The following is a 115,343-nucleotide window of genomic DNA, read 5'->3' on the forward strand; positions in this document are numbered from 1 at the left end:
TCCAACACTTTTATTGGAGCTAGATTTATTATATCTAGATAATTATCTAGTTTATTACTTACTGAATAAGGTGCTAGATGATCTAAGAATTTATCATCAACATCGTGTATATGTACTCCTAATAATTTATTCCTATACTTTCGAAGTACTTTAAAACTATTAAATAATCCTAATTGGTTAAGCATTTCTCCGTGACCAATGTCATGCCACATGTATACTGGTTCATCGAATAATCTATCAAAAATCATTCTATACTCTTCTTCGTCAGGCATCTCATGATACATGGCTCTATTTTCCAGCCCTAATTTAACATCTATATTTTTTTTATACATATAATCACAAATTTCTTCTAGGCTCTCAATAATCAATTCTGTCTGCCTTATACTTTTTTTCTTTCTAAGAGACATAGCCACTTTACATAATTCCTTGTATTCGTTAGAATCAATACCATATTTCAAGCAAACCCTTCTTAGCTCTTCATTATAATATTCATCATCCTCTGGGCATACAATTAATTTACTAGAATGAATAACCACTCCTTTTGCGCCTAACTCTTTGGCATATTCAATTGTTCTTATAGTATAATTTATCGCTTGTTTTCTTTTATATTTGTCTTCAAAACCCAATAATATTGAAGATGGTCCATATTCTTTTGGTGCTTTAGGAAACACATTATGTAAACTAGATACTTTCATTTTTCCAGTTTCCAATAATGGATACATCTCCTTGAGTGTCTGCTTAGTTATATTATAATTTAATTCTACTTGATTAAATCCCAAATCTTGTATTTCACATAACATATTATAACCTGTAAAACCTTTTTGTTGGGCTTTATGCCCATTCCAAGAAGTTGAACATGAAAAATTATAATCCATAATTAACCTCCGTTCATTTCTTTCCATGGTATTCTAGCAACAAAATCAATTAACTCCTTACAATTAAATATGTGGAATCAATAAAACTTTATAGTAATATTATAATCTTTTTATTTCCATGAACATGGTCTTTTCTGCTCCAATTATGGTTTATTCTGTTTTCTATAATTTGATGGAGACATTCCAAATGATTTCTTGAATTTTTTAGAGAAGTACAAAGAATCATTGTACCCTAATTTATAAGCGATTTGATTAATATTTAAATCACTATTGATAATCATGCTCATGGCTTCATTCATTCTAATACTTTCAATAAATTGCAAAAGTGTGAGTTCTGTAATATCTTTAAAAATATGAGATAGATAATCAGGTGATACGTTACAACTATCAGCAATTTGTTTCACTGTCAACTTTTGAAATTTATTCAATTTAATATACTCAACTGCTTTTTTAACAAGCGTATTCTTATAACCGAATTTATTTGGATTAAAATCATCTACAATATTTAATATCCTTCTTACACTCCAGATGAGTTCCAGAATAATTGCTTCTACTATTTGCTTAGCACCAGATTGTTGATTCTCCAATTCCAAAAGGATTTTTTCTATTAGCTCAATAACATTCTTATCCACATTTCTAATTATTTGTAGACTAGGGTCTTCAATCTTTTTATTGTTGTTATATCTAAACTTCAGATATCTGAATTCTATAGGTTCTCTATAACTTATTTCTCTATGCTTTTGTCCCGGCTGTATGAAGTAGAAATCTCCCTCTTGTACAATGAATTCTTGCCCGTCACACCAATATTTTATACTTCCCTTCTTCACATATATGTATTCATGTGAATAGTGTATATGCTCATAAAAACTCCATTTCTTATCAGATTTCACACAGCCGATTGCTACAAAATCTGGTATGCTATATAACTTAATATGTCTTTTGTCAAATTCATATACAGTATTTTCAGTATTAGTTTTCTCCATATCATTTATATCCACAATGTAACCTCCATTCATATACATCTAACCTTATTATATACTATTAGAAAATAACTCTTCAAGTATTCAAATTAACCATCCCCTTTAACACTATTAATTTTTTTTGAAATAAGCTTTTAGTACAATAGCATTATGATCTGATATTTCAATGCCTTCACTATCTTTCATTTGAAATCCAGATAGCTCTTTATTACAAAAAATAGTATTTACAACATTAGTTTGATGACAGTACATATCCTTGACAAAAAACCAGTCTAGATTAAGTAATAAATCATCTTTCCCTTTTTTATGTTTTCTACGTGTTAGTTTACCTTTTACATTTGCATTAGCATAATCAAACCCATACCTTTCAACAGCTGTAATAAGTGGTTCATATAATTGTGGCGAATAAATTCTATCTGTCTCCGTTTCAAAATTAATATATGCCTGTTCTACTTCTTTCTTATCATTACTATTAAAAGTATTTGTGTTCATATCTCCTGCAATTATAACTGGAATATCATTATATTCTTTTTCTGCTTGTTCTAATATGTACTTCATCTGATTCATCCTACCTTTTGGAGATGTCATATTTTCTAAATGAGTACAAACAAGTCCTATTTCCCTATTCCCGACCATTGCCTTAGTAAATAACGCCATTCTTCCTCCTAGACGCTTTTGATTATCATGAAACCAATCATATTCCAAAGGAAGTCTTAATAGGTGAGAATCATATAGTTTATAACGAGACATAATAGCATTTCCATGAAAAGCCTCATTATTCTCTCCTTGCACTTTTCGTTCTTTTGATCCTCCTTTAGTTAGTTCTAAAAATTCTACTCCATACATATAGTTCATTGAAAGCTTGTTGGCAAGTTCCAACGCAGTGTCTCTATTCCCTGTTCTAATCATTCCCTTATCCAATTCATTGAAGAAAATAATATCAGCATCTTTAAGTACTGGATGATACTTCATATATGCATCAATTTCATCTATATATTTGCCTCTTTCAGCATTAAATAGAACTATCTTCAAATAATCTTTTTGTCCTTGAACATCGCATTTGTTTAATTCATCAATATCATTTAGCTCTGGAATAACCACCAACGCTTCAACTCCTGAAGTGTCATTAGCTTTATCAACTGCTGCTTCAATTTTTTCTATTTCAATCTTATTCATCATGTCCTCCTATAAATAAGGGGCTGTCTCATAATACAATTTATGTAAACAACCTTTTGTATGATAGACACAGCCCCTTTTACAGCTTTTTTATTATGTTTTGTTTAAGAAATTATTAAGTACCATCTTATTTTTGTTGTTCTTTTATCCAATCCTCTGTTTCTTTTTGAGCATTGTCCAATGCTTCTTCAACAGTGGCTTTATCCAATAATGCTAATTCAACATTAGATGCTAATATTGATTTAGGTTGTGCAGAACGATAAGGATAACGTGGTCCCCATAATCTACCCATTGCTTTTAGTATTACTTCCATCTGTGGTATTGCTTTTATATGTTCCCATTCAGCAGCAGATTTTAATACAGGTGCTGCCATATATTCATCCCATAAATATTGTTGGTAATATTCACTTCCAGTGAATTTTAGATATTCCCAAGCAAGATCTTTATTTTCACTGCTTTTTCCGATTGCACATGGACTACCTTCAAATACTCCACCCATTCCTTTTTCAGGATTTACAAATAGTAGAGATGCTTCATATCTTTTATCTAATCCATTTGAGTAAATAGGTTTTAAGAATCCAGGACCTATTCTTAATGTCATTGCAATATTATTATTCTCTGTTAAGAATAACTCGTTTCCTTGTTCTGATAAAATACCACTTGGAGCATATTTAACCGCTTCTTTTAAGTACTCTACACCTTTTTTCATTTCATCAGAGTTAAAATTAACTTCTAAATCTTTGTATCTGAAACCAGTTCCCCATGTTCCACCAAAAGATTCACCTATATTTAATGCTAAATCAGAAGCATATTTACCTCTGTAATACACACCATAATTTTGCTCACCAGTTACAGGATTCTTTCCTGTCATCTTTTCTGCTTTTTCCAATATTTCATCTATAGTAGGTTCTTCTGAAAGATATTCAACGCCCCAGTCATCAAATAATTGCTTGTCATATACAATAACTCTTGTATCTCCTAAAACTGGAACACCATATATCTCTAGATCTTCATCTTCAGGACCCATTGCTTTCCAACCATTAACTTGTCCATTGATGTATTTATCTAAATCATAATTTTCTTTTTCAATAAAAGGAGCTAGAGGTTCTAATAAACCTTGAGCAGTAAAACTTGCAATTCCTGGAACTTGATATACATCTGCTTCACCAGACATTAACATAGCTTGTGTTTTCTGTTGATAACTGTCCCATCCCATTAATACATATTCAACTGTAGCACCTGGATGAGTTCTTTCAAACTCTTCTTTCAAAAGATGGACACCTTTTGTCTTAACACCAGAAACTGGATCTGTTGAATCTTCCATTTTGAATGAACCAATCATTTGAACCCTAATAGTTCCTGTCCATTCTTTTTCTTGGGATACATCTTTGTTATCATCAGTTGTGCCTGTATTATCATTACTTGTACTATTATCAGTTTTATTATCATTATCTTTTGACCCACACCCAACTAAAAATGTTGACATCATTAATACCACAATTAAAATTAAAGCCATAGTTTTTTTCATAATTTTTTCCTCCTTAAATTATGTTTATAATTAGCCTTGAGATGTTTTCCATCATCTCTTTACTTATTCTCCTTTGAGTCCGCTTAAAGCAACACTCTGGATAATATATTTTTGCAAGAATAGGAATACTAATACAACTGGAAGAATACTAGCCGTAGCTAATCCCATTGTCAATCCAGCATAACGTGTCCCATCTTCCATGGAAAAACTAGCTAAATAAATCGGAACTGTTTGTAATTTTTGATCGCTAAGTACAATCATTGGCCAGATAAAGCTATTCCAGCTTCTCATAAAAGATAAAATTATTAATGTAGCTGATATCGGACCTGTTAATGGTAAAAATATTTGTGTAAATGTTCTAACTTCACTTGCTCCATCAATCTGAGCTGCTTCTCTTAAACTATTTGGTAATTTATCGAAATATTGTTTAGTCAATATTATTCCAAATCCAAATAATAGACTTGGGAAAATAATAGGATAGAACGTATTTAAGAGTCCTACTTTATTAAACATCATATACATTGGTATTAATGTTATTTCTCCTGGAATCATCATAGTAGTCAAAATAATTACAAATAATATTTTTTTTCCTTTGAATACCCCTTTAGAAAATGCATATCCTGCCAATAACGCAGAAAAAATATTTAATGCAACAGAACCCAAAGCAACTATAAATGAATTCATATAGGATCTAAGTAAACTACCGTTTTCTAAAATAATCTTATAATTAAAAAATGAAAATTCTTTTGGAAATAATCTTGGTGGGAATGGTGGTTGAATATTCGCCATTCTCTCAAAACTAACACTAACCATCCATATAAATGGTCCCATCATAACAAGACCAAAACAAAATAAGACAACAACTTTTAATATTTCTATTGTTAACCTTTTTGATTTATTTGAACCAATTTTACTCATCTTCTACACCTTCTTAGATATTTTTTAGTTTGTTTTATTGTATTAATTAGCTTTATTCATTTTAGATATTTTTAAATTAAACAACGTGAATACAAGAATGATAGCAAATAATATATAAGCTGCTGCTGATGCTACACCAAATTCATTCCCTCCAAAACCTCTTTCATAAATAAATCCAACGATTGTATAAAGTGATCTTCCTGGACTTCCTTGTAAACCTCCTAATATATAGGTTTCTGAAAAACGTTTCAAAGCTCCAATCCAACCCATTACAATGAAAAATGAAAAAGTACCTGTCATATTTGGAATAGTAATAAACCACCATTGTTTGAACTTATTAGCTCCATCTATTGATGAACTTTCATAAATATCGTTTGGTATAGCTTGTAGATTTGCTAAACTAATTATTATAATAAAACCAAGTTGATGCCAAACAGATAAAATAATTACTCCCCATCGTGCAGTTGTTGAATCTGCCAACCATGTGGAAGTAGGAAGTCCTAGATTACTTAATAAAGTATTTAAAAGACCCATATCTGGATGTAGAACATAAAGGAAAACCATTGCTGCTGCTACAATTGATGTAACATAAGGTATGAAAAATATTACTTTAAAGAAATTCTTAAACCATTTCATTTGATTGATTACTGAAGCAATAATAAATCCAAGTGGTATAGATATAAGCAATTGGAAAAAACCGATATAAAACGTATTACGTACCGCCTGCCAAAATCCTACGTTTTTTAGTACATATATATAGTTATCAATACCTGCCCATTTTTCAATGGTTCCATTTGACCTGAAAAAACTCAATCTAAATGATTCAATAACAGGATAAGCCATAAATAAGGCTAAACCCAAAAAACTAGGGAGTAAAAATAAATACCATACCAATTGTGTCTTTTTGCTCTTCTTCTTCATCTTAACCATACTCCTTTTTTGTACATTAAATATAATACATAGTACCTCTTATGATAATTTCTAAAGAAACATGTTAAGCACTTCATGATATCGATACCATATACCATTTAAAATGCTATTAAGTTAAACCTTAAATTTCAAAACATTAGTACACTTTCAACAAATAAGTTGCATGTTACAACATTTAGTTATTAACATTTTCATTAATGTTTGCTCAAATATTCGGTTTTATGTATACTATTTATAACATTATTATATGATATCGATTCCACATTGTCAATAGTTATGCTCATAAATATTTTTTAATTAATGTACTAATACGTACAAGTTGCTTTACGACCCTATAATTATTCTATAACTACTCCTGTTAGTATAGCTTCTTCTATACTTATTTTACTATTATATATATTGAACTTAACCCCTATATTGCCAATAATAAGTTCAATATATTTCTTCATTTTTATAATTTGAACTTTAATTTGAATGTTTTAATTTCATAAGGTTTAATTAAGAAACTAAAACTTTTACCATTAATTGGTATATTTTCTTTATCTTTTTCCATCATATTACATTCAATCACTTCATCTAATTTACTAAAGAACTCAATGGATACTTCACATCTTCTGTTATAGCATTCATATAGTCTAATAATAATATCATTACCATCTTCAGCTTTTTTTATAGTTTCAATAATAATATTTTCTTTATCCACTTTTATCATTGATAATTTTTCAGGAAGAATACCTTCATGAGCCTCTTCTATTCTTGTGTATAATGGTATATTAAGGTTATATGCCATTTGAACTGTCTTCCCACTTTTCCAGTTTCCTTCATGAGGATATATAGAATAAACAAATCTATGTTCCCCCTGATCTGCTTCATGTGGTTCTATCCCTGACTTCAATAATGTTAAACGCATATTACTGTCTTTTATATCATAACCATATTTGCAATCATTTAACAGACTAATTCCATATGCATCTTCTGACAAATCAGCCCATTTATGTGCACATACTTCAAATTGTGCAGTATCCCAAGAAGTATTGTTATGAGTAACTCTTTCTACATTTCCAAACTGAATATCATATGTAGCTTTTTCAGCCTGAATATCTAATGGAAATGCAGTTTTTAGAAGTAACTGATTTTCCTTCCAATCAATATATGTATCAAAATCAACCCTTGGAATATTGCTATAAATATACATTTTCTGAATAATAGTGGAATCGAGAAATTTTTTGGTAATCTTTATTCCCCCACGTACAGGTCCCATTTCGATGACTTCAATTTTTATTACATCATCAACTTCCCACATCTTCTCTTTATAATAAATATCTATATCCCAATTATCATATTTCATTGGCTTATCTTCAAATACTTGCAACTGATTACCCCTTTTCCCTTGTTGAAGTATTTGACGATCATTAAGCTTATCGTAAAAAGATGTAATTGTACCATTTTCATCAAGTTTAATAGAAAAATACTTGTTGCTTAGCTGTGTAGAACCCACAATCAATTCATCACTATCTGCACTTAACCCATAGTCATTTTTGATTTTAAATACTTTATATCCTTTGGAAGGTATTGTCTCTGCAAAGAAAAGAGCTTTGCGTTTATTATTTTCCTTTATGATCTGACATGGTATGCTACTGCCTCTTTCATCCTCAATATATGGTTGAACACACTCCTTGGAAATATCAAAAACAGCTATATCCGATCTTTCAAATGATAATGTGTTATATACAATTATTGATGTTGTTTCTAATTGAATATTGCTTGATATCTTTTTCAGACCTTCTTCCGCTAATATCTTACCTTCTGCCAATACTTCTTCGTATTGCCTATGAGAATCTTCATATACTTCTTTTATGGAAGTACCTGGTAATATATCATGAAATTGGTTTAGTAATATTGTTTCCCAATTCTTATTAAGCTCCAACTGAGGATATCTCTCACCTAATTTCATTGAAAAAGAATATAAAAACTCTATATCCTGATATAGAAGCTCGCTTTTACGGTTATACCTTTTATTCTTGGCCATAGACGTATATGTACCACGATGATATTCTAGATACAATTCCCCTACCCATTTAGGTAGTCGTGAGCCCCCTTGAAATTTTTGATCTAATCGGTTGAAATAATCTCCTACTTTTCCTATCTCCACTTTGGGACAACCTGGAATACCTTTGTTCATTCTTCTACCTGTTTCAAGCATTTCTTTTGTAGCTCCACCACCACCATCTCCAAAACCGAATGCAACCAATATATCATTATTGATATCTTTTTGTTGATATCTATCCCAGCCTCCAATGATGGCACCTGGATGGATGAATCCGTTATAGGTTGTATAGTATGTTTCTTTATCATAATAAGGATTTCTGGTAGATATAAAATATGTCATGATTTCACTACCGTCAATACCTCGCCACATAAATGTATCATTGGGCATTTTATTAAACTGATTCCAATTTATCTTTGTAGTAGTAAAATACTTGATATCCGATTTTTTTAAGATCTGAGGCAATGCTGCACTATATCCAAATACATCTGGCAACCATAGAATCTCATTATCAACTCCAAACTCTTTTTTGAAAAAACTTTTTCCAAGTAGAATTTGGCGTATCAACGATTCTCCAGAAGAAATATTACAATCTGCCTCTAACCACATAGAACCTTCCGGTTCCCATCGCCCCTCTTCTATTCTTTCTTTAATTTTTTCATATATCTGTGGATGGTCTTCTTTAATGTATTTATAGAGTTGAGGTTGACTTGACATAAATGTATATTCAGGATATTCTTCCATAAGTTTCAATACCGTTGAAAAGCTCCGTGTAACTTTTTCTCTAGTTTGTTCTAATGTCCATAACCAAGCCACATCAATGTGCGTATGTCCAATACATGTGGCTATTACATCTTCATGGCCACACATTTTATTATATAATTCTTGTTCAATGAATGTATTTGCTTCATTTATGGATTTGAAAAATAAATCTGAAAAAGGTTTTCTTAGATCAATTAGATTAATTGTTTCGTTTAGAACTGTCATCATATCAATACGTTTTTTGTCATCTTGTTCAAGATTTTCCGCAACCCATACAGGTACTTGAAGATTATAGTAAAGCTTTCGAACCGTTTCATCAATAACAACTAATTCTCCAAAAAGTTCACTAGTCTTTTTCTCTTTACCACTGATATAAGCATGAAGGTCTATTTGATATTCTTGCCCTGCATTAGCTTCATCTGCAATACTGACTTCTCTATGATTGATATCCAATCCTTGTATTAGCTTTTTATCTACATATAGGATAAATTGGGGATTGTAAACATCCCACCCATCATTATCCACTGATAATGGTTTTGGTTCATCGGTATAAAAGCATACTCCAACTTTTTTGCCTACGAAATACTCTGGAATCTTAACTGTTGTTCTAAACCAATAATGGCAATCTATTCCACCCCAAAAATCTCCACGACTAAATTCTTTCCAATCATTCACTGATTGCTCTGCATCTTCAATACTGTTATATTTACCTTTTTTGATTTTATAATTATCTATATATACTCTATCCGTATATATGTAAGTCTTTAACTCTGCAATTATTTTTTTTAATCTTTCCAAAGTTATATCCATGTCTTCTTCCTCCTAGTCGAATTAGCTTAAGAATATACCCGATATATCTTTTTGCCTGGCATATTGCTATATTCAACTGATTAATAAAAGTTTGCTGTCAACCCGCTTGATGAATTTTCAATACCTGCTTCATATAAGTGTGATGTATCTCCAAACCCAATACATCTAGGAACAGCCCATTCTTTTGATCGTTCTTCAAATAAAATGGTTGTTACAGAAGTTGGTGAGATCCAAAAGCTTGCCCAAAAAATTGTTAAAGGTATATTAAGTAACTGTGATAACCATGTTCTACCAAAAGCTCCATGACAAAAAACAGCTATTTTTTCTTCATTTGGATTTATCAAACGATATTTGGTACCTATTCTTTCGTATCCTGACTCTTTTAAAAACGAATCTGATTCTTGCTGTATTTCATGGTATTTATCTTTGATATTCACTTGCTTTATTATAGGTAGTTCATGCCAATTTTTATGAGTTAGATACGATATATCATCAAAAATTATTTCTCCTGGCAGATTCCAAGCTGGTAATCTACCTATTCTCTCATCTTCTACTTGCATTTTAGATAATTCTCTAGTCCAATCAAGTATAGTTGGCTCAATACCTAATAATTTTGAAGTGTATTCCATAGTTGCGACAGCTCTTCCTAATGGTGAACAGTAAATCTTGGTAATACCTTCCTTTTGAAGTTTTTTTGATAGAGCTTTTGCTTGTCTATGACCCTCCTCAGTAATTGTGTCATTTTCATAATCTGGTTCTGCATGACGAATAATATATAGTCTCATAATATATTCTTCCTTCCTTGTAATTGATTTTTTTGACCTTGATATGTAAATATTATGGTATCGTTTTCAATACGCATAATATTTACTAAATTTATTCAAAAGATTCTTTATTTACTTATATTATATGGAATCGATACCATATTGTCAATGACTTAATCTTGGTTTATTGCAGAAAAGTGAATCATTAATGCTTACACTATAGCATCAATTAAACATTTTAGAATTATATCCTTTTACAGCTATCACGAATAACTAATTTATGGTTTACAATGATTTCATTTACTAGAGTTTGTTGTTTATTTATCTTTTGCATCAACATCTCAACAGCCATTGTCCCCATTTCTTTTATTGGTTGCTCCATGGAAGTTAATTTTGGACGTACGATATCAACCACCGCTGTTCCATCGAAACCTACTACTGAAATATCATCTGGAACCTTTAATCCATTATCTTTAATACAATTTATTGCTCCAACAGCCATATCATCACTAGCAGCAAATACTGCAGTAGGAAGAGAATCACATTTCATAAATTTCTCCATCAAAAAGTATCCATCTTTCAAACTATAGTTACCAAATTGGATATATTCTTCAACTATTGGTATTTTATTATCTATTAGCGCTTTTTTATAACCATTATATCTTTCTTGTCCAGAAGTGATATCACGTCTATCTCCACCTATGAAAGCTATTCTTTTGTGTCCGAGACTTGTTAAATATTCAGTAGCTTCATAAGATGCTTGATAATTATTTACAACTATCGCTATATGTTTTTGGTTACTAGGTTTAGCACTAGCAAAAACAATAGGGATATCAATACCTTCTAAGAAATTTCTAGTTTCATCATTAATTTTTTCATTGGTTATAATAATACCGTCTACTCTCATTTCTTTGAAAATATTTAGATATTTATATTGTTTGTCTAAGTTTTCAGCCATATTACATACTATAATATTATAATTATTTTTACTCGCTGTTTCTTCAATTTTACTTAAAATAATTGAGTTGATACTAGATGTAATATTAGGAACTATAACAGCTAATAGATTGGTTCTTTTCAATACCAAACTTCTCGCAATATAACTAGGTGAATAGTCAAGTTCTTCTATGACCTTTTTAACTTTTTCTTTTAAATCATCACTAACATATTTTCCATCATTTAAAACTCTTGATACTGTTGTAACTGAAACACCAGCTTTTTTAGCTACGTCTTTAATTTTTACAGCCATCTGTTCTCCTCCTATTCCCCGATACTATGTTCATAGAAATTCTATCATAGATTATACGCTTATTCAATATAGTGCCTTATTTAAGCCAGAACTGATTACTTTTTCTATATAAGGTTGATCTAATAAAAATTTGCACTTAATCCAGTTGATGAACATTCCATTCCTGCTTCATACAAATGAGATGTATCTCCAAATCCTATACATCTAGGTACAGCCCATTCTTCTGATCTTTCTTCAAATAAAATAGTTGTAACAGAAGTTGTCTGAATGAAAAAGCTTGCCCAAAAAATAGGTGACGGTATATTAAGTAAATGAGAAAGCCAAGTTCGTCCAAAACCTCCATGACAGAAAATAGCTATTTTTTCTCTATTAGGTTTTAATACACGATATTTACTGCCTATTCTCTCATATCCTAACTGTTTTAAAAACATATCTGATTCTTCTTGTATCTCAGTGAATTTTTCTCTAGCATTTACATCTTTTATTATTGGTAGGTTATGCCAATCTGTTAGAGTCAAATAAGATGATTCTTCAAAGATTACTTCTCCTGGTAGATTCCAAGCAGGGCAATCTTCAATATCATCATTGTTTATTGGCATTCTTGGTATTTCCTGTGTCCACTCAATTATTTCTGGTTTAATATCCATTAAATCTGCAGTATATTTCATTGTATCAATGGCTCTTCCCAGTGGTGAACAATAAATCTTGGTTATGCCTTCTTTATTAAGCCTTTTAGCTAACGCTTTAGCTTGCTCATGCCCCTCTGTAGTAATTGTATGATTCTTGTAATCTGGTTCTGCGTGACGAATAATATATAATCTCATAATCTCATTCTCCTTCTCCACTTTCAAAACATTAGGTTATTACATTACAGATTAAATAATTATATTTCCCCTATACTACCATTTTAACAATTGATTCTTATATAATTTTTTAAATGATAGTAACACAACTATAATCCCTACAACTTCTGCAAGTACGAATGAAAACCATACTCCATCTAGTCCAAATATTTTACCGAGGATAAAAGCTCCTGGCAATAATACTACTAATTGTCTTAAAATAGAAACAATCATACTAATATATGCTTTTCCCATTCCTTGAAATGCAGTACCATACATAATAGATACTGCGGCTAAAGGAAATACATAACTTATGATTCTAAATGCTCTAACTCCAATTTTCATCATTTCATCGGAACTTTTAAATAGTTCTAATAACTGAGTTGGCATAATCTGAAAAACTAAAAAGCCACTTGTCATATATACAACGGCAGCAATTAAACCAAGTTTTAATGCTTTCATAAGTCGTTCCCTATTCCTAGATCCATAATTATATCCAATTATAGGCATAATCCCTTGGGATAGTCCGAATACAGGCATAAATATAAGTGATTGAAGTTTATAATAAACTCCTAGAACTGTAACGGATGCATCTCCAAAACCTGCTAAAATCAAGTTTAATCCAGTAACCATAACAGAACCTATCGCTTGCATTATTGTTGCTGGTAATCCAACTTGCATTATTCCTTTTAATATCTTACTATCATATTTGAAATTTCTTAAGTTCAACTTAACACTATTATGTTTGGTAAATAAAACGATCAATATATATATCATAGATAATATCTGAGCTATTACAGTAGCAATAGCTGCACCTTTGACTCCCATTGCTGGTAATCCAAAATATCCAAATATAAGAATCGGATCTAGAATAATATTTATTACAGCTCCAAACAGCTGTGATATCATTGGATGAATCATATTACCGCTACCTTGGAGAATACTGGTTCCTGCTTGAGCTAATAATCGTCCAAATGAGAATATCATTATTATTTTTATATACACTGTCCCTAAGTCAATAATATTTTGACTCTCTGTAAATAGAGCAAAGAAACTATTGGCAAATAAAAGACCCACCAATAAAATGATTACATATAAAACAATACATAACAGTATACCATGTTCAGCCGCATTAGATGCAGCTTCATTATCTTTTTCTCCCAATTTTCTTGAAATAAGTGAATTGATTCCTATCCCCAGTCCAACAAAACAAGCAATAATTATTAACTGTATTGGAAATGCTAGGGAAACAGCTGTTAATGCATCATCACTTACTCTAGAAACAAATATACTATCTACTATATTATATAATGCTTGAACTAACATAGCTAATATTGCTGGTATTGACATGGAAATCATAAGCTTTGATACTTTCATTGTACCCATCTTGTTCTCTTTTGTATTATCATTCATTATCGTGACTTTTCCTTTCAGTATAGCTATATTGTAACCAAAACAACTACTATTTTTCTTGTCTGTAAAATTCAGTTTAGTAGTTTTATCTAAAAATGTCAACTACGTTTTTTTCATAATAGTATAAAAGAAGGTATCCCCTTCTTTTTATTATGATTACTATTTTTTTATAATTTATTTATCATTTATTTATAATTAACAAAGTCCCAAGAATGAACATTAATATGATAACAATTTTATGTAGTACAACACTATTAATTTTTTGGAACATACTTAATCCTAATAAGTTCCCAACACTGGTACCTATGCCTCCATAAAGAGCAAAAATTATTATATCCTTACTAATATTTCCATATATGGCATGCATAATTACAATCATCAGTGACCTAATTAAAAAACTGAATTCCAAGGTTGCTTTATAAGACAACCTACTTTTAATTCCATATAAATAATATACAACCAAAGGTGGTCCACCAACATTAAACATTCCACTCATGATACCACTTAATGAACCTGCTAGAATACCGTTTTTTGTATTAGTTTTAATTTTTATATCTTTTTTACTTTTTATGAATAGAAAAATGGAAATGGCAACTATAGTAACTCCAAGAATTCTTTTTAATACATTCTCATTGCCAAAGACAAGTAAACGCACACCAATAGGTACAAGTGCTAATGAGGATATCAAAGGTACCATAGCGATTTTATAATCAATATGTTTTCTGAATTTAAAAACAACATAAGTACCCATAAAAAATGTTTGCAACCCAGTTACCACAGCTGCTACTTTTAAAGGCATAATAAATGGAAGAAAAAACATGACAAACATTGCAAAACCAAATCCTGATAAACCTTGAATCAAACTACCACCGAAACAAATCATTAAAGTCAATATTTTTTCTGTCATGTTATTCTCCTTATATCTAGTCAATCTATAGCATATAATTACTTTTTAACTTTTATCATCATACTAAAATATATCATGTTTTGACTTTTTTGGCAAAAAGATTTATATTGTAGCTTCTAAGCTTGTTGTACCACTAAGTCAAAAAAATATTTTGTTCTTCGAGAATGATTGTTGGCTATTTTATACTTTATATAGATGCAAATTCTTTCAGTAATCCTAAGTCCCATAAAAGTTGCAATATGGTATATCTAGCTCTTAATTCTTTAGCTATCTTTATGCTATCTGAAACTGTAGTGGCATCTACTCCAACTTGATCTGGGGTAATAGAAGCCCCTACCTTATTCAGCATGTTTTTTAGTTCCTCCGAAGGGGGGATGATATCTTTTATTGTATTAATTATTTCGTCCCAATTCTCTTCTATTACTTTTATTCTTATCTTATGTTCTTCCTTAGAATTCTTGTTAGTCTTTTGTTCCAACTTGATAATACCATCAGCAGCGTATTTATATTTCTCTTTTATATTCTTAACCCAGTTATCATAGTCGAATTCCTCTGCATGTTTTACTGCTCTATCAAAATCTACATTGGTATTAGTAAGCCCTTCATATAGCTTAGCAATTATAAGGGTAGCAATACCTACTTTTGTACCATGAAGCACCGCTTCCTTACCCTGAAATAGGAACATCATTTCCCAGTAATGAGATAAGTGGTGTTCGCCGCCGGAAGCTGGTCTTGAATTACCTACAAAACTCATGGCAATACCTGATAGTATCAGTCCTTCAGTTAAATTTTTTATGGCATCTGTATCTCTATTTTTAATACCATCTATATTCCTTACACATCTTTGTATAGATTCTTTTACTAAATCCACAACGCTTTCACAATAGTATTCATTGTTGATTATTGAACTTATTTTCCAATCACATAAACATGTGTATTTACCTAATATATCTCCTAATCCAGCTGTTATCATTTCCATAGGAGCATTCTTTATGGTGTTTATATCTGCTATTATTGCCTTAGGTGAAGCAACTTCATATGTAGTCTTCAGATTATTGACTATAAGTGCTGAAACAGTTGAAGCATACCCATCCATAGATGGCGCTGTAGCTACAACAAAATATGGAATATGTATCTTATAACTTACAAATTTTGATAAGTCATTCAAAGTACCAGAACCTACTGTTATCATTAAATCCATGTCCTCGTCAATATGGGTCAGAAGTTTTCCTATTGCTAGTTCATCAGGGACTAATTGATTCGTTTCCTGAAATACATACGAAGTGTAATTTATCTTATTATCATTTAATAAATATTCTACATCTTTTCCTAGAATTTTATAGGTATTAACATCTGAAATAATTAGTATTTTTTTATAATCATATTTATTAATGAGTTTTGGCAATTCAAGTATCACATTTTCATCTATCAGAATGTCATCAATAGATGTACTGTGCTCTTTTTTGCAATTACATTTAAAACTTTTGTTAAGAAAATCTTGAATCCTGAATGTTTTAAAGTCCATAATTTGCCTCCATTATAAGATTATTTTATTTTATACTTACTAAGTTCTTTAATATCTATTATTTTACATTTTTATTCAAAAAAAAGAAAGAGGTTTTATCCTCTTTCCATTTATTAGAATTCTACTTGATATATATACTTAATGAATCCTTTTTATAGTCTTCAACGCATTTACATTATTTGTCGTTATAGAATATACTCCCAATTCTATATATTTTTCCATATCGCACTCATCATCTATAGTCCATACTGCTACAGGTAAGAATCTTGAATGTGCATATTCAACTAATTCTTTATTACAATATTTGTAATCAATATTGATACCACAACAAGATATAGTATTAGCTTCATGACAAATTTCTTTTATTATGGATTGACTATCAATATCTTTTCTATCCAATAAATTAGTATCTACATTCAATAAATATTGAAATTGTGGATAGTTCTTGTATAGATACATTGCTTTTTCTTTTTTACAGCCTGAAAGAATAATATAATCATTCATCTTTTTATATGTTACTAGCGCTGCTATAGAATCAATTGCATCTAATGATTTTATATCCAAATTGAGCACTGTATTATTTTGATGTGCTATATCCAATGCCTCTGTCAAAGTTATTAGCTTATTTCCTGTATGTTCCTTTAATTCTTTAAAAGTCACTTCACCAATTTGCATCACTTTACCTGATATTGTATTAACTGAAGAGTCATGAATTAGTACTGGAATACCATCTTGGGTGGCTCTTACATCAACTTCAATAATATCTGCTCCTTCTTCTATTCCTTTCATTATTGATTCGATTGTGTTTGGTACTGTATTCATACAACCTGCGTGTGCTGTAATTAATGGTAATCTGCTCATTTTTCTCCTCCTAGAAGATGTATAATCTATTATTAATTACAATTATATGGAATCGATTCCAGATTGTCAATATGCATTTGGTTTTACTGTACAAGTAAGTCAGAAAAAATGTTTTGTCCTGACTTGCCTTTTGCAAAATAATATATGTATATGTTTCGCCAGCTACTTGCTCGTCCTGAGCAAAAAGCTGGGTTCGGCGTCCTGCCTCACTACTTCACATATACATATATTATTTTGCTTGATGTAATCTTGGATATAATCACAAAACACTTTTTCTTCTAGTTGATATAACTGCTGGCTATTTATGATTTCAATATACGACCGTTGTCTGTTTAATACTTTGTCGACAGTCTAAATTGAGCTTTACGCTCTTATACATATGATCTTTTGTTGTCACATATTCTTTTCTGCAATCTCAGCTAGAGGACTACGTTCTACTCTCTTAAGTGCCACATGCCCCGTTATATTAAAAGCCTTCATCTTTTCTACTGTATATACCAAGCCATTGGATTTTGAATCTATATAGTTATTATCGATCTGATTATCACTAGGATCACCTAAAAATACAAATTTGGAATGTTCTCCAGCTCTGGTTAACATAAGTTTTGCTAAATGGGGTGTCATTTCCTGTGCCTCATCAACTATGATTAAAGAATTAGTGAACGTTCTACCCCTCATATATGTAAAAGTCTTAGTTTCAATAACTCCCCTCTGTCGAAATTGCTCTATAAAATCCTCAACGGTAAATGTAGGTTTTCCTCCATTATTCTTATGAGTTTCTTTTATATCCGATAAATTCTCTATTGCATCATAGAAACTTCCCATCCAAGGTTTTAATTTTTCTCTTTCTGTCCCTGGCAGATAACCTATATCATTTCCTGCTGCTATTACTGGCCTTACAAAAACTATCTTTCTGTATTTATTTGTCTCTATTACATTTTGCAGTGCTGTCGCTGTGGCTAGAATTGTTTTTCCCGATCCTGCACCCCCTATGATAGTTACAAAGTGTATTTCTGGATTCATAAGTAATTCAAATGCCATTTTTTGCTCTCTATTAATAGGGTTTAGCCCCCATGCACTCTCGTTAGCATGTGTAAGAGGCACTATTTTTTCTCCATCATACCTAGCTAGTATTTCATGAGCAACTTTATCCTTACTTTTAATATGGAAAAATTCATTAGGATATATTTCTTCTTCTAGATTCCTCGGAACTTCCAATCCTTCATCAAATATTTTATCAATCTCTTTTGACAATAGTTCAATCTCGGTATAACCTTTATAGATAGTATCAATGTCAATACGATCACTTTGATAATCTTCTACTTCAATTCCTAATGACTTAGCTTTTATAGCCATATATAAATCTTTTGTCACTAATATTATTGGTCCATCTTTATTGACTTCTTTTAGACTTAGCACAATAGCTAATATTCTTGAGTCATTTTTACTGGTATCAAAACCATTAGGTAGAATACTTATATCCATATGATTCAATTCTACACGCAAAACACTTTTATCGGGTAATTTTATTCCTTTTTCTATATCTCCCTGCTCCATTAATGATTTAATCTCTTTAGCTACCTTTCTAGCATGAAATCCAACTAATCCTTCTCTTTTTTTTAGATTATCTAGTTCCTCTATGCAAAGTAAGGGTATAATTATATTGCTGTTTGCAAAATTATGCATAAATTCAGGATCATGAATCATTACATTAGTATCAATTATATAGTTTTTAACCGTATAATTTCCTCCCCTCAAAGGCTATATTTAACGCTTCTAACTAAACGTCATGAATGACAAGGGAAAGTCGGTGACATTTCCCTTGTCATGTTCTTAAGTCATTCTTATGATAATATTATTCTATTCCTCTATACTTTCTTTTATGTCCTTAACAATCTCTTCCAAGCTTTTATTATCACAATCAATAACTATATTTGCATATTTTTCATACACCTTAACTCTTTGATCATACACATCACTTAACGTATGTCCTTTTGCCATAGCTATGCCTCTAGTAGTTATATTATCAACTCTTGTTTCAATTTCTTCATAAGAAACTTTTAAATAAATTATATTTCCACTTTGTTTCAGATGCTCAATGCTTTCATCTCTAAAAATCACGCTTCCACCTGTTGCTATAACTGATTTTGATGCATCTATACTTAGAACTGCTTCTTTTTCCACATCTAAAAATTTTTCCATTCCAATATCATCAATAATCTCTTGTAACAATCTGTTTTCTCTTTTTTGTATAACTAAATCAGAATCAATAAATGTAAATCCCAAAGTTTTCGCTAATACCACGCCAATTGTACTTTTTCCTGCTCCCGGCATACCAGTTAATACAATATTTTTCATCTTATGCTTCCTCTCATATGATAGTATAATATTATGTTCTCTATATAATATAAATTAAGTATTCTTTAATTTTTTTCTTATTATACTTTATATGATGGTTTATTTCAATATAGGTGGTCTAGAACTACTCAAGTCCAAATGTGGTTTTAAATCCATTTACTATCTCATTGGATATAACCTCACCATGTCCACCTTCTGATAATATGATTTTAGCATTTTTTGATTTTAAGAAATTGATTTCTTCTTCTGATAACCTTCCAACAGCTTCATCTTCCATTGCACTAATGTAAGTAATATTCTTCAAATCATATTTCTCTAACTTTTCAGTGTATCTATTTTTACCTAATCCAGCTGCTAATTTACTTATATTTTTTTCGTTTTCACTAGGATTGACATCTGATTCAGGATCATCCATTATTCCATTTTCATTAACCACAGCCTTGACACCATCTACAAAATAGCCTGTACCACCTTTACTAAAAGATTTCCAAATAACCTCTGGCATATCCAGTCTACCAACAATAATTAAATATTTATCTGCTATATCAACACCATATTCTGAGATTAATTCTTGAACCATAAAGGCTCCAAAAGATATTCCTAGAACATACACCTTTTTCCCTTGTTCTTTATAATATTTTACTACTTTTGCTAACATCTGAATGCTTTCCTTATCATATTTTATAGCTTCTTCAAAAGATATTTCTTTGTCTTGGAACAGTTCTGGATTCTTGGTTTGCTTTTGATGTACATTAACTATAAAGAAATCTCTGTTCTTAATCTCTTCTGTTCCTTCTTTTATCATAGTTGTGTCCAATTCATACATAGGTCCACCTTGTGTATTAATAACAACAGCACTGCTTTCTTGATTTCCAGATATACTGATTATGGAACTAATCTCTTCAGGGATATCATTTTGTGTCTCATCTTGTATCCCCTTTTGTTCCTTAGATTCTCTTTGCTCTTCTTCCTCCTTTGGTTGAGTGCTAAATTCAGTATCATTTTGCTTCTCAACCTGTTTTTTTCCCTCTGGTTTTGATTTACAACCAGAAATTACTGTACTTATTGTCATTACTATAACTATCACCAAATAAATTAATTTTCTAGTTTTCATTTTATTACTCCTCTTAAAGTTTATTTTTTTCAATTCAATTACAAGTATATTGTACTTAGAAATTCTTTTTATATCATGAATAATTTCTTAAATTTTTCTTAATGTTTACTAATTAGGAATGTGTATAAGACTAGCTATCAACATATGTTCTATTCAATACATATTTCAGATATCTAATGAATACTTAGCATTATTAAAATATTCAATATAGTATAATCTTTTCATATAACATATGGTAAATTTTGGTACAATTTGCTACTTAAATTTGGTTATAAATGATGATATCTCTATTTAATAGAATACTGCTACAATTAACTTGTTACTTATACTGTGATTAATCATATGTTACTGTCAACAAAGTGGAATGAGGAGGAATAATATGAGCAAGGCAAAAAAGAAATCAAAACTGTTTCAATTAATGGTTGTAGGACTAGGAATTAGTCTGACAACCCCTTGTTTCAGCACATATGGGGCTGAAATTGAAACCAATACTATAATTGAACCCTCTGCAACTAGTGAACTAGAAGATGATAATCTTCCCATTATGAACGAAAATATTATAAGTAATGCTAATAACGCCAGTTATGGGATTTTACTCAATCAGTATACTGAATATCTCAAATCAAAAACACCAGAAGCTATTGATAATATTATCTTAAGCTTAGAAGATAATGAATTCTACTCTGCTCTAGTTAAAAGAACTTTTATTGATAGACTTGGTGCTGATAATCTAGAAAAATTCAAAGCTAAGAGTCCAGAGCATGCTACTTTCTTATCAACTATCTTTAATAGAAACAATCTACTTAATTTATTTTTACAAGGAAGATCGGATTATAAACAAGATAGACTAGTAAAATCTCTAGATGTTTGGAAAAATCTATGGGAAAACGATGAAGATTGTCATGATGGCTTCTATGCAAAATTTGCTATTGCAATGGCTTTAGTTCATGCAAATCCTATTAAAACCTATGATTCAAATCATACAGTTATAGATCCAGTTGTAAGATATAACCATTATAAAAGACTTAATACAGAAGGTAAGTTATTCCCATCTTTTAATAATCTTGATGTTACACATCTTACTATGGTAGCTGATAATGCTACTTCTGAAGCTGATATAGATTGGATTCATGATTATCTTAGAACCAAACACCCTAGCTACATAACTCAACCTGCACTAAAAAAGGCAGCCTTTTTGATGCCTTATGGAAAAAGGGACGGTAAAAATTATCAAGGTGAATGGACACTAAAAGATCTCCTTGAGATTGGTGGAGTCTGTACAAGAATATCCTATTTTGGGACTTTAATATATAGATCCTTTGGTGTACCTTCAACTGATGTAAGACAGCCTAACCATATGGCTTTTTTATACATGTCAGGTGAGGGTAAATGGAGCCTTGGAAATAATATTGGTGGTATAGGATATGCTTGGAATAGACCGGCAACTACTGTACCTTGGGGAGATCATCCAATATATACGAAGTTATTGGCAGAAGCTACCAGTGACAGGGATAGCCTTGATAAATCTAATCAATTACTATGGCTTTCTGAAATAATGGATTCATCTTATGAATTACAAATTATCAATAAAGCTATAGATGTTAATAAAAACAATTTGATTGCTTGGTATTATAAAATAGATTCTATGATTTCCAATAACGCTACAACCTTAGAATGGAAACAATTAATGTCAGATATACTTGATGATTTTACTTATCATCCAAAAGTTATGACCGACCTTCTTAATAGATTACCAATACAACAAATTTCAGAAAATGATAGAAGTATATTACAAGAACTACTCCTTGACATATATGCTGCATTTGATAAAAATACAGACAGCGAACAACTAAGTACCATTAAAGCACTACATAGAAGAATGCAAACTGGAAATTTAGTACTAGCTAAATTCTCTATAAACGGACCAAATGCTGGCAGACTCATGGGGATCAAAAAAGGTGAAGAATATAGTATAGACGGCGGCAAAACTTATATAACTGTTTCTGAAGATGATTTATTACTTACAGAAACTCAAATAAATTCTGTCAACACAGAAGATAACATCAGAGTCAGGATCAACAGCACTTATGATCCTTATGTGTTATATATTTATCGATACTATCTAAAAGAAGTTCATGTAATAATGGATAATGAAACAAACACTTTAGCAGGTATGAAAAATTATATGGAATTTTCTACAGATAAAGTAAATTGGACTAAGTATAAAAATAATCTTCCTGATTTATCTTCTTATATAACAATATATATAAGAAGAAGTGGAGAGGGATCAAAACTCTCCAGTAATATCTTAACTAGACAATTCACTGCCTGTTCATTTTCTTTTGACGGTGGAAATACCAATAGACTCATGGGATTAAAAAAAGGCGAAAAATACAGTCTAGATGGTGGCGAGACTTTCACTACTGCCACTGAAGATGACTTGCCGCTGACAGAAGCTGCGATAAAATCTATTAGTAGTACAAATAATATAATTATTAAACCTTTTAATACAGATGAAACATTTATAATATATATTAATAGTCCCCAACTAAAAGATAAAGTTATCAAGCATAATAATCTAGAAAACACTATTACAGGGCTAAATAAAACAATGGAATTTTCTTTAGATAAAATTGCTTGGACGAGATATACTGGAGAAAACCTGCCTGATCTATCTGGTAATGTAACAATATATATTCGTAAAGCTGCTGCTGGTCTTTATCTACCAAGTAATATTATTGCTAGGAAATTTACTGCTGCTACATTTTCTTTCAGTGGTGAAAACGCTAGTAGACTCATGGGGATTACAACAAATGCCGAATACAGTTTAGATGGGGGTATCACTTATATTACTCCTTCCGAAGATAACGTATTACTTACTAAAGATGAGTTAGCCTCTATAACTACTACTCATGGCATTCTTGTCAGAATGAAGGGTAGTGATGATATTCTTACAATCAAGATTGTTAGAGAAGGATTGCTACGAAGTACAATTAAATCCAACGATACTTTAAATACTCTAACAGGTATTAGAAGTGGTATGGAATTTTCTATTGATAATAAGAATACTTGGATTAGATATAATGGAAACAATCTTCCTGATTTATCCGGTAATTTAACTATTCATGTTCGTAAATATGCTAAGAACAATTCTCTACCTAGCCCTAGTGTTACTAAAACCTTTACCGCTGCTTCATTCTCCTTTAGCGGTGAAAATGCTGGTAGACTTATGGGTATTACTCCTGACATAGAATATAGTTTAGATGGCGGTAAAATTTATACTGCTCCTTCCCAAGCAAACGTACTACTTACTGATGCTGAACTTCAATCTATTAATTATAATGATAATATTTTATTAAGAACCAAAGGTAATGATAAGGCTTATACAATTAATATTAATAAGTGTCGTAATATAAATACTAATAGTATATCTCCTAATGATACTGATAACACTATTAAGTTATATACTAGCCACGAATATTCTTTTGATAAGGTCAATTGGATTAAATACAATGGTAATAATGCTCCTGATTTATCTGGTAATGTTACTATTTATGTTCGTAAAGCTGCTACTGGTACTACTGTTTCCAGTAACATTGTTTCTGTTAAATATACTATAGCCAAATTCTCTTTTGATGGGCAGAATGCAGGGAAACTCATGGGCATTACAACAGATGCTGAATATAGCCTAGATGGTGGTATTACTTACACTACTCCTTATGAAAATAATGTACTGCTTACTAAAGATGAGTTAGGGTCAATTACTCCTGCTCATGGTATTCTTCTTAAAATGAAAGATACTGATGATACTCAATTAATTAAAATTGGTAAAAACGGATTATGGAACAGCACAATAAAAGCTAATGATACCGAAAATACTCTAAAAGGTCTTAGTAAATACATGGAATTTTCTATTGACAATAAAGAGACTTGGACTAAATATAATGGCAGCAATCTTCCTGATTTGACTGGTAATTTAACTATTCATGTTCGTAAATATGCTAGAGGTACTTCTCTACCTAGTCCAATTGTTACTAGAAAATTTACTGGTGATACTTCATCTATAGTATTATCTGATATTTCATTCTCCTTTAGTGGTGATAATGCGGGTAGACTTATGGAGATTACTTCCGATGTAGAATATAGCTTGGATGGTGGTATCACTTATACTACTCCTTCTGAGGATAACGTATTACTATCTGATGCTGAACTTGAATCTATTAATTATAATGATAATATATTAGTCAGAACTAAAGACATTGATGAAACTTATACAATCTTTATTGATGATATTAATCTAAGCTCTAGTAGCCTAGGTGTCAATGATGCTGATAATACTATTCTCTTAGATACAAGCTTAGAGTATTCTTTTGATAAAATTAACTGGACTAAATATGATGGTTATGATAATCCTGATTTAACTGGTGATGTTACTATCTATGTTCGTAAATATGCTACAGGTACTACAACTTCTAGCAACATTGTGGAAATAGCTTATACAGAAGATATAATAATCCCAGCTGAATTAGATCCTGTAAAATTCTCCTTTGATGGTCAAGATGCTAATAAGCTCATGGGTATTAAAACATATGCTGAATATAGCTTAGATGGAGGTAACACTTATATTACTCCTTATGAAAATAATGTATTGTTAACTAAGAATGAGTTGGATTCTATGACTACTACTAACGGTATTCTTATTAGATTAAAAGCAACTGATAAAACTCAACTTATCAGATTAGAGCAAAGAACAATACATCCTAGTAATATTAAATCCAATGATAATAATAATACTGTAACTATTAATAAAAATATGGAATTTTCTATTGATGATAAGAATACTTGGACCAGGTATAACGATAGTAACCTTCCAGATCTGACTGGTGACATAACTATTCACATCCGTAAATATGCAACAGGTAGATCATTACCAAGTAAAACTGTTACCAGAATATTTACACAAGCAAAATAGCAGTATACAAAAATTTTACATAGAATAATATAATTTTTTATATTGTTGACAAACCGTTATTCATTCCTCCGAAAATAACGGTTTATTTTTTTGCCATATTTTTACATTTGTTACCAAAAAATACCCCTTTACCTCGAACACATGTTCGTGTATACTAATTTTAAGAGGTGTTTTTATGGAACATACTATTTTTCATATTGATGTGAATTCAGCTTATTTAAGTTGGGAAGCTACTTACAGAATGACCACACAGGTATCTTGTATCGACCTTAGAACCATACCTGCAATAATAGGTGGCGACGAGTCTAAAAGACATGGAATTGTATTAGCCAAGTCCATTCCTGCTAAAAAATATGGTATAAAAACAGGGGAATCGTTATTTAGTGCTCGCCAGAAATGTCCATCTCTTGTAATAGTCCCTCCTAATTATAAACTTTTTATGCAATGCAGTAATGCAATGGTAGATATATTCAAAGAATATTTTCCTCTTGTTGAAAGATACAGTGTGGATGAATGTTTTCTTGATTATACTAATATGAGCCATCATTTTGGCTCTCCCATCAGTTTTGCTCATCACTTAAAAGATAAAATACAAAAAGAATTAGGATTTACTGTTAACATGGGTATCTCTAATAATAAACTATTAGCTAAAATGGCATCAGACTTTGAAAAACCTAATAAGATTCATACGCTATTTCCTAATGAAATACAGGAGAAAATGTGGCCTCTACCAGTGAGAGACTTATTTATGGTTGGTAGAGCAACCAATGCAAAACTGATAAAACTAGGAATCTACACCATAGGAGAATTAGCTACTGCAGAACCTGAACTTTTATATGCCCATTTTAAAAGCCACGGATATCTTATACACGATTATGCCAATGGTATAGCTACCTCTATTGTAAAACCTTGTTCTCCTGAAGCAAAAGGCATGGGTAACTCTACTACCATTTCATTTGATGTGATGGATTCACGTACCGCCAAACTTATTTTATTGTCTCTTACCGAAACTGTTTGTATGCGTTTAAGAGATTCTGATATGATAGCAAAGATGGTGAGCATAAGTATAAAATCACATGAATTCATTTCATTATCTCACCAAATGCAGTTAGCCGAATCTACAGATATAACTAATGATATCTATAAAGCCATATGTACTTTATTTGATGAGGCTTGGAACAAAGAACCTATTAGGCACCTTGGAGTCAGAGTCTCTTCCCTTTCTTCAAAAACCAATACACAGTTGTCTTTATTTGATTTTGATAAGCATGAAAAATATACCGCACTAGATGAATCAATTGATAAAATACGTTTAAGATATGGCAACACTTCTATTATTAGGGCTTCATTTTTGTATAGTGGTCTAAGACCTCTTAATGGAGGTATGCCAGAAGAAAATTACCCTATTATGTCAAGTCTTTTATAAAATTTTTCAACATGCCAGAAAGGACGGGTGACTTTATGAAAGTAATCATGGAACCTATTGAAATGATTGGATGGTTCAATTTAAAAGGAGTCTTGATGCCTCTAAGATTCAGACTCGAAACAAAAGAACACGAACTGAAAACAGTTAAAATAAATAAAGTCCTATATCATACAGAAGAAAAGATTGCAGGAAATCCTATGCGAAGCTATGCATGTATAGTTGCTATAAATGGTTTGGAAAAATCCTGTGAATTAAAATACGAATTGAATACCTGTAAGTGGATACTTTTCAAAATATAGGTTATATATAAGTTCAATATATAAATAGGAAAATCCTCATTAATTACAGCCCAGACCTTTAAACAATACCTTACAGTTTAAGAATCTGGGCATCTAAATAAATCTATCTTTAAAGTTTTCTCAAAAAAGTCTTATGATATTTCTTTTGGATTCTTGAAGCAATGATAACAAACAGGTACGTATTTCTCAAGTCCCCCTATATCTATAGGATTGCCCTCATATACAGGTTTGCCATTAACAAGTTTTAGATTATGGGTAGCCTTATTATTACAAAACCAACAAACGGTTTTTATTTCTTCCAACTTATCAGCAAGTTCAAATAATCGCTTACTTGCATCAAATAATTCTAGTGTATAACTCACTCTAAGACCATAACAAATGACTGGTGTATTATATTCATCAACAATTTCTCTAAGCTGATCAATATGTTTAGATTTTAACATTTGGCATTCATCCACTAATATGCAATCAATATTATCTTTTTTCTTAAGATGAGAAACGTACAAATCATAGATATTTGTGTCGTCCTCTATTAGCTCTGCTGGCATTTTAAATCCTGCTCTTGTTGATACATATCCGTCACTTCTAGTATCTATTTTAGGAATTAAAAGTAGTACTTCTTTACCTTGAGTTTGATAATTATGAGCCGTTGCTATAAGATTCAAAGATTTTGCAGAAAAAACTGTGCCGTATTTAAAAAATAACTTAGCCATATGTATTCTCCTAACATTAATTTATTATCTATGGAATTTCTTCATCCACTATATATTATTACATATAATGATTCTTATCTCAATAATATTTTTACTAGGTCTTATTGCCCATAATTATCGTTATTCTTGTAGGACTATATATTCATTTTAAACTTTTTTCAATTTTTTTGTAACCTTTTAGGGTGTTTAACATCTTATATAATAGAGGGAGTATTTTAATACATACTCATTAAATTTGTAAAAACAACTAGAGCAATGCCCTTTGTTCTAAGAAAAGTACCTTTAGGAAGGTACCAGTACACTTATTAAAAGCAGTATACATATATTGCTGTTCCGATCAAAACCATGAGGTTGCCCTACTTCATGGTTTTGGTGTATATATGTAAAATTTTAATTAATTTTGGTAGTTATCCACATTTTTCCTGTTGATAACACCATTTTCTTGGGGATAACTTTAATAACTATACACAATTTTGTCATGCCTCCAACTAAAATATCGTTATATATCCATAAAAATATTTTTTTTTAAATATATCAAAAGGTTAATTTCTTAACAAAGTTAAGCAATCATCAATCCTACTAAAACATTCAATCAAAAATCATGTCACATTTTGTCCTTGTGGATAAAAATTTTGTGGATAAAATTTAACTTTTCATTTTTTACCAGTATAATTATTATCATAATTTCCCAAAATATATATGAAAGATATTAAAAGAATTTTAACATACATTGTTATTATCCTTTATTTGTATTAAAAATTAATTTTTAGTGTATTTAGGAAGGAGATCTAATTAATGAAATTTGCAACAGGTTTAATAGTAGGAAGTGTAATTGGTGCATCATCATTGGCACTTGTGAATATGGACAAACGTGATATGCGTAAAATGCAAAGAAAAGGCAAAAAAATGATGCATAAAGCCGAAAGATTAATGGATGATTTAAAAGAGATGATGTAATTTAAAAGGGCCGTCTTACCAACTTAAAATATATGGTAACAGCCCTTTATTTTTTTACACCTTTTAACTTTTAAAAACTTTTAATAAAAAATTATAGATTGTATTAATATTTTCTTCATCATCACCTATAGTAATATCATTTTTTTCTAGAAATACATCTTCTCCAGAAAACTCATATGATAATATCACTAAAAGGTTCTGCCAAATAACAAAGGTCATTTTATCTTTTGGCTCATCTATAATTCCTTCATCAACTCCTAATTCAATTATATCTTCTAAGAGATTATATAACTTCATTCTAACTCCAAGCATAATATTTTTAATTTGCTCATGAATATCAGCCTTGGATTTGAACGTCTTATCACATTCACTTATCATGAATATAAAATTAGTGTTACCTTGCTTTATAGTTGTTATAATGACTCTTATAAGGCCCTTGATTGTTATTTCAAAGCCATTATTATCCGTAAATAGCTTTTGTTGTATTTCCTCTACATATCGTTCTGCCATATAATTGATAGTCTTATATATGAGTTCGTCTTTGCTATTAAAATATTCATATACTGTACTTTTACCAATATTAGCCTCATTAGCAACCTTAGATATAGTAAGTCCGTTAACACCTTCTCTTATCATAATTGTCATAGCAGATTCATATAACAAGTTTTTTTTGCTTATCATCTAATCTATCCCTCTTTTATAATAATCTTATGCTTTTTTTGATATCTTCTTTTTGAATCCATAAAATATTGAGTAGATGACTGGTACAATTATTAGTGTTAAGAATGTTGACATTATCAATCCACCAATAACCGTTACACCAAGTGGAGCTATCATTTCTGCACCTTCACCAATACCTAGAGATATTGGAATTACAGCCAATATAGTTGTTAGAGCTGTCATTAGAATAGGTCTTATCCTAACACTTCCAGCTTCTATTATAGCATCTTTTGTAGATTTTCCAACTTTTATTAACTTATTAATATAATCAACTAATACGATACCGTTATTAACTACAATACCAGCTAGTACAATCATACCTAAGAATGCTACTATACTAAGTGGTGTTCTTGTTATGAATAGTGCAATAAATGCTCCTGTAAATGCTAATGGTACACTGAATAGTATAATAAATGGATATAGGAACGATTCAAATTGTGATGCCATAATCATATATATCAATACTACACCTAACAGTAATGCTAATAGTAGACTAAAGAAAGCATCCTGAATCTCTTTATTTTCACCTGAATTCTCTATACTATAACCATCTGGTATATCTAATTCTTTTAATTTTTCGTCCAATATCTTACCAACATTACCAGCACTGACACCTTTTTCTAATTTACCAGTAACACTGATAACTCTTTTTTGATTAGTTCTGTTAATTGAAGTATAACCTATTCCTTCTTCAATCTTAGCTATATCCCCTAATTTAACAGTTTTACCTGTCATAGAAGTAAATAGAAGCTCTTCAATATCTTTTGTCTCAAGCTCCGTATCGGAAGTCTTGTTAACATATACATCTACTTTTTTCCCTTCTAAATCAAGTGTTGTAGCTTTTACATCTGAAAGTCTCTGTCTTATTGTACCAGCAACAGCAGCTGTAGTGATTCCAAGAGGTCCTGCAACTTCTCTATCTAATGTAATATTAAGTTCTGGTGCTCCTTTTGAAATACCATTATCAACTTCAACTGTTCCATCAATATTTTCAACTATAGCTGTAACTTCCTTGGCTAGTTCTTCTAATTTATCAAAATCAGTACCAGCTATATCAACTTGAACAGGAACTGAGGAGAAAGCCATCATATTAGATACTGCATTAACTTCTAAATCACATTCTACCTTACCTAAAATGCTGTTTCTGATATCATCTGATATTTCTTGAGTACTTTTACCTCTCTCCGACTTAGGAACAAGAGTTAAGTTAAGTGTACCGCTATCTGTTCCTCCGCCTCCCATGAATTGACCCATTCCTCCGCCGCTTCCAACAGAAGTACTAATAGTCTCTATTTCTGGGAACTGAGTAAGTATATCTTCTATTTCTTTCACTTTGGCCACTGTATTATTATAAGTAGTTCCTTTTGGCATTGAAGCCGTAATAGTTATCTGCCCTTCATCAGTGGTAGGCATTAATTCTGTTCCGATTGTCATAGCTCCAAATATACTTGCTACAAAAACAATAATTGTCAATATTACAACTAATGCTCTATGTTTCAAAGAACCTTTTAATAGTTTTATATATAGATTTCTAAAGCCGTCCATTGCTTTATGATGAGTACTTGTATCCGGTTTCTTAATAAGTTTTGATGATAACATCGGTACTAATGTCAAAGCAACCAATAGACTGGCAAGTAATGTAAGCGTTACTGTTATAGCCATTTCTTTGAATATCTGAGCTGTCATACCTTTAATGAATATAACAGGTAAAAATACTGCTATTGTTGTTAATGTTGAAGCAATGATAGCTCCTGATACTTGTTTGCTTCCTTCTATAGCTGCCGATATTCTGGACTTTCCTTCTTTTCTCATTCTATAAATATTCTCCAGAACAACAACAGCATTATCCACTAACATACCAGTTCCAAGTGCCAATCCACCTAATGACACAACATTAAGAGAAATACCACTTAACCATATGAATGTAAATGATACAATTATACTGATAGGAATGGCAACACCTATGACAATAGTTGGTCTTAAATCTTTTAAGAATATCAACAAGATCAATATTGCAAGTACTGCTCCTACTATAGCATTAACAGTAACAGAAGAAACCATATCGTTGATATATTTTGCTTGATCTAATGTAACCAATATATTCATATCAGGGTATTCTTCTTTTATTTTATCTATGGTATCATTAACTTTTTTAGAAACATCTGTAGTATTGAATTCTGTTTGTCTCTGAATCATAAGTGAAATGCTATCTTCACCATTCACCTTAGAATACATTTTACTATTTTGATTTACTTCTTTTATTGTTGCAAGATCGCTTAACTTAATAGTAGTCGTTTCCATCTTTATCTCAGGCATTGGCATATTAGGCATATCGGTTGGCATCATGCCAGCATTTGGCGCACCACCTGACTCTTGTGAATTACCTGCATTTTCTTTTTGTTTATCTAATATTTCCCATACATCTGCTTTTTCTCCTTGAATAACAGGAACCGGTATTTCCATTAAGATAAAATCTTCTATATCACTGATACTGTCAAACTTACCTATAGTACGGATTGTTACATCCTTATCCCCTTCGGTAATCTGACCAGCAGGCATGTCAAAATTAGAACCTTGTAATAACTTGGATATCATATCGCTATCAATACCTAATAGCTCCATTTTATCTGAATCTAGTGTAACTTCAACTTGTTTTTTAACAGCTCCATTGATGGTTACAGAAGCTACACCTTCTATCCTTTCTAATCTCGGTTTAACAATATTTTCTACAAAATCTCCTACTTCTGACATGTTACTGCCTTCTTTGGTAACAGCAAATCCCATAATCGGCATCATACTAGGATTAAATTTTATAATCATAGGAGAACCTACTTCGTCTGGAAAATAACCAGTAACCATATCGAGCTTTTCTCTCATATCCAACATTGCTACATCCATGTTGCTTGATTCATTAAATTCTACTATGACTATAGAATTATGCTCTGATGAAATAGATTGTATTTTCTTTACATTTTGTACTGTTGCTAGTGCACTTTCAATATTTTTTGATACAGTATTTTCAACTTCCCCAGGGCTTGCTCCTATATAAGTAGTTGATACTGCCGCATAAGGAATGTTCATACTTGGTAATAAATCCGTATTCAGCTGAGTAAATGATACTGCTCCAAATATTATAAAAATAAGTACTATCATTACTATGGTTACGGGTTTTTTTACACTAAATTTTGATAACATATTAGTCTCCTCTCACAATTTCATTTGTTGTCAGTTACCGACCGACTGTTCGGTCGGTAACACTATAATACCCATCTTTTATATATTTGTCAATACTACTTATATATTCTTCCTTATAATTAACTCATACACATTATATATCTAATGTTTGCCCTAAAAAATAAATAATTATACATATGAAGGGGGGTGAACTTGATAAGTGTACATTTGTATATATGGTAATTAATTGGAAATAACTATTATAATAGTAAATCTCCATTTTTAATTGATTTTATACTTAGCATACCAATCTCAAAAGTATTATTTAGAATTATTAATTTTATATTAATTTTTATTAATATTACTACACATATTAGTAATATTTGTTATTATGTAGTTATATACCTTACTGACTTAATTCTAACCTATCCATAGAAAGAGTCATTTCATGATAACCATTTTTAATAATTATAATCACGGATTTTAATGTTAGATATAAAAATATATTTAATTTAATATATAAAACGATGGGATATGAAAATATATCTTTTTTCATACTATACGTTGAATTTTAACTGATGAGGAGGGCAAAAAAATGAAAATTCAATGGAACAAACGATATACTACAATAAGTATCTATGCAATTTTAGTTGTTTTTGTAAGCTTAGTATTTTATAAATTCATCGGTAACTGGGAAGAAACAAAAATATTTTTCAGAAATACTGTATCAACGCTAGCACCATTTATGTTAGGTTTTTTGATAGCGTATTTTATTAATCCATTAGTAGTCTGGTTTGAGAAGATAATAAGTAAAATTAAAATACGGAAAAGAAGTATTAAAAGTCCGAAAGCGAAAAGATCCCTTTCTATATTATTTTCATATATAACCGTATTAGGTTTCATTGTAATTATTTTAGCTTTTATTATTCCTGAACTACTAAATAGCTTAGCCGATATAATTACAAAATTACCGGATATAATAAATGATTTAATTGATAAAATCAATAATTTTGTTAATAACAGTTCAATAGAATTCATTGACCCTAAGGCTATTAACCAATTTATCGATGATAACCTTAATAATATTCCTGTAGCACTTAATAATGTTTACGATGTATTCAGTAATATAGCACCTTCCCTTTTGAATTTCACAAAAAGCTTTACTTTTGGTCTTCTAAATGTTTTATTAGGTTTCATTATAGCTATATACCTATTAGCAAGTAAAGAAAAATCAATAGCAAGTTTCAATAAAGGTATCGTTGCTCTATTTAGAGAAAATACATCCAATAGTTTACTTGCAGTATTAAAAGATAGTCATCAGATTTTTTCGAAATTTTTTGTAGGCAAATTGATAGATTCATTAATTATAGGTGTCTTATGCTTTATAATCACTATGATATTCCATATACCTAATGCTTTATTAATTAGCGTTTTCGTAGGTATTACTAACATGATTCCTTATTTTGGACCATTCATCGGAGGATTTGCCGGAATCATATTAGTATTTATTATCAGCCCTATACAAGCCTTATGGTTCGCCTTGATAATATTAGCCCTTCAACAATTTGATGGTAATATACTAGGCCCCAAAATACTTGGAGATTCAACAGGACTTAGTCCCTTCTGGGTTATCTTTGCAATATTAGTTGCAGGTAAATTATTCGGTTTGATTGGAATGTTTTTAGGTGTACCTTTCTTCGCAGTGATTAAGAATATCATAGAAAAACAAATAAATAAGAAATATCAAATGAAGATGCATAAGAAACAAGAAGAAACCATAATTGATAATCTACAAACGGAAATAAACGAAGAGGTTGAGTAACCTCTTCGTTTTCTTATTGATCAATTCAATGGTATTGGATTATTGAAATATCTTTGAATCTTGGTAATCCACCAATAATCATCAGTTGGAGGTGAACCCACTCCATCAGTACTACTATTTACTCCGGCACCGAATAATATTGAAATGACTCCTGCATCTTTTGCCTTATCCATATGATATGCCCATGTTATAGTATCAGTACCATTATCTGTTATCTTATTATCATTATGTGTGTTAATCTTGAAATAATCAAATCGTCCAGTAGAACCTGGTTTGAATGTATCCCCTAGGAAAAATACTGGTGCAGAATCTTCATATTTAGTACAAGATCCATTTAAATCAGGAAAAAGCCCATTGTTATATGGATTAGGTGCTTCACTTGAATTAATATGACCTACCGGTATCTGCCACAAGATAACAGGAAGATTAGAACTGGTATTCATGACTTTCACGAATTCAAGATAATTATTCCATATATCACTATTCCAAAACCAATTAGACCCTGCTGGATCATTAGCTGCCTCAGGAGTTACTCCCCCACCATCTAAACCATATTTATCAATTGAAACAAAATCTGCTCCATATGTTTTTACACCTGCACTAACATAGTAATCAGTAATAAGCTGTGCCTTACTTCTAATGAAATTCAATCCATCTGTTAACCCCATTGTCTCTGTTTTATGTAAAATACCATTGTTAGGGACATCATGTCCATCATAAGCCCATAGATTGAATTGCCATCCATAGTGAGCTTGTGGATAATATTTGTTGACAATATAATTAATTGATTTTACTAGACCCTCAACAGTATTAGGAAAATCTGGGTCTACACCATTAGTCAACACACCACTGTTATACGCAGCACTAACTTGTGCTGTAATCTGGTTAGGTTGTTTACCTGATTGCTGCATCATATACCCTAGAAAATCAGGCTCGAATACTATACCTACCGTATCATCTTCTGCATATTCATTACAGATGTCCAAGAAGAATTTTAGATCTTTGTAATACGCATCCATATATGAAGTATCTTGAATATGAGCTAAATCCAATCCATAACTTTCTCCACTGTCTGGAATGTTATAGTATACAAAAAAAGGTATTAGACCTAATTTTCTACTTTCGATAATAAAATTCTTAGCACGTGCTCCATCAACATTAGTCCACGTACGCCATCCGTTTATTGGACCACCGTTAATATAGATATATCTTATATCCATTCTCTTATTCTTGTCATCCCCATGGAAATCCCTCCAGAAATCAAGATCTCCTTGTTTATCTTCACTTACAGAACCTATAGAAAGATAATCTGGCATACCTGGAAGACTTCCATCCACATTCTTGATTCTAACACCAACATATCTTTCTTCTCCTGTATTTGTTTCTTTGATTTTTAGAGAAGCTCGTCCCGCTTTTTTACCATTGATCTTAAGGGTACTATTGTTTTCTATGGAACAATCCATTACTGAGCTATTATTTGTAATAACTGTGAAATCAGGGTTAGAAACTCCATTGAAACCAAGAGTATAACTGGACATCCCTTGAGGTTGTGTAAATTGATAAACGACCTTCTGTGTATCGATTCCATTAATTATTATGTTACCTGTTGCATTACCAACTACAACTGAAATCTCGTTACTGGCTGTGGTTCCATATGAATTAGCTAACTCAACATAATATTTATATGTTCCTTCTATTGTTCTTCCTCTTACTTGAAATGTTCCGTTTTGTGGGTTAGGTGTAGCATCAGTCAAAATACCACTATGTATTTCCTGATAATTCCCTGCTCCAATCTTCTCAAATACCTTCCAACTTGTTCCATTATTACCGTACCAAATGTTCCATGTCAAATCATAATCACCGTCAATATCTCCAGACCATTGATTATGGCTTAGAGATGGTTTAATAGGAACTCCAGTTCCTACTGCACTTGAAGGTATAATTGAAACAGTCAGAATTAAAGTAATGCATATAAATATTGAAAAAAAAGTCTTAAAACATTTTTTTGAAAACATTTTTCTCCTCCTATCACATAATTATAGATTTATCTCTTGCTTTTATAAATGTTGCCATCACCTCCATTAAATTTTAATTTATGTCATTTTATTGGGTAATATATAAATGATTAGATATAGATGTAAGTAGAAAAATATTAAGTAAGACTTAAGTAAAAAGAAATATATATAAGCACTCTTGTATCATTATACATTTTTTGTTGGTATTTGAAATTAGTCTATCTTGTCATTATTTATACAATTTTGGCAATTATTTATGGTTATGGTGGCAAAAAAATAAAGCCTATTTACCATTTATGATAAATAGACTTCCTTAACTTACTCTACATAGCTGATTCAATTTTTGATTCTAATTGTTGTTTCGGAACCGCTCCGACTACAGTATCTACAACTTTACCATTCTTGATTAATAATATTGTAGGTATACTCATAACCCTATATTTTTGAGCTGTTTCACCATTTTGATCAACATTCAATTTTCCTATTTTAGCTTTTCCTTCATATTTTTCTGCTAATTCATCTATAACAGGTGCCATCATCTTACATGGTCCACACCAATCTGCGTAAAAATCAACTAATACTGGAACATCCGAATTAAGTACCTCTGCCTCAAAATTAAGATCTGTAAATGCTAGTGCCATAATTAAAACCTCCTTATTAAATTATATTTTGTGTTTATTATAATATCATTATATTCCAATATAACGATATATGTCAATACTTTTTTAATATTTTTTTGATTATTTAAAAACATCATCCTTGTTCTATCATATGCTAAGAATCCCGTATTATTTAATATAATATTTTATCTTAGTATACAATCTTAAATAACTTTATAGCATTTTATCCCAGCTATAATATATAATGTGTAAATATCAATTTAAATATACCACTTTATACCATTAATATCAATATTTTGCTTATTATTATTTCATAAAAAACGGGCTATCTAAGAAGACAGCCCATTTCAATATTCTTTCGTTTTTTTAATATCTATTCTATTACAAATTCTAGAGGACCTGTTGCACCATCTGCAATCTCATATTTGTTGAATACAATTACTGCTTTTTTATCATTATTAATATAAAAACCTTGATCTTCTCTAATACTTGTAAATCCTGATTCTCCATCAAAGAATCCATAATGACGATCTTCACTAGGATTAGCTTTCAACTCTTCAATCTGTTTTCTAACACTTTCATTTGCTTTATTGATATAATCCTCACCTAGAACATCTTTCAATGTTAATTCTTCATTAGTATTCAAGTCGATGTTATAATAATATGTTTCAGCATAAGCTGCAGCTAGACTTTCATGATGGAAAATGATAAATGACAAAATGGAATCATCCGAATATTTTTTCTCATAATCAAGTTTGAATTCAATTGGGTTATAGTTTTCATCAGTCCCACCTGTTGCAAAATATGCTTCTTTATACTCTTCTGCTCTTATTTCAGCTTCCTTGATTTGTTCATCCATTTTAGCTTTTATTTCTTTATTAATCTTATCCTGCATTTCTTTGTCATTAAGACCATCTACTTCTGGTATTGCTACATCTTCTGTTATAGTATCAGTCTCACGTTCATAATCCACAAATGTCAAGACCTCTGCCATTTTACCTAATATAGGTACATTAGCTACTGATTTTGCCAAAGATTCATTTGTATTAATTGCGAGTACAAACATACTACATACTACAAGACCAGCAACTGCTACTTTAAATCCTCTGCCAAATATCAGTTTTTTCTTTCTTACATCATTATTTGCTTTCTGGATTGATTTATCAACCATATCATTTAACTCCTTTGGAATAATTATCTTTTTATACTCTTGTTTGATATTATTTAATTTATCCTCCATTAAATGGCACCTCACTTATCTAATATTACCTTGAGTTTATCTATTCCATTGTATAATCTTGACTTGACAGTATTAATATTTAACCCTGTTATCTCCGCAACTTCCTCAATCTTCATATCTTCGAAATAGCGTAATACAATTATGGTTCTGTATTTCAGGTCAAGTTTTTCAATGGCATGATAGAGATCTATTTTATCGGCAATGTCAATAGTTTCTCTCTCAATTAATTCGGGAAGATCATTCGTTATAATAAGTCTTTTGTTTTTTCTTATGAAACTTATGGATGTGTTGACTATTATAGAAAACATCCATGTTTTTAATTTATCTATATTTTTTACTTTATGTACATTTGTAAGCCCCTTATAAATAGAGTCTTGAACAATATCAAGAGCCGAATCTCTATTATGTACATGGCTGTAGGCTAATCTATAGAAATCTTCTTGGTGAATTTTTATAAACTCAACAAGCTTGTTGTAATTATTATTGTTAAATGTCGACATTAGTTTTTTTTGCCTCCTTACATAGATAAGACGTTTGAAATATATAAAAAGTTGATATTATTTGAAAAAAGTTGAATATATTTTTCTCATATGCTATATTAGGTTAAGGTTACCCTTTTACATTAAGGTTTAACTAGCATTCAGTATACTTTATATTTTTAATAAATAAAATGGTAAAAATAAGATATTAGAGAAATATTTATATAGAAAGGATCAATACCTATGAACTCTGCTCGACGTGGCAATAAATTTATTTTAATACTATTATTAATAATGACACTAGCACCAGAAATTATTGGAATCATTGTACATAATTTCAATATTAAGATAACTTCTGTTAGTAGCATATTAATTCCTCAGCTTCTTTTTATAGCATTTCCAGTAATTATATATTTTATAATTACAAGGCAACCTGTAAAGAAAACATTAATGCTTAAAAAACTTGATATCATCAACGTTCTATTAGCAATAGGTATTGGGCTATTAATTCAACCTCTATTATGGTTAATTAATATAATATCTCAAATATTTTTTGAGAATAAAATTTCAGGAACTATCTTTACATTGGCAGAATATCCATTATGGATGTTACTCATATTGGTTGCTGTACTTCCTGCTATTAATGAAGAAATAGTTACTAGAGGTATCCTTATGAGCAATTATAAAAACGTGAATGTTTTTAAGGCAGCCCTAGTAAGTGGTCTATCCTTCGGTATGCTTCATATGAACGTTAATCAATTTTCTTATGCATTTGTAATGGGTGCAATATTATTCATACTAGTTAAGATAACAGGCTCTATATTTTCTAGTATGCTCATACACTTTTTGATTAATGGTTTACAGATGGTACTTGCCAAATTAGTTATATTCTTACAAGAGATGTTCGGTAATTCATTTGATTATGATATGCTTGCAAAAGAAGCAGTAACTAGAGATACAATCCTTACTATATTACCTCTACCTCTTATACTTACTTTTATTACATTACCACTAGTATTCTTGTTATTTTACGCAGCTGTCAAACATAATAAAAAAGAATACCTATTTGTTAAAGCTCCTGTAAATGAACTAGAAAAACCACTGAAAAAGAAAGATAAAGTATTTGATGTTTATCTAATCTCATCAATAGTCATATTTATTATTAATATAGTTGTTAAAGAGATTTTAGTACTGTAAAGTCAATAGATTAAAAGAGGCTACGCCTCTTTTCTTTTAGCATAGCTACGATAAGATAGGGATGTAGGATAATACATTTTACAATATCTAAAAATATATTATCCTACATCCCTATTTGATTGATTTATTTATTTCTTCTTAGTATATTTACCTAATAATTTTTCTAGATAACTTTCCATATCATCTAAGCTTTTTGTAATATCAAACTGTTGTTTTTTCTTGTTTTTTTTCCCATAACTTTGTTGTCGATACTTATATTTAACTTTATCTGAAAACTTCATACATTCTCCTGTATTATCAAAGTATGGTTACCTTTGATAATATAAAATATTATTCTATAATATTATATGAGAATTAATTATTTAAGGGAATTTGTATCATATAATTATTTCGTTTCCTACTTCACATCAATTATAAAGTTAATCTTTTCATCATTAGTTTTTTCATTATCCACTATATTAAAAGCAATTACAGTTACACCCTTATCTATTGCTGCAAATGCCCAATAGTGTTCTTTACCATATTCTTGTTGTTGTAGTGATTCACTAATTAATATTACTGATTCTGTTTCCTTTTCATATTCATAGCTTGCGTCTGTTTCTTGTAATGTAACAGCAACAATATTTTTTTCATGAACAGTTGTTTCCCTATTATCTATATCCAGTACTACATCAGGAAACACACCCAAATATCCACTTAATGTTTCTCTACTATCTATAGATATAACCTCATCTTTATCATTAGCAATGATTTTCGTAACATTATGTTGTAGGGGATAATCAGTAACGGTTAAAGAATTAATTGTCTCAAACATAACTATATTACCTAACAAAAAATCTTTAGATATTCCATCATCAAATACTACATCTTTTGTTATGTCTACAATAATATAGTTTTTCTGATCTAAAGTTTCAACAACAAATTCATCATCATTTTTTATCTCAATTATTTTACCTATATATGTTGTTCTTCTATTACTATCCTCTAACATGAGTTCACCTCTTTTTTATTTTTAAGGTATTCTTATATTAGCTTTCTCATATTAAAGGTATGTCAAATATTATAAAATATACGTATTATTTATGATCTTACTATGAACCGGTTATTTAATTCAACTTATATAAGATTATTAATTTCATTTTCATCTACTTCTAAATCAGTTATGATCTTATCAAACATAATACCCACAAATATATTGTTTTCCAAGTATTCATTGTTGAAAAGTGTATCAAAGTAACCTTTTCTGAAGTCTTCTAATGTTTCCTCTTCATCTTTCACTAATCCTACACCAATTTCCATATCATAGATATTGAATAATTTATCATATAATTCTCTATCAAAGTTATTTTTAGGTAGTATGAAACCTAGTTTATAAGATGAATTTTTATTCTTAGAACCTAGCATTACTCCAAATACAGATTTTTTATTAGTATTTTCTATAGGTACAACAACATTGTTGAATCCCTTATCTTTAACATATTTCTCAATCAATTTTATGTTATCTCTTGGTACACTATTATCTACCGAACAGCATAAATTAGTATTAATCATAACAAATAGCTGTTGATCTTTTATCAAAGTATTTAATACATCAAACCTGAAATCATTCTTATACTTATCTTTTAATTTGAAGAAATCAATAAATGTTCTACCTAGTTTTTCATCTTTTTTAATCTTGATTTTATTTTTCATATCAAACCTCCTTGTATTTTTGAAACCCCATTTTTATATTTTAACTTCCTACCTTTTTTCCTTAAATGCCTCCACTCTATAAATAGGCATACCAAGACTTACAAATTTTTTTTCATATTCCGTCATAGTATTTCCTTCTACATAATTACTATTATGCAAATCCCTAGTGACCCTTTCAGCTTTCCAACCATGCTTTTCAATTTCTTCTAGAGAGAATTCGAATAGATTCTTATTATCTGTCTTGAAACATATCCTGCCATTAGGTGCTAAGACTTTTTCATATCTTTCCAGAAAACCATGATGAGTAAGTCTTCTTTTGGCATGTCTATCTTTCGGCCATGGATCAGAAAAATTAAGATATATTCTTTCTATTTCCCCTTCCCCAAATACATCAAGTATTTGTTCGACATCCATTCTTACTGCAAATACATTATCAAGCTCTTCTTCATCTAGATTATCAAGAGCCCTAACTAATACTTTTGTGAATTTCTCAAAACCTACATAATTGATATTGGGGTTATTTTTTGCTAATGTTGTTATGAATTTACCTTTACCCATTCCAATTTCTATATGTATAGGATTATCATTACCGAATTTTTCATTCCATTTTCCTCTATAATCCTTTTCATTTTCTATTATCGTTGAACTCTCAGATACTTTTTTATCTGAATCTTTGACATTTCTTAATCTCATAATATGCTCCTTAAAATAGTTGTTAATAGTTTTATTAAGATTAATCCATAAAATTAATCATATTAACATTATTATGATTTATGTTTTAGAATTTGTCAATTACACAAATATCAAAAAAAAACCTATCCCGGTGGATAGGTCAAAAGTTTTTATATATAAATAAAAGGGGGGGTAGTTTCTACATAATTATCGTATCATATAAATATGTCCAAATTATGAATTTAATATTACTATTATATGTAAAGTTATTCATCAATTACAAACAATTTATTTCAATAAATAATTACTTACAAGCCTATTATTCAAGCTTTTATAAAATAATTACAATTTATTATTAAGCTTGTAATATTACAAACTAATGTCATAATAATACATATGTGACAAATATTCCTATAAGAATTTGGTCCTATATTATGCTAATTAATAGCTTATATATAATTCTTTTCTAATTCATATAAATATAAATCTCATCTTCAAAACAGAATAAAATTCCAGTTATTTGTATAGCCTAACATTAAGATTAATTCATTAATTCACAAAAAGTAATTAAGGAGGCAAATTCATGGAAATAACGATAGATAAGAATGAAATCGCTAATTACCAAAAACTTGATGAGATTATTTTAGAATATAAAGATAAAAATGGTATGCTTATTTTTATTTTAAAAAAAGCTCAAGACATCTTCGGATATCTTCCTATAAAAGTCCAAACATATATATCTGAAAAAATGGATATTCCTATATCTACTATTAATGGAGTTGTCAGCTTCTACTCTCTTTTTTCACAAGAACCAACAGGAAAATATATTATAAGTGTTTGTCTAGGTACCGCTTGCTATGTAAAAGGTGCTTCTGATATTTTAGAAGCAATCAAAGAAGAGTTGGGACTAGATGTTGGCGAAACAACTCATAATCATATGTTTACACTAAAAGCGACTAGATGTATCGGTGCATGTGGACTTGCTCCAGTAATAACCATCAATGATGATGTATATGGTCGACTATCTCCCTCAGATATACCTTCCATAATCCATAAATACACAAAAAATACGTAAGGAGATGAGCCTATGGACTATAAACCTATCGATTCAATATCAAAACTCAAAGAACTTCAGCAAGAACATTATGACAAACTTTCTATTCGATTAAAAAATACATCAGTTGATAAAGAAATAAATAAACATCATATATTAGTATGCTCTGGTACTGGTTGTACCGCCTCTAATAGTCAAGTGATATTAAAGAAATTAGAAAAAGAAATTAAAAAACGCCATTTGGAAGATAAAGTGAAAGTATTTAAAACTGGTTGTTTTGGTTTCTGTAAACTTGGGCCAATTATTGTTGTACATCCAGAACGTACTTTTTATTGCCATGTGAAACTAGAAGATGTGGATAATATATTAGAAGAACATATTCAAAATAATAAGGTAATTGAGAGATTATTATATAAAAGTCCTTCTACAGATAAGGTACAAGAAAAAATTGACGATCTAGATTTTTTTAATCACCAACAAAGAATAGCTTTGCGTAACTGCGGTATCATCGACCCAGAAAATATCTATGAATATATTGCTATGAATGGCTATGAAGCCATAGCTGATATTCTAAATAATAAAACTGAACCTGATAAAATTATTGAATCAATTAAAAAATCTGGTCTTAGAGGTAGAGGTGGTGGTGGCTTCCCGACAGGGGAAAAATGGGAATTTGCCCGTGCCTATAAAAATGATAAGAAATACGTTGTTTGTAATGCTGATGAGGGCGACCCTGGTGCATTTATGGACCGTTCAATTCTTGAAGGAGACCCTCATAGTATCATAGAATCTATGTTGATTGCTGGTTATTCCATAGGAGCTGACCAAGGTTTTATTTATGTCAGAGCTGAATATCCTATTGCTGTAGAACGTCTTTCAATAGCCCTTGAACAAGCAAAAGAAGTAGGTTTATTAGGTAACGATATATTAGGAACGGGGTTTTCATTTGACCTTGATATCAGATTAGGTGCAGGAGCTTTTGTGTGTGGTGAAGAAACTGCTCTTATATCTTCTATTATGGGACTTAGAGGTGAACCTAGACCAAGACCTCCATTTCCAGCAGAAGTTGGATTGTGGGAATATCCTACCCTTAACAATAACGTAGAAACTTATGCCAATATACCAATAATCCTATTAAAAGGAGCTGATTGGTACAGTAGTATAGGAACAAAAGATAGTAAAGGAACAAAAGTATTTGCACTCGCTGGTCAGATCAATAATACTGGACTTATTGAAGTACCCATGGGAACCACTTTAAGAACTATTGTATTTGATATTGGTGGTGGCATACCTGGTGGTAAGAAATTCAAAGCAGTCCAGACAGGAGGTCCGTCTGGAGGATGTATTCCTGAATCTCATCTAGATACTAAAATAGATTTCAAATCCTTAACGGATATAGGCTCAATGATGGGTTCTGGAGGAATGATTGTCATGGATGAATCTGATTGTATGGTAGATATAGCTAGATTTTATCTAGAATTTGCAACTGATGAATCTTGTGGTAAATGTGTTCCTTGCAGAATAGGAACCAAAAGACTTCTTGAGATATTAGAACGAATCACAGAAGGAAAAGGTAGTATGGAAGATATTGATATTATGAAAGACTTAAGTGTCAATATCAAGAACAGCTCCTTATGCGGACTTGGACAAACCGCTCCAAACCCAATACTAAGTTCACTTCATTATTTTGAAGATGAATATCTTGCTCACATAAAAGAAAAACGTTGTCCATCAGGAGTTTGTAATTCCCTTCTTAGGGTAGTGATTTCTGATGAAAAATGTATTGCTTGTGGAATATGTGCAAAAGTCTGTCCCGTAGATGCTATAACAGGTGAACGTAAAAAGCCTCCTTATCATATACATCAAGATATTTGTATTAAATGTGGAGCTTGCATACCAAAATGTCCTGTTAATGCCATTTACAAACGCTGACATAGAAAGGAGCTAAACAAGTGGAAAATATACGTGAAAAAGATGAACAAGAATCAAAAGAAAAACTCGTTACTATATATTTTGATGGAAACCCTTATAAAGTTCCAATGGGGATGTCTGTTCTAGAAGCAGCCAGATTAGTTAATATTGAAATTCCTAGTTTATGCTATTTAAAAGATATAAATGAAATTGGAGCTTGTCGTGTATGCGTTGTAGAAATAGAAGGAATCAGAGCTCTACAACCATCCTGTGTCTTTCCCGTTAGAGATGGTCTAAAAGTTAAAACCAACACCAAAAAGGTTAGAGACGCAAGAAGGACTGCTGTAACTTTAATATTATCAAATCATCATCGTGAATGTTTAACATGTATCAGAAATCTTAATTGTGAGCTACAAAATGTTGCAGATAGTCTAGGAATTAGAGATATACCATATACTGGTGAGATGCCTGACTATGGTTTTCACAATGATAATGTTTTTATCCAAAGAGATTATAGTAAATGTATTAATTGTAGAAGATGTATGGCAATCTGTAATAAAATACAAGAATGTAATGTTTACTCTCCATTGAATCGTGGTCTCAATACTGTTATAGCACCTAGTTTCAAAAAAGATTTGAGTGAAGTCACTTGTATTACCTGCGGTCAATGTATCATTGCATGTCCTACAGGATCTTTAACTGCTAAAGAAGATATTGATGACGTATGGAAAGTTCTAAACGACCCTAATAAACATGTCATAGCCCAAACTGCTCCTTCTATTCAAGTTACAATCGGTGAAGCTTTTGGTCTTCCAGTAGGTACTATGGTTAGAGGAAAACTTGTGACATCTCTTAATCGATTGGGTTTCGATAAAGTTTTTGCTACTGATGTTACAGCAGACCTCACCATTATGGAAGAAGCAAGCGAATTAAAGGATAGAGTTACTAACCATCCCGAAAAATTACCTCTCCTATCTTCTTGTTGTCCCGCTTGGGTCAAATTTGCAGAACATTTTTATCCTGATATGCTTCATAATCTATCAACTTGTAAATCACCTCATGAAATGTGTGGAGCCCTGACCAAGACTTGGTATGCTAAAAAATATAATATAAATCCTGATAGTATTGTCAATGTTGCAATAATGCCTTGTACTGCTAAAAAATTTGAAGCTGCACGCCCAGAGATGACATCGGACGGATATAGAAATGTTGATTATGTCTTAACAACCAGAGAATTATCTAGAATGATAAAATCAGTAGGCATACATTTTGGCAGCCTACCTGATAGTGAATATGATGAACCTTTTAACCAATTCAGCAGCGCAGGTACAATTTTTGGAGCAACAGGTGGAGTATTAGAAGCAGCTGTAAGAACTGCACATTATTTCATGACAGGAGAAGAAATAGGTGTTCCTGAATATGAAGAAGCAAGAGGTCAAAAAGGATTGAAATACGGCAAAGTCACTTTTGGAGATACCACTCTAAGAATTGCAATAGCACATGGAACAGGCAATGCAAAAAAAGCTATGACAAGGCATCTAAGTGGAGAAAAACCTTTTGACTATATGGAAGTAATGGCCTGTCCTGGAGGTTGTGTAGGTGGAGGAGGTCAGCCAATTTTAGGTGGTAAAGACCATAAGAAAATATCTCTTGATTATAGACACAATCGTGCAGACACTCTTTACAATATTGATAAAGACAGTAAAATCAGAAAATCCTATGAAAATCCTGTTATGAAACAAATATATGATGAATTCTTGGGCGAACCTTTATCTAATACATCAGAAAAATATCTTCATACGACATATATCAAAAGAGGTAAATACCCTTATCTTGAAAAAGAAATTAAAGTTGAATAAATATAGTCGTCATGAATTAAGTGTAAATAACATCTAAATAATAATCTTTTCTCTTGTTAAGATAATTATTTAGATGTTGTTAATATTTAAACTTCTTTCAATTTAATGGTTTATTATTTTCAAAATGAAATATATAGCACTCTTATTTATTCCAAATAACCTTAATCATTCATTATAGTATATATATTAAAAATATATAGTAATTTGGCACTAAAAACAATAATGCTTTAGGTTATAGTTCAAATACATATATTGACATTAATTTAACCCCTAGTATATAATGAGTTATAGTATTAAAACAGGTTTTTCTAAGTTATATTTTATTTTTCTAATATTTATACCTAATTTTTTAACAAGTTCATTACATATTATAACACTAGCTGACTTAAAGGAGACTTACTATGAGAACAAGAAAAAAATTTACAGGGATACGAGGAAAATTATTTACAGTATTTTTAAGTATAGCATTGATACCTATAATAGTTGCAACAATTATCTATACTTTAACATTCGAAAAGAACGAATACGAAAATTTTAGAGATACAACTACTCACACAATTAATCAAGTAGAGAATTACTTAACCAGTAATATTAAAACTTTAAAGGGAAATGCAAAACAAGTAGCTACTCATTCATTAGTAACTCAAATAGATAATACGATATTTTCCGTTGCTGATAAAAAAGGTGATGAAAATATTAAAATACCAACACCTGAAGTAGGAAGTCTATCAACTCAATTATTAAATGTAATGAAGAATGTGGGAGAGAGTTATCCCGATATTTATTTAATTGGAATAGGCGTAGAAGAAAATGGTGGTTATATAAAATGGCCAGTAAAAGAGGGTGGTTCAAGATCTCCAGGTTATAATCCCAGTGAAAGAGGATGGTATCAACAGGCTTGGAATAATCCTAACGAAGTTATCCTAACGGATCCTTATCAATCAACAGGAACAGGGAAGTTATTTATGAGTGCTGCCTCTGTCATAAAAGATGAATCAGGAAATGACAAAGGTGTTGTTGCTGTAGCTCTAAGTTTGGAAAATCTAACAAATACAATCAAAGATATCAAGATAGGTGAAACTGGATATGTTATCCTTGTGGATGGAAACGGTAAAGTATTAGCTCATCCTAAAAATGAAAATTTAATATTTAAAGATATTAAAGATGTATTTCCAAAAGAATTATTAAATGAAAATGAACTTAAGGATACTGAAAATGTTGATGTCAATATAGATGGAAAAGATTATGTTGTTAATACATACACCTCTGATAAGCTTGGATGGAAATTAGTTGCCGCAATTGAGAAAACAGAAATCGAAAAAGATATTAACTCTATGAAAAAAGCAGCAATTATAATGGTACTCATATTAATATTTGTTACTTTCATATTAGCAATTATTGTTTCAAAATATTTTACAGCTCCATTAGACGGAGCTATAAAACATATAAATCTGTTAGCAGAAGGGGACTTTTCTAAAGAAATGTCTCAAAAATATTTAAAACGGAAAGATGAGTTTGGTAATTTGGCTAAGATGCTAAGTAATATGCAAAAAGATATCAAGAATCTTATAGGACAGATATCAGGTTCTGTTGAACAAGTAACCGTGTCCTCTAATGAATTCTCTCATACTACCAAAGAAACAGCACAAGCATTAGAACAAGTGGCTACTGCTATGGAAAGCCTAGCCGATGGAACAGAAAAACAGATGAACGTTGTAGGTCATAGTTCTGATACAATAGAGCAAATATTAAAAGGTATTCAACAAGTAACAGAAAATGTTAATGATGTAGCGAATGTATCTAATGATGCTACAGAAGCAGCTAATTGTGGAGAAAAGGCTATGGATGCTGTTGTTGTACAAATGAATATAATTGAAGAATCTACAGTGAATTCATCAGAAGCGATAATTAGCTTAAATGCTCATTCCGCTGAAATAAGCCAGATTGTTGATATAATCGTCACTATTTCAGAACAAACTAATTTACTTGCCCTTAACGCAGCCATCGAAGCAGCTAGAGCAGGTGAACAAGGAAAAGGATTTGCGGTTGTTGCAGATGAAGTACGGGTGTTGGCTGAACAGTCTCAGTCAGCTGCTAAAAAAATATCCGAATTAATTCTTGAAATTAAAAACGGTACTAATCAAGCGGTAATAGCTATGAATGACGGTACTGATCAAGTGAAATTAGGTAAAGAAACTGTTGTTCGTGCAGGAAAATCATACGAAGATATAATAAATCTGATTAAACATGTATCCTGTCAAATACAGGAAGTTTCTAGTACTATGCAACAAATGTCAGGTAGCAGTATTGAAATAGTGTCTTCTGTAAAAGATATAGAGAATATCAGTAGAGAAATAGCAGGTGAAACACAAACAGTATCAGCTGCAACTGAAGAACAAATGGCTTCAATACAAGAAATTCAAGCTTCCAGTGAAACTCTTTCAAAAATGGCTATAGACATGAAAAATACAACTAAAAAGTTTTCTATTTAACTGATACTTATAAAAGAACATAATATATGAGGTAGTTGATTCATTCAACTACCTCATATATATTTAATCAAAGAAATATACACCTCAAGTGTAATTATAAGTCATATAATTATGAACTCATTGCAGTTATAATAAAATCATGAAATGAAAAAACAAGGAGGAAGTTTATATGAAAAAAATAATTACATTATTATTACTAGTAACAGTTTCAACTATGTTATTTGCTGGATGTAAAAATAATGATGCAAAAAAAGAGAGTACTAATGTTCCTGAAAGCTCAACACCTGAAGCTAGTGAACCAGATGCTAATAATAGTGAAGACCCTGTTCAATTAACTGTATGGACTAATGTTGTTGGTAAACATGCAGAAGTTCTTGAAAATATTGCGAAAGAATTTGAAACACTTAATCCTAATATTCAAATTGATTTTAGTGCTCCTGGTGGAGAATATGAAAATATGTTAAAAGTAAAAATGGCAGCTAAAGATATGCCTGATATATTTTCAACTCATGGCTGGGCAAAGTTAAGATATGGTGAATTTTTAGCTGATCTAAGTAACAGAGCTTGGGCAGATAAAGTTACAGAGTCTTTTAAACCAATCGTTACAGACGAAGAAGGTAAACTTTTTGTACTACCTTTTGACCAGGATCAATCCGGTCCAATATATAATACAGCTATCTTCGAGGAATATGGCATAGAGATACCAGCTACTCTTGATGATTTCATGGCTGCATGTGAAACTATCAAAACCAAGAGTAACGGAGAAATCACTCCTATAGTATGTGCTGCTGAAGGTTGGGAAGAAGCTCAATTCTTTGATTTCTTTGCAACACCACTATTGATAAGTCCAGAGAAAAATGAAGCAGAAGCATTATTAGACCAAACTTTTGATTGGAACAAATGGGATGTTCTACCAGAAAAATGGCTAGAAATGTATGAAAATGGTTATATCAATAAAGATATCTTCACAGTAAAATTCAGTGATAATATTGCAAAATTTGCTGAAGGAAAAGCTGCTATTGGTTTCTATGGTCCATATTTCATTGAAGAAGCACGAGCTCTTAATCCAGAAATCAAAGCAGATATGATGCCTATCCCTGCTATCTATGATGGTGATGAACCAACTTTTGCTGGTGGAGAAAAAACAACTTTTGGTGTATGGAAAGATTCTCCTAACAAAGAAGCAGCTATGGCTTTCATTGATTTCTGTGCGGAAAAAGAAAATGTTGCAAAAGTATGTGCTTATACAAAATTACCTCCAGCTATTGAGGGTGTAGAGATTAACGCTGGAGAATTAACAAAAACTTATGAGAAATATGCTAATCTAAGAACTTTCCCATATTTTGATAGAGTATATCTTCCAAATGGAATGTGGGATGTTATGTGTAAGAATTCTCAGTCCCTATTAGGTAAAGTTATTACTCCTAGAGAATTCTCCGAAAACATGGAATCTGAATTTAACCGTTTACATCAATTACAAGATAATTAATTATAAATACATAATTTAATTAAGGGGCTGTCTCATAATGTTAGCCAATGAACGAATATATTATGAAACAGCCCTTTTTGCAACTTATTAATTATTGAATCTAGAAAGGAATAGATATGAAAACGATACAAAGCAAACTTAAAAAGCAGTTACACTCACCTAAAATAGTCAATATCATGTATGTTCCTGCTCTTATCTTCTTTGTTCTGCTAATTTTTTATCCATTTTTTCAGGGAGTCATTATATCCTTCAAAGAATGGAATGGTTATTCTCCAAAGTTTCTATGGGTAGGATTACAGAAGTATCAGAGACTATTTCATGATAAAGATTTTTATTTTACTGTGAAAAATACATTAATCTATGGAATAGGCAGTACATTAATACAGAATATTCTAGGTCTTAGCTGTGCCATTTTATTAGACCAAAAGATGAGATGTGAGAAATTAGTAAGAACCGTTGTCTACTTACCAGTTGTTATAAGTGCATTGATTATGGGTTATGTATGGTATTTCTTCTTCAAATTTGAAGGTGGAGCAATTAATGATATTATGATGTTACTTGGCTTACAACCACTTGACTGGCTGGCTGTTGGTAAGCGGTCTGTTTGGATACTCACTCTTATAAATTCATTTCAATATATGGGTATTTCAATGGTTATCTACTTAGCTGGTCTTCAAGGAATACCTCGAACTTATTACGAAGCAGCTAGTATAGATGGCGCTACAAGTTGGACAAAATTCAAGAATGTCACCATTCCATTGTTAATGCCAGCTATAACAACAAGTGTAGTTATAAACATTATTGGTGGTTTGAAATTATTTGATGTAATCATGGCTATGACAAAAGGTGGACCTGGCTATACCTCATCTTCTATATCAACAATGATGTACCAAATGTATTTTGTAAGAATGGATGCTGGATATGCTTCTGCAATGGGAATCGTCATGTTCCTATTAATTAGTATCATTAGTATCATTAATGTTAAATTTTTAAGGAATAAGGAGGTAGAAATGTGAAACGACTCAGTAGATGTATTATGTATATTGTAGGCATCTTATATTTGATACCTTTTTATATCTTAATCAATTTAGCTTTTAGACCTGCTTCCAATAGCTCATCTTATTGGATACCTTCTTTTAACCTTTATTTAGAAAATTTTAAGAATGCATGGTTAGAAGCAAATATGATATCAGCATTCAAGAATAATATCTTCATCACCCTTGTAGTAGTTGTAAGTGTTATTATTATTGGTGCATTTGCTTCATATCCTTTGGCAAGATATAAAACAAAATTCAATAATTTTATTTATACTCTATGTATTTCCTGTATGATTGTACCTCCATTAACTATATTAGTGCCTTTATATAAATTAATTGTCAATACTACAGGAACCAGTACATATCTAAGCGTTATATTACCACATATAGCTTATCAATTACCTATAACCATCTTCTTATTTACTGGATTCATAGGCTCCATTTCCAAGGAACTTGATGAAGCTGCTTTGATTGATGGATGTGGACGCTTTGGAATATTTTTTAGAATTATATTTCCACTATTAAAACCAGTAACAGCTACTGTAACCATTTTAGTTGGTGTAGCTATATGGAATGATTATACATTCTCAGTATTCTTCTTGCAGAAACCTAAGATGTATACTATAACTGTAGCTCTAAGCCAATTTTTCTCTCAGTTCTCTAATCAGATCAACTGGGTAGCTGCTGGATGTATTATAGGAACTATACCATTAGTTATTCTCTATTTGTTTCTCCAAAAATACTTTGTTAAGGGATTATCTGCTGGAGCTGTCAAAGGATGATCTCACAGAATTCTATCCAATATATTGTTAGAGAATATAAAGGATAGAATTCTATTGCCCTATAATTAATTAGAATTTTTATGCTTCAATTCAGATGGATATATATTATAATAGTTCTTGAAAAGCTTGCTAAAATATCTTGCACTGTTAAAACCAACTTGATTGGCTACTTGACTTACTGTAACATTGTTGTTTGTTAATAATTCTTTTGCTATTAACATTCTAGTCTTGGTAAGATATTTCATAAAAGTAATACCTTCTTTTTTCTTGAACAATGTACTTAGATAATTAGGTGTCAGATTTAATTTATCTGCAATCTGATAGATACCTATATCCTTCATATAGTTTTTCTGAACATAGAGTTTAATTTGATTTATACTATCCATTTGATTATCATCAGTTGACTTGGTTTTAACAAGATATTTATGAGCTGTGTGTTTCAATTCATCAATGGTTGTCATCTCTGCATCAAAAGATTCATTTTTAAGCAAAGGACTTAGATATCTTTTCAAGTTATCCATTAGTGCTTGTTCATGAGTATTAACCAATTTATCAAGAGTATCAATATGACTCATGAAAGCTAAATAATTGTTACTATAGAATGCATCAAATAACCCGGAGCAATTATCAACTAATTGTAGATGCTCATCTTCTGCTTGCTCCCACATATCTTTTAAATCATTAAGGGTAAAGATATACTCACTAGGTTTTAATATCCTTAGCTGGCACATATTATATATACAATGCAGGTATTTGAAGTTGTTTTCAAGAGAATCCACAGCTTCTGAATGAATGAGTGTTAATTCCATACCTGTACAGCAATATTTCAGAATCATAACTTTTAGAGACTGATAGAAATTATTTACTATTTCCTCAGCTTCTTCATGATTTCCTAAAAATCCCCATGCCAGTACTAGGGTTAAATCAACTCCTTGTCTGTTCAAAAAAACTATTCTAATATTGGGAGTAATGATATTCTTGATCTTTTCTCTCAACTCTCCATACAATTTTTGCATTATATTATTTCTATGAGTTATATTAAAAGAATTCGTATTTATACAAAATGTCATATATTTTATATGCTCAGTATAATTTATCTCCAACTGTTCTAGGTATTGCAATTCTTGATATATACTATTCATATCCGATTCAAACTGTTGGTTCAGCAATAAAGCATATTTTTTGTTTTCCTGGAGCAATTCTGAAATAACTTCCCCCAATTCGTTAAGGCTAATAGGCTTCAATAGATAATTAGATACCCCCAGCTGTATAGCTTCTTTTGCATACGAGAATTCTGAGTAACCAGTTGTTATAACCCATTTCGTATAGGGTGCAATATTTTTAACTTTTTCAATAGCCTCAAGTCCATTCATTTTTGGCATTCTAATATCTATAAAAGCAATATCATAAGTTGCTGTTTGAAATTGAGTTATTAATTTTTCTCCATTGTCTACTTCATCTATCCACTCTTTTGATATCCCTAATTCCCCTAACATACTAACTAATGTGGACCTAACCAAATATTCATCATCAGCTATTAAGATTTTCATAGATTAACACTCCCCCTGACTTTTGATTATTTTGAAGATTTAGAGGTATTTTTATAGTAATTTTTGTACCTTCTCCTTCTTTGCTATGAATTATAATTTGACTCAATGAATTAATGAGTATTAATCTGTTTTTTATATTGGTGATTCCAACATTAGATGATATCTTATTTATATCAAATCCAACTCCATTATCTTCTACTATTATGTACATATGTTCCTTATCATCTACTTTTATTATAAATGCTTTTACTTGTAATTTACCAGATTCTTGCATTGGTTCCAACCCATGAATTATAGCATTTTCCACTAGAGGTTGTAATAGTAGTTTTGGAACTTGAATATCCCGTAATTCAGATTGTAGTTCAAGTCTATAGTTGATTCTCTCACCAAAACGCACTTTTTGCAAAGAACAATAACGTTCTAGAAGTCTAAATTCTTCTTCCAAACTAGATGTATCTTGTTGATTAAGAATATATCGCATCATTCCTGTTAAGTTAATTATGGTTTCTTCTACTTTCTTACGCTCACCTAATCTATTGAGACCTATTAACCCATTGAGAGTATTGAACAAAAAATGTGGTTGTATCTGAGATTGTAGGGCATGATATTCCGCCTTTTGTTTTTCAATGATTGCTTTATACTCCCTGCTCACTAAATCATCAATCTCATACATCATATCATTAAGATTATGACATAAATAAGCTATTTCATCTTTTCCTGATTCATCGAACAATAGAGAGCGATTCCCCTTTTGAATCTTTTCAATTGTTGTAAGCATGTTGTTAAAAGGCTTAGTGATATGATTCCACATAAGATAATAGATTAATATGGTAATTAGAAGTTCTAGAAATATAAATAAACCACCTACTACATACATACCTTTAATTTTATTATTCAACTCCGATTGAGATACTAATATATTGATATGCCATGGCAATTTGCTTAATGGTCTAGTAATAAGTCTATAATCATCTTTTGGAGACGATATCTTTTTACCTTCGTAATTAATTATTTGATCTTCCAATGTTTTTGATATTGGTTTAGTTGTATATATAAGATTATTGTTTCCATCGTATACAGTTATGATTGATGAGACACCTAGATTAATATTATTGAAAGTTTTAGCTATAATATTAGTATCCATATCTGCCATTAGGACTCCCAATGTCTTTAATGTTATAGGATCTTTTATAAGACGAGCTACGGAAAATACTTGGCTGGCTACAGGTGTTTGTAAATAATCTTGTTTATGAGCATTAATATAAGTTACTTTACTATTGCTCTTTACAGCTTCTTGATACCAATCAGCTTCTTTGAAATTGTATTCCTTTATAACTGAAGTTTGACCGTATTTTTTAGTTGTAATAAATGATTGTAAGTTTTCCGTCACAAAAAGAGCACTTAATACATCAACCCTTGTTGATTGAAGATAGTTTGCCAATGTGTATTGTATAGATTGAGTTAATAGAAATTTATTATATGTATCCAATTCTCTGTAATAATTATTATTTATCACCAACAAAGAATCCATAAAAGATTGATTAAAATAAGGCATGATAGTTATTCTTTCCAATTCATCAAAGTAACTATTAAGATTATGTTCAATAGCTATTAACGTACTATCTGTTAATACATCAATCTCTTTATTCATTGTTCTTGTAAAATAGGTTGGTATAGTTACCATTACCAAAATTGATAATAAAAATATGGATATAAGAAATACTGTAATCAATTTGAATCGAAAAGAGTAGCGATATTGTATCAAAATTTTTCACTTCCTTTAGATATATAATGCATTATACAGTAATTTGTTACAGTCTTAAAGGGACTGTCTCTAATAAGCTTTGTTAAGAAACAGTCCCATATTTATTTTATTATATAGATTACTTCTTCCATATTATACTACATTAATATATTTTAATATATGTCATATTTCTATAGTTCTTGTACTTTTTTCTACACTATACTGATTTTATATTTATAAGTAATTTTTTGCAAATAAAAAAACAGATTAAATAACTTCTATTGAAACTAGAAATTCTAATCTATTTTTTATTGTGACTTCTAATAATTAAATTAAAATAATTATATCTATTAGAATTTAATTACATATTGTTCCCATTCATGTCAACATTTTCATTATCTTGGATTTCATTATTATTTTCCTGGTTTGGTGTATTAGGATCAGTGTTGTTAGTCTTACATCCTACAAAAGAAAATAAACTTAATCCTAGAACTAATGCTATAGCTCTAATTGTATTCTTTTTCAATATACTCACCTCATCATTGTGTTGTTATTGTAGTCTTAAAGATTAGTCTTAGTGTTCACATTATTTTGCCCTTTTAATATAGTAATTATTTTACTCCTCGTTAATTAGACGCATGAACACCTCATTTAGTTTCAATAATTCATAAATTTTTTAATAATTCTTTATTAGTATTAACAATATATTAAATTAAATACATTTACAGTAATTAGTAATTTTTTCTTTAGTTGTTATTTTTTATATTTTGTAAAATATTATCATTCAATATTAAGTAATACACATTGACAATATTATACTTATTTTATACCATTAATATAAATAGATAATTAGTATTTTTTTATAAATTTAATATACTTTGCATTTTTAGTACACCAACTGCAAAGCATTATATCATTTATCTGCTAAACTGTAATGGAAGGACTGATAAACATGGATTGGCTTAAGAGAATGAACGCAGCTATAAACTATATCGAGAATAACATTACATGTGATATCGACTATAAGGAGGTTGCTAGAATTGCTTGCTGCCCTAATTACCATTTTCAACGTATGTTTGTATTTATTACAGAAATACCACTTTCTGATTATATCAGGCGTAGGCGCTTAACTCTTGCAGCTTTTGAATTACAACATAATAATAGTAGTGTTATTGAGATTGCACAGAAATATGGTTATACATCTCATTCAGCCTTTACACGGGCCTTTAAAGAGATTCATGGAATTGCCCCTACCTCAGCACGAAAATCAGGTGTAAAATTGAAAGCTTATCCACGTATGTCTTTTCATATCTCGATTTCAGGAGGTACAGAAATGAACTACAGAATTGAAAAAATTGGTCCGTTTTCAGCAGTAGGTTTCAAATATAATGTAAGCACTGAAAAAGCATTCAGTACCGTACCTGTAATTTGGCAGGAAACTCAACAAAATGGAATTGGAGAAAGATTACTTAATTTAATGGATACAAATCCCAAAAAAACACTAAACGGGATACTTGGTATTTTATCTGACGGTGATTGGGGTAATAATAAAGATTTTTCTTACCATTTAGCTGTTCCCTATGAAAAGGAAACTCCTGTTGGTATGGAAAAACTGAATTTCCCTGAGAGCCAGTGGGTAGTATTTGAAGCCCCCAAGCTTACTGATATCATAAAATCTTGGAAACGTTTGTATACCGATTGGGCTCCTACATCAACTTATTCCTTTGCTGATTTACCAGCCATTGAATGCTATTATCCTCCAGGACACAATCCCCAAAATGAACTCTGGATACCTATTGTTAAAAAAGATAATACCGCAAATACCATATGAAAGGAATGATAAAATGGCAACATTAAAAAAAATAGAATTTGTGTCTTTTGGTCCATATAGAATTATTGGCAAGGAGATCAGAACAAAGCACGAAAGCTTTAACCCTATTTTTCAATCAAAGTATCAAACTATCCCTTCATTATGGGAACAATGCTTTTCTGATGGTACATTTGATACTCTTGCAAAGATGAGCAAATATTGTCCAGCTGAAACTCCTGATGCTTACCAAGGATATATGAGAGATTTCTGTAATGAGGATGGAACTTTCACTTATCTTGCAGGATTTTTTATGAAAGCAAATACTCCTGTACCTGATGGATATACGTCTTATGAAATACCAGCTTGTATCATTGCGAAGGCATGGATTGAGGGTAAAGAACACGACATATACCCTAATTTACATTCACTTACAGTTGAAGCAATCAATCAAAACGGTTATGTTGTTGATTGGCAAAATTACTTTTCATGCGAAGTGTATACTGATGAACGGTTTGGAATACCTAAAAATAATGGAGAAAAAAATTTAATTCTAGATTATTATATTCCTTGTATCAAGAAGTCATAGAAATAATAATATTTGATTTTATCCTATCATTATATTGATAAATTTTATAAAAATAATCCCCTAACATCTTAGGAGATTATTTTTACTATAGATTATTAATTTAATGCATTCTGTAGTTCTATTTTAATAGCTTCCTTATCATACTTATATTTGCAAGGTATATGTACTACTTCATAACCTATACTGCTTAAAACTTCATTAATGAATTTATCTCTTTCCATTCTATCTTTTCTATTATGTGATCTATCATCTAACTCTAAGCATATCAACGGCTTTAGAGTCGTATTATCACATAGAACAAAATCAATATGTTTTGAGCTGATTTTATTAAAATACGTCATATAATTATCTTTATTCTTGACTTTCACTATATCTGCTACTCTTACTTTGGTAAATAAAGTGACATCTAAATCATCGCAAACATCATATAAAATATCATAAAATCTTAATTCTGCTTTTGTCAATATGCTATCAACATCTTTGTACGCTACTGAATAATTATATTTATTCTTATTAGATAATTTACCTTCAATTATTTTAAATAGTATTACTATGAAAACTATTGCTACTAGTGTGATTATTATTGTGTCCATTTTTTGCCTTTCTTATATTGTACTTATATCTTAGCTTTTTTGTTATTAGTGGTTTGCTGAATCAGTTACTTCATTCTATAAACCTTTGATGTAAATATATCAACATATGTCAATTAATTTTTTCACAAATCAATTATACTCCTTATTACAAAATAGTAAATAATTTTTCATTAGAAGTACATAAATGCACCGATTATTATAGTTACTAATACTGAAGACGTAATTAATTTATAACTTGATTTTAGCTTATCCCATTTTTCAAGAGGAACCGATATAATATCTGATAAAATATCTATAATAACTTCCATTTTTAAACACCTTCTTTTATTGATATCTCTATTTATTTAGATTTCTAAAATTAATATTATCAAATAATCAGATAGTAAGCAATTAGAAAACAATTAAAAATATCTACATATTATTAATAATCAATAAAAAACAGAGTCACTAATAGCTATTCAGCAAATATTAGCCCTTTAAATTTTAATAATAATATTGTAAATTCTAAATTTATTTAAATTTTATTTTATTTTTCTTAATATTAAACATTTTTATGACTTTTTAACTATTTATACCTAATATCATATGATTTTTATGTTATAATAATATTGCTTTCGATCGAAGCAATTAATAAATCTATAATAATAAACAGAGGATGTGAAAAGAATGAAGAAAAAGCTATGTATTCTATTCAGTATGATTTTTTTATTTTCATCAATAACTTTAGTAAGTTCCGCTGAAATTTCAGATTGTCCAATTCATGGCAACCACGAAATGAAGTTTCAAGGTGGTACCTATGTATATGACGAAGATGGGAATGTAGTTGGCTCTAGGTATGCTTTGTATAAGTGTGATTGCGGAGAAATATTTGTCTGTGAAAGGCATCCACATTTAGGCGAGAAAATAGGATATTATTGGACCGGTAGTCAATTAAAATTTATTGGAAGTATTATGGGGTATTCCGCATATGAAACTGATGAAATTAATCCACCTGACTGCAACCGTAATCATTTAGATGGATTTAGATTTTCATATTAATAAACAGTAGTTAAGCACCTATCATTATATTTTGGTGCTTAACTTACGTTTAAATTCCTCTACTTATATTCTAAGAAGATATATAACTTCAAAAATATTTCTGTTAATTTAGAATTTTATCTAATTTTAATATTAACACAATAATTAGATTTCATGACTTACGTCATATTGTGCATCTTAGTTAATATAATGGGTTAATTTGAAAACCGCTCTAATCCTTATTTAATCAGTGTTCCCGGCGGGATTCGAACCCACGGCCTATCGCTTAGGAGGCGATCGCTCTATCCTACTGAGCTACGGAAACATATTAAATTTATTAAATAAATATATTATTATCTATTTGTTAAACAAATAAAATAATAAAACAATCTGCAACATATATTTTATCATGTTTTAACTGTAAGTCAAGAACTATTCCTATTTAAGTTTCTACATTTTTTATCCATAAATCTCTCATTACCTATAATATGACCCATTAAAGGAAAAAGGATAATACAAAATATTAATCCCTTTTCATACACACGCCGTATTTACACAAATTACCTACACTATATTTACGCCTATAATCTATTACTCTATCCCTATCATCAAAACTAGTACTCTCCATAACCATCACTTCCTCATTTGCATTAATTTTAAGCATTCTTCCTTCATTTGCATCTAAAATAGTTAAATCAATAGTTTCATTCACCTTGGTTCTAATTATTCCATAGAAATCATATATTTCTTCTATAGAAAAAACAGATAAATCAATTGAGTCAAGTTGTGTAATTAGATATTTAGGAATATATATTTCTTCTAAAGATGATGGTATCCCCCCAACATAAATGATTCTCTTGATATAATAAATTTCATCCTCACAACTAATACCAAATATACATGAAAATTTATCAGAAGCTTTTCTAACCACTTGTTTAAGAATCTTACTAGACCTAGTAGTACTACTCACTTTCATAATCTCTTCAAACCCACCAACAATATCTACATCCTTTTTTTTATTTGTTCCTAGTACATAAACTCCTTTTCCCTGAACTCTCATTAGTAATCCTTTATTCACTAATTGATCTATTCCATTTCTGACGGTTAAACGATTTATACCATACATTTTAGCTAACTCATTTTCTGATGGTATACTAGTTCCAGGTAGATATTCTCCACTTTGAATTTTACTATAGATAACTTTCTTTAATTGTAGATACATAGGCGATTTATAATTAATTTCTTCTGCTTTCCTCATGCTTGTACACCTCTATATTTATATATCTTTGAAGACGAAAATTTTACTTTATCAGGTCTCACCATTGATTCCATATATATTATGGGTATATTACCTTTATCACAAATTACTCCATCTAAAATGTATACTGCCGAATTATTTTCTACATTCAAAAAATCAGCATCCAGAAAATTTATTGGTGAAATACCTACATTCTTATTTCCACCTGAGATAACTGTATTATATCTATTCTCCATAACTTTACATAAGGCCTCTTCCTCTAAATTATATTTATCAATGCCCAAAAACCTATCATATGGAATGTATAGAGTTTCAAAAGATATCGGCTCTCTATCCACACTTATAAGTCTTATGAATTCATATATTTTTGTACCTAGAGATACGTGAAGTTCCTTAGATATATGTTTATTACTTTCTATAATTTTTGTAGAAATCACTTTAATTAATAACCTGTTTATTCTTATATCTATATCTGATAAGGTTATGATACTATGCAAATCTATTATTATCTTATTATCCGCCACATACGTACCTGAACCTTTTTTATTATATAATCTCCCACCACTAACAAGTCTTTTGATAGCTGACCTTAGGGTAGTCCTATTGATTCCCCACATCTCACATAAATCCCTCTCAGATGGGATTTTAGCGTGAGGTTCCAGCTTATTTTCTATAATGTAATACTCTATTTTTTCAGCCGCTTCATCTCTTGGGCTAATATGATATTCAACCAAATAACATCCTCCTCATAACATTAAAAACATACATTATTTGACATATTTCAAACCGATAGTTGTCAGTATATCATAATATTAATCTATGGTCAATTCTATATTATCTTATATAAACCCTATTAATATATAGATTACCAATTGTTTTAATATTGATAAAACATTACTTTAACAGGTAATTAGAAATATATTATTTGCTTATATCCATTAACTAGAGAAATTATTGCCTACCATAATTTTACTTATATTTATATAATATAATTAACTAATATTATTTGTTTTTCTGCCTATTAATTATTTATTTTTATTTTATATATGACTATAGAATTTGACATACCAATTCACAGGAGAGATAACGTATCATACAATCACTTCTATCTATATTATATAGTAATTGAACAAAATATCTATATTTGATGTACTTCATCTAAATTTCATATATTGTAAAAAATATTTATCTGTAATTAAAAAAAGACAACTTTCATACCATTTATCAAAATAATATTTCAATCATTTCTTCAGTATTTTTTATTTCAATCTAATATAGCAATATAAATTTACTTATTTATTATTTAAATTTATAATATTATTAATTTATCACCTTAAAATTATTAAAGACTAGTATCAAATTCATAAAGTCTACACTAAAAGATATAGATTTTTCATTAGCCATCAAAGCCATCATATAACTTATAATAATAATACAAATTATACATGTTATTAGGATTATTAATCCAGTTGTTGTCTTTTGCATTTAGAGGCTATTAATTATATATTAATAATCAACAAAATATCTGTATTTCTATTGAAGCAATTGTACTTTATATCTAGTTATTACTTATGAACCTAAGCAAATAGTATATATGTTTATAGTTTTTATATACCAATTCATCTACTAACTTATTACCCTAAAATATTGTGAACTAATAGATCAATATGGCATCATGCTAAATATTGAATAAATTAGTAATGATAGCGTAAATCTCTCAACTATCACTATATATAGATGCCCACTAAGAAAGGTATAAACACTAATATTCTAGCATTTATACCTTATATACTTATATAATCATAATTTAGCTCTTTATTATGCCATGATAACTTGTAAAGTGATGTTATTTTACTATCTTAATAGTTTGGTATGTAACTGGTAACATCAAAAGCATTATTTGAGAATGGTAAATTCTAATTCTATCTCCTGAATTAATATCACTTATTGATAATTCCTCACCAGCTTCATTTTCTATTACTGCATTTTCCAATAAGTTTAAATGAATATCGCCCATGATTCCATTGTTAACGATAATTACTTCATCTTTTACTTTTTCTACTATTCCATATGAAACAATATAACCATCTACTACTTCAACCTTAGAAGCAACTGTTTGAGGTGGAATAGACATTGTCATCTTTCTACTGTATTCTGTATATACATAGTTACCAACCTTCAAATCTGTTCCATTAAGTTTTTTACCACTTATACTTTCACTTACTTCTGTTTCATCACCAATAATTAAAGTATAAAGTCTAGAATCATACTGATTTTTAATGGTAACTAAAAGCGCTCTAGAACCTTGTCTTATATTGAGAATTTCACCAAAACCGGAATATTCTTTAACAACTGTATCTTTTATTGAAATATCTTTATCTGCTATTACTGTTGGTACCTCATTAATAGGTGTAGGTAATGTATTTGCAAATACTGACATATTTGACATTAGCATTCCTCCTACCATTAAAAATGCAATAAGTTTTTTTGATATAATTTTTTTCATTTTCTTTCATCCTTTCTTTTTTAGGTAGAACAGTGTCTTATTTTTAAAATTTTATTTTTATTAATTGCCCTACACTATACATTTTTATTAGTTGTTTCGATCGAAAACAACAACAGTATAACATAACAATTCTGAAAATTCTGTCGTATTATGAATGTAAAGTTTTACAAAAACAATTACGTTTAATTAAAAGTAAAACACCATTATATTTTTATAAAAACATTCGATATATTATTTATATTTAATTAAATAAACTCAACATATTTATATGATGATTTGTCAAGTTTTTTTCTAATTATTGCAGAAAAAAAAGAGCTTTGCTCTATTTTTAAGAACAAAACTCTTTACACTTTTTAACTAAATGACATTGGTCTCCTTATACGTTTCTTAATAACCCAATATCTAAAAACATCTACATAAGTTCTTCAAGTTTAATATCTTTTGTTTGTCCATAAACAATATCGGCTTTATTAAGAACCTTGCTATCCCCTATACCAACTGCGAACATACCTGCAGATTTAATGGCTTCAATTCCTGCTTCAGCATCTTCAACACCTATACATTCTGATATATCTACTCCTAAGTGTTCTGCCGCTTTTAAGAAAATATCTGGCGCTGGCTTTCCTTTTTTAACTTCAGCTGGGTTAACAATATAATCAATATCATTTTCAATTCCTAATAACCTTACTAAAGTAGGTGCATTCTTAGAAGCACTTCCTATGGCAATCTTGATATTTCTCTTTTTAAGCTCAACAAATAGGTCTTTTACTCCTTCAAATAGATCTTCTTCTGTACATTTAAGTATCATTTCTTTGTAATTTTCATTTTTTCTTGCTGCTAGTTCTAATTTTTCTTCTTCTGTAAAATCACTAGCTTTATTTGCATTTTCAAGTATTCTATCAAGAGATTCCATTCTTGAAACACCTTTTAACTTTTCGTTGAATTTTCTATCAATATTTATACCTATCTCATTGGCAAGCTGTTTCCATGCTTGATAGTGCTGTTCGCTTGTCTCAGTAATAACACCATCCATATCAAATATAAATAACTTATATTTATTATCCATTTAGTCGACCACCTTTACGTAAATTATCTTCCTATAGTATTAAAAAGTATACACTATATATTCAATACATTCAATATTTTATATCTATTATTTTTTTCATCCCTTCTTATACCCTGCATAAAATACTTATTAAGTACAATGTATATTACAATAATTGGTAATAATGAAATTACTATCTCCAATAGTTGCTAAAATTCTAGTATTACAAAATTTAACCATATTTTTTATATAAAAATATACAATTATGTAGATTTATATGATATAATGATATTTACAACAATTAACTATATAATTACTATCAATAACTTGCAACAATTCATCATTAAATATAGGGCTTCATACCCTATATTTTTCTACATAATTATATTCCCTTAAACAAATAGACTTATGATTACTCTGATTATACCCTTATCATTATTACCCTATAGATTTACTTAATATATTTACTACTAATATACCTACTTATACTCATTGATGCTTTATTTTTTCTTGAAGTCTTCACTAAAGCTAAATTCACTACCATTATCACAGGTAATGCTTTTGAATATCCTTTTAAAGTCATGACCATAGTTTTTCTTAATACCTATGAGAGCTTTCTTTACCGATTCGCATGCCTTATCTGGTAATTTAGTAATAATTTTCATACGTGATTTTCGCCCTGTTAAGGTTAGCAAATTAGCTATAGCTGTTTTGATTAATCCATCTTTCATTTCTTCTAACCATTTTTACTCATCTCTACTGTTGCACTTCAATTTTCAATCCGTCCATATTTATAAAATTAAGAAATACTTCTAAAAATACTTTTAACTACATCGTATTTTTGTTATAATAATAGATAACGTAAAATTACTTTAATTTAGCTAGTTTATTCGGAATTTGGTTAAGTAGGTGAAACTTATGATTCATTTTTCTCTTGATGATATACGAAGATTATGTAATGATAAAACTTTTATGAAGGGTGTAAAATATTATAATAAAGGTCATGTAGATGACATTAATTTTTATACTGATTTCTTTGACATAAAAGTCATGGGAACTGACTTATATAATGTTTTATTAGAATTCGACAATAGTAATGGAAAGCTCAATTATATGGAATGTAACTGCAAGGCATTTCAAAAATATTCTGGCGCCTGCAAACATATCATAGCAGCTTTATTGACTATCTTATATAGACAAGATGAATTCAATAAAAACTATATTAATAATTCATATGACAATGTAATTGAAAACTTCTCAAAAGCCATGATTGGTAAAACAACCAAAAACGCAAAAAGAACACCTGTTAGTATTGAAATCACATTTTTCCCAATAAGCATCTATAATAACTATTATTCATCATCATATAATCTAAGAATTGGCGAAAAACGACTATATGCCCTTAAGAATTTCAATGAACTTTATAAAAAATATAAAGCCGGTGGAAGTATTACTTATGGCAAAGAATTTATTTTCAACACTAGCTATCATTACTTCAATGAATATGATAATCAGTTTATAAACACAATTGGTGACTATTATGAAACTGAAAAATTTATTAATAAAGATATAGGCTACAGAAATAGCTATACCGGGTACAAAAATAACATAGCTCTTCCTGAAACTTATATCAAAAAAACTTTATCCATATTGGAAAATAGAGATTTTAACATTAATTACAATGATATCATATATAGAAATTGTGAAATACTAACCGATATTAATATGAAATTTTATGTAAAAAGTTCATCTAATATCATTATCATCACAATAAAGAATAATCAGAATTTCTTTAGATTAACCAGAGATTGTAAATATGTTTTCTATGATAATAATATTTACAATTTATCACCAGAAAAACAGCAACTTTTTCATGTTATTGATAAGACCTTTAATAATAAAACCAAATCAATAGAGCTTAGTATTAATTATAAACACAAATTTGTATCAACCATATTACCTGTCCTAAAAGAACTTGGAACAGTTCATATGGACTCTGAAATATCAGATAAACTTTACACCGGAGAATTTTCTTGTGAAATCTATCTTGATAAATACTTTGATACTATAAAAGGTACTGTAAATTTTAATTATGGTGATTACAAAATCGGTGTTATACCCGAAGAAAAACCAGATATACCCATTGATATTATCTTAGTTCAAGATATCAAAAAAGAAGCCTTGATATTATCTCTTTTGAAAGAAGCTTACTGTGTTAAATCAGAAGAAGATGATTTCTTTACTATACAAGATGAAAATAACTTATATGATTTTATTTATTACTATTTACCAAAATTACAGCAATTAGCTACAATCTATTACTCTGAGAATTTTAAAGACATTCATATTAGAGAAGAATATGACATGCAAGGTGGAATCAGGTTAAGTGAAGATTCTAACATGCTTGAAATATCTTTTAACATTGACGGTATAGACCAGGATGAACTTGTTTCAATAATGAAATCACTAAAAGAAAAAAAACGTTACTATAAATTGAAAAATGGTGGATTCTTACCTCTAGAAGACCAAGAAACCCAAAATTTATCAACATTGATTAGTGGACTTAATCTATCCTCAAAAGATTTTAAAAATGATGTTATCCAGATACCCAAATATAGAGCTTTCTACCTTGATACTCTATTAAATGAGAAAAATATTAGTATTTTTAATCGTAATGAGGGTTTCAATCAGCTAGTTAAAAATGTTATAAAACCAATAGATATGGAATTCACTCCACCTAAGAACCTCCAAAATATCCTTAGAGATTATCAAAAGTTTGGATTTATGTGGCTAAAATCCTTAGCCTATTATGGTTTTGGTGGAATACTTGCTGATGATATGGGACTTGGTAAAACGCTTCAATCAATTGCACTAATTAAATCAACGGAGATTAAAAATCCTTCATTAGTTGTTGCCCCTACATCTCTAGTTTACAATTGGGCAGATGAGATAGAAAAATTTGCACCTGATCTTAATGTATTAATAATATCTGGGAGTAGAAAAGATAGACAAAAGTTTTTTAAAGAGATTAATGACAACGATGTAATTATAACCTCATACGGTTTATTAAAAAGGGATATAGAAGATTATTCTAATTACTTATTTGAATACTGTTTTATTGATGAAGCTCAACATATTAAGAATCCTAACTCATTGAATGCTAAATCTGTAAAACTAATACCAGCAAAAGTGAGATTTGCTTTAACAGGTACACCTATAGAAAATTCATTAATGGAATTATGGTCCATTTTTGATTTCATTCTACCAGGTTATTTATTAAGTAACAGAAAATTTACCTCCAATTATGAACGACCAATCATTAAGAACAATGATGAAGAAGCTCTAAGCCAATTAAATAATCAAATAAAACCATTTATACTTAGAAGACTGAAAACAGACGTATTAACTGAATTACCACCAAAAATAGAAACTAAAATGTCAACAGACTTAACAGAAAATCAGAAAAAAATGTATTTAGCATATTTACAAAAAACTAAAAAAGAAATAGTTGAAGAAATCGCTATCAGCGGTTTTAATAAGAGTAAAATGAAAATATTGGCAGCTCTAACAAGACTAAGACAAATATGCTGCCACCCTGCTACCTTCATCGAAGATTACAAAGGGGATAGTGGTAAATTACAATTATTATTAGAACTAGTAACAGATGCCGTAGATAGTGGCCATAGAATACTCATATTTTCTAGTTTTACAAGTATGCTTAATATAATAAAAGATTTATTGGATACCAATGAAATCTCTAACTACTACTTAGACGGTTCAACCAAATCTGAAAAACGTAGAGATATGGTTAATGACTTTAATGAAGGAGATACCAGCGTTTTCCTTATATCTCTAAAAGCTGGAGGAACCGGGCTTAATTTGACAGGTGCAGATATGGTAATTCATTATGACCCATGGTGGAACCCTGCAGTAGAAGATCAAGCTACTGATAGAGCTTATAGAATAGGGCAAGATAAATCAGTTCAGGTCTTCAAATTAATAACTGCAGGAACAATAGAGGAACGGATATATCAATTACAGCAAAAGAAAAAATCAATGATTGATTCTATTATAAAACCCGGTGAAACCATGCTGACTAAGTTAAGCGAAGACGAGATAAAATCTTTATTTGACTTATAACCATTATATCTTTTACACTAATATAAGAGGCTGTCAAATGAGACAGCCTCTTATATTAATCATATTATATATTTAATTTCACTATCAGAAAAATATTTCCCTAACTGCTCCTTAAAAAAATCTTTCATCTCAGCTAACTGTTCTTTACTATACACATATTTACCATACCCAAATTGACCATACTTGAATGTTCTTTCCTCATCAGTCATTGGTAAATTGGTTTCCGGAAATATCTCCGTTATCCTATTTTTAGCTTTAGTAGTATATCTATGAGAAATGATTTCAAAACTAATATTTTTATGTTTATCCACAGCTAATTTATTATTTAGATCTTTTATTAACATATTATACTCTTTTTTCCACCCATCATATATAAATACAGGGGCGATTATAAAGCCAATAGGATAATCAGCATCTAAGACTTTGTGTGCTGCTTCTATCCGGCTTCTTGCACTAGGTGTTCTGTGCTCATAACTCTTAATTACTTTATCAGTATTTATACTGAATCTTACAGTTGTATGTCCATTGTGCTTGGCATTTATTATATCCTCTACATTAGTGAATTTTGTTACGAAACGAAATCTTCCTTGTTCTTCTTTCGCAAAAAATTCTATAGCCGTATTAAGAGCATGAGTATAAGGTTCCACAGGTAGTGGATCAGATGTTGCTGCACCTTCAAATATTGTAATTTCACCATTTCTTTCATTCATATATTTCTTAGCCTTACCTAGTATCTCATCTATATTAACATATATCCTTGTGTATGGTTTATCACCCAACTGAGTATTAAGGTAACAATACTCACACTGTCCCATACAGCCTGTTACAAGGGGTAATTGATAATGAGCAGAAGGTTTACACGTCTGGAATGTTAAACTCTTCTTTACCCCCACTACAAGGGTATTTTTGCCATGACTATATTTTTCACTCTTAGTTGTACCTGGTATACCCTTTGTTCTGGTAGTTTCCAGCATAATAAGCTCAATATCCATATTTTGAAATTGTTTATATAGCTCTTCTCCTAACGGATACTTCAAGGCATCCTTTTCAATTAAAACTCTCTTAGGCTTAAACACACTTATCACCTCTACAATTCGAATGTTGTATTATCTATATAATTCCAATCGTTTTTAATTATCTTTATATCTTCCATTAACTTGAACAACGCCTTTTCTTTCTTCTTTGATTCTAGCATGATATCAAAATCTCTATTCTGTACACTCCTTACTTGTTCTATAAGATTAATGAATTCTTTTGCAAAAATATAATCTGAGTGTTTTCTATCGAATTCACTGTCCTTACCACTTGAATAATGAATCTTTGGCAACCATTTATCATTATTCCAAGTATCAAAAATATCCTCAATATAATCCTCTAGCTTTTCACCTTCATTATTACACCGATAGTGATGAGCATCCAGTACCATGGGTACTTTTAATTCATTACATAATTCTAGAACATCAATAATATTAAAAATCTTATCATCATTTTCAATAATAATCTTATCAGTTATTACCTTTGGAAAATGTTTAAAATTAGTAATAAACCTATTAATAGCTTCCTTTTTACCTCCTATAGACCCACCAACATGAATAATTATCTTACCATCAGGTAAATTGATATCTTCTAGTATCATTGCTAAGAAGTATAGATTTGTTATTGTTTTTTCAACTACCTCTTTTTTAACACTATTAATCACGTTAAACTGATCTGCATGCAAATCTACCCTCATACTATGCTTCTTTATTATCTTACCTATATATTCGAAATCTATGCTAAAAAATTTTCTATAATCCCAATCAACTACATCAGGATGTGTAGCTAATGGTACTAGATTAGATGTTAAACGATAGAAGTGAATATCATTTTCAATGTTGTAATTTAATATTTTCTCTAAATCCTGTAAATTAGATAAAGTAACTTTTTTTAGTTTATTAATCTTCTCCTCAGTAGTAAGACCTTTATAATATCTATAAGTAACAATACTAGATGACGTAACCTTTTCTAAATCTAAAGCTAGAGAGACATATCCCAACTGACACTTCATTCAATTATCCTCCTCATCTATACAGTATTATTATCCTTATTAAATATTTTTTTATACAAAATAGGCTTTAGTAATATAAAAAAATATCAACTATTTAATCTTTTTATTATTATTTTGAATTGCATACTTGCTCTATGTCTGTTATTGTTAAATATGTTAGTTATAATTTTTATTTATAATATAATATTTGGAGGATTTTTTATGAAAAAATTTTTATTGAATTTTGGTTTATTACGCATTATTTGTGCATTATCTGTATTAGGTATCCATGTAACCGCTCGTTATATCAATCATGAATTCTCTTATATCATTAATCAATTTTTCAGGTATTGTGTACCTATTTTTATTATTATGTCTGGTTACTTTTTGCACTATTCAGATACTAGGGACAAGCTTAATTCTACCTTGCTTGATTTTTACATAAAACATTTAAAGAAGATTATTATTCCTTATGTAATATGGCTTGCAATCTATGTTATTTATAATAATCGTCACCATTTAAATAAATTACTAACTCTTGACTATGTTAATATTATTTTAACTGGATATAATCACTTATATTTTTTATTGATTATTATACAATTATATATTATATATCCACTACTTAAGAAACTATTAAAATATAGAAAAGGTATACCTTTATTAATCGTATCAGGTATAATTTCACTTTATTTTCAAGGAGGAACTTTTATCTATAAGCTAGATATTAGTATATTACCTTATACCTTAAATAAATATAGTTATCTTTTACTGCCCACCTGGCTGTTTTATTTTGTATTTGGTATATATTTTTCTTCTCACAAATCAAAACTGTTAAATATTAAAAGCTCCTATATACTGTTTGGCTGGATCGTAAGCTTTGCCATTCTTATTACCGATAGTAAATTAACAAATACCTATATGTATTCTGTTAAGCCAACTGTTATATTATATAGTATGATAAGTTTCTATCTTCTCTATCAATGTTTTAGTAACTTAAAATTAGAAAGTAAAGCTGAACAAATACATGTGTTAAGTAGCATGTCATACGATTTTTATCTCAGCCACATCCTAATCCTATCCTTAGTTACCTCTTATACAAAGATAATCGGCTTTACATCATTATACAACGGTTTCTTAGGTATGGTTTTACTTTTCATTGTTACCGCTATAGCAACTTACTACTTTTGTAAATTAATGGTTATAGTTCGAACATTCATTAACAGAAATAAAACCAAGAAAATCAGATTATCTACTCCTATTGAAAAAGAGCAATTAAAAGTATCATAATAAAAAAATTTTCCATCAAAAATATTACAAAATAAAGTGCCAATCGTTAATTAACGATTGGCACTTTATTTTGTATCCTGTCTAATTCGGTAGAGATTTTTCACGAGTCTTAATTAAATTCTAAATGTCCTTGTACATAACATATTCCTTTATACCTCATACCTATTGAAGGTATACCAATTAAGTCCTTTTTGTTGATGCATACCTGTAATTTGAAGTTCAAGCACATCAAATCCATTATATATACTTCTTCATTTGTAAATGAATTAGTTTTGATACAGAACTCTTCTATTGTTCCTAATATAGAGTACTCTGCGTCATTAAGTCCATATGGAATGAAATATCCTTCTAATATAGTTAATAGGTCTTCATGTTTTGTACGTACTTTAAATAGTTCGGCTGACTGCTCTGCATCAATTTCTAATAATTGAATTGCTTCTTCGTCACCTTGTCTAGCCAATTCTAACAAATTAGCTCTCCATGTTTCTTCTTCATGTTCAAGATTCTTATCTACTTCATCTTTATTGATAGGTAATATTACTGTTCCTTCAGTTGATAATGCTACTAATCTTATCTTTTCTACATATGCATCTTCATCTTCATCTATATCTAAATAATCTACCACATTCTGAAGATAAAAAGTAATTGGATTTCCTGTTTTAATATCTTCAAAATATACATAATAGTCATCTTTATTATTATTAGAGTATATTACATCAACTTCATCAATATCCATAGGTAAATTACCTTCTTTATATGGAATAATAGAAAAAACCTTTATTTCTTCATTTTCATCTAATTCGCCTCTAACAATTATACCTAATTCATCATTATATCTTTTTAGAAGCTCAACTTTTATCTTATCTTCACCATAATTAGAGATATATTTCTCAGTAGGATCATTTATTATCTGTTGTACTACGTCTTCTATCTTCTTGGTTTCTACGAGTTTTTTGAATCCAACTGCACCCAAATACTGCTCCATATTATTCACCACTCTTCTACATACTAAACTCATAATCTATAATTATATGTAGAGTTATAGTAACATTACATATAGTAATTGTCTAGCTATAAATCTTAATTAACAAAATTTATATTTGTTCTAGTGCATTAGTAAGGTCATCTATAATATCATCAATATTTTCTATACCTACTGAAAATCTTACCAAATCAGGTTTAACTCCAGAAGCAATCTGTTCTTGTTCTGATAATTGTCTATGAGTAGTACTTGCTGGATGTAATACACAAGATCTAGTATCGGCTACATGCACAACCAAAGCTATCATATTTAAACCATCAATAAGTTTTTCTCCCACTTCTTTTCCACCTTTTACACCAAATGTTAAAACACCGCTACAACCATTTGGTAAATACTTTTTAGCAAGATTATGACTTGGATGACTTTCAAGTCCAGGATACACAACCCATGCAATTTTATCATTTTTTTCCAACCATTTTGCTATAGCTAATGCATTCTCGCTGTGACGTTCCATTCTAAGTGGTAATGTTTCTAATCCTAGATTCATCAAGAAAGCATTGAATGGACTCATAGCTGCTCCAATATCCCTTAATAATTGAACTCTTGCTTTAGTAATATAAGCAGCTTCTTTGAAATCTCTGACATATACAACACCGTGATAACTATCATCTGGAGTTGTCAATTCAGGGAATTTACCATTATCCCAATTAAATTTACCACTATCTATAATCATACCTCCAACACTTGTAGCATGTCCATCAGTATATTTAGTACAAGAGTGAACTACTATATCTGCTCCATGCTCAATTGGTCTACACAAATATGGTGTTGGAAAAGTATTGTCAACAATTAAAGGAACATCATTGTCATGTGCCAATGTGGAAAATTTATCAAAATCTAGGATGTTAAGACCAGGATTACCTATAGTTTCAGCGAAAACACCTTTTGTATTAGGTTTTATATAAGTCTTAAGTTCTTCTAGACTTAGTTCTGGATCAACAAATGTAACTTCTATACCAAACTTCTTAAGAGTTGTTTTAAGTAATGAAAAAGAACCCCCATATAATGTACTAGCTGCTAATAAGTGATCTCCTGCTATACATATATTCATAACAGATATCATTGATGCTGCTTGTCCAGATGAAGTTGCCATAGCACCAATACCACCCTCAAGCATAGCCATCTTTTTCTCCAAAGCCTCAACTGTTGGATTACTAATTCTTGTGTACATATGTCCTGCTGCCTCTAAATCAAATAACTTCGCTACTTCTTCACAAGTATCATATTTATATGTAGTACTTTGATATATCGGTAAAACTCTAGGTTCTGAATTACCAGGATCATATCCACCTTGTACAGCCGCTGTTTCTATTTTCCATTTCTTATCCATTCTATGACCTCCCGTCTAAATATTGTTTATATTATAGAGTATATAGTACAAAAATTCAATATATTAATTTACCAAAGTGCCTGTAAATGAAGAATTTCTTCATAGTAATATTTGGTACTCCATTATTATAATGATTTTTATATGTATATCATTCTATTATTATTAAGATAATCCTGCAAAAATACTTTACACAGGATAATATATACTTTATTATAGAATAATTATAATATATTGCAAGTACGCACATTTTAATCAGTTACTAACCATTTTGAAAGTAAAGGTGATATTCAATGGCTAAACAATCATTAGAAAAATTTCCTAATCAAAAAAACAGGCAAAAAGATTTTACTTGTTCAATAGGTTTTACTATGACTGTAATAGGAAGTAAATGGAGAGCCATAATATTATGGCATATAATCAAGAAAGAACCCATTAGATATGGTCAGCTAAAAAATACAATACCAAATATAAGCCACAAAGTTCTATCATTGGAACTGAAGCAACTTGAAAATGATGGTCTTATAGAACGTAAAGCATATGCAACCATTCCTCCAAAAGTTGAATATATACCAACACAAAGAGGTTTGTCCCTGAAAAATATACTTACAGAATTATGCAATTGGGGCAAGAAATACATGGATTAGAAAATTAATAACCCTAAGCATCTAAATAAAATAGACTCTGTTTAATCAAACAGAGTCTATTTTACTTGTGAGTATCTAGTTTTTCTTTTTAGTTGAAATATCTACCCAAACTGCTAATAATAGTATTAATCCCTTAACAATATACTGCCATGTAGGCCCTACATTCATAAGACTCATTCCATTATTAAGCGTTGCCATAACCAATGCACCAATAATTGCTCCTACTATGGTTCCTTCTCCACCCATAGTACTGGTTCCACCAATAATTGCTGATGCTATTACTTCAAGTTCAAGTCCTGCTCCAGCAGAAGCACTTGCCGCATTTAATCTAGCTGTAAAGATAATAGCTCCTAGTGCTGATAATATACCCATAGATGCAAATATCAAAAGGTTTCTCTGTTTAATATTGATACCAGACAATCTTGAAGCTTCTTTGTTACCACCAATTGCATATACATGACGTCCAAAAGTAGTATTCTTAGTGATAAATGTATATAAAATACCGACTATCAAAACAAGTACTATAGAATAAGGTACACCTTTATATGATGCCATGATACCAAAGAAAATAGCTATTGCTATAGATACAACAATCATTTTTACCATTTGCAGATTCTTTGGTAAGATTTCGAAGTCATATCTTTTTCTTTCTCCTCTTTTCTTAAGCTCTAAAGCATTATAGATAATGATTGCAATAATACCTATAATAACTGTTGTCATATTAATTGAGACAGAACCTATATTCAGCGAACTGATATTAGGCACATATCCTTGTCCTAGAGCCTTGAAACTGTCATCTAGAGGAGCTATAGTTGCCCCATTTGTAACTCCTAAAAGTGCACCTTTGAAAATCATCATACCTGCTAGAGTTACAATGAATGCAGGTACATTTCTATAAGCTACCCAATAACCTTGCCATAATCCGATAATTAAACCTACTACTAATGTTAATACTATAGTAAGAAATGTTCCAAAGTGAAGATTAACTTGTAATGTAGCAGCTATTGCTCCTAAAAATCCTACTACCGAACCAATAGACAAATCTATATGTCCTGCAACAATGACTAATACAACCCCCACAAGCAAGAATTGCTATATAGGATGTCTGAATAAATAAGTTGGATAAGTTCCTTGGCATTATAAATGTACCGCCAGTAAGTATTGTGAATATAATCATTAATCCTATTAATGCTATAAACATCGTATATTGCTTTATATTTTTCTTTAAAGATGATCTAATAAGACTTATAATTCCATTTTCCTTAGACATGCTTACATCCCTCCCGTTGCGTATTGCATAACTATCTCTTGTGATGCCTCTTTATAATCAAGTTCACCTGTCAATTTACCTTCATGCATAATAAGTATTCTATCACTCATACCTAGTATTTCAGGAAGCTCAGATGAAATCATAATAATCGAAACACCTTTTTCCACTAATTCATTCATTATATTATATATCTCATATTTAGCACCTACATCTATACCTCTTGTAGGCTCATCTAAAATTAATATCTTAGGTTCTGCCATCAACCATTTAGCCAAAACAACTTTTTGTTGATTACCTCCACTTAGGTTACTGACTTTTTGTTCAATGGATGGTGTTTTAGTTTTAAGAGCTTTTACATAATGATTGGTGATCTTAATTTCTTCATTCTGATTAATAACACCGTTCTTAGCTATTTTGTGTAGATTAGCCAGTGTGGTATTTTCTTTTATATCCATCCCAAGGACAAGTCCATTTACTTTCCTATCTTCTGATAGATAACATAATCCTTTTCTAATAGCTGTTCTCGGATTATTAATAACTACATTTTTACCCTGTATCTTAACAGTTCCAGATTTACCTACACCATATGAACCAAACAAACTCATAGCAAGTTCTGTTCTACCTGCCCCCATAAGCCCTGCAATACCTAGAATTTCTCCTTTTCTAGCTGTAAAAGAAATATTATCTATTGCTTTTTTATCAGGCATTTCTGGATTATATACAGTTAGATTATTTACTTCCAGCATAGGTTCTGATGGTTTGTGCTCTTTCCTTGGAAATCTCTGAGTCAATTCTCTACCTACCATTAAAGATATTATCTTATCCTCTGTCATACTATCATCATTAACCATTGTTGATATAGTCTGACCATCTCTAAGTATTGTTATATTATCCGCAATCTCTTTTACTTCATTTAATTTATGAGAAATATATATACATGTAACTCCTTTACTCTTAAGTTCTCTTATGATATTAAGGAGATTTTCACTTTCTGTTTCATTCAACGCCGCTGTTGGCTCATCTAGTATAAGTATATTAACATTCTTAGATATAGCTTTCGCAATCTCAATTAATTGTTGTTTTCCTATACCTAGTTTAATGATTTTTGTTAAAGGATTATCGTCTAACCCAACATCTTTTAATAATTTAGAAGTGTTAGCTATTGTCTTATTCCAGTTTATCATACCTCTTGTCTTGATCTCGTTTCCAAGATAGATATTTTCAGCTATATTCATTTCTTTCACTAGAGCAAGTTCTTGATATATAATAGCTACTCCACCGTGCTCAGATTCTTTAATTCCATTATATCTTTGTTCTTTTCCGTTAATCATTATTCTTCCTGTGTAACTACCATATGGATGAACACCACTTAATACTTTCATCAGAGTGGATTTCCCAGCACCATTTTCTCCTACTAAAGCATGAATTTCTCCTTTTTTTACTTTGAAATTAACATTATCAAGAGCTTTTACACCAGGAAAAATTTTAGTTATATCCTCCATCTCAAGTATATAGTCATTCATGCTAAGCACCACCTTTCTTTACTAACATTCTTAAGGAGAAGAAATAATTTATCCCTTCTCCAAATTTTATATTTTATTGAATCAATACTCTACATTTTATAGAAGGTTTACTCTCTGTATACATCTTCTTTTTTCAAGTAACCGCTCTCAATCAATAACTCATCTATATTATCTTTATCAACTGCAAATGGAGTTAATAGAATAGATGGTACGTCAACTGAAGCATTATTAACAGTTTGATTAGCATTATCTAATTTTTCGCCTTTTACTAGTGCTACTGCTGCTTTTACTGCTTCTTCGCCTAATAATCTTGTATCTTTGAAGATAGTCATTGTTTGAGTACCTTCTACGATTCTTATAGCTCCTGCAAGCTCAGCATCTTGTCCTGTAATAGGTACTTCTCCAGCGAGACCTTGTGCAGCCAAAGCTTGAACAGCTCCACCAGCAGTACCGTCATTAGGTGCTAGTATTGCATCTACTTCATTATTATTAGCTGTAAGAGCATTCTCAACTATTTTAAGAGCATTTTCTGGTTTCCAGTCATCTACAGGCTGATCTACTAGAACTTTAATTTTTCCACTATCAACAAGTGGTTGAATATATTTCATAGCACCTTCTTTGAATAATGTTGCATTGTTGTCTGTTGGTGCACCTGCCATTAAGAAATAATTTCCTTCTGGTACTAAATCAGTAATGTATTTACCTTGTAGTTCTCCTACTTTTACATTATCGAATGATATATATACATCAATGTTTTCTGTATTCATTATTAAACGGTCATAAGATATTACCTTAATACCTTCTTTTGCTGCTTCATCAACGATAGAAGCTGCTGCAGATGCATCTTGAGGAGCTACTATTAAAGCGTCGACTCCTTGGGCTATCAAGTTCTTAGCTTGTGAATCTTGTTGTGATAAGTCATTATTGGCAACTTGAACTTTTAACTCTACACCTAATTCTTTTGCTACTGCTTCCATTTTTTCTTTGTCTCTTACCCATCTTTCTTCCTGTTGTGTTGGAAGTGATAATCCTATTACAATTTTGTCATCCTTTTTAGCAGAACATCCTGCAAATAGTGAAGTTAACATCATAAGTCCTATAATAAGTGACATCATCTTAAATTTCTTTCTCATAAAATCCCTCCGTTAATTTATATTTAAAATCATTTTTATAAGGCATCAACCTTATCTATACTTATTGTAATAAAAAAGAGCCCTGAAGGCTCTAGAATAAATTATCAATAACTTAATTATTTTAACGTGTTATTCTTAATATGTTTAATGTATAGTACAATTTTAATATTAAATTATTCCATTAGGATTACATAATCATTAATCTTTCCATTGACTTTCTGGTATATTCCTATAGATGTCTTCTTTTATATGGAAACCATCTCTTATGATTGTTTCTTCAATATTGTCCTTAGTTACAGGAATAACATCATATTTCATATATTTTACATAATATGTTCCATCATCAATAAGAGTTTCATTTTCTATTATCTCATCTTTTGCTATTTTAATAGCTATTCCAGCAGCCGCTTGTGCTAGAATTTTAATAGGTTTATAGACTGTCATAAGTTGTGTGCCTTCAACAATTCTCTGACATGCTGACAAATCTGCATCATGTCCTACTACTGCAACATCTCCAGCGATTCTATTTTCAGCTAATGCCTCAATTGCTCCTTCAGCCAAACGATCATTGGCAGCAATTATTCCATCAATTTTATCTCCTTTTGATAATATTTCTTCAATACATGAGTATGCTACTTCTTCTCTCCAATCTTCTGCCCAGACTTCTTTTAAAATGTTTATATCACCTTTTTCTACAAAAGGTTTTAATGCATCTATGGTTCCTTTGTTGAACATCTTACTGTTATTATCTTTACTTGAACCATTAATAATTACGTAATTTCCTTTTGGTACAGCTTCCAACATACTCTCAGCCATATATCTTCCGACTTTTTCGTTATCAAAAGATACATAATAATCTACATTAGCATTGGATATCAATCTATCATAAGCTATAACCTTGATTCCTTTCTTCTTAGCTGTCTTAGTAACTTCGGTTATACCATTTTTATCATATGGAATGATAACTAATACATCCACATCTTGGTCAATCAAGTATTTTATTTGTTTAATCTGATTATCATTATCTTCATTAGCATTGAGAACCAATACCTCTGCTCCTAATTCTTTAGCCTTGGCTACAAATATATTCCTATCTCTCTGCCATCTTTCAATTACAAGAGAATCAATTGATAATCCAATTTTAATAGTATCATCTTTAACTCTATTGTCTTCTTCGGAGCTCCTTGTAAGAACTATCATTGTACCCACAATAATAACCAACAAACTAACAATTACTATGCTAATCTTTAACTTCTTACTTACTGACATAAGTATTACCCCCTATACTTTTATATGTCTTTTTGATATTCCGTAGGTGATATACCAACAATTTTCTTGAATAATCTACTAAAATAATTAGGATCATTATATCCTACTTCATAACAAATTTCTTTAATGGTCTTATTAGAATTCTTTATAAGAGATTTGGATTTCTTAATACGAATATTTGTTAAATATTCAATAAAATTATAACCTGTCTCTTCTTTAAATAACCTGCTGAAATATTGAGGACTTATACTTATTACCTTAGAAACCTCTTCTAAAGTAATTTCATTACTAAAATATTTATCAATATAGTCTTTTGCATTCATTATTAATTTACTAACTTTGTTCTGTTTATATTCTTTAACCATTTTTATGATATGTTTTGTTCGTTTTATGGCCCATCTTTGAATTTTATCTTCTTCTAAATTAATTACTTCCTGTAAGTATGAAGAATAATCAATATAAATATCTGATGGAATACCCATAGTATATGACATCTGATAAATTAGTACAATTAATTCTATCATTTTACTTTTTCTATTGATAGGATTTAATTTTGATATACTATCAAATATTTTATTAAGTAATAATAATGCTTCATCTGTATTTCCAACTTCAATACTACTTAATAATTTCTTACATTGTTCATTATATTTGTCTAGGGAAATATCTTTTACCTCCTTTACATCCATAATATGAACAACGTGTTCACCGCTATTGTCTCTAAGTGCTTTCAATGCTTCTTCATAAGAGTTATGTAGATATTCAATCTGACTATATCCTCCAATACCTATGAAAAATTCTACATCAGTACTTTTCTTAGCTTTTTTAACAATGTCTTCAGCCATTTCTATAGCATTAAGCCTCTGCTTATATTCATCTTCATGTTCTTTATTTGCAACAAAGACAATAATTCTATTAATCATGGTAGGACCTATAAGACATTTACATCTATATTTTAACATATCTCTAATGCTAGGATAGAACTTTTGGCTTTTTACACTAGAACCAATTTTATTAGTAAGAGACATGGCTTTTTCCCCTTCTCCAAATTCAATAATCATTATATACCCGCCATCATCTCCTAAATCAAATAAATCTCTATATCTTTTTACTTCTTTTCCGAATTCCTTATCCATTAATATTGAATATATGAACCCACTTTCAAGTATAGGCAATATGTTTTGAAGTTTTTCTATGTTTTCTAATTCTTTTTTTCTCTTTTTTTCCTTCTCACCTAATTCATTAATGATAACATTTAGAGTATCAATAAGCTTATACCTGTTAATAGGCTTAAGAATATATTCTTTTACTCCTAGATTAACTGCTTCTTTTGCGAATTCAAACTGTTCATAAGCAGAAAGAATAACAAATTGTATTCTACTGTTTCTTTCTTTTATCTCTTTGATTGCATCAATCCCATTTATACCCGGCATTCGTATATCCATAAATATTATATCTGGATTAAGATTACTCGCTTTTTCTATAGCCTCTCTACCATTTCTTGCACTATCAACGACTTCAACATTATCAAAATTCTTGCTAACAATGAATTTTACCGCATTTATAACTATTTCCTCATCATCAACAACTAATAGCTTATACATATTAACGCATCTCCTCACGGTCTGATAGAATACCTTTATTGTCCAAAGGAAGGTTAATAACTATTTTAGTCCCCATACCTTTTTCGCTAATTATCTTAATTACATCTTCGGTCCCAAAAAATAGATGTAATCTATGAATGACATTCCCAAGTCCTATACCTGTTGTATGCCCCTTCTTTGCTTTCTGAAGGATTTTAGATTCAGAAGTAACTTTTAATATCTTCTCACTATCTTCTTTGTTCATACCTACCCCATTATCTTCAATTATAATTTGTCCATGTTCTTTTTCTTTTCTGGTAACTATACGTACTATACCCCCTTCTTCTAAATCCCCAATTCCATGAATACATGCATTTTCTACTAACGGTTGTAAAATTAAAGGCGGCATAAATATCTGAGAAATTGTATCATCAATACTGAATTTAAATTGTATAAAATCTCCAAAACGTACTTTTAATAATTCAGAATATGCTTTTATGTTCTCTATTTCTTCCTTTAACGTTACTGAATTGTCTAACTTCTTAATATTATACCTAAATAGTGCTGACATATTCTCTAAGAAACTGCTGGTTGTATCAGCACCTTCCATCATTGCAAGCTGTACTCCTGCATTCAAGGTATTAAATAAAAAATGTGGATTTATTTGAGATTGAAGGGCTTGTAATTCAGCATTATCCAAAAGATTTTTCATCTTTAGATTCTGAAGTTCTTGATCCATTAATTTTGCTTCCATTTCTGCTGTATTTCTAAGTTTCTTTATATATTCTTTGATATTGGATTTCATCTTATTGAATGCTACTGCCATTACTTTGATCTCATCTTCAGTAGATACTATCACTTCATCAATATCAAAATTTCCTTTAGCTATCTCTTCAGCATTATGGGATAATTTTATAATAGGTTCTGTCATTTTATATGTTGTAGAATAAATGATTAGAATAGATAATATTATAATATCTAGGATTAGTACAATATTAACCTGCTGCAAAAATTTTAATTTGTTCTTTATATTAAGGTACTCTCTAGTGTTCCTGTTAAATTCATTATAATTAACTTTGTTTATATACTCTTTAATATAGTTTTCCAGCTTAGTTGTAGTAGTATATACCGATAAATATTCATCAATATTACGGCCTCTTTTGGCTGCTATTCCTTTATCAGCATTGCTAAGATATGTCTCTATCATAAAAGCTATATCCTTTAATAATAACCGATTATTATCATAAGATAATCCTTTGTTAATATCCACTGCTTTTTCTCTTAATTCATCACTATATCTAAGATAGTTGTTAAGACTATCTGAGTGTTTAGTAGATAAGTAATTATTAAGGTTGGTATTTACTTTTGTTACCGTTTCAGATAGCTCTGTAAGGGCAACTCCATCAACAAACATGGATTCCATCTTTTCCATGAATTTACTAGACATTATAAAAGTGAAAATACTTACTATGCTTATTAATATAATAGTTATCATAAAATAAACCAGCATTTTTCTACGTATAGTATTTAGTCTTAATAATTTATCAAAGAAATTCAACTGTCATCACCTTCACTCTTTTTTCTTTCTTTTGTGTAATCACTAAAATTTTCATAAGTAATTATATTTACACCAGTATCATAAAAGGATGATGTTGTACCTTTTGTAATTACTTCTAAAATGGCTTCTATACTCTTATATCCTATATCATAAGGATTATCTACTATGGAGGCATCTATTACATGTTTTTCAATATATCTCAATATCTCTTCACTATCCCCATATCCAACAATGGAAATATCCCCTACTTTATTAAGGTCTACAATAACTTGCGCAACACCAATAGTATCTTTTACACTACTACAAAATATTGCACTTATATCTGGATAACTGTTTATCACCTTATTAACAATATCTTCAGCTCCCAATAAACCTAATTTGGATTCTTCAACTTTTTTGATTTCCATTTCATCATATTGATTAGTAATATCTCTAAACCCTGATAGAATAAGATTTTTAGATGTCTCCAAATAATCATTTTCTTGGATATTATCAAGAATGATAGCTATATCTCCTTTATTATTAATCGCATCACTAACTAATCTACCTGCTTTTTCTCCGATTTCAAATGAATTGGACCCTACGTAACTCTGCCTTTTGCTAGCTGATACATCTTCAAATACAGTTACCACCGGAACTCCCATATCAACAGCATGATTAATCGCCTCTTTAATTTTTTCATTATCTGTTACTTGAAGAATAATACCATCAACCTTAGATGCTATAGCTATATTAATATAATCCAACTGTTCATTTATATCTTCTTTTTTAACATCATTAATTTCTAATGCAACTTCCATTTGGTGACCTGCATCATTAAGTCCTTTTAAAAATGCTTCACCTGATAAAGTGTCAATCTCATTAGAAATAACCATTAGATGGTATTTAGGTAGCGCTTTATCTTTATTGAATTTTTGCTCCGTACTGTGATTGACGTCTTTCATATATAAAAATGAAAGTACTAGACTAAAGATTAATACTAAAGATAATATACCTGTCATTATACCTAAAATAACTTTTTTCATTTTTGCCCATCCTTACTTGGTAGTCTATTTTTAAAGTCTTTCTTGTCTATAATTATAACATATCCCTAATAATCCTTGTAAATAGCACTTTTTTGATTTGTTTTCCTGATAATATTAAAATAATACTATGTTAATTAGGATGCCTCTATCTCATATACTTAATTAATAGAATTTTTCTATAGAATACAATATACATCTAAAGCTTAGATAATCAACCTATTCTACATGATTAATTATACAATTCTGTAGAAATTAATACATTTTTTAATCTATATATTTACATAAATAACTATTTTTGCTAAAATAAATATATGATTGAATTAAAACGATAAGAGCAAGGACTTAATAGGGGGATATTATCATTATGGAAGATATAAATAAATATTATGAAGCGGCTGAAATTTTAAAGGTATTAGGTCATCCTACAAGATTATGTATAGTTAATGGTTTAATTAGAAATAAAGGTTGTAATGTCTCTTTTATGCAAAGTTGTTTGAACATACCCCAGTCAACTGTTTCACAACATATCTCTAAATTAAAATCAGCTGGAATTATTGTTGGTGAACGCAAAGGGCTAGAGATTACTTATAAAGTAGTTAATCAAATAGCTATTGACCTGGTTACTTCACTTTTTGAAGATTAATTAATGACTTAATACAAATTTAACAGGACTGTCTCTTAATAAATTATTAATGGCTATAAGCTATTGTAAGATATAAGACACAGTCCTGTTTTAATATTAATATTATTATTTAATTTTTTCTAAACCACCCATATAATTTCTTAAGACTTCTGGAACAACAATACTTCCATCTTCTTGTTGGAAGTTCTCAATTATTGCAGCAGTTGCTCTACCTGCTGCTACACCACTTCCATTAAGAGTATGAATAAATTTTGCTTTATCTTTTACATTATCTTTGTATTTAATATTCGCTCTTCTAGCTTGGAAAGTTTCAAAATTACTACAGCTAGAAATTTCTACATATCTATTATAACTTGGCATCCATACTTCGATATCATATTTCATAGCAGCTGTAAATCCTAAATCACCCATACATATTTTAACTACTCTATATGGAATATTCAATAACTGTAAAACTTCTTCTGCATCTTTAGTTAATTTTTCAAGCTCTTTATATGATTCTTCTGGTTTAACAAACTTGACTAATTCTACTTTATTAAATTGATGTTGTCTAATTAATCCTCTAGTATCTCTTCCTGCTGAACCAGCCTCTGCTCTAAAACATGCTGTATATGCACAATGTTTAATAGGTAATTTAGTACCATCTAGTATTTGTTCTCTATACATGTTGGTTACTGGTACTTCTGCTGTTGGTACTAAGAAATAATCTGTTCCTTCAACTTTGAATGCATCTTCCTCGAATTTTGGTAACTGTCCAGTACCAATCATGCTTTTTCTATGAACCATGAAAGGTGGGAAAACTTCTATATAATCATGTTTATCTACATGTAAGTCTAGCATAAAATTGATTATTGCTCTTTCTAATCTTGCTCCCTTACCTTTGTATACAGTAAATCTAGCTCCGGTTATTTTCCCTGCTGATTCTGGATCAAGTATGTCCAAGTCTTTACCAATATCCCAATGTGCCTTTGGTTCAAAACCAAAATTCCTTACCTCGCCCCATTTTCTTATTTCAACGTTATCTTCGTCTGTATCACCTTTTGGAACTGACTCATTAGGAATATTAGGTATAGTTAACATAAAGTTGTATAAATCATTATCCACTTTTTTAACTTCACTATCTATTTCTTTAATCTTATTAGACAACTCTTTCATCTCGACTAATACTTCTTTTACATCTTTACCTTCTTTTTTCATAGCTGGGATTTGCTTTGATACTACATTCTGCTTATTCTTTAATTGTTCTACTTCTTGTAATAACTGTCTTCTCTTAGTATCAAACTCTACAAAAGAATCAAGATCAAAATCCTCTTTTCTGTTTGATAAAGCTTCTTTTACTTGGTCAAAATTATTTCTTAACATTTTGATATCTAACATCTCATTCACTCCTTCTGTTTTTTTGTTTTTCTATACGATTAATAAGTGACTACGTCACTAAATAGATTTTTATAATAGCCTATTTGTCACTTAATTATTAAAAGAGATTCTATATAAGTTGATTGATGTTTAAGTTCAATATATATAGTAAAATTAAAAATGGCAATAAAAAAACCCTTCGCCCCTAATGGGACGAAAGGATATCCGCGTTGCCACCCAATTTATTACAATATCAATTGTAATCTCTTGATTAGTATTATAAAGGATACTAACCTCTAACTCATCGCTAGGTACTCCGGAAGTGGAGGGATCATTTCGTTTTGTCAGTTCTCACCATCTCTGACTCTCTTGAAAAACTACCTTAATCTTAGCTTCCATCATAGCACAAAACTATTTTAACTAATTATAATATATATTATGTTTCTTTTCAACCTAAATTATTTTTATCTATATTTCATAAGTATCTACAATAAATAGTTTTTTATTCTCCAACAAGTCAATTTCAACCCACTCATCATATTTTCCATTTTCATCTTCTAGAATTCTTATAACAGGTCTTGAAGGAAAACCATTATTTTGTTTTAGAACAATCCCTTTTTTCCCTTCATTAGTTATGATACCCATACCAGAAGGATATACAGCTATGTACTTAATAAATTCATCTACAATTTCTTCATCAAATAATTTTCCTTTATTTGCTATAAGAAATTCAATTACTTCATATATTTTATAAGCTTCTCTATAAGGTTTTTTAGTTACCATAGAATCAAATACATTACATATAGAAATAATTTTAGTTGCACTATTAATTTTATTGCCACTCCAACCAAAAGGATATCCCGAACCATCGATATTTTCATGATGAGTTAATATTATTACTTTAGATATAGAACTTATCCATGAAGCTTCACTTATTGCTTCATATCCATAAATTACATGTTGTTTAACTATTTCATATTCTTTTTCGTTTAACTTACCAGGTTTATTAAGGATTTCTTCTGGTATTAGAACTTTACCTAGATCATGTAATAAGGCACCAATAGCTATATCTTTAACCCTATTTTTGTTATAACCTAATTTTATTGATAACAAAACGGCTAAAGCGCAGACATTAACAGAATGCGCATATGTATATTCATCTTTCCGCCTAATATCGACTAGATTAACAATGATATTACGCTGGGATAATACATCCTCTACAATGTCCTGGGCTGCTGATACAATATTCGTTAATTCTAAATGCCCTTGAGTGCTATAATTCTCTAATACCTTTTTAACTTCTTTTTTACAATTTGCTCTTGTCTTTTCTTCGATAAAATCCTTTAATTCAACACCTTCAGATAGTTCATCCTCTATGTAGATATAATCTACTCCTAGCTCTCTTAAACGAACAATATAAGATTTCTTAATATGAATCCCCTTAGATAACAGAAAGCTACCATTTAATGAATAAACTGGTCGCGCTACCCTTTCATTACCTTTTAAATTGTCTATTAGTACTCTTCTCATTACATCCCACCTATAGAACGGCTAAAAAATCTCTACATTCATTACTTATTATTCAGTAAGCCGAAATCATAATATTATTAACTAAGCCTCTAAAGATAATTATTTTATTCATCATCATTATTCGTTATCAAAAATCTCTTTACAGTTGATATAATCATATCATTTTTTATTAGTATCTTCAATTAAAAATGAAATAAATGAATAAAAAGACTTATAATGGAAATCATTATTAATGTACCATTTATTTACAATAATTAATTTATGAGGATTTTGGTTTAGGAAATAAGCCTCAATAATATGGTACATCATCTAATACCCCCCTCAACCTGCGTTTTATTCCCCCCCTGAAACGCAGGTTATTTTTTATATTAGTAGCATATACCTAGTATCTTAATTTTAACTATCAAAAAGAAGTAAAATAGTTCTTTTTTAATATACAAATCTACATAAAAAAGAGAAATTCGAATTTTTATCTAATTATATATACTATGATATCATAACAAAATCTATAATCTTAATTAAATCTTTACCTATATAATAGTAGTTATTTTTATTAAGCAAATTACTTTAATGGTTATTTTATATCTATGATTTAACTACTTTAATAAGTTTTCTAAATCGTAGTTTATTGTTATAAATTTAACTATTTTTAATTATATTTTATATTGTCGCTTACTATGCATCGTACTATTACTAGATGGTTGTGGTGCATATTTATATAATATAGCCAAAATTATTGTTTTTATATGTTAATTTTGCCGTCTTGTATACAGTATTTATAGTTAAATTGTATATTTTTATTTGTGTATATTTTTATTTGTTATTGACAAAATATTATCAATTTGCTATTATATCAGTGTAATAATTTTTGCGAAACATTGTTAATAATTTAACATTTTATTTTATAGAATCTATTTACTAAGCGATCACATATCGCATTATAATTACAAAATAGGGAAAACTAATTAATAAAAAATATTTAGGAGGTATATAATTATGGCAAACACTAAAGTCACTAAAACTAATGATAAAGCAAATGTTGATGTACCAAAAATGATTGATGAATTAGTTGCAAATGCTACAACAGCATTAGATGAATATATGCAACTTAACCAAGAACAGGTAGATAACATTGTTAAAGAAATGTCACTCGCAGGATTAGATAAACATATGTATTTAGCTAAACTCGCAGTTGACGAAACTGGTAGAGGTGTATACGAAGATAAAATAACTAAGAACATGTTTGCGACAGAATATATTTATCATAGTATCAAATATGAAAAAACTGTAGGTATCATTAATTTAAACAAAGAAGAAGACTATATGGAAGTTGCAGAACCTGTTGGTGTCGTTGCTGGAGTAACTCCTGTTACTAACCCGACTTCAACAACATTATTCAAAGCTATTATTTCTGCAAAAGCAAGAAATCCAATCATCTTTGCATTTCATCCTTCAGCTCAAAAGTGTTCTTCTGAAGCAGCAAGAATTGTTAGAGATGCAGCAATAAAAGCTGGTGCTCCAAAAAATTGTATACAATGGATTGAATTGCCTTCATTAGAAGCCACTAATACATTAATGAACCATGCTGGAGTTGCATTAGTACTTGCCACTGGTGGATCTGGAATGGTTAAGTCAGCTTATTCAACTGGAAAACCTGCCCTTGGTGTTGGACCAGGTAACGTACCATGTTTTATAGAAAAAACAGCAGATGTAGAAAGATCTGCAACTGATTTAATATTATCAAAAGCATTTGATAACGGAATGATTTGTGCATCTGAACAAGGCGCAATTATAGAAGAACCTATATATAAACAAGTAACAGATTATATGAAAAAACAAAATTGTTATTTTACAACTAGAGAAGAAACTAAACGCTTAGAAAGTGTTGTCATGAACCTTGAAAAAGGTGCTGTTAATCCAGCCATAGTAGGTAAAGCACCTGTAGAAATTGCTAGATTAGCTAATATAACTATCCCAGAAGATACAAAAGTTTTATGTTGTGAGCTTGATGGAGTTGGACATGAGTACCCATTATCAAAGGAAAAATTATCTCCTGTATTAGCTATAATAAAAGCTAAAGATGCTAAAGAAGGTATTGATTTATGTGAAAAAATGGTAGAGATTGGTGGTCTTGGCCACTCATCAGTTATACACTCTAACGATGATGAAGTAATTAAGCAATTCTCTTCCAGATTGAAAACTGGACGTATTATTATTAACTCTCCTTCTACTCATGGAGCAATTGGAGATATTTATAATACTAATATGCCATCTCTTACATTAGGTTGTGGTTCTTACGGAAGAAACTCAACAACATCAAACGTAACAGCAGTTAATCTAATCAACAAGAAAAGAGTGGCGAATAGAAGAGTGAATATGCAATGGTTTAAGATTCCAGAAAAAATATACTTTGAGCCAGGATCAGTACAATATCTAAGTAAAATGCAAAATATTAAAAAAGCTTTTATCGTTACTGACCCTTTCATGGTAAAATTCGGATATGTTGACAAGGTACTTTACCATTTAAGAAATAGAGCTGATAATATACATTGTGAATTATTTACTGATGTTGAACCAGACCCATCTATTGAAACAGTTAAAAAAGGTGCAGAAATGATGAAGAAATTTGATCCTGATGTTATTATCGCATTAGGTGGTGGTTCAGCTATGGATGCAGCAAAAGGAATGTGGTTATTCTACGAACATCCTGAAGCTAAATTCAGCGATATGGCTCTCAAATTTATGGATATAAGAAAACGTGTTTACAAATTCCCAACTATGGGTAATAAATCTAAATTTGTAGCTATACCTACTACATCTGGTACAGGATCAGAAGTAACTTCATTTGCAGTTATTACTGATAAAGAAAAAGGAATCAAGTATCCTCTTGCAGATTATGAATTAACTCCAGACGTAGCAATAATTGACCCTGATTTCGTAATGTCAGTACCTGCCAGTGTAACAGCTAATACTGGCCTTGATGTATTGACACATGCTTTAGAAGCTTATGTTTCTGTTTTAGCTTCTGATTATACAGATGCACTTGCCTTAAAAGCTGCAGAATTAGTATTTGAATACTTACCAAGAGCCTACAAAAACGGTAATGATGCCGTTGCTAGAGAAAAGATGCATAACGCTTCATGTATGGCTGGTATGGCATTTACAAATGCATTCCTAGGAGTTAACCACTCAATGGCTCATAAATTAGGAGGAGAATTCCATATACCACACGGTGCTGCTAATGCTATATTATTACCATTTACAATTGAATATAACGGAAGTACAACACCAACAAAATTTGCATCATTCCCTAAATATGAAAAATTCATTGCACCAGAAAAATACGCTGAGATAGCTAAACATCTTAACTTACCTTGTAAAACACCTGAAGAAGGAGTTAAATCACTAGCTAGTGCAGTTAGGAAGCTTATGAAAGAGCTTAAGGTTAAGACTACAATAAAGGAATTCGGTGTAGATGAAAAAGATTTCTTAAGTAGAGTAGATTACTTAGCAGATAGAGCATTCGAAGATCAATGTACAACTGCTAATCCAAGATTACCTCTAGTAAAAGAATTAGTTAATTTATATAAAAAAGCTTACTACGGAAAATAAATATATAATGTAAATGAATAGCAAAACCAAAAAGAAGGGCGCCATTTCCCTTCTTTTTGGTTTCAAAAATATCTTTATAGATAATATTAGAGGCTATAAAATATTTTTTAGTTACTATATATATTGAAATTATTTATTTAATATGAACCTATTTATTACCTCTGCAACTCCACTTTCATTATTATTGCATTTTGTTACATAATTCGCCATCTCTTTTATTTCTTCTCTGGCATTACATACTGCTACACCCATTCCAGCATACTTAATCATATACTCATCATTAAAGCTATCCCCTACAGCTATTATTTCTTCCTTATTTATATGTAAATAATTGGCAAGGTATTCTAATGCTATCCCTTTATTTGCTTTCTTATTCAAGACTTCCAAATATGTAGGTTTTGAGAAAAACACATTAACTCTATCATCATATAACTCTACGATATGTTCATGCATTTTTTCTAATAAATTAATATCATCATAATTATACAATATTTTAATTGATTTATCATATATTTTAAGATCATTTACAACATCCGCTGCTATATCACTAAGTCCTTGGTAAGTTTTTGTTCTTGAAGTAACTTGTTCTACAATTACACCCTCTTTATTATAAAGTTGAATGTCTACTCCATATTCTCTCCCTATATCAATCAATTCAGGGATTATGTCTTTTGGTAGTGGCTCATAAAAAATATTATTACCCTTTAGATTATTAATAACAGCACCATTATATGATATATAATAATCATTATCATTTGCAATTCCAAGTTCCTTTAGTATGTTTATAATAGATTTACTTACTCTACCAGAACAGATAGTTATTATTATTCCTTTTTTATTTGCTTCCTGTAGAGCTTTAATATTGTCTACAGATACTTGCAAATCATCATCTAGAAGAGTGTCATCCATATCAAGTACTAACATTTTGTATTTCAAAAAAAACCCTCACTTTCAAATAGGTTGCTATATTTTCTACTATTGATTATATCCTCTATTTCTGCATAAGACTTATTATTAGCATTAATCATTAATACATTATTTGTTGTTGTTGAATTATACATATCATTACTAAAAATTTCATTATATAATCCTCTATAGGAAGAGCTAGAATATACATATATATCATGAGATTTCGTAGTATTATTCCCATGAATCGCTTTATATCCTCTTCCTATTAAATAATTTTCAATATTTTCCAATCCATCTTGTACTAATATGATCATTAGAACACCTCCTAGTAATAATAATAGTATTACCAAGAGTTGCTAAAATATAATATTAAAAACAAAAAACCTCATTATTATATCACTTACAAACCATTGCTTTTTCTAGTGCTGATTTTTCTTCCTCAGAAAGCACTTTATCGCATTTACCATCTATTATCTCTTTTACGTACATATAACAACCATCTCTACTGTGTAGACCATTTAATAATATACCACTATTCTCTTGATTCAATAATGCTAAAACAAAACTTAATTTGCCCCCCATATTTTCAAATGCATTATATTTCACAATAGCCACTTTTTCCATTGATTTTTTTACATGTTTTTCCAATTCGTTAATATTAATTTTTTGCTGGTGTAGAGTATTTTTCATAACCTCTATATTTTTAATGTTTTTCTGTAAAACTTCTTCAATGTTAAAATCTTCTTTTGAATTCATAAATTGATAATACTTATTTTTCCACTTCTTTATTCTAATAGAGTTAATGATTAAAAATATAACCAATAATAATGTTATACTACATAGTATTAATATTACTAACTCAACATTATTAGAAATATAATAACTTACCATTTCCATTTTATAATTATCCTTCCTTGATTGAATTAATCAACTCAATTAATCTTTCTAACTCATCATCTGAGTAATATTCAATCTCTATTTTACCTTTTTTCTTGTTCTTTCGATTTATAGTAACTTTAGTTCCAAAAATCTCTTTGAATCTATCCTCCAAATCCTTATAAATAGTGGTTAAAGCTTCTTCATTTGGTGATTCTTTTTTAGGAATCTTAGGTTTTATAATACTTTTAATAAGTTTTTCTGTATCTCTTACACTTAACTTTTCGTCAAAAATCTTATTTGCAATGTTATATTGAATTTCATCATCTTTTATAGCCAATAATGTTCGTGCATGTCCACTAGAAATCATTTCATCAACTATCATTCTCTGTACTCGCTCATCCAGATTTAACAATCGCATAGAGTTAGCTATCGCAGAACGGCTTTTAGAAACCTTTTCAGCAACATCATCTTGCTTCAATTTAAAATCATTTATTAACTTTTGATAAGCAAACGCCTCTTCTATAGGATTAAGATTTTCTCTCTGAATATTTTCAATAAGTGATACTTCTAGTTTTTCTCTAGGTGTATATCCTTTTATTATTACGGGTACTTCCTTCAATCCAGCTAATTTAGCAGCTCTCCATCTTCTTTCGCCAGCTACTATCTCATAATATTTGTTCTTCTTAATAACTATTAAAGGGGAAATAATCCCATATTGCTTAATTGAATCAGATAATTCTTGTAATAAATCTTCATCAAATTTTTTTCTTGGTTGTTCTTTATTAGGACCAACTTCATTAATTTTTATCTTAACTATCCCTTTGTTTTTATCAGTGATTTCTTGTTCAAGATCATCTGTAATAAGAGCAGATAGACCTTTTCCTAACCCTCTTTTTACCGCTGCCATTTTTAAACATCCTTTCTATTTATCACTTCATCTGCTAATAACCTATAACTTTCGGCACCTTTTGAATTAGAATCATATAGATTGATTGGTATTCCATGACTTGGTGCTTCTCCTAATCTAACATTTCTTGGTATTATTGTTTTATAAATATTTGTTCTTTTTAACTCTTTCTTAACTTCATCCACTACCTGTATAGACAAATTAGTCCTTGCATCATACATTGTAAATACTACCCCTTCAATCTCAAGACTAGGATTTAATCTCTTCTTAACCAAGTTAATGGTATACATAAGCTGTGATAATCCCTCTAAAGCGAAAAATTCACACTGTATAGGCACTAAAACCGTATCCGCCGTAGTTAAGGCATTAACTGTTAAAGTACTCAATGATGGAGGACAATCAATAATTATATAGTCATAATTATCTCTTACTTGTTCGATTTGCTTTTTTAATATAAAACTATTCTCATCCATTCCAATCAACTCTATCTCTGCTCCAGCTAAATCAACATCAGCAGGCAAAAGGGATATATTCTTAAATACATTCTTAATTATACATTTTTTCAACGGCGCTTGTCCTAAAAGCAATTCATATGTAGTATTCTTTAACTTCCTCTTATCTATTCCTAAACCTCTAGTAGTATTCCCTTGGGGATCAATATCTAGAGTAAGTACTTTTTTACCTTTTTCGGCAAGGCAAGCAGATAAATTTACAGATGTAGTTGTTTTACCAACACCACCTTTTTGGTTAGCAACAGCTATTATTCTTCCCATTATTATTCCCTTCTTTCAGATATCGTTTTATTAATTATATCACAATAGTTTTTCTAAATCTATTTTTTCAGATATATTTAGTTAAAATTTGGATAACTGATGGTGAAATCTAGAATTAATTTTTAAAATTTAGTTAGTGTTTAATGTTTTTTTGTTATATTCTTATTTTTAGAGATAAATGGCTAAAAGATATTTATTGATATTAAGGGGCTACACGGGAGTTTACGTAGTGATAAATAGTTAATTTTACTTTGCCTTACTCCAAGGATCGGTCTTCGTAAAACTAACTATTTATCACATGCAGTAACGAGTAGTAGTAATATTAGTTGAAATCATTCTAGTTTTTAATTAAATTCATATAACTATTATATTCATATATTAGTAAATCACCACTGAGCTCAATTATATGTTCTTTATGATGTTTCACGTGAAACAATATATTATTCAATTATTTACACTTTTCTTCCCCTTATCTACTATCCCCTTATCTACTATCCCCTTTATTGTAACCACTCAAAGAACTCAATTCTATTACTCACTACACCAAATTTAGATGTAATAACTAGTTAGTTTTACGCAGACCGATCCTTGGAGTAAGGCGCAGTAAAACTAACTAGTTATTACTACGCATATTTCCGTTTAGCCATTTTTACTCTCCTAACTGTTTCACGTGAAACAACAACATTCAGCTATTTACATTTCACTTCCCCTATCTATTACCCACATTACCCCAACCACTCAAAGAACTCAATTCTATTACTCACTACACCAATTTAGATGTAATAACTAGTTATTACTACGCATATTTCCGTTTAGCCATTTTTACTCTCCTAACTGTTTCACGTGAAACAAAAAAACCTACAGCCAAATTTATCAAACAATAAACTTAACCATAGGTACCTAAGAATCATACTCAACACTGTTTTTAAAGCTATAACTTACATCTGTTCAGGTGCTTTAATCCCTAACAAACTCAATGACTTCTTAATAACATCCCTAACACAACTTACAATCTCTAACCTAGCATTTCTTAATTCCATATCATCAGTTATAATAGGACAATTATGATAAAATCTATTAAACTCTTGCGCCAAATCAATAACATACCTAGAAATAAATGATGGTTCCAACTTCTTAGCTGCATCAGCTACGACACCTTGAAATCTTTGTAAAGTTTTAACTACATTAAATGCTAAATCATCTGCAAGTAAATCATAATTAATATTTTTACCTTCACTACTATTATACTCAACTTTTCTCAGTACACTAGAAGCTCTAGCATAAGTATACTGAACATAAGGTCCTGTCTCCCCTTCAAAATTAAGAACTTTATCCCAAGAGAATACTACATCCTTAATTCTGTTATTAAACATATCATTAAATAAAATAGCACCAATACCAACTATCTTGGCTACATTTTCCTTATCTGCAAGATTTGGGTTCTTCACTTCAATAATTTGCTTAGTCTTCTCAATAGACTCATTTAACAACTCCTCAAGATAAATAACCTTACCTTTTCTAGTTGATAATTTACCTGACTCCATACTAACTAAACCATAAGGTACATGTATCAACTTATCATGCCAATCATATCCCATTTTATCAATAACCTTAAACCATTGAGCAAAATGTAGATTTTGATCAAATGCTGTAACATATATACATTTTTCAAAATCATAGGTTTTCATTCTATAAACAGCAGCTGTAATATCTCGTGTTGCATATAGACTACTACCATCTTTTTTAGTAATTAGACACGGTGGCATATTCTCATCTTCTAATTCAACAATCTTAGCACCTTCACTAACCTTAGTAAGGCCCTTATCATCTAATTCCTTTATAATATCATTCATTTTATCATTATAAAAACTTTCACCGGCATAAGAGTCAAATTTCATATCTAACATTTCATATATTCTATTAAATTCTTTCAAACTAATATCTTTAAACCATTGCCATAGTTCTAAAGCTTCTTCATCACCATTTTCCATTTTAGTGAACCAAGCTCTAGCATCATCATCCAGCTGTGGATTTTTCTCAGCCTCTTCATGAAACTTAACATAAATATTAGTTAACTCATTAATACCATCTTCTTCAATTCTTTCTTTTGAGCCCCATAATTTATATGCAACTATAAGTTTACCGAATTGAGTACCCCAATCACCTAAATGATTGATACCAACACATTTATATCCAAGATGTTCATGGATATTATATAATGCATTACCAATAATTGTTGTTCTTAAATGTCCAATATGAAACGGTTTAGCTATATTAGGTGACGAATAATCTAATACAATGGTTTTTCCTTTACCACAGTCTAATTTACCATCCAGATTATCCCTATTAGCTAAAACACTTTCTACATATTTTTTCTTATTTACATAAAAATTGACATATGCACCCACGATTTTTATATCAGTAAAATAATCAGAAGAACCAATTCTTTCACCAATCTCACTAGCAATCATATTTGGTGCTTTTCTAAAAATTTTAGCTAATTTGAAACAAGGAAAAGCAAAATCCCCCATTTCAGAATTAGAAGGAATTTCAATTAATTCATCAATTTCTTTTTCAGGGAGATCAGAAATAATTTCAGATAACAACTCAACAATAACCTTTTTAAACTCCATTACATAACTTCCTTTCATAAGATTATAATCAACCATAAAATATAATATATCAACAGTTCAATAATTTATTCAATCATAAAATACTAATTTCTTATACATTATTAAAAACTCTCGTCCACTGAAGACGAGAGTACAATAAGTGAATTATAAAAATTATACATTAAATAAACCTATTTGTCTAGTATTAAGGCTTATTAAGTTACTTACAATAACTAATTTAGACTTTCTCTTTACCTTCATGAAAAAAGTCTAAATTACATATTGATTATGATTAAAAAATATCTACAATATTATTTTTAATCGCGTATACTGCAGCTTGTGTTCTATCAGATACATTAATTTTTTTGAAAATATTTGACACGTGATTTTTTACAGTTTTTTCACTAATACATAGATTATGAGCGATTTCTTTATTTAACATACCTTCAGTTATAAGTTTCAAAACTTCAATTTCTCTTTTTGTTAACTTATTGAATCCTACTTCTTTTTCTTCTCTAGTATTATTCATTCGTTTAAATAATAAAGATGCCATATTAGGCTGTATATATGATTCACCATTATATATTGTCCTAATAGCTTTTATTAAAACATCAGATTCAGAATCTTTTAGAACATACCCCTGTACACCAATTTCAAATGCTTTGTATAGATATTCTACTTCATTATGAATAGTCAAAATTAAGGTTTTAGTTGGAATATTATTTTCGTTAAGATATTTTATGACCTCTAATCCATTCATTCGCGGCATATTAATATCAAGCAATACAACATCTGGATTGCCCTCTATGATCTTTTGAATTGCCTCTGACCCATCTCCAGCTTGGTCAATAACCTCTATATCATCTTCCAGCTCAATTAATTGTTTAAGACCCTCTCTAACCATTGAATGGTCGTCTGCGATAAGTATTTTAATGTTATTCATTAATATCCTCCTTGCTTTCCAAAATAGGTATCTTTACATAGATTGTTGTACCCATTCCCCTCTCAGATTTCAACTTATATTCACCCATTAATAAGTTAGTTCTTTCTCTCATCATAGTGATACCAAACCCTCTATTATTTTCCATATTAAGTTTTACATTATTTATATCAAAGCCATCACCATCATCATTTATCATTAACTCAATAAATTCTGAATTATAGTTAAGCTTAATATTAACAGTAGTGGCATTAGAATGCTTTTTAGCATTATTTATTGCTTCTTGAACAATTCTATATAAAGTTAAAGAAATAGTAGAATTAACATTATCTTCCCCGTTCACTACATCTAATGTTATATCATAATTTACTTCATTTCTAATTTTATCTATAAATCTCTCCAACGTAGGAACTAACCCAAGATCATCTAGCGCCATTGGTCTAAGATTATAGATCATTCTTCTAGTTTCATCAATGGTTGTTCTTATAATTGATTTGAGCGACTGTAATTCTAATCTAGTTCTATCAATATCTTTATCTAATAATTTAATGCATAGTTCAGTCTTAAGAATAAGGTTAGATAGGTTTTGTGAAGGTCCATCGTGCATTTCCCTAGAAATTCTTAATCTTTCCTCTTCCTGAGCTTTTATAACTTTTAGTCCCCATATTTCTTTTGTATACATATTGTTAACTTCATTATTGATTTGATTAAGTTCACCAGATAAAATATCATAAGCAAAATCCAAATTACTACTTACATAATCAGATTTCTCGGCTATCTGCCTAATTGTTTTAAGCTGATTTTCCAAATTATCTCTCTTGTGTACTATATTCATTTCTTTTTCATATTCTAGTGTCAAACTACATTTTATATCTTCAATCTCTTTATGTACTGATTTGATTTCATCATCAGTATATAGATGGCAATTCCTATTGATAATAGATAATTTTGTCTTACTAAGATTCAGCTTTTTCTCTAACGTTGCTACATTATTAATAATATCATTAGCCTCATCTTTCAAAACAATAAATTTATCCTCTATTTCTATATATCTTTTTTTTATAAAAGAACTTATTTCATAAATTTCTTTATTTCTCTCTTTTATAATTTCTTTCGTATCATCTATTATGGAATCTAATTTTTCCATTACATTTTCATACATTTTATTAACACCTACTGACAAATTATAACCTAAACTTTTAGATACATTATTATATCATTAAAGTATATTATAATACAAGCAAATTACGTATATTAGTACTATCTTAGCAGTTAAAATGTTCCAGTAAATAGGAATATAAAATTAATATAAATTTAGTAATATTTTACATAATTTATATTAATAATAATATATAGTAATATTTTCTATTATATAACAATAAAAAATCTTACTATTTTCAGTAATTTAGTTAGAAATTTTAACAAACTATTACGTTTTTATAAATTCTAAATAATTCTATTGAATTTTTTCCTAATTTGCTACATAATAGATAGTAGACGTAATACCTATATAATAATAATGAAAAAGTTCTATACTCTATCTTATATAATTATGTGGTATAATGAATTTGTTTAACACAATAGTAGAAATAGCTATGCCTCACTCCGCAAAGCGGATTTGTCCCATAGGCAAGTTTTTTTAACGCATATCAAAAACTCTATATCCTATGCTTAAAAACAAAACTTTCCTATAAGGTAAAATAATAGAAAGGAGAAAGCAAGTGAAAAAACATACTAAAAACCTATTTTACTTTTTAATATCGTTAATTACAATCTCATTAATAAATAAAATAATATTCATAACTTCTACAATAAAGAATAATCTATTCTCCTGTAATAGTTATTATTATCAATGGAAATTTGGTAAATTATTTTATACCGTTCAAGGAAAAGGTAAACCCATACTATTGATTCATAGTTTATATATGGGAAGTTCCGATTATGAATTTAGGAAAATAGTTAAAAATCTTTCAATAAATCATACTGTATATACAATAGATTTAATTGGCTATGGTAGATCAGACAAACCTAAAATTACGTATACGGCTTTTTTATATGTTCAATTAATATCTGATTTTATTAATGAAGTCATAAAAGAAAAAACAGATGTGATTGCTTCTTCTTCTAGTTCATCATTTGTTACAATGGCTTGTTATCAAAATCCAGATATATTTAACAAATTATTATTTATTAACCCAGCTAATATTGCATCATTACAAAAAAATCCTAGCAAAAAGGATAAACTATTAAAATATATATTAGAAACACCTATATTAGGTACAACAATATATAATATTGCTTGTTCTAAATATATTTTAAGAGCTAATTATAGAAAAAGACTATATTATAATAAAAAATTAGTAAAAAATAGATATATAACTATATATCATGAAGCTTCACATCTTCAAGGAGCAAACAATAAATTTCTATATGCATCAAAATGTTGTAAATTTTTAAATGTCACCATTAACAATGCAATAGAAAATATTAACAATAGTATTTATGTTTTGATTGGAGATAATGATAACTCAGAAGATATTGTCAACAGCTATTTAAATCTAAATCCAGCTATAGAATATTCATATGTACATGATACAAAACTATTGCCTCATTTAGAGAAGCCTGCTGCTATAATAGATATATGTAATATATATTTTAACTAGTCATTATATCTAATCTATAAAAGCATATACAAGATTAAAATTTATGTATATATTTATTGCCTCCCTATTAATTATAAGGAGGCAATTTTATTATATTATTACTTACAATTACATTTTCTTTTCATCTTACCTTTTTCCAATCTCATACTAATATGATCAATATTAGCTTCTTGATATACTTCTCCATATTCACTGAATCCGATTTTTTTATAAAAATTAGCAGCTGGTAACTGTGAATGGACTTCAATAAAATCTGCTCCTACATCAAAACCTTTTTGAATCAACATTCTAACAATTAAATCTCCATAGTAATTACCTCTTTTTTCTTTTAATACAGCAATTCTTCCTATAAGATATTCATTGTCTTTATTAGTCATTCTACCTGTCCCTACAGGGCTTTTACCTTCATATACCACTACATGTATAGCTTCTGTATCATCGCTGTCAAAAACTATACTATAATCTATATTTTGCTCATTTACAAAAACCTTATTCCTTACAAAGATTGCGTCTTCAATATCTTTATCTCCATTAATATATATAGCATTAATCATAAATAACACTACCTTCCACTATAATAATAAAAGAATTATTTTTACTCAAAAATAATATGTATCTAATTCATAGGTATAACTATACTTATTTCATAAGAGTCATCAACCTCTTTTACCTTATAATCAATATCAATACCTGAGCTTTCCATCATATCAACAGCCTGTTTAATAGTATTAGTAAATATTCTAATATCTTTTAGATATCTTTTAACTTTTGCTTTATCTTTTTTATTTACTTGTTCAATCAATCTATTTAATGTTCTATCAATTAACTCTTCAGTTTTTTTAACGTTCAGAGATTGTTCAACTACTTTATTAAGAATATTAATCTGTAACTCTTCACTAGGTAATTTTAATAAAGCTCTAGCATGTCTCTCAGATAAGCTATTATCAAGCAAAACTTTTTTCACGTTATTACTTAATTTCAATAATCTTAATTTGTTAGCTATAGTAGACTGACTCTTACCTACTTGTTTAGCAACCTCATCCTGAGTTAAATCATAATCACTAATTAGATTATAATACCCTTCTGCTTCTTCGATATAGTTAAGATTTTCTCTTTGTAAATTTTCTACTAATGCTATGACAGCACTATCTTTATCATTTACATCAATAACAATTGCAGGTATCTCTGTAAAACCAGCTAATTTACTAGCTCTTAATCTTCGTTCACCAGCAATAAGTTCATAATATTCATTATTAATTCTTCTAACACTAATAGGTTGCATAATACCAAATTCTTTTATTGAATTAGCTAATTCATCTAACATTAATTTATCGAATACTCTTCTAGGCTGATATGGATTAGGTCTAATATTATTAACAGAAATGAAGGTCACATTATATTCATTAATCATACTCAAAACTATTCCTCTCTTCTTTAGTTATTTATTTATATTAAGATGTTAATAAACATCCTATGAATCAAGAGCTATTATAATTTTGATTCTTATAATTTTATTAATTAATAATATAAACATATATATTGATCTTAAATATCTATATAACTATTTCAATAAGTTCAATAAAATTTCCTTGATTTTATAAGTTTAATAGAACTATCTTTTCATATTATATCAAATATCATAACAAAATCAAAATTATTTCCTGGGAAATATAATTACTTTAATGGATTTTTCTTAGGTTTACCAGCTTTTCTTGGATATTTTTTAGGTGTAATCTTGTCCTTTTTAACAGAAACAAATGTTCTCTCTATTTCTGAAAAAGGAATCTCTACATTTTTCGTTCCATCTAAATATCCTCCTAATCTAACAATAGCAGTTCTGGACATCTCAATTTCATCACTTGCTCTACTAGATTTATAAGATATAAAATAACCACCACATCTTACAAATGGAATACAATATTCACTAAGTATAGATAGATCAGCAACCGCTCTTGAAACACATAAATCAAATTGTTCTCTATAAATATCAGTATTACCTAGATCTTCAGCTCTTGAGTGAATACAATCCACATCTTCAAGAGACAGTTCATCTATAACATTTGATAAAAAATTTACTCGTTTATTAAGAGAATCAACCAATGTTACTTTAAGATGTGGAAATACAATCTTTAGAGGTATACCTGGAAACCCTGCCCCTGTACCTAAATCAATTAAACTCTTGGATACACTTATATCCATAACTTTTTTGATAGCTATGCTATCCAAAAAATGCTTGATAATAACTTCTTTTTCATCCACAATAGACGTAAGATTAATTTTATTATTCCATTCAATCAGCAATTCATAATATCTGTTAAATTGTTTAACTTGAGTATCTGTCAAATTAAAACCTAATTTTTCTGCACCTTCTATTAGTATATGATCATATCTCATATTATCATCCTAACTTATAAATAGTTTATAACTTTCATTAGTATATATATTGAACCGAAACATCTATTCACCCATTTCAATAAGTTCAATATATTAACCTAAGAATTATAATTTCTTCTTAATTGTTCAAGATACACTAATAATACAGATATATCCGCTGGTGATACACCTGATATACGAGACGCTTGACCTATAGATCTTGGCTTAACACTATTAAGCTTTTGCATAGCCTCAATTCTAAGACCTTTTATATCCTCGTAATTCAAATCTTCTGGTAAATACTTTTTCTCTAACTTCTTAAACTGCGCAACCTGTTTCTGCTGACGGCTTATATATCCCTCATACTTCAAAGAAATATTAACCTGTTCAATTACATCTACCTCAAGCTCTGCTCTATCTTTATCAATCTCTACCAAAATATCATAATTAAGCTCTGGGCGTCTAAGTAATTCTGCTAATGTAACACCTGAACGTAAAGTAGAACTATTATACTTTTCTAATAAGCTGTTAACATCTTTATTAGCTCCTACAGTAGTAATTTTCAATCTATTTATTTCTTCATTTATTTTCTTTTCTTTTTCTATGACACCATTATATCTTTCATCAGAAATCAAACCTACCTTATGTCCTATAGACGATAATCTAATATCTGCATTATCCTGTCTAAGGAGTAACCTATACTCAGCCCTTGACGTCATCATTCTATAAGGTTCATTAGTACCTTTGGTAACCAAATCATCAATAAGAACTCCAATATAAGCATCGGACCTATCTAAAACAATCTGTTCTTTTCCTAATATCTTCATACTTGCATTAATACCCGCTATAAGTCCTTGGGCTGCTGCCTCTTCATATCCTGAACTACCATTAAATTGTCCTGCACTATATAGACCTGAAATATTTTTAAATTCAAGTGTAGAATTTAGTTGCATAGGATTTATACAATCATATTCAATAGCATACCCTGGTCTCATGATAACACATTTTTCTAGCCCCGGAAGCGTCCTTAACATATCTTTCTGAACATCTTCTGGAAGAGAGCTAGACATCCCTTGAACATACATCTCATTAGTATATTCACCTTCTGGCTCTAGAAAAACTTGATGCCTCTCTTTATCCTGAAACCTAACGACCTTATCTTCAATTGAAGGACAATATCTTGGACCTGTTCCTTCTATGACTCCACTGTAAAGAGGTGATCTATCAAGATTTTTCTTAATAATATTATGAGTATCTGCATTAGTATAAGTTAACCAACAAGATATTTGATCTCTTTTAATTTCTTCTTCTGTATTCAGGAATGAAAAAGGAACAATTCTTTCGTCACCTTTTTGTTCATCCATTTTATTAAAATCAACTGTACTTTTATCTATTCTTGAAGGAGTACCTGTTTTGAATCTATATATCTCGATTCCCAGACTTTTTAAGCTATCAGTAAGATAATTAGCAGCAAGAAGTCCATTGGGACCACTATTTATACTAACCTCTCCGTATATGCAACGTGCCTTTAAATAGGTTCCACTAGCAATTATCACAGTTTTACTATTATATAGGGCATCAGAAATAGTTTTTACTCCCACAATCTTATCATCTTCAACAACTATATCCGTTACTTCACTTTGCTTAATTGTTAAATGCGAAGTATTTTCTAGAATTATTTTCATTTCCTTAGAATAGGTAAACTTATCTGCTTGCGCTCTTAGAGAATGAACCGCAGGACCTTTACCTGTATTCAACATTCTTGACTGTAAATATGTTTTATCTATATTTTTACCCATTTCACCACCTAGAGCATCTATTTCACGAACCAAATGTCCTTTAGATGTTCCTCCTATACTAGGATTACATGGCATCATGGCTATACTATCCAAGCTTACCGAAAATATAACCGTTTCAAGCCCTAATCTAGCAGCAGCTAAAGCCGCTTCACAGCCTGCATGTCCAGCACCTATAACAGCTACATCGTAATTTCCTTCAACATAACTCATATACATTAACTCCTTTTACATTACTACTATATATATTGAACTTTAATATCTTTACACTCATCTCAATAAGTTCAATACATATCCTATTAAGGCTATTGAGATACACTATGCTTATTTACCTAAACAAAACTGACTAAATATTTGATGAATAATATCATCACTAACACTATCCCCAGTAATCTCTCCTAGATAATCATAAGAGTTCTTTAGATCAATTGACCAGCAGTCCTCCGGCATTCCTATTTTTATTGATTCTTTAACAGCTTTTAGACTCTCTATTGCATTTTCAATAGATACTTTATGACGTATATTGGTTATATACAAATTATCGTTAAAATTAATATCTCCAATTAAAAACATATCTTTTATAGCTTTTTGAAGATCATCTAAGCCCTTTTTATTCTTTAACGATGTAGGTATAATGCACGCATTCTTAACTTCCTTAATAATAAATTCCTCAGTTATTTTAACGAGGAGATCAATCTTGTTCAATAATATAATAGTTTTCTTATCCTTAATCAAATTAAAAATATATCTATCTTCTTCCGTTAAATCACTTGAAGCATCCAACATCATAACAATCAAATCAGCCTCTTCAACTAACTCTTCTGACTTATTAACACCTATCTTCTCAACTATATCTTCTGTCTTTCTAATTCCTGCTGTATCAATTATTCTGAGTGGAATCCCTTTTATATTCATATACTCTTCTAGAACATCTCTAGTTGTTCCTGCCACATCAGTTACAATAGCTCTATCTTCATTTAATAATGCATTCATAAGAGAGGACTTACCAACATTCGGTTTACCAACTATTACGGTTTTAATGCCTTCTCTAATAATCTTACCATCATCAGCTGAATTTAAAAGCTTACTGACTTTTTCATTTATTACATCAAGATTGTTTAATACCTTATCTTCACTTAACTCTTCATAATCATACTCTGGATAATCTATAGATGCTTCAATATGTGCTATCAATTCTAACAGCTTACTTCTTAAGGTTGTTATTTCTCTGTAGATATTGCCTTTTAATTGATTGACAGAGCTTTCCAAGGATAGGTTAGTTTTTGCATTAATAATGTCAATAACCGCTTCAGCACTAGACAAATCCATTCTTCCATTCAAAAATGCTCTTTTAGTAAATTCTCCGGGTTCAGCCAATCTAGCTCCATTTGATAAAACTATATGAAGTATTTTTTGCATTACTATAACTCCGCCATGACAATTAATCTCAATTATATCTTCTTTGGTATAGGTATTTGGTTCTTTCATAACGGATACAAGCACTTCGTCAATTATTTCATCGGAATTAGGATCAATTATATTACCATAATGAATTGTATGTGTTTTTTCCTTTATTAATCTTTTATTTTTTTTTGAAACAAATAATTTGTCTGCAATGATAATAGCATCTTCTCCACTTATTCTTATAATACCTATACCTGATGCAGATAATGAAGTTGATATAGCTGCTATTGTATTATTTACCATAACAAAACTCCTTTTAACGTATATATCACAAGTTACTGTGTCTAATGATAAAAAACCCATGCTCGTAAGCTTGGGTCTTTATGAAGACGGGAGCTTAGGCCCCCTTTTATTACTTTTTGAAATTATTAGGTGTAATTACTACTTTTCTAAATGGTTCTTCTCCCTCACTATGAGTATCTACATATTTATCATTCTGCAATGTTGAATGAATTATTCGTCTTTCATAAGGATTCATAGGCTCTAGGCTAAATTTTCTATTTGTTTTTCTTACTTTATAAGATAAATTCTTAGCTAAATTCTCAAGAGTCTCTTTTCTTCTTTCACGATAATTTTCAGTATCTAATTTAATTCTTACATACTTATCTGATTCCTTATTGACTACCAAACTTACTAAGTATTGTAGCGAATCCAATGTTTGTCCTCTTTTACCTATAAGAACACCCATACTCGGACCACTTAATTCAATATCCAGATTTTGTTCTTTAAGCTGACCTATTATAGTAACTTTTAGATCCATGACTCTAAATATATTTTCTAAAAAATCAGTAGCTACATCAGATAAATTTATTTTTTTAGTAACTTTTACCTTAGCTAATTTTGAACTGAACAAACTAAGTATACCAGTTGCTCCTTTATCGATAACTTCAACATTAACTTTATCGCTTGTTGTCCCCAATTCGATTAATGCTTCAGTTATAGCATCATTAACGTTTTTTCCTGTCTTTTCAACAAAATTCATTTTAGAACTTTCCTCCTTAAATTTTATATATTCAACTTTTTGTACAAATGTAAACAATTCAATTTTTTATCTAAATAAAAGTTGTATATATAATAAAGCTTACCTATCGATTTTATAAACATTACAAACTATAGTGAGTTCTATTTTGCTTTATAAATTATGCGAAATTATTTGGGTTATTTTATTTTGTCTTTTTTTAGATGTTTGTTGATTATAATTTGTTGTACTAATTGGAAAGAACTACTTGTTAACCAATAAAGACCTAAACCAGCTGGCATTGTAACAACGAAGAATACTGTAATAAGAGGCATAGTATACATCATAGTTTTATTTGTAGCAGCTTGTTTTTCATCCATGTTTTTATTATTACTGCTCATTGTAGTTTTAGAAACTAAAAACTGAACAACAACATTTAACAATGGTATTAAAAGACCGACAGACATTAAATTAGGCTTATCTGCTAAATTAATACCTAAGAAATAATTAATATCTGTTAACTGATTTACAAGTGGAGCAATCTTATCTCCAACTGAATTAAAATGCTCAGTAAACTTAGTCCAATCAGATGAACTTAAAGTACTTAATAAGTCTATAACTTTATCGTTAGAAGCTATATCAAAATTCTTAACTGGTATTTTAGCAGCTTCATTTAATCCTGTGATATACGTTCCAAAATCTGCTACACCTCTTACACTTGCTATAATACTAAGGTAAATACCTTTTATGCTCATGATATAAGCTGGTATATTTCTGAGAACTTGAAATAATGACATGATAATAGGAAATTGAATTAATAATGGTAAACATCCTCCAAAAGGACTTACATTATGTTCTTGATATAATTGACTCATTTCCATTCTCAACTTATTTTGTGACTCTGTATCTTTTTTATTTTTATATTTATCTTGTATTTTCTTTAGCTTTGGTTGGATTTCTTGCATACCAATCATTGATTTTTGTTGTTTAAAAGCTAAAGGTAACATTAATAGTCTAATAATAACAGTAAATAATATGATACTGATTCCCAAAGATTCAATACCTATTGCACTAAATAAATTATATATAGCGTCCATAATCGCACCAAAAACTTTAGCTATCGGACCTATTATAAATGAACTGCTCTGTGTTAGAACAACAATATTCGACAATAACATGAAATTAGTTCCTCCTATATTTTATGGTACTGGGTCATATCCACCTTTATGAAATGGATGACATTTTAAGATTCTTTTAATACTTAACCAAGCTCCTTTTAGAAATCCATATTTAACAATAGCCTCATAAGCATACTTTGAACAAGTAGGCGTATAAATACATGTTGGTCTTTTTAAAGGAGAAATATATTTCCTATAAAAAATTATAAATTTTAATGAAACTCTTTTAAAGACATTCATATATATATCACTTCGCTTTTTTTTCTAATAAATTATGTTTTCTCAATAAGTTGTATAATGATTTTTCTATATCTTTAAAATTAGCATTCAATGAATTAACTCTTCCTATAACAACAATATTATATCCAGTTTTTATTCTGTTCTCATTAAGCCTATAATTTTCCTTTACTAATCTAGTGACCCTATGTCTAACTACACTGTTCCCAACTTTTTTACTTACAGAAATTCCTAACCGATTAATAGAATCTCCATTACTATAAATATACATAACTAAATAATTATTTGCAAGGGATTTACCCTTGTTAAAAACGATTTTGAAATCTTTCCTTTTCTTTAGCGATTCTGTCCTGTTCATAGATAACTTCCTCCCATAGATATAAGGTAATAAGACGTCTATTAAACCTTAAAACAAAAATGTTAATTCTAGTATTATTAGGTTTGGAGGATAGTATAAAAGGCCACAAAACGAGGCCTTAAGCTGACAATCTTTTTCTACCTTTTGCTCTTCTTCTTGCTAAAACGCTTCTTCCACTCTTAGAACTCATTCTTTTTCTGAAACCATGTTCTCTACTTCTTTGTTTCGTTTTAGGTTGGTATGTCATTTTCATAAAAAAGCACCTCCTTCAAAATTACATAGTATATAACAATATTCTTTTGTATTAAATAACATGTACCATATTAATGATAAGCAATTTATCAAAATACATATAATTTACATAATACTAACCTTAATGCTAATGCGTAATAGTTCTATTTACATAAAAGCACTATTCTAATTATATTAAAAAACTATCTTCTAGTCAAGAAAAAAATGTTTCTAATAAATTAAAGTATGGAGAAACAGTAATTCTATAAAATATTATCCACAGTTTTTTAATGGTTTTTCCACATTTTGTGGATAATATGTTAAAAACTATTTATCCACAACTACCACTATAATTGTGGATAAGTCTACATTTTTTTCGTTTTTTACAAAAATTTACATCCTGAGTTTTCATTATATTTATGCACATCATAAACTATTAACAACCTGTACATTATTTTAATTAACACAATGTGGATAAAATTGGACCAATACAAGTTATCCACACTATCAACATACCATATAGACAACTTATCAACAGTTTTTATCCACACCTTAACATTATTTGATTGAAAATTAGTTCTGTATAGAGTAATATATATTGTAGATAGTTAGAATGAAAATGAATAAGTATGTTCATTTTTACGGTATAATTTTTATATTATTATGATTGTGTATCTATGATATAAGAATTATACCCCTAAAAATGCAAAGGAGGATATATGATGAGTCATTCCGTTATTGAAAAATGGGACAAAATTCAAGCGTTACTAAGGGATGAATCAGATATTTCAAAAATATCTTACAAAACTTTTCTAGAAAACCTGGAGCCTATTAGATTACAAGACAACACAATCATAATAAAAACCGATGATGAAATCGGTCGTGATTATATAGAAAGAAAATATAGTAAATCAATCATAATCGCAATTAGAGAAATAGTAGGTGAAATATATAATATTAAATTCATGCTACCTAGTGAAATAGAAAAAGAAGGGAAAAGATCCAATAGAAGACAACCTACTATTAATAATAATGAATATAATAGCCTCAATTCTAGATATACATTTGATACATTTGTTGTTGGTAACAATAACAAATTAGCTCATGCTGCAGCTTTAGCAGTTGCTGAATCACCAGCAGAGGCATATAATCCTCTTTTTATATATGGTGGTGTTGGATTAGGAAAAACTCACTTGATGCATTCAATAGCTCATTTTATTCTCTCGGAGAATAGCGAATCAAAAGTATTATATGTATCTTCTGAAAAATTCACTAATGAATTAATAAATTCAATTAGAGAAGATAAAAATGAAGAATTCAGACAAAAATATCGTAATATAGATGTACTATTAGTCGATGATATTCAATTTATTGCTGGAAAAGAAAGAACTCAAGAAGAATTCTTCCATACATTCAATACTTTATATGAAGCTAAAAAACAAATAATTATATCAAGCGATCGCCCACCAAAAGAAATTGAAACATTAGAAGAACGATTAAGATCTAGATTCGAATGGGGATTAATAGCAGATATACAACCTCCTGATTATGAAACAAGAATGGCCATACTACAAAAAAGAGCTGAACTTGAACATCTTGATTTACCTGATGATGTTATTCAATATGTTGCTACCAACATTAAATCTAATATTAGAGAACTTGAAGGCGGAATAAATAAAATTATTGCTTATTCAACTTTAGTACATAAAGACCTTACCAAGGAATTAGCAGAAGATGCTCTAAAAGATTTGATAACACCAGAAAAAGATAAAGAAATTACACCAGAATTCATATTAGAAATTGTTGCAGAACACTATAACATTAACCCTACAGATATAGTGTCCAAAAAAAGACCAAGAGACATATCTTATCCAAGACAGATAGTAATGTATTTATCAAGAACATTGACAGATCTATCGCTACCTAAGATAGGACAAATACTTGGTAAACGTGATCATACAACAATTATACATGGGTATGAAAAGATAAGTAAAGATATCCAAAGAGATAGTGCATTAAAAAACACTATAGAAATACTTACAAAAAAAATAACAGGGAAATAGAAGCTACATTTAATAAATTATAATGTACTTAAAATAAGATGAATAATGTATGGTTTATTGATAAATTCAACTTATAGATAAATGCATTATAATTTTTTTTAGGGCTATAAAGTTATCAACATAAGGGTGTTAAGAATATATGCATAACCTGTGCAAAACATTTGCCACGTGTACAACCCCTTTTCACCTGTGGATACTTTATTAAAAAAAATGAATTAATCAACAGACTTATTACATTTGTCAACAGTTACTAACAATAAGGGTTTAGAATACTTATTAACATATTAACAAGCCTTATTACTATAATTACTATAAAAAAATATATATTATCTATATATACACGTGAAAGGAGTTATTAACAATTATGAAATTAACTTGTAGTAAAAGTGATTTATTAAATGGAGTAACAACAGTTTTGAAAGCTGTATCAACTAGAACAACATTACCAATCTTAGAATGTATTTTATTACAAGCAACATCAAGTGGGTTCAAGTTAATCAGTAATGATCTAGAACTTGGTATTGAAAGTAACGTAAATGCTAATATTATTGAAACTGGAACAGTTGCTTTAAAAGCTAAGATATTTTCTGAGATAGTTAAGAAATTACCTGATAATGAAGTGGAAATAACAGTTGATGAAAAAAATTACACGACTATAATATGTGAAAAATCCAAGTTCAATATTTCTGGTAGTTCAGGAGAAGACTTTTTACAATTACCTAATGTATCAAAAGAAAAATGTATTAAAGTATCTCAACTAAAATTAAAAGAAATGATAAGACAAACAATATTTTCTATAGCTCTTGAAGAAATAAGACCTATTCTAACAGGTGAATTATTAGAGATTAAGAATAGTGAATTAAATATAGTATCTCTTGATGTTCATAGAGTTTCTATTAGAAAATTAGATTTTGAATCAGAATTTGATAGTATTAACGTAGTTGTACCAGGAAAAACATTAAATGAAATTAGCAAGATATTAGATACAGATGAAGAAAAAAATGTAATGATTTATTTTACAGATAAACATGTATTGTTTGAACTAGAAGAAAGCATTATAGTTTCTAGACTTTTAGAAGGAGATTTTCCCAAATATGAACAATTTTTCTCAAAAGATTACGATACATTAATCAAAGTCGATAAACAAGAACTGTTGAATAGTATTGATAGAGCAGCTTTAATATCTAGAGAAACTAAGAATAACCCTATTAAGATTACTATACAAAATGATAGTATGATTATTACTTCAAATACAGATTTTGGAGATGTATACGAAGAAATTGATATTGAACGAGAGGGTAATGAACTAGAAATTGCCTTTAATCCAAAATATTTTATTGATGCTCTAAAAGTAATTGATGATGAATATATTAACTTACGATTCACTAATCCTCATAGTCCTTGTATTATTAAGCAAGTAGATGGAGATGAATATAAATATCTAATTGTTCCAATCAGAATAAGATAAGATTTATAACAATAATTAACTTTTAGTTATGAGAGGATTAAAAAAATGGAAGAAATAAAAATTAAAGATGAGTACATTAAACTAGGTCAATTATTAAAATTAGCTGGAGCCGCTGATTCAGGGGTACATGCTAAGATATTAATAACTAACGGTGAAGTAACTGTTAATGGAGAAGTAGAAACAAGAAGAGGTAAAAAACTACATCCGGAAGATATTGTGAGTGTAGCTGGATATGGAGAGATTAAAGTCATTTAGGTTAGTATTTATTATATGTGCTTTAACTTTTATCAAGAAAATTAACTTATGTGGAGTGCTTAAATATGTTTATAAAGACGTTATCACTAAAAGATTATAGAAATTATAGATATTGTGGTGTCAACTTTTCAGATGGAATCAATATATTATTTGGAAAAAATGCTCAAGGAAAAACTAATATCATTGAAGCCATTTATTTGTGTGCAACTTCAAAATCTCATAGGACAAGCAATGATAAAGAGTTAATTAACTTAGATAACAGCGAAGCACATATAAAACTTACTGTTAATAAAAGAGGTATTGACGAGATTATAGATATACACATAAAAAAAAATAATAGAAAAGGTATAGCTATAAACAGGATTCCAATAAAGAAACTTAATGAATTGTTAGGTATCGTTAACGTTATAATTTTTTCACCAGAGGATCTGGGATTAATAAAGAACGGTCCTAAAGAAAGAAGAAGATTCTTAAATTTAGAATTATGCCAATTAGATAATATTTATTATTATAAC

Annotated in this window: 95 protein-coding genes and 1 tRNA gene (1 of these 96 running past the window's edge); 26 read left to right on the forward strand and 70 right to left on the reverse strand. The window is 29.7% G+C overall.

Annotated elements, in window-relative coordinates; genetic code table 11:
* The 17 genes from ACX6CF_RS14630 to ACX6CF_RS14710 all read right to left on the reverse strand — a co-directional run.
* The coding region (locus tag ACX6CF_RS14630) for a sugar phosphate isomerase/epimerase family protein (protein WP_458786085.1) at positions 1-875 on the reverse strand (875 nt) is incomplete at its 3' end.
* 143 nt (positions 876-1,018) lie between these two features.
* On the reverse strand, positions 1,019-1,873 hold the full coding sequence (locus tag ACX6CF_RS14635; protein ID WP_458786086.1) for an AraC family transcriptional regulator: 855 nt from the start codon (positions 1,871-1,873) through the stop codon (positions 1,019-1,021).
* Positions 1,874-1,966: 93 nt separating this feature from the next.
* Positions 1,967-3,031, reverse strand: a complete 1,065-nt coding sequence (locus ACX6CF_RS14640; RefSeq protein ID WP_458786087.1) for a hypothetical protein — start codon at positions 3,029-3,031, stop codon at positions 1,967-1,969.
* 127 nt (positions 3,032-3,158) lie between these two features.
* Positions 3,159-4,559, reverse strand: a complete 1,401-nt coding sequence (locus ACX6CF_RS14645) for an extracellular solute-binding protein (RefSeq protein WP_458786088.1) — start codon at positions 4,557-4,559, stop codon at positions 3,159-3,161.
* A 63-nt stretch (positions 4,560-4,622) separates the two neighbouring features.
* On the reverse strand, positions 4,623-5,477 hold the full coding sequence (locus ACX6CF_RS14650) for a carbohydrate ABC transporter permease (protein ID WP_458786089.1): 855 nt from the start codon (positions 5,475-5,477) through the stop codon (positions 4,623-4,625).
* 42 nt (positions 5,478-5,519) lie between these two features.
* Positions 5,520-6,398: a carbohydrate ABC transporter permease gene (locus ACX6CF_RS14655; protein WP_458786090.1), complete on the reverse strand. Its 879-nt coding sequence runs from the start codon at positions 6,396-6,398 to the stop codon at positions 5,520-5,522.
* 460 nt (positions 6,399-6,858) lie between these two features.
* Positions 6,859-10,026, reverse strand: a complete 3,168-nt coding sequence (locus ACX6CF_RS14660) for an alpha-mannosidase (protein WP_458786091.1) — start codon at positions 10,024-10,026, stop codon at positions 6,859-6,861.
* Positions 10,027-10,106: 80 nt separating this feature from the next.
* Positions 10,107-10,811, reverse strand: a complete 705-nt coding sequence (locus ACX6CF_RS14665; protein WP_458786092.1) for a histidine phosphatase family protein — start codon at positions 10,809-10,811, stop codon at positions 10,107-10,109.
* A gap of 223 nt (positions 10,812-11,034) precedes the next feature.
* Positions 11,035-12,039, reverse strand: a complete 1,005-nt coding sequence (locus ACX6CF_RS14670) for a LacI family DNA-binding transcriptional regulator (RefSeq protein ID WP_458786093.1) — start codon at positions 12,037-12,039, stop codon at positions 11,035-11,037.
* A gap of 119 nt (positions 12,040-12,158) precedes the next feature.
* Positions 12,159-12,863 (reverse strand): histidine phosphatase family protein, encoded by a 705-nt coding sequence (locus ACX6CF_RS14675; protein WP_458786094.1) that lies wholly within the window; start codon positions 12,861-12,863, stop codon positions 12,159-12,161.
* A 75-nt stretch (positions 12,864-12,938) separates the two neighbouring features.
* The gene (locus ACX6CF_RS14680; protein WP_458786095.1) at positions 12,939-14,294 is read right to left on the reverse strand and encodes an MATE family efflux transporter; all 1,356 of its coding nucleotides are present in this window, start codon (positions 14,292-14,294) and stop codon (positions 12,939-12,941) included.
* A 181-nt stretch (positions 14,295-14,475) separates the two neighbouring features.
* Complete coding sequence (locus tag ACX6CF_RS14685; RefSeq protein WP_458786096.1) at positions 14,476-15,201, reverse strand: sulfite exporter TauE/SafE family protein; 726 nt, start codon at positions 15,199-15,201, stop codon at positions 14,476-14,478.
* Positions 15,202-15,388: 187 nt separating this feature from the next.
* Positions 15,389-16,726: a sn-glycerol-1-phosphate dehydrogenase gene (locus tag ACX6CF_RS14690; RefSeq protein WP_458786097.1), complete on the reverse strand. Its 1,338-nt coding sequence runs from the start codon at positions 16,724-16,726 to the stop codon at positions 15,389-15,391.
* Positions 16,727-16,864: 138 nt separating this feature from the next.
* Positions 16,865-17,587, reverse strand: coding sequence for a glycerophosphodiester phosphodiesterase (locus ACX6CF_RS14695; RefSeq protein ID WP_458786098.1), 723 nt, complete (start codon positions 17,585-17,587; stop codon positions 16,865-16,867).
* 393 nt (positions 17,588-17,980) lie between these two features.
* Positions 17,981-19,345, reverse strand: a complete 1,365-nt coding sequence (locus ACX6CF_RS14700) for a PhoH family protein (RefSeq protein ID WP_458786099.1) — start codon at positions 19,343-19,345, stop codon at positions 17,981-17,983.
* Between the two features lie 102 nt (positions 19,346-19,447).
* Positions 19,448-19,945 carry a shikimate kinase gene (locus ACX6CF_RS14705; protein WP_458786100.1) on the reverse strand — a complete coding sequence of 166 codons (498 nt, stop codon included), beginning with the start codon at positions 19,943-19,945 and terminating at the stop codon, positions 19,448-19,450.
* Positions 19,946-20,069: 124 nt separating this feature from the next.
* Positions 20,070-21,059 (reverse strand): hypothetical protein, encoded by a 990-nt coding sequence (locus ACX6CF_RS14710; RefSeq protein WP_458786101.1) that lies wholly within the window; start codon positions 21,057-21,059, stop codon positions 20,070-20,072.
* Between the two features lie 379 nt (positions 21,060-21,438).
* On the opposite strand from ACX6CF_RS14710, the gene ACX6CF_RS14715 reads away from it, so the two are divergent.
* The 3 genes from ACX6CF_RS14715 to ACX6CF_RS14725 all read left to right on the forward strand — a co-directional run bounded on the left by ACX6CF_RS14715 (position 21,439) and on the right by ACX6CF_RS14725 (position 27,756).
* On the forward strand, positions 21,439-26,031 hold the full coding sequence (locus tag ACX6CF_RS14715) for a hypothetical protein (RefSeq protein ID WP_458786102.1): 4,593 nt from the start codon (positions 21,439-21,441) through the stop codon (positions 26,029-26,031).
* A gap of 175 nt (positions 26,032-26,206) precedes the next feature.
* Positions 26,207-27,457, forward strand: a complete 1,251-nt coding sequence (locus tag ACX6CF_RS14720) for a DNA polymerase Y family protein (protein WP_458786103.1) — start codon at positions 26,207-26,209, stop codon at positions 27,455-27,457.
* Between the two features lie 35 nt (positions 27,458-27,492).
* Positions 27,493-27,756, forward strand: coding sequence for a hypothetical protein (locus ACX6CF_RS14725; RefSeq protein ID WP_458786104.1), 264 nt, complete (start codon positions 27,493-27,495; stop codon positions 27,754-27,756).
* A gap of 131 nt (positions 27,757-27,887) precedes the next feature.
* Here the strand turns inward: ACX6CF_RS14725 and ACX6CF_RS14730 are convergent, their stop codons facing one another.
* Positions 27,888-28,469, reverse strand: a complete 582-nt coding sequence (locus ACX6CF_RS14730; protein ID WP_458786105.1) for a thymidine kinase — start codon at positions 28,467-28,469, stop codon at positions 27,888-27,890.
* Positions 28,470-29,264: 795 nt separating this feature from the next.
* On the opposite strand from ACX6CF_RS14730, the gene ACX6CF_RS14735 reads away from it, so the two are divergent.
* Positions 29,265-29,426, forward strand: coding sequence for a hypothetical protein (locus ACX6CF_RS14735; RefSeq protein ID WP_193774485.1), 162 nt, complete (start codon positions 29,265-29,267; stop codon positions 29,424-29,426).
* A gap of 63 nt (positions 29,427-29,489) precedes the next feature.
* Here the strand turns inward: ACX6CF_RS14735 and ACX6CF_RS14740 are convergent, their stop codons facing one another.
* Complete coding sequence (locus ACX6CF_RS14740) at positions 29,490-30,107, reverse strand: TetR/AcrR family transcriptional regulator (protein WP_458786106.1); 618 nt, start codon at positions 30,105-30,107, stop codon at positions 29,490-29,492.
* A 27-nt stretch (positions 30,108-30,134) separates the two neighbouring features.
* On the reverse strand, positions 30,135-33,341 hold the full coding sequence (locus ACX6CF_RS14745; RefSeq protein ID WP_458786107.1) for an efflux RND transporter permease subunit: 3,207 nt from the start codon (positions 33,339-33,341) through the stop codon (positions 30,135-30,137).
* Positions 33,342-33,915: 574 nt separating this feature from the next.
* Between ACX6CF_RS14745 and ACX6CF_RS14750 the strand changes: the two genes are divergently transcribed.
* The gene (locus ACX6CF_RS14750) at positions 33,916-35,142 is read left to right on the forward strand and encodes an AI-2E family transporter (RefSeq protein WP_458786108.1); all 1,227 of its coding nucleotides are present in this window, start codon (positions 33,916-33,918) and stop codon (positions 35,140-35,142) included.
* 20 nt (positions 35,143-35,162) lie between these two features.
* On the opposite strand, the gene ACX6CF_RS14755 is transcribed toward ACX6CF_RS14750, so the two are convergent.
* From ACX6CF_RS14755 to ACX6CF_RS14770, 4 genes are all read right to left on the reverse strand, one after another.
* Positions 35,163-37,157 (reverse strand): early set domain-containing protein, encoded by a 1,995-nt coding sequence (locus ACX6CF_RS14755; protein ID WP_458786109.1) that lies wholly within the window; start codon positions 37,155-37,157, stop codon positions 35,163-35,165.
* Between the two features lie 323 nt (positions 37,158-37,480).
* A complete protein-coding gene (gene trxA / locus ACX6CF_RS14760; protein WP_458786110.1) occupies positions 37,481-37,798 on the reverse strand; it encodes a thioredoxin in 318 nt (105 codons plus the stop codon).
* Positions 37,799-38,150: 352 nt separating this feature from the next.
* Positions 38,151-39,017, reverse strand: coding sequence for a DUF3298 and DUF4163 domain-containing protein (locus tag ACX6CF_RS14765; RefSeq protein WP_458786111.1), 867 nt, complete (start codon positions 39,015-39,017; stop codon positions 38,151-38,153).
* 11 nt (positions 39,018-39,028) lie between these two features.
* Positions 39,029-39,517 (reverse strand): RNA polymerase sigma factor, encoded by a 489-nt coding sequence (locus tag ACX6CF_RS14770; RefSeq protein ID WP_458786112.1) that lies wholly within the window; start codon positions 39,515-39,517, stop codon positions 39,029-39,031.
* A gap of 222 nt (positions 39,518-39,739) precedes the next feature.
* Here ACX6CF_RS14770 and ACX6CF_RS14775 point away from each other — a divergent pair, with 222 nt between their 5' ends.
* Positions 39,740-40,693 (forward strand): lysostaphin resistance A-like protein, encoded by a 954-nt coding sequence (locus ACX6CF_RS14775; RefSeq protein WP_458786113.1) that lies wholly within the window; start codon positions 39,740-39,742, stop codon positions 40,691-40,693.
* 128 nt (positions 40,694-40,821) lie between these two features.
* Here the strand turns inward: ACX6CF_RS14775 and ACX6CF_RS14780 are convergent, their stop codons facing one another.
* The 4 genes from ACX6CF_RS14780 to trmB form a co-directional block, all read right to left on the reverse strand.
* Entirely contained in the window at positions 40,822-40,974 is a 153-nt protein-coding gene (locus tag ACX6CF_RS14780; RefSeq protein WP_458786114.1) for a hypothetical protein, read from the reverse strand.
* Between the two features lie 116 nt (positions 40,975-41,090).
* On the reverse strand, positions 41,091-41,684 hold the full coding sequence (locus ACX6CF_RS14785) for a hypothetical protein (protein WP_458786115.1): 594 nt from the start codon (positions 41,682-41,684) through the stop codon (positions 41,091-41,093).
* Positions 41,685-41,809: 125 nt separating this feature from the next.
* Positions 41,810-42,385, reverse strand: a complete 576-nt coding sequence (locus tag ACX6CF_RS14790) for a hypothetical protein (protein ID WP_458786116.1) — start codon at positions 42,383-42,385, stop codon at positions 41,810-41,812.
* A gap of 48 nt (positions 42,386-42,433) precedes the next feature.
* Positions 42,434-43,078: a tRNA (guanosine(46)-N7)-methyltransferase TrmB gene (trmB, locus tag ACX6CF_RS14795; protein WP_458786117.1), complete on the reverse strand. Its 645-nt coding sequence runs from the start codon at positions 43,076-43,078 to the stop codon at positions 42,434-42,436.
* A 562-nt stretch (positions 43,079-43,640) separates the two neighbouring features.
* On the opposite strand from trmB, the gene ACX6CF_RS14800 reads away from it, so the two are divergent.
* The 7 genes from ACX6CF_RS14800 to ACX6CF_RS14830 all read left to right on the forward strand — a co-directional run bounded on the left by ACX6CF_RS14800 (position 43,641) and on the right by ACX6CF_RS14830 (position 53,681).
* Positions 43,641-44,132: an NADH-quinone oxidoreductase subunit NuoE family protein gene (locus tag ACX6CF_RS14800; protein WP_458786118.1), complete on the forward strand. Its 492-nt coding sequence runs from the start codon at positions 43,641-43,643 to the stop codon at positions 44,130-44,132.
* A gap of 117 nt (positions 44,133-44,249) precedes the next feature.
* On the forward strand, positions 44,250-46,043 hold the full coding sequence (locus ACX6CF_RS14805; RefSeq protein WP_458786186.1) for an NADH-ubiquinone oxidoreductase-F iron-sulfur binding region domain-containing protein: 1,794 nt from the start codon (positions 44,250-44,252) through the stop codon (positions 46,041-46,043).
* Positions 46,044-46,063: 20 nt separating this feature from the next.
* Positions 46,064-47,881, forward strand: a complete 1,818-nt coding sequence (locus ACX6CF_RS14810) for an NADH-dependent [FeFe] hydrogenase, group A6 (protein ID WP_458786119.1) — start codon at positions 46,064-46,066, stop codon at positions 47,879-47,881.
* Positions 47,882-48,282: 401 nt separating this feature from the next.
* Entirely contained in the window at positions 48,283-50,373 is a 2,091-nt protein-coding gene (locus ACX6CF_RS14815; RefSeq protein WP_458786120.1) for a methyl-accepting chemotaxis protein, read from the forward strand.
* Between the two features lie 169 nt (positions 50,374-50,542).
* On the forward strand, positions 50,543-51,862 hold the full coding sequence (locus ACX6CF_RS14820; protein ID WP_458786121.1) for an ABC transporter substrate-binding protein: 1,320 nt from the start codon (positions 50,543-50,545) through the stop codon (positions 51,860-51,862).
* A 116-nt stretch (positions 51,863-51,978) separates the two neighbouring features.
* Entirely contained in the window at positions 51,979-52,878 is a 900-nt protein-coding gene (locus ACX6CF_RS14825) for a carbohydrate ABC transporter permease (RefSeq protein WP_458786122.1), read from the forward strand.
* Positions 52,875-53,681 carry a carbohydrate ABC transporter permease gene (locus ACX6CF_RS14830; protein WP_458786123.1) on the forward strand — a complete coding sequence of 269 codons (807 nt, stop codon included), beginning with the start codon at positions 52,875-52,877 and terminating at the stop codon, positions 53,679-53,681. The genes ACX6CF_RS14825 and ACX6CF_RS14830 overlap by 4 nt, the downstream gene beginning before the upstream one ends.
* A 65-nt stretch (positions 53,682-53,746) precedes the next feature.
* Here the strand turns inward: ACX6CF_RS14830 and ACX6CF_RS14835 are convergent, their stop codons facing one another.
* The 3 genes from ACX6CF_RS14835 to ACX6CF_RS14845 form a co-directional block, all read right to left on the reverse strand.
* Positions 53,747-55,231, reverse strand: coding sequence for a response regulator transcription factor (locus tag ACX6CF_RS14835; protein WP_458786124.1), 1,485 nt, complete (start codon positions 55,229-55,231; stop codon positions 53,747-53,749).
* Positions 55,212-56,996 carry a sensor histidine kinase gene (locus tag ACX6CF_RS14840; protein WP_458786125.1) on the reverse strand — a complete coding sequence of 595 codons (1,785 nt, stop codon included), beginning with the start codon at positions 56,994-56,996 and terminating at the stop codon, positions 55,212-55,214. The genes ACX6CF_RS14835 and ACX6CF_RS14840 overlap by 20 nt, the downstream gene beginning before the upstream one ends.
* A gap of 340 nt (positions 56,997-57,336) precedes the next feature.
* Entirely contained in the window at positions 57,337-57,501 is a 165-nt protein-coding gene (locus ACX6CF_RS14845; RefSeq protein ID WP_458786126.1) for a hypothetical protein, read from the reverse strand.
* A gap of 426 nt (positions 57,502-57,927) precedes the next feature.
* Between ACX6CF_RS14845 and ACX6CF_RS14850 the strand changes: the two genes are divergently transcribed.
* Both ACX6CF_RS14850 and ACX6CF_RS14855 read left to right on the forward strand, forming a co-directional pair.
* The gene (locus ACX6CF_RS14850; RefSeq protein WP_458786127.1) at positions 57,928-58,806 is read left to right on the forward strand and encodes an AraC family transcriptional regulator; all 879 of its coding nucleotides are present in this window, start codon (positions 57,928-57,930) and stop codon (positions 58,804-58,806) included.
* Between the two features lie 13 nt (positions 58,807-58,819).
* A complete protein-coding gene (locus ACX6CF_RS14855) occupies positions 58,820-59,371 on the forward strand; it encodes a GyrI-like domain-containing protein (protein ID WP_458786128.1) in 552 nt (183 codons plus the stop codon).
* Between the two features lie 95 nt (positions 59,372-59,466).
* Here the strand turns inward: ACX6CF_RS14855 and ACX6CF_RS14860 are convergent, their stop codons facing one another.
* The gene (locus tag ACX6CF_RS14860) at positions 59,467-59,964 is read right to left on the reverse strand and encodes a DUF2726 domain-containing protein (protein ID WP_458786129.1); all 498 of its coding nucleotides are present in this window, start codon (positions 59,962-59,964) and stop codon (positions 59,467-59,469) included.
* A gap of 170 nt (positions 59,965-60,134) precedes the next feature.
* Positions 60,135-60,272: a hypothetical protein gene (locus ACX6CF_RS14865; RefSeq protein ID WP_458786130.1), complete on the reverse strand. Its 138-nt coding sequence runs from the start codon at positions 60,270-60,272 to the stop codon at positions 60,135-60,137.
* Between the two features lie 358 nt (positions 60,273-60,630).
* Here ACX6CF_RS14865 and ACX6CF_RS14870 point away from each other — a divergent pair, with 358 nt between their 5' ends.
* Complete coding sequence (locus tag ACX6CF_RS14870; protein WP_458786131.1) at positions 60,631-61,002, forward strand: hypothetical protein; 372 nt, start codon at positions 60,631-60,633, stop codon at positions 61,000-61,002.
* Positions 61,003-61,232: 230 nt separating this feature from the next.
* Here the strand turns inward: ACX6CF_RS14870 and ACX6CF_RS14875 are convergent.
* The 6 genes from ACX6CF_RS14875 to ACX6CF_RS14900 form a co-directional block, all read right to left on the reverse strand.
* A tRNA-Arg gene (locus ACX6CF_RS14875) sits at positions 61,233-61,306 on the reverse strand.
* 198 nt (positions 61,307-61,504) lie between these two features.
* Complete coding sequence (locus ACX6CF_RS14880; RefSeq protein WP_458786132.1) at positions 61,505-62,239, reverse strand: GntR family transcriptional regulator; 735 nt, start codon at positions 62,237-62,239, stop codon at positions 61,505-61,507.
* On the reverse strand, positions 62,236-62,973 hold the full coding sequence (locus ACX6CF_RS14885; protein ID WP_458786133.1) for a GntR family transcriptional regulator: 738 nt from the start codon (positions 62,971-62,973) through the stop codon (positions 62,236-62,238). Before ACX6CF_RS14885 ends, ACX6CF_RS14880 begins: the two co-directional genes overlap by 4 nt.
* A gap of 1,112 nt (positions 62,974-64,085) precedes the next feature.
* On the reverse strand, positions 64,086-64,745 hold the full coding sequence (locus tag ACX6CF_RS14890) for a hypothetical protein (protein WP_458786134.1): 660 nt from the start codon (positions 64,743-64,745) through the stop codon (positions 64,086-64,088).
* Positions 64,746-65,157: 412 nt separating this feature from the next.
* Positions 65,158-65,811, reverse strand: a complete 654-nt coding sequence (gene pgmB / locus ACX6CF_RS14895) for a beta-phosphoglucomutase (protein ID WP_458786135.1) — start codon at positions 65,809-65,811, stop codon at positions 65,158-65,160.
* Positions 65,812-66,290: 479 nt separating this feature from the next.
* Positions 66,291-66,521, reverse strand: coding sequence for a hypothetical protein (locus ACX6CF_RS14900; RefSeq protein ID WP_458786136.1), 231 nt, complete (start codon positions 66,519-66,521; stop codon positions 66,291-66,293).
* Positions 66,522-66,708: 187 nt separating this feature from the next.
* On the opposite strand from ACX6CF_RS14900, the gene ACX6CF_RS14905 reads away from it, so the two are divergent.
* Positions 66,709-69,930, forward strand: coding sequence for an SNF2 helicase associated domain-containing protein (locus ACX6CF_RS14905; RefSeq protein ID WP_458786137.1), 3,222 nt, complete (start codon positions 66,709-66,711; stop codon positions 69,928-69,930).
* Positions 69,931-69,989: 59 nt separating this feature from the next.
* Here ACX6CF_RS14905 and splB read toward each other — a convergent pair whose 3' ends face one another.
* A complete protein-coding gene (gene splB, locus ACX6CF_RS14910; RefSeq protein ID WP_458786138.1) occupies positions 69,990-71,006 on the reverse strand; it encodes a spore photoproduct lyase in 1,017 nt (338 codons plus the stop codon).
* Between the two features lie 11 nt (positions 71,007-71,017).
* On the reverse strand, positions 71,018-71,977 hold the full coding sequence (uvsE, locus tag ACX6CF_RS14915; RefSeq protein ID WP_458786139.1) for a UV DNA damage repair endonuclease UvsE: 960 nt from the start codon (positions 71,975-71,977) through the stop codon (positions 71,018-71,020).
* A gap of 201 nt (positions 71,978-72,178) precedes the next feature.
* Here uvsE and ACX6CF_RS14920 point away from each other — a divergent pair, with 201 nt between their 5' ends.
* Positions 72,179-73,246 carry an acyltransferase gene (locus tag ACX6CF_RS14920; RefSeq protein WP_458786140.1) on the forward strand — a complete coding sequence of 356 codons (1,068 nt, stop codon included), beginning with the start codon at positions 72,179-72,181 and terminating at the stop codon, positions 73,244-73,246.
* Between the two features lie 109 nt (positions 73,247-73,355).
* Here the strand turns inward: ACX6CF_RS14920 and ACX6CF_RS14925 are convergent, their stop codons facing one another.
* Together ACX6CF_RS14925 and ACX6CF_RS14930 are read right to left on the reverse strand one after the other, a co-directional pair.
* A complete protein-coding gene (locus ACX6CF_RS14925) occupies positions 73,356-74,231 on the reverse strand; it encodes a DUF3881 family protein (protein WP_458786141.1) in 876 nt (291 codons plus the stop codon).
* Positions 74,232-74,340: 109 nt separating this feature from the next.
* Positions 74,341-75,618: an O-acetylhomoserine aminocarboxypropyltransferase/cysteine synthase family protein gene (locus tag ACX6CF_RS14930; RefSeq protein ID WP_458786142.1), complete on the reverse strand. Its 1,278-nt coding sequence runs from the start codon at positions 75,616-75,618 to the stop codon at positions 74,341-74,343.
* 290 nt (positions 75,619-75,908) lie between these two features.
* Here ACX6CF_RS14930 and ACX6CF_RS14935 point away from each other — a divergent pair, with 290 nt between their 5' ends.
* Positions 75,909-76,262: a winged helix-turn-helix transcriptional regulator gene (locus ACX6CF_RS14935; RefSeq protein ID WP_458786143.1), complete on the forward strand. Its 354-nt coding sequence runs from the start codon at positions 75,909-75,911 to the stop codon at positions 76,260-76,262.
* Between the two features lie 75 nt (positions 76,263-76,337).
* Here the strand turns inward: ACX6CF_RS14935 and ACX6CF_RS14940 are convergent, their stop codons facing one another.
* The 7 genes from ACX6CF_RS14940 to ACX6CF_RS14970 all read right to left on the reverse strand — a co-directional run bounded on the left by ACX6CF_RS14940 (position 76,338) and on the right by ACX6CF_RS14970 (position 85,623).
* Positions 76,338-77,342 carry a sugar ABC transporter permease gene (locus ACX6CF_RS14940; protein WP_458786144.1) on the reverse strand — a complete coding sequence of 335 codons (1,005 nt, stop codon included), beginning with the start codon at positions 77,340-77,342 and terminating at the stop codon, positions 76,338-76,340.
* 192 nt (positions 77,343-77,534) lie between these two features.
* Entirely contained in the window at positions 77,535-79,055 is a 1,521-nt protein-coding gene (locus tag ACX6CF_RS14945; RefSeq protein ID WP_458786145.1) for a xylose ABC transporter ATP-binding protein, read from the reverse strand.
* A 107-nt stretch (positions 79,056-79,162) separates the two neighbouring features.
* On the reverse strand, positions 79,163-80,188 hold the full coding sequence (locus ACX6CF_RS14950) for a sugar ABC transporter substrate-binding protein (protein WP_458786146.1): 1,026 nt from the start codon (positions 80,186-80,188) through the stop codon (positions 79,163-79,165).
* Positions 80,189-80,386: 198 nt separating this feature from the next.
* The gene (locus ACX6CF_RS14955) at positions 80,387-81,457 is read right to left on the reverse strand and encodes a substrate-binding domain-containing protein (RefSeq protein WP_458786147.1); all 1,071 of its coding nucleotides are present in this window, start codon (positions 81,455-81,457) and stop codon (positions 80,387-80,389) included.
* 20 nt (positions 81,458-81,477) lie between these two features.
* A complete protein-coding gene (locus ACX6CF_RS14960) occupies positions 81,478-83,061 on the reverse strand; it encodes a response regulator (RefSeq protein ID WP_458786148.1) in 1,584 nt (527 codons plus the stop codon).
* A gap of 1 nt (position 83,062) precedes the next feature.
* Positions 83,063-84,598 (reverse strand): sensor histidine kinase, encoded by a 1,536-nt coding sequence (locus ACX6CF_RS14965; RefSeq protein ID WP_458786149.1) that lies wholly within the window; start codon positions 84,596-84,598, stop codon positions 83,063-83,065.
* Positions 84,595-85,623 (reverse strand): substrate-binding domain-containing protein, encoded by a 1,029-nt coding sequence (locus ACX6CF_RS14970; RefSeq protein WP_458786150.1) that lies wholly within the window; start codon positions 85,621-85,623, stop codon positions 84,595-84,597. The genes ACX6CF_RS14965 and ACX6CF_RS14970 overlap by 4 nt, the downstream gene beginning before the upstream one ends.
* A gap of 364 nt (positions 85,624-85,987) precedes the next feature.
* Between ACX6CF_RS14970 and ACX6CF_RS14975 the strand changes: the two genes are divergently transcribed.
* The gene (locus ACX6CF_RS14975; protein WP_458786151.1) at positions 85,988-86,266 is read left to right on the forward strand and encodes an ArsR/SmtB family transcription factor; all 279 of its coding nucleotides are present in this window, start codon (positions 85,988-85,990) and stop codon (positions 86,264-86,266) included.
* A 105-nt stretch (positions 86,267-86,371) separates the two neighbouring features.
* Here ACX6CF_RS14975 and serS read toward each other — a convergent pair whose 3' ends face one another.
* Entirely contained in the window at positions 86,372-87,643 is a 1,272-nt protein-coding gene (serS, locus tag ACX6CF_RS14980; protein ID WP_458786152.1) for a serine--tRNA ligase, read from the reverse strand.
* Between the two features lie 447 nt (positions 87,644-88,090).
* Positions 88,091-89,152: an HD-GYP domain-containing protein gene (locus ACX6CF_RS14985; RefSeq protein WP_458786153.1), complete on the reverse strand. Its 1,062-nt coding sequence runs from the start codon at positions 89,150-89,152 to the stop codon at positions 88,091-88,093.
* 996 nt (positions 89,153-90,148) lie between these two features.
* Here ACX6CF_RS14985 and adhE point away from each other — a divergent pair.
* A complete protein-coding gene (gene adhE / locus ACX6CF_RS14990; protein WP_458786154.1) occupies positions 90,149-92,764 on the forward strand; it encodes a bifunctional acetaldehyde-CoA/alcohol dehydrogenase in 2,616 nt (871 codons plus the stop codon).
* Positions 92,765-92,893: 129 nt separating this feature from the next.
* Here the strand turns inward: adhE and ACX6CF_RS14995 are convergent, their stop codons facing one another.
* The 8 genes from ACX6CF_RS14995 to ACX6CF_RS15030 form a co-directional block, all read right to left on the reverse strand.
* Positions 92,894-93,700, reverse strand: a complete 807-nt coding sequence (locus ACX6CF_RS14995) for a Cof-type HAD-IIB family hydrolase (protein WP_458786155.1) — start codon at positions 93,698-93,700, stop codon at positions 92,894-92,896.
* Positions 93,697-93,987 (reverse strand): YkuS family protein, encoded by a 291-nt coding sequence (locus ACX6CF_RS15000; RefSeq protein ID WP_458786156.1) that lies wholly within the window; start codon positions 93,985-93,987, stop codon positions 93,697-93,699. Before ACX6CF_RS15000 ends, ACX6CF_RS14995 begins: the two co-directional genes overlap by 4 nt.
* Positions 93,988-94,069: 82 nt before the next feature.
* Positions 94,070-94,570, reverse strand: coding sequence for a DUF4446 family protein (locus tag ACX6CF_RS15005; RefSeq protein WP_458786157.1), 501 nt, complete (start codon positions 94,568-94,570; stop codon positions 94,070-94,072).
* Positions 94,571-94,577: 7 nt separating this feature from the next.
* Complete coding sequence (locus ACX6CF_RS15010; RefSeq protein ID WP_458786158.1) at positions 94,578-95,459, reverse strand: ParB/RepB/Spo0J family partition protein; 882 nt, start codon at positions 95,457-95,459, stop codon at positions 94,578-94,580.
* Between the two features lie 2 nt (positions 95,460-95,461).
* A complete protein-coding gene (locus ACX6CF_RS15015) occupies positions 95,462-96,232 on the reverse strand; it encodes a ParA family protein (protein ID WP_458786159.1) in 771 nt (256 codons plus the stop codon).
* 938 nt (positions 96,233-97,170) lie between these two features.
* Positions 97,171-98,865 carry an arginine--tRNA ligase gene (gene argS / locus ACX6CF_RS15020; RefSeq protein ID WP_458786160.1) on the reverse strand — a complete coding sequence of 565 codons (1,695 nt, stop codon included), beginning with the start codon at positions 98,863-98,865 and terminating at the stop codon, positions 97,171-97,173.
* A 271-nt stretch (positions 98,866-99,136) separates the two neighbouring features.
* Positions 99,137-99,787: a response regulator gene (locus ACX6CF_RS15025; protein ID WP_458786161.1), complete on the reverse strand. Its 651-nt coding sequence runs from the start codon at positions 99,785-99,787 to the stop codon at positions 99,137-99,139.
* A complete protein-coding gene (locus ACX6CF_RS15030) occupies positions 99,780-100,946 on the reverse strand; it encodes a sensor histidine kinase (RefSeq protein ID WP_458786162.1) in 1,167 nt (388 codons plus the stop codon). Before ACX6CF_RS15030 ends, ACX6CF_RS15025 begins: the two co-directional genes overlap by 8 nt.
* A 559-nt stretch (positions 100,947-101,505) precedes the next feature.
* Between ACX6CF_RS15030 and ACX6CF_RS15035 the strand changes: the two genes are divergently transcribed.
* A complete protein-coding gene (locus ACX6CF_RS15035; protein WP_458786163.1) occupies positions 101,506-102,447 on the forward strand; it encodes an alpha/beta fold hydrolase in 942 nt (313 codons plus the stop codon).
* A 98-nt stretch (positions 102,448-102,545) separates the two neighbouring features.
* On the opposite strand, the gene ACX6CF_RS15040 is transcribed toward ACX6CF_RS15035, so the two are convergent.
* The 10 genes from ACX6CF_RS15040 to rpmH form a co-directional block, all read right to left on the reverse strand.
* Positions 102,546-103,001, reverse strand: a complete 456-nt coding sequence (locus tag ACX6CF_RS15040; RefSeq protein ID WP_458786164.1) for a GNAT family N-acetyltransferase — start codon at positions 102,999-103,001, stop codon at positions 102,546-102,548.
* Positions 103,002-103,063: 62 nt separating this feature from the next.
* Positions 103,064-103,858, reverse strand: a complete 795-nt coding sequence (noc, locus tag ACX6CF_RS15045; RefSeq protein ID WP_458786187.1) for a nucleoid occlusion protein — start codon at positions 103,856-103,858, stop codon at positions 103,064-103,066.
* Between the two features lie 263 nt (positions 103,859-104,121).
* A complete protein-coding gene (gene rsmG / locus ACX6CF_RS15050) occupies positions 104,122-104,841 on the reverse strand; it encodes a 16S rRNA (guanine(527)-N(7))-methyltransferase RsmG (protein ID WP_458786165.1) in 720 nt (239 codons plus the stop codon).
* Positions 104,842-104,939: 98 nt separating this feature from the next.
* Positions 104,940-106,829 carry a tRNA uridine-5-carboxymethylaminomethyl(34) synthesis enzyme MnmG gene (gene mnmG / locus ACX6CF_RS15055; protein ID WP_458786166.1) on the reverse strand — a complete coding sequence of 630 codons (1,890 nt, stop codon included), beginning with the start codon at positions 106,827-106,829 and terminating at the stop codon, positions 104,940-104,942.
* Positions 106,830-106,940: 111 nt separating this feature from the next.
* Positions 106,941-108,323: a tRNA uridine-5-carboxymethylaminomethyl(34) synthesis GTPase MnmE gene (gene mnmE / locus ACX6CF_RS15060; RefSeq protein WP_458786167.1), complete on the reverse strand. Its 1,383-nt coding sequence runs from the start codon at positions 108,321-108,323 to the stop codon at positions 106,941-106,943.
* Between the two features lie 109 nt (positions 108,324-108,432).
* Positions 108,433-109,062, reverse strand: a complete 630-nt coding sequence (gene jag / locus ACX6CF_RS15065; protein ID WP_458786168.1) for an RNA-binding cell elongation regulator Jag/EloR — start codon at positions 109,060-109,062, stop codon at positions 108,433-108,435.
* A gap of 176 nt (positions 109,063-109,238) precedes the next feature.
* The gene (locus ACX6CF_RS15070; protein WP_458786169.1) at positions 109,239-110,216 is read right to left on the reverse strand and encodes a YidC/Oxa1 family membrane protein insertase; all 978 of its coding nucleotides are present in this window, start codon (positions 110,214-110,216) and stop codon (positions 109,239-109,241) included.
* Between the two features lie 21 nt (positions 110,217-110,237).
* Positions 110,238-110,456 (reverse strand): membrane protein insertion efficiency factor YidD, encoded by a 219-nt coding sequence (yidD, locus tag ACX6CF_RS15075; protein WP_458786170.1) that lies wholly within the window; start codon positions 110,454-110,456, stop codon positions 110,238-110,240.
* Between the two features lie 7 nt (positions 110,457-110,463).
* Positions 110,464-110,811 carry a ribonuclease P protein component gene (rnpA, locus tag ACX6CF_RS15080; RefSeq protein ID WP_458786171.1) on the reverse strand — a complete coding sequence of 116 codons (348 nt, stop codon included), beginning with the start codon at positions 110,809-110,811 and terminating at the stop codon, positions 110,464-110,466.
* A gap of 118 nt (positions 110,812-110,929) precedes the next feature.
* Positions 110,930-111,064 carry a 50S ribosomal protein L34 gene (rpmH, locus tag ACX6CF_RS15085; RefSeq protein ID WP_458786172.1) on the reverse strand — a complete coding sequence of 45 codons (135 nt, stop codon included), beginning with the start codon at positions 111,062-111,064 and terminating at the stop codon, positions 110,930-110,932.
* 700 nt (positions 111,065-111,764) lie between these two features.
* Here rpmH and dnaA point away from each other — a divergent pair.
* The 4 genes from dnaA to recF all read left to right on the forward strand — a co-directional run.
* On the forward strand, positions 111,765-113,105 hold the full coding sequence (gene dnaA, locus ACX6CF_RS15090) for a chromosomal replication initiator protein DnaA (RefSeq protein ID WP_458786173.1): 1,341 nt from the start codon (positions 111,765-111,767) through the stop codon (positions 113,103-113,105).
* Between the two features lie 364 nt (positions 113,106-113,469).
* Positions 113,470-114,573 (forward strand): DNA polymerase III subunit beta, encoded by a 1,104-nt coding sequence (gene dnaN, locus ACX6CF_RS15095; protein ID WP_458786174.1) that lies wholly within the window; start codon positions 113,470-113,472, stop codon positions 114,571-114,573.
* Positions 114,574-114,618: 45 nt separating this feature from the next.
* Positions 114,619-114,828, forward strand: a complete 210-nt coding sequence (yaaA, locus tag ACX6CF_RS15100; protein ID WP_458786175.1) for a S4 domain-containing protein YaaA — start codon at positions 114,619-114,621, stop codon at positions 114,826-114,828.
* Positions 114,829-114,893: 65 nt separating this feature from the next.
* Positions 114,894-115,343, forward strand: the 5' portion of a protein-coding gene (recF, locus tag ACX6CF_RS15105; RefSeq protein ID WP_458786176.1) for a DNA replication/repair protein RecF. The gene runs 648 nt beyond the window's last position; 450 of the gene's 1,098 nt are visible here — the first part of the coding sequence; the start codon lies at positions 114,894-114,896; its stop codon lies beyond the right edge, outside the window.

This window comes from Vallitalea sediminicola, from assembly GCF_054408565.1.

Coding starts and splice junctions, on each gene's coding strand:
- ACX6CF_RS14640 (WP_458786087.1), bottom strand. CDS start 3,031: ATGAATAAGATTGAAATAGAAAAAATTGAAGCAGCAGTTGATAAAGCT.
- ACX6CF_RS14645 (WP_458786088.1), bottom strand. CDS start 4,559: ATGAAAAAAACTATGGCTTTAATTTTAATTGTGGTATTAATGATGTCA.
- ACX6CF_RS14650 (WP_458786089.1), bottom strand. CDS start 5,477: ATGAGTAAAATTGGTTCAAATAAATCAAAAAGGTTAACAATAGAAATA.
- ACX6CF_RS14655 (WP_458786090.1), bottom strand. CDS start 6,398: ATGAAGAAGAAGAGCAAAAAGACACAATTGGTATGGTATTTATTTTTA.
- ACX6CF_RS14660 (WP_458786091.1), bottom strand. CDS start 10,026: ATGGATATAACTTTGGAAAGATTAAAAAAAATAATTGCAGAGTTAAAG.
- ACX6CF_RS14665 (WP_458786092.1), bottom strand. CDS start 10,811: ATGAGACTATATATTATTCGTCATGCAGAACCAGATTATGAAAATGAC.
- ACX6CF_RS14670 (WP_458786093.1), bottom strand. CDS start 12,039: ATGGCTGTAAAAATTAAAGACGTAGCTAAAAAAGCTGGTGTTTCAGTT.
- ACX6CF_RS14675 (WP_458786094.1), bottom strand. CDS start 12,863: ATGAGATTATATATTATTCGTCACGCAGAACCAGATTACAAGAATCAT.
- ACX6CF_RS14680 (WP_458786095.1), bottom strand. CDS start 14,294: ATGAATGATAATACAAAAGAGAACAAGATGGGTACAATGAAAGTATCA.
- ACX6CF_RS14685 (WP_458786096.1), bottom strand. CDS start 15,201: ATGACAGAAAAAATATTGACTTTAATGATTTGTTTCGGTGGTAGTTTG.
- ACX6CF_RS14690 (WP_458786097.1), bottom strand. CDS start 16,726: ATGGACTTTAAAACATTCAGGATTCAAGATTTTCTTAACAAAAGTTTT.
- ACX6CF_RS14695 (WP_458786098.1), bottom strand. CDS start 17,587: ATGAGCAGATTACCATTAATTACAGCACACGCAGGTTGTATGAATACA.
- ACX6CF_RS14705 (WP_458786100.1), bottom strand. CDS start 19,945: ATGAAAAATATTGTATTAACTGGTATGCCGGGAGCAGGAAAAAGTACA.
- ACX6CF_RS14710 (WP_458786101.1), bottom strand. CDS start 21,059: ATGAAAACTAGAAAATTAATTTATTTGGTGATAGTTATAGTAATGACA.
- ACX6CF_RS14715 (WP_458786102.1), top strand. CDS start 21,439: ATGAGCAAGGCAAAAAAGAAATCAAAACTGTTTCAATTAATGGTTGTA.
- ACX6CF_RS14720 (WP_458786103.1), top strand. CDS start 26,207: ATGGAACATACTATTTTTCATATTGATGTGAATTCAGCTTATTTAAGT.
- ACX6CF_RS14725 (WP_458786104.1), top strand. CDS start 27,493: ATGAAAGTAATCATGGAACCTATTGAAATGATTGGATGGTTCAATTTA.
- ACX6CF_RS14730 (WP_458786105.1), bottom strand. CDS start 28,469: ATGGCTAAGTTATTTTTTAAATACGGCACAGTTTTTTCTGCAAAATCT.
- ACX6CF_RS14735 (WP_193774485.1), top strand. CDS start 29,265: ATGAAATTTGCAACAGGTTTAATAGTAGGAAGTGTAATTGGTGCATCA.
- ACX6CF_RS14740 (WP_458786106.1), bottom strand. CDS start 30,107: ATGATAAGCAAAAAAAACTTGTTATATGAATCTGCTATGACAATTATG.
- ACX6CF_RS14745 (WP_458786107.1), bottom strand. CDS start 33,341: ATGTTATCAAAATTTAGTGTAAAAAAACCCGTAACCATAGTAATGATA.
- ACX6CF_RS14750 (WP_458786108.1), top strand. CDS start 33,916: ATGAAAATTCAATGGAACAAACGATATACTACAATAAGTATCTATGCA.
- ACX6CF_RS14755 (WP_458786109.1), bottom strand. CDS start 37,157: ATGTTTTCAAAAAAATGTTTTAAGACTTTTTTTTCAATATTTATATGC.
- trxA (WP_458786110.1), bottom strand. CDS start 37,798: ATGGCACTAGCATTTACAGATCTTAATTTTGAGGCAGAGGTACTTAAT.
- ACX6CF_RS14765 (WP_458786111.1), bottom strand. CDS start 39,017: ATGGAGGATAAATTAAATAATATCAAACAAGAGTATAAAAAGATAATT.
- ACX6CF_RS14770 (WP_458786112.1), bottom strand. CDS start 39,517: ATGTCGACATTTAACAATAATAATTACAACAAGCTTGTTGAGTTTATA.
- ACX6CF_RS14775 (WP_458786113.1), top strand. CDS start 39,740: ATGAACTCTGCTCGACGTGGCAATAAATTTATTTTAATACTATTATTA.
- ACX6CF_RS14780 (WP_458786114.1), bottom strand. CDS start 40,974: ATGAAGTTTTCAGATAAAGTTAAATATAAGTATCGACAACAAAGTTAT.
- ACX6CF_RS14785 (WP_458786115.1), bottom strand. CDS start 41,684: ATGTTAGAGGATAGTAATAGAAGAACAACATATATAGGTAAAATAATT.
- ACX6CF_RS14790 (WP_458786116.1), bottom strand. CDS start 42,385: ATGAAAAATAAAATCAAGATTAAAAAAGATGAAAAACTAGGTAGAACA.
- trmB (WP_458786117.1), bottom strand. CDS start 43,078: ATGAGATTAAGAAATGTCAAAGATTCAGATAAAAAAGTATCTGAGAGT.
- ACX6CF_RS14800 (WP_458786118.1), top strand. CDS start 43,641: ATGGAAATAACGATAGATAAGAATGAAATCGCTAATTACCAAAAACTT.
- ACX6CF_RS14815 (WP_458786120.1), top strand. CDS start 48,283: ATGAGAACAAGAAAAAAATTTACAGGGATACGAGGAAAATTATTTACA.
- ACX6CF_RS14820 (WP_458786121.1), top strand. CDS start 50,543: ATGAAAAAAATAATTACATTATTATTACTAGTAACAGTTTCAACTATG.
- ACX6CF_RS14825 (WP_458786122.1), top strand. CDS start 51,979: ATGAAAACGATACAAAGCAAACTTAAAAAGCAGTTACACTCACCTAAA.
- ACX6CF_RS14835 (WP_458786124.1), bottom strand. CDS start 55,231: ATGAAAATCTTAATAGCTGATGATGAATATTTGGTTAGGTCCACATTA.
- ACX6CF_RS14850 (WP_458786127.1), top strand. CDS start 57,928: ATGGATTGGCTTAAGAGAATGAACGCAGCTATAAACTATATCGAGAAT.
- ACX6CF_RS14855 (WP_458786128.1), top strand. CDS start 58,820: ATGGCAACATTAAAAAAAATAGAATTTGTGTCTTTTGGTCCATATAGA.
- ACX6CF_RS14860 (WP_458786129.1), bottom strand. CDS start 59,964: ATGGACACAATAATAATCACACTAGTAGCAATAGTTTTCATAGTAATA.
- ACX6CF_RS14865 (WP_458786130.1), bottom strand. CDS start 60,272: ATGGAAGTTATTATAGATATTTTATCAGATATTATATCGGTTCCTCTT.
- ACX6CF_RS14870 (WP_458786131.1), top strand. CDS start 60,631: ATGAAGAAAAAGCTATGTATTCTATTCAGTATGATTTTTTTATTTTCA.
- ACX6CF_RS14880 (WP_458786132.1), bottom strand. CDS start 62,239: ATGAGGAAAGCAGAAGAAATTAATTATAAATCGCCTATGTATCTACAA.
- ACX6CF_RS14890 (WP_458786134.1), bottom strand. CDS start 64,745: ATGAAAAAAATTATATCAAAAAAACTTATTGCATTTTTAATGGTAGGA.
- pgmB (WP_458786135.1), bottom strand. CDS start 65,811: ATGGATAATAAATATAAGTTATTTATATTTGATATGGATGGTGTTATT.
- ACX6CF_RS14900 (WP_458786136.1), bottom strand. CDS start 66,521: ATGAAAGATGGATTAATCAAAACAGCTATAGCTAATTTGCTAACCTTA.
- ACX6CF_RS14905 (WP_458786137.1), top strand. CDS start 66,709: ATGATTCATTTTTCTCTTGATGATATACGAAGATTATGTAATGATAAA.
- uvsE (WP_458786139.1), bottom strand. CDS start 71,977: ATGAAGTGTCAGTTGGGATATGTCTCTCTAGCTTTAGATTTAGAAAAG.
- ACX6CF_RS14920 (WP_458786140.1), top strand. CDS start 72,179: ATGAAAAAATTTTTATTGAATTTTGGTTTATTACGCATTATTTGTGCA.
- ACX6CF_RS14925 (WP_458786141.1), bottom strand. CDS start 74,231: ATGGAGCAGTATTTGGGTGCAGTTGGATTCAAAAAACTCGTAGAAACC.
- ACX6CF_RS14930 (WP_458786142.1), bottom strand. CDS start 75,618: ATGGATAAGAAATGGAAAATAGAAACAGCGGCTGTACAAGGTGGATAT.
- ACX6CF_RS14935 (WP_458786143.1), top strand. CDS start 75,909: ATGGCTAAACAATCATTAGAAAAATTTCCTAATCAAAAAAACAGGCAA.
- ACX6CF_RS14945 (WP_458786145.1), bottom strand. CDS start 79,055: ATGAATGACTATATACTTGAGATGGAGGATATAACTAAAATTTTTCCT.
- ACX6CF_RS14950 (WP_458786146.1), bottom strand. CDS start 80,188: ATGAGAAAGAAATTTAAGATGATGTCACTTATTATAGGACTTATGATG.
- ACX6CF_RS14955 (WP_458786147.1), bottom strand. CDS start 81,457: ATGTCAGTAAGTAAGAAGTTAAAGATTAGCATAGTAATTGTTAGTTTG.
- ACX6CF_RS14960 (WP_458786148.1), bottom strand. CDS start 83,061: ATGTATAAGCTATTAGTTGTTGATGATGAGGAAATAGTTATAAATGCG.
- ACX6CF_RS14970 (WP_458786150.1), bottom strand. CDS start 85,623: ATGAAAAAAGTTATTTTAGGTATAATGACAGGTATATTATCTTTAGTA.
- ACX6CF_RS14975 (WP_458786151.1), top strand. CDS start 85,988: ATGGAAGATATAAATAAATATTATGAAGCGGCTGAAATTTTAAAGGTA.
- serS (WP_458786152.1), bottom strand. CDS start 87,643: ATGTTAGATATCAAAATGTTAAGAAATAATTTTGACCAAGTAAAAGAA.
- ACX6CF_RS14985 (WP_458786153.1), bottom strand. CDS start 89,152: ATGAGAAGAGTACTAATAGACAATTTAAAAGGTAATGAAAGGGTAGCG.
- adhE (WP_458786154.1), top strand. CDS start 90,149: ATGGCAAACACTAAAGTCACTAAAACTAATGATAAAGCAAATGTTGAT.
- ACX6CF_RS15000 (WP_458786156.1), bottom strand. CDS start 93,987: ATGATCATATTAGTACAAGATGGATTGGAAAATATTGAAAATTATTTA.
- ACX6CF_RS15005 (WP_458786157.1), bottom strand. CDS start 94,570: ATGGAAATGGTAAGTTATTATATTTCTAATAATGTTGAGTTAGTAATA.
- ACX6CF_RS15010 (WP_458786158.1), bottom strand. CDS start 95,459: ATGGCAGCGGTAAAAAGAGGGTTAGGAAAAGGTCTATCTGCTCTTATT.
- ACX6CF_RS15015 (WP_458786159.1), bottom strand. CDS start 96,232: ATGGGAAGAATAATAGCTGTTGCTAACCAAAAAGGTGGTGTTGGTAAA.
- argS (WP_458786160.1), bottom strand. CDS start 98,865: ATGGAGTTTAAAAAGGTTATTGTTGAGTTGTTATCTGAAATTATTTCT.
- ACX6CF_RS15025 (WP_458786161.1), bottom strand. CDS start 99,787: ATGAATAACATTAAAATACTTATCGCAGACGACCATTCAATGGTTAGA.
- ACX6CF_RS15030 (WP_458786162.1), bottom strand. CDS start 100,946: ATGTATGAAAATGTAATGGAAAAATTAGATTCCATAATAGATGATACG.
- ACX6CF_RS15040 (WP_458786164.1), bottom strand. CDS start 103,001: ATGATTAATGCTATATATATTAATGGAGATAAAGATATTGAAGACGCA.
- noc (WP_458786187.1), bottom strand. CDS start 103,858: ATGATTAATGAATATAATGTGACCTTCATTTCTGTTAATAATATTAGA.
- rsmG (WP_458786165.1), bottom strand. CDS start 104,841: ATGAGATATGATCATATACTAATAGAAGGTGCAGAAAAATTAGGTTTT.
- mnmG (WP_458786166.1), bottom strand. CDS start 106,829: ATGAGTTATGTTGAAGGAAATTACGATGTAGCTGTTATAGGTGCTGGA.
- mnmE (WP_458786167.1), bottom strand. CDS start 108,323: ATGGTAAATAATACAATAGCAGCTATATCAACTTCATTATCTGCATCA.
- jag (WP_458786168.1), bottom strand. CDS start 109,062: ATGAATTTTGTTGAAAAGACAGGAAAAAACGTTAATGATGCTATAACT.
- ACX6CF_RS15070 (WP_458786169.1), bottom strand. CDS start 110,216: ATGTTATTGTCGAATATTGTTGTTCTAACACAGAGCAGTTCATTTATA.
- yidD (WP_458786170.1), bottom strand. CDS start 110,456: ATGAATGTCTTTAAAAGAGTTTCATTAAAATTTATAATTTTTTATAGG.
- rnpA (WP_458786171.1), bottom strand. CDS start 110,811: ATGAACAGGACAGAATCGCTAAAGAAAAGGAAAGATTTCAAAATCGTT.
- rpmH (WP_458786172.1), bottom strand. CDS start 111,064: ATGAAAATGACATACCAACCTAAAACGAAACAAAGAAGTAGAGAACAT.
- dnaA (WP_458786173.1), top strand. CDS start 111,765: ATGAGTCATTCCGTTATTGAAAAATGGGACAAAATTCAAGCGTTACTA.
- dnaN (WP_458786174.1), top strand. CDS start 113,470: ATGAAATTAACTTGTAGTAAAAGTGATTTATTAAATGGAGTAACAACA.
- yaaA (WP_458786175.1), top strand. CDS start 114,619: ATGGAAGAAATAAAAATTAAAGATGAGTACATTAAACTAGGTCAATTA.